The 115,343-nt window shown below is 63.4% G+C and carries 124 protein-coding genes, 1 pseudogene and 1 riboswitch (2 of these 126 cut by a window edge); of the genes and pseudogenes, 5 read left to right on the top strand and 120 right to left on the bottom strand.

Annotated elements, in window-relative coordinates:
- Positions 1–1,552 carry the 5' portion of a PQQ-binding-like beta-propeller repeat protein gene (locus tag HPY55_11775; GenBank protein ID NPV71303.1) on the bottom strand. 68 nt of this gene lie to the left of the window's left edge, so 1,552 of the gene's 1,620 nt are visible here — the first part of the coding sequence; its start codon is at positions 1,550–1,552; its stop codon lies beyond the left edge, outside the window.
- Between the two features lie 36 nt (positions 1,553–1,588).
- Between HPY55_11775 and HPY55_11770 the strand changes: the two genes are divergently transcribed.
- Positions 1,589–2,188, top strand: coding sequence for a L,D-transpeptidase family protein (locus HPY55_11770; protein ID NPV71302.1), 600 nt, complete (start codon positions 1,589–1,591; stop codon positions 2,186–2,188).
- Positions 2,189–2,208: 20 nt separating this feature from the next.
- Here the strand turns inward: HPY55_11770 and HPY55_11765 are convergent, their stop codons facing one another.
- The 83 genes from HPY55_11765 to HPY55_11355 form a co-directional block, all read right to left on the bottom strand.
- Positions 2,209–4,431 (bottom strand): DNA translocase FtsK, encoded by a 2,223-nt coding sequence (locus tag HPY55_11765; protein NPV71301.1) that lies wholly within the window; start codon positions 4,429–4,431, stop codon positions 2,209–2,211.
- Between the two features lie 145 nt (positions 4,432–4,576).
- Entirely contained in the window at positions 4,577–5,497 is a 921-nt protein-coding gene (locus HPY55_11760) for an undecaprenyl-diphosphate phosphatase (protein NPV71300.1), read from the bottom strand.
- A 54-nt stretch (positions 5,498–5,551) separates the two neighbouring features.
- Positions 5,552–6,505 (bottom strand): Na/Pi cotransporter family protein, encoded by a 954-nt coding sequence (locus HPY55_11755; protein NPV71299.1) that lies wholly within the window; start codon positions 6,503–6,505, stop codon positions 5,552–5,554.
- 156 nt (positions 6,506–6,661) lie between these two features.
- The gene (locus HPY55_11750) at positions 6,662–6,883 is read right to left on the bottom strand and encodes a hypothetical protein (GenBank protein NPV71298.1); all 222 of its coding nucleotides are present in this window, start codon (positions 6,881–6,883) and stop codon (positions 6,662–6,664) included.
- The gene (locus HPY55_11745; GenBank protein ID NPV71297.1) at positions 6,880–7,497 is read right to left on the bottom strand and encodes a translocation-enhancing protein TepA; all 618 of its coding nucleotides are present in this window, start codon (positions 7,495–7,497) and stop codon (positions 6,880–6,882) included. Before HPY55_11745 ends, HPY55_11750 begins: the two co-directional genes overlap by 4 nt.
- A gap of 357 nt (positions 7,498–7,854) precedes the next feature.
- Positions 7,855–9,519 (bottom strand): ribonuclease J, encoded by a 1,665-nt coding sequence (locus HPY55_11740; GenBank protein NPV71296.1) that lies wholly within the window; start codon positions 9,517–9,519, stop codon positions 7,855–7,857.
- Positions 9,520–9,607: 88 nt separating this feature from the next.
- Positions 9,608–10,486, bottom strand: a complete 879-nt coding sequence (gene dapA, locus HPY55_11735) for a 4-hydroxy-tetrahydrodipicolinate synthase (GenBank protein ID NPV71295.1) — start codon at positions 10,484–10,486, stop codon at positions 9,608–9,610.
- A complete protein-coding gene (gene dapG / locus HPY55_11730; GenBank protein NPV71294.1) occupies positions 10,468–11,718 on the bottom strand; it encodes an aspartate kinase in 1,251 nt (416 codons plus the stop codon). The genes dapA and dapG overlap by 19 nt, the downstream gene beginning before the upstream one ends.
- Before the next feature lie 84 nt (positions 11,719–11,802).
- Positions 11,803–12,801 (bottom strand): aspartate-semialdehyde dehydrogenase, encoded by a 999-nt coding sequence (locus HPY55_11725; protein NPV71293.1) that lies wholly within the window; start codon positions 12,799–12,801, stop codon positions 11,803–11,805.
- A 19-nt stretch (positions 12,802–12,820) separates the two neighbouring features.
- Complete coding sequence (locus tag HPY55_11720) at positions 12,821–13,414, bottom strand: dipicolinate synthase subunit B (protein ID NPV71292.1); 594 nt, start codon at positions 13,412–13,414, stop codon at positions 12,821–12,823.
- Between the two features lie 230 nt (positions 13,415–13,644).
- Entirely contained in the window at positions 13,645–13,959 is a 315-nt protein-coding gene (locus HPY55_11715; GenBank protein ID NPV71291.1) for a hypothetical protein, read from the bottom strand.
- 489 nt (positions 13,960–14,448) lie between these two features.
- Positions 14,449–14,805 carry a dUTPase gene (locus HPY55_11710; protein ID NPV71290.1) on the bottom strand — a complete coding sequence of 119 codons (357 nt, stop codon included), beginning with the start codon at positions 14,803–14,805 and terminating at the stop codon, positions 14,449–14,451.
- Between the two features lie 20 nt (positions 14,806–14,825).
- Complete coding sequence (locus HPY55_11705) at positions 14,826–16,082, bottom strand: insulinase family protein (GenBank protein NPV71289.1); 1,257 nt, start codon at positions 16,080–16,082, stop codon at positions 14,826–14,828.
- 82 nt (positions 16,083–16,164) lie between these two features.
- Positions 16,165–16,998 (bottom strand): VanW family protein, encoded by an 834-nt coding sequence (locus HPY55_11700; GenBank protein ID NPV71288.1) that lies wholly within the window; start codon positions 16,996–16,998, stop codon positions 16,165–16,167.
- 7 nt (positions 16,999–17,005) lie between these two features.
- Positions 17,006–17,848: a deoxyribonuclease IV gene (locus HPY55_11695; GenBank protein NPV71287.1), complete on the bottom strand. Its 843-nt coding sequence runs from the start codon at positions 17,846–17,848 to the stop codon at positions 17,006–17,008.
- A 6-nt stretch (positions 17,849–17,854) separates the two neighbouring features.
- Complete coding sequence (locus HPY55_11690; GenBank protein ID NPV71286.1) at positions 17,855–20,107, bottom strand: polyribonucleotide nucleotidyltransferase; 2,253 nt, start codon at positions 20,105–20,107, stop codon at positions 17,855–17,857.
- A gap of 168 nt (positions 20,108–20,275) precedes the next feature.
- Complete coding sequence (gene rpsO, locus HPY55_11685; protein ID NPV71285.1) at positions 20,276–20,539, bottom strand: 30S ribosomal protein S15; 264 nt, start codon at positions 20,537–20,539, stop codon at positions 20,276–20,278.
- Between the two features lie 219 nt (positions 20,540–20,758).
- The gene (locus tag HPY55_11680) at positions 20,759–21,670 is read right to left on the bottom strand and encodes an ABC transporter permease (GenBank protein ID NPV71284.1); all 912 of its coding nucleotides are present in this window, start codon (positions 21,668–21,670) and stop codon (positions 20,759–20,761) included.
- Entirely contained in the window at positions 21,667–22,782 is a 1,116-nt protein-coding gene (locus HPY55_11675; protein ID NPV71283.1) for an ABC transporter permease, read from the bottom strand. Before HPY55_11675 ends, HPY55_11680 begins: the two co-directional genes overlap by 4 nt.
- Entirely contained in the window at positions 22,779–24,293 is a 1,515-nt protein-coding gene (locus HPY55_11670) for an ABC transporter ATP-binding protein (GenBank protein ID NPV71282.1), read from the bottom strand. The genes HPY55_11675 and HPY55_11670 overlap by 4 nt, the downstream gene beginning before the upstream one ends.
- A gap of 111 nt (positions 24,294–24,404) precedes the next feature.
- Complete coding sequence (locus HPY55_11665) at positions 24,405–25,535, bottom strand: BMP family ABC transporter substrate-binding protein (protein ID NPV71281.1); 1,131 nt, start codon at positions 25,533–25,535, stop codon at positions 24,405–24,407.
- Positions 25,536–25,679: 144 nt separating this feature from the next.
- Positions 25,680–26,156: a cytidine deaminase gene (locus HPY55_11660; GenBank protein NPV71280.1), complete on the bottom strand. Its 477-nt coding sequence runs from the start codon at positions 26,154–26,156 to the stop codon at positions 25,680–25,682.
- The gene (locus HPY55_11655; protein ID NPV71279.1) at positions 26,153–27,478 is read right to left on the bottom strand and encodes a pyrimidine-nucleoside phosphorylase; all 1,326 of its coding nucleotides are present in this window, start codon (positions 27,476–27,478) and stop codon (positions 26,153–26,155) included. Before HPY55_11655 ends, HPY55_11660 begins: the two co-directional genes overlap by 4 nt.
- On the bottom strand, positions 27,465–28,544 hold the full coding sequence (gene ribF / locus HPY55_11650; GenBank protein NPV71278.1) for a riboflavin biosynthesis protein RibF: 1,080 nt from the start codon (positions 28,542–28,544) through the stop codon (positions 27,465–27,467). The genes HPY55_11655 and ribF overlap by 14 nt, the downstream gene beginning before the upstream one ends.
- Positions 28,545–28,557: 13 nt before the next feature.
- Positions 28,558–29,613 carry a tRNA pseudouridine(55) synthase TruB gene (gene truB, locus HPY55_11645; GenBank protein NPV71277.1) on the bottom strand — a complete coding sequence of 352 codons (1,056 nt, stop codon included), beginning with the start codon at positions 29,611–29,613 and terminating at the stop codon, positions 28,558–28,560.
- The gene (locus HPY55_11640; protein ID NPV71276.1) at positions 29,597–30,604 is read right to left on the bottom strand and encodes a bifunctional oligoribonuclease/PAP phosphatase NrnA; all 1,008 of its coding nucleotides are present in this window, start codon (positions 30,602–30,604) and stop codon (positions 29,597–29,599) included. The genes truB and HPY55_11640 overlap by 17 nt, the downstream gene beginning before the upstream one ends.
- Positions 30,601–30,948, bottom strand: coding sequence for a 30S ribosome-binding factor RbfA (gene rbfA, locus HPY55_11635; GenBank protein ID NPV71275.1), 348 nt, complete (start codon positions 30,946–30,948; stop codon positions 30,601–30,603). The genes HPY55_11640 and rbfA overlap by 4 nt, the downstream gene beginning before the upstream one ends.
- 36 nt (positions 30,949–30,984) lie before the next feature.
- Complete coding sequence (locus HPY55_11630) at positions 30,985–31,266, bottom strand: DUF503 domain-containing protein (protein NPV71274.1); 282 nt, start codon at positions 31,264–31,266, stop codon at positions 30,985–30,987.
- A 25-nt stretch (positions 31,267–31,291) separates the two neighbouring features.
- Positions 31,292–34,246: a translation initiation factor IF-2 gene (gene infB, locus HPY55_11625; protein NPV71273.1), complete on the bottom strand. Its 2,955-nt coding sequence runs from the start codon at positions 34,244–34,246 to the stop codon at positions 31,292–31,294.
- Positions 34,246–34,548 (bottom strand): YlxR family protein, encoded by a 303-nt coding sequence (locus tag HPY55_11620; GenBank protein NPV71272.1) that lies wholly within the window; start codon positions 34,546–34,548, stop codon positions 34,246–34,248. The genes infB and HPY55_11620 overlap by 1 nt, the downstream gene beginning before the upstream one ends.
- Positions 34,549–34,551: 3 nt before the next feature.
- Positions 34,552–35,739, bottom strand: a complete 1,188-nt coding sequence (gene nusA, locus HPY55_11615; GenBank protein NPV71271.1) for a transcription termination/antitermination protein NusA — start codon at positions 35,737–35,739, stop codon at positions 34,552–34,554.
- Positions 35,729–36,196 carry a ribosome maturation factor RimP gene (locus HPY55_11610; protein ID NPV71270.1) on the bottom strand — a complete coding sequence of 156 codons (468 nt, stop codon included), beginning with the start codon at positions 36,194–36,196 and terminating at the stop codon, positions 35,729–35,731. Before HPY55_11610 ends, nusA begins: the two co-directional genes overlap by 11 nt.
- 216 nt (positions 36,197–36,412) lie before the next feature.
- On the bottom strand, positions 36,413–37,063 hold the full coding sequence (locus HPY55_11605) for an MgtC/SapB family protein (GenBank protein NPV71269.1): 651 nt from the start codon (positions 37,061–37,063) through the stop codon (positions 36,413–36,415).
- 1 nt (position 37,064) lies between these two features.
- On the bottom strand, positions 37,065–37,700 hold the full coding sequence (locus tag HPY55_11600) for a glycosyltransferase family 2 protein (protein ID NPV71268.1): 636 nt from the start codon (positions 37,698–37,700) through the stop codon (positions 37,065–37,067).
- A complete protein-coding gene (gene ispG / locus HPY55_11595) occupies positions 37,697–38,845 on the bottom strand; it encodes a flavodoxin-dependent (E)-4-hydroxy-3-methylbut-2-enyl-diphosphate synthase (protein NPV71267.1) in 1,149 nt (382 codons plus the stop codon). Before ispG ends, HPY55_11600 begins: the two co-directional genes overlap by 4 nt.
- Positions 38,842–39,849, bottom strand: a complete 1,008-nt coding sequence (locus HPY55_11590) for a site-2 protease family protein (GenBank protein ID NPV71266.1) — start codon at positions 39,847–39,849, stop codon at positions 38,842–38,844. Before HPY55_11590 ends, ispG begins: the two co-directional genes overlap by 4 nt.
- The gene (locus HPY55_11585; protein NPV71265.1) at positions 39,849–41,021 is read right to left on the bottom strand and encodes a 1-deoxy-D-xylulose-5-phosphate reductoisomerase; all 1,173 of its coding nucleotides are present in this window, start codon (positions 41,019–41,021) and stop codon (positions 39,849–39,851) included. The genes HPY55_11590 and HPY55_11585 overlap by 1 nt, the downstream gene beginning before the upstream one ends.
- Positions 41,018–42,061 carry a sporulation integral membrane protein YtvI gene (ytvI, locus tag HPY55_11580; GenBank protein NPV71264.1) on the bottom strand — a complete coding sequence of 348 codons (1,044 nt, stop codon included), beginning with the start codon at positions 42,059–42,061 and terminating at the stop codon, positions 41,018–41,020. The genes HPY55_11585 and ytvI overlap by 4 nt, the downstream gene beginning before the upstream one ends.
- Positions 42,058–42,798: a phosphatidate cytidylyltransferase gene (locus HPY55_11575; protein ID NPV71263.1), complete on the bottom strand. Its 741-nt coding sequence runs from the start codon at positions 42,796–42,798 to the stop codon at positions 42,058–42,060. The genes ytvI and HPY55_11575 overlap by 4 nt, the downstream gene beginning before the upstream one ends.
- Before the next feature lie 50 nt (positions 42,799–42,848).
- Entirely contained in the window at positions 42,849–43,535 is a 687-nt protein-coding gene (gene uppS / locus HPY55_11570; protein NPV71262.1) for a di-trans,poly-cis-decaprenylcistransferase, read from the bottom strand.
- A gap of 51 nt (positions 43,536–43,586) precedes the next feature.
- On the bottom strand, positions 43,587–43,820 hold the full coding sequence (locus HPY55_11565; protein NPV71261.1) for a hypothetical protein: 234 nt from the start codon (positions 43,818–43,820) through the stop codon (positions 43,587–43,589).
- On the bottom strand, positions 43,817–44,374 hold the full coding sequence (gene frr / locus HPY55_11560; protein NPV71260.1) for a ribosome recycling factor: 558 nt from the start codon (positions 44,372–44,374) through the stop codon (positions 43,817–43,819). The genes HPY55_11565 and frr overlap by 4 nt, the downstream gene beginning before the upstream one ends.
- Complete coding sequence (locus HPY55_11555; protein NPV71259.1) at positions 44,346–45,098, bottom strand: UMP kinase; 753 nt, start codon at positions 45,096–45,098, stop codon at positions 44,346–44,348. The genes frr and HPY55_11555 overlap by 29 nt, the downstream gene beginning before the upstream one ends.
- Before the next feature lie 20 nt (positions 45,099–45,118).
- Complete coding sequence (tsf, locus tag HPY55_11550; GenBank protein ID NPV71258.1) at positions 45,119–45,718, bottom strand: translation elongation factor Ts; 600 nt, start codon at positions 45,716–45,718, stop codon at positions 45,119–45,121.
- 76 nt (positions 45,719–45,794) lie between these two features.
- Positions 45,795–46,493 carry a 30S ribosomal protein S2 gene (gene rpsB / locus HPY55_11545; GenBank protein NPV71257.1) on the bottom strand — a complete coding sequence of 233 codons (699 nt, stop codon included), beginning with the start codon at positions 46,491–46,493 and terminating at the stop codon, positions 45,795–45,797.
- 124 nt (positions 46,494–46,617) lie between these two features.
- Positions 46,618–46,956, bottom strand: a complete 339-nt coding sequence (locus HPY55_11540) for a hypothetical protein (protein NPV71256.1) — start codon at positions 46,954–46,956, stop codon at positions 46,618–46,620.
- A 41-nt stretch (positions 46,957–46,997) separates the two neighbouring features.
- The gene (locus HPY55_11535; GenBank protein ID NPV71255.1) at positions 46,998–48,365 is read right to left on the bottom strand and encodes a DUF342 domain-containing protein; all 1,368 of its coding nucleotides are present in this window, start codon (positions 48,363–48,365) and stop codon (positions 46,998–47,000) included.
- Between the two features lie 15 nt (positions 48,366–48,380).
- Complete coding sequence (locus tag HPY55_11530) at positions 48,381–49,079, bottom strand: FliA/WhiG family RNA polymerase sigma factor (protein ID NPV71254.1); 699 nt, start codon at positions 49,077–49,079, stop codon at positions 48,381–48,383.
- Between the two features lie 92 nt (positions 49,080–49,171).
- On the bottom strand, positions 49,172–49,825 hold the full coding sequence (locus HPY55_11525; GenBank protein ID NPV71253.1) for a hypothetical protein: 654 nt from the start codon (positions 49,823–49,825) through the stop codon (positions 49,172–49,174).
- Entirely contained in the window at positions 49,822–51,852 is a 2,031-nt protein-coding gene (gene flhA / locus HPY55_11520; GenBank protein NPV71252.1) for a flagellar biosynthesis protein FlhA, read from the bottom strand. The genes HPY55_11525 and flhA overlap by 4 nt, the downstream gene beginning before the upstream one ends.
- Before the next feature lie 34 nt (positions 51,853–51,886).
- Positions 51,887–52,966 (bottom strand): flagellar biosynthesis protein FlhB, encoded by a 1,080-nt coding sequence (flhB, locus tag HPY55_11515; GenBank protein ID NPV71251.1) that lies wholly within the window; start codon positions 52,964–52,966, stop codon positions 51,887–51,889.
- Between the two features lie 21 nt (positions 52,967–52,987).
- Positions 52,988–53,758, bottom strand: coding sequence for a flagellar type III secretion system protein FliR (gene fliR, locus HPY55_11510; GenBank protein ID NPV71250.1), 771 nt, complete (start codon positions 53,756–53,758; stop codon positions 52,988–52,990).
- A gap of 9 nt (positions 53,759–53,767) precedes the next feature.
- On the bottom strand, positions 53,768–54,037 hold the full coding sequence (fliQ, locus tag HPY55_11505; GenBank protein ID NPV71249.1) for a flagellar biosynthesis protein FliQ: 270 nt from the start codon (positions 54,035–54,037) through the stop codon (positions 53,768–53,770).
- Between the two features lie 19 nt (positions 54,038–54,056).
- On the bottom strand, positions 54,057–54,824 hold the full coding sequence (fliP, locus tag HPY55_11500) for a flagellar type III secretion system pore protein FliP (GenBank protein NPV71248.1): 768 nt from the start codon (positions 54,822–54,824) through the stop codon (positions 54,057–54,059).
- The gene (fliO, locus tag HPY55_11495) at positions 54,821–55,180 is read right to left on the bottom strand and encodes a flagellar biosynthetic protein FliO (GenBank protein ID NPV71247.1); all 360 of its coding nucleotides are present in this window, start codon (positions 55,178–55,180) and stop codon (positions 54,821–54,823) included. Before fliO ends, fliP begins: the two co-directional genes overlap by 4 nt.
- A gap of 10 nt (positions 55,181–55,190) precedes the next feature.
- Positions 55,191–56,270 (bottom strand): flagellar motor switch protein FliN, encoded by a 1,080-nt coding sequence (gene fliN, locus HPY55_11490; protein ID NPV71246.1) that lies wholly within the window; start codon positions 56,268–56,270, stop codon positions 55,191–55,193.
- Positions 56,271–56,276: 6 nt separating this feature from the next.
- On the bottom strand, positions 56,277–57,257 hold the full coding sequence (gene fliM, locus HPY55_11485) for a flagellar motor switch protein FliM (GenBank protein ID NPV71245.1): 981 nt from the start codon (positions 57,255–57,257) through the stop codon (positions 56,277–56,279).
- Positions 57,258–57,282: 25 nt separating this feature from the next.
- Positions 57,283–57,714, bottom strand: coding sequence for a flagellar basal body-associated FliL family protein (locus tag HPY55_11480; GenBank protein ID NPV71244.1), 432 nt, complete (start codon positions 57,712–57,714; stop codon positions 57,283–57,285).
- Between the two features lies 1 nt (position 57,715).
- Positions 57,716–58,477, bottom strand: coding sequence for a flagellar motor protein MotB (locus tag HPY55_11475; GenBank protein NPV71243.1), 762 nt, complete (start codon positions 58,475–58,477; stop codon positions 57,716–57,718).
- A complete protein-coding gene (locus tag HPY55_11470) occupies positions 58,455–59,261 on the bottom strand; it encodes a flagellar motor protein (GenBank protein NPV71242.1) in 807 nt (268 codons plus the stop codon). The genes HPY55_11475 and HPY55_11470 overlap by 23 nt, the downstream gene beginning before the upstream one ends.
- 3 nt (positions 59,262–59,264) lie before the next feature.
- Positions 59,265–59,498: a flagellar FlbD family protein gene (locus HPY55_11465; protein ID NPV71241.1), complete on the bottom strand. Its 234-nt coding sequence runs from the start codon at positions 59,496–59,498 to the stop codon at positions 59,265–59,267.
- 26 nt (positions 59,499–59,524) lie between these two features.
- On the bottom strand, positions 59,525–60,742 hold the full coding sequence (locus HPY55_11460) for a flagellar hook protein FlgE (protein NPV71240.1): 1,218 nt from the start codon (positions 60,740–60,742) through the stop codon (positions 59,525–59,527).
- A 126-nt stretch (positions 60,743–60,868) separates the two neighbouring features.
- Positions 60,869–61,255 (bottom strand): flagellar protein, encoded by a 387-nt coding sequence (locus HPY55_11455; GenBank protein ID NPV71239.1) that lies wholly within the window; start codon positions 61,253–61,255, stop codon positions 60,869–60,871.
- Between the two features lie 7 nt (positions 61,256–61,262).
- On the bottom strand, positions 61,263–61,634 hold the full coding sequence (locus tag HPY55_11450; protein NPV71238.1) for a hypothetical protein: 372 nt from the start codon (positions 61,632–61,634) through the stop codon (positions 61,263–61,265).
- Between the two features lie 46 nt (positions 61,635–61,680).
- Positions 61,681–63,189, bottom strand: coding sequence for a flagellar hook-length control protein FliK (locus HPY55_11445; GenBank protein NPV71237.1), 1,509 nt, complete (start codon positions 63,187–63,189; stop codon positions 61,681–61,683).
- A 27-nt stretch (positions 63,190–63,216) separates the two neighbouring features.
- Complete coding sequence (fliJ, locus tag HPY55_11440) at positions 63,217–63,666, bottom strand: flagellar export protein FliJ (GenBank protein NPV71236.1); 450 nt, start codon at positions 63,664–63,666, stop codon at positions 63,217–63,219.
- Complete coding sequence (gene fliI, locus HPY55_11435) at positions 63,663–64,982, bottom strand: flagellar protein export ATPase FliI (protein ID NPV71235.1); 1,320 nt, start codon at positions 64,980–64,982, stop codon at positions 63,663–63,665. Before fliI ends, fliJ begins: the two co-directional genes overlap by 4 nt.
- Positions 64,966–65,748: a hypothetical protein gene (locus HPY55_11430; GenBank protein ID NPV71234.1), complete on the bottom strand. Its 783-nt coding sequence runs from the start codon at positions 65,746–65,748 to the stop codon at positions 64,966–64,968. Before HPY55_11430 ends, fliI begins: the two co-directional genes overlap by 17 nt.
- On the bottom strand, positions 65,741–66,754 hold the full coding sequence (gene fliG, locus HPY55_11425) for a flagellar motor switch protein FliG (protein NPV71233.1): 1,014 nt from the start codon (positions 66,752–66,754) through the stop codon (positions 65,741–65,743). The genes HPY55_11430 and fliG overlap by 8 nt, the downstream gene beginning before the upstream one ends.
- A gap of 5 nt (positions 66,755–66,759) precedes the next feature.
- Positions 66,760–68,292, bottom strand: coding sequence for a flagellar M-ring protein FliF (fliF, locus tag HPY55_11420; protein ID NPV71232.1), 1,533 nt, complete (start codon positions 68,290–68,292; stop codon positions 66,760–66,762).
- Positions 68,293–68,302: 10 nt separating this feature from the next.
- Positions 68,303–68,629 (bottom strand): flagellar hook-basal body complex protein FliE, encoded by a 327-nt coding sequence (gene fliE / locus HPY55_11415; protein ID NPV71231.1) that lies wholly within the window; start codon positions 68,627–68,629, stop codon positions 68,303–68,305.
- Positions 68,630–68,673: 44 nt separating this feature from the next.
- Complete coding sequence (gene flgC / locus HPY55_11410; protein ID NPV71230.1) at positions 68,674–69,117, bottom strand: flagellar basal body rod protein FlgC; 444 nt, start codon at positions 69,115–69,117, stop codon at positions 68,674–68,676.
- A 2-nt stretch (positions 69,118–69,119) separates the two neighbouring features.
- Positions 69,120–69,503 (bottom strand): flagellar basal body rod protein FlgB, encoded by a 384-nt coding sequence (gene flgB, locus HPY55_11405; GenBank protein ID NPV71229.1) that lies wholly within the window; start codon positions 69,501–69,503, stop codon positions 69,120–69,122.
- 78 nt (positions 69,504–69,581) lie between these two features.
- Positions 69,582–69,666, bottom strand: a riboswitch (cyclic di-GMP riboswitch).
- Positions 69,667–69,845: 179 nt separating this feature from the next.
- Positions 69,846–70,628 (bottom strand): GTP-sensing pleiotropic transcriptional regulator CodY, encoded by a 783-nt coding sequence (gene codY / locus HPY55_11400; protein ID NPV71228.1) that lies wholly within the window; start codon positions 70,626–70,628, stop codon positions 69,846–69,848.
- Positions 70,629–70,662: 34 nt separating this feature from the next.
- Positions 70,663–72,063, bottom strand: a complete 1,401-nt coding sequence (hslU, locus tag HPY55_11395) for an ATP-dependent protease ATPase subunit HslU (protein ID NPV71227.1) — start codon at positions 72,061–72,063, stop codon at positions 70,663–70,665.
- A 39-nt stretch (positions 72,064–72,102) separates the two neighbouring features.
- The gene (gene hslV, locus HPY55_11390; GenBank protein ID NPV71226.1) at positions 72,103–72,657 is read right to left on the bottom strand and encodes an ATP-dependent protease subunit HslV; all 555 of its coding nucleotides are present in this window, start codon (positions 72,655–72,657) and stop codon (positions 72,103–72,105) included.
- Between the two features lie 63 nt (positions 72,658–72,720).
- A complete protein-coding gene (xerD, locus tag HPY55_11385) occupies positions 72,721–73,656 on the bottom strand; it encodes a site-specific tyrosine recombinase XerD (GenBank protein NPV71225.1) in 936 nt (311 codons plus the stop codon).
- Positions 73,657–73,672: 16 nt separating this feature from the next.
- A complete protein-coding gene (gene topA, locus HPY55_11380; GenBank protein ID NPV71224.1) occupies positions 73,673–75,835 on the bottom strand; it encodes a type I DNA topoisomerase in 2,163 nt (720 codons plus the stop codon).
- Between the two features lie 50 nt (positions 75,836–75,885).
- Positions 75,886–76,983 (bottom strand): DNA-protecting protein DprA, encoded by a 1,098-nt coding sequence (gene dprA, locus HPY55_11375; GenBank protein ID NPV71223.1) that lies wholly within the window; start codon positions 76,981–76,983, stop codon positions 75,886–75,888.
- Between the two features lie 145 nt (positions 76,984–77,128).
- On the bottom strand, positions 77,129–78,601 hold the full coding sequence (locus tag HPY55_11370) for a LysM peptidoglycan-binding domain-containing protein (protein NPV71222.1): 1,473 nt from the start codon (positions 78,599–78,601) through the stop codon (positions 77,129–77,131).
- Positions 78,602–78,758: 157 nt separating this feature from the next.
- Positions 78,759–79,967: an electron transfer flavoprotein subunit alpha gene (locus tag HPY55_11365; GenBank protein ID NPV71221.1), complete on the bottom strand. Its 1,209-nt coding sequence runs from the start codon at positions 79,965–79,967 to the stop codon at positions 78,759–78,761.
- Between the two features lie 12 nt (positions 79,968–79,979).
- Positions 79,980–80,765 carry an electron transfer flavoprotein subunit beta/FixA family protein gene (locus HPY55_11360; protein ID NPV71220.1) on the bottom strand — a complete coding sequence of 262 codons (786 nt, stop codon included), beginning with the start codon at positions 80,763–80,765 and terminating at the stop codon, positions 79,980–79,982.
- A 276-nt stretch (positions 80,766–81,041) separates the two neighbouring features.
- Positions 81,042–82,622 carry a YifB family Mg chelatase-like AAA ATPase gene (locus HPY55_11355; protein ID NPV71219.1) on the bottom strand — a complete coding sequence of 527 codons (1,581 nt, stop codon included), beginning with the start codon at positions 82,620–82,622 and terminating at the stop codon, positions 81,042–81,044.
- A gap of 180 nt (positions 82,623–82,802) precedes the next feature.
- Here HPY55_11355 and HPY55_11350 point away from each other — a divergent pair, with 180 nt between their 5' ends.
- Positions 82,803–84,275 (top strand): fused MFS/spermidine synthase, encoded by a 1,473-nt coding sequence (locus tag HPY55_11350; GenBank protein NPV71218.1) that lies wholly within the window; start codon positions 82,803–82,805, stop codon positions 84,273–84,275.
- A gap of 29 nt (positions 84,276–84,304) precedes the next feature.
- Here HPY55_11350 and HPY55_11345 read toward each other — a convergent pair whose 3' ends face one another.
- The 16 genes from HPY55_11345 to smc form a co-directional block, all read right to left on the bottom strand.
- The gene (locus tag HPY55_11345; GenBank protein NPV71217.1) at positions 84,305–85,966 is read right to left on the bottom strand and encodes a hypothetical protein; all 1,662 of its coding nucleotides are present in this window, start codon (positions 85,964–85,966) and stop codon (positions 84,305–84,307) included.
- A gap of 141 nt (positions 85,967–86,107) precedes the next feature.
- Complete coding sequence (locus tag HPY55_11340) at positions 86,108–86,551, bottom strand: GyrI-like domain-containing protein (GenBank protein ID NPV71216.1); 444 nt, start codon at positions 86,549–86,551, stop codon at positions 86,108–86,110.
- 58 nt (positions 86,552–86,609) lie between these two features.
- Positions 86,610–86,948 (bottom strand): YraN family protein, encoded by a 339-nt coding sequence (locus HPY55_11335; GenBank protein NPV71215.1) that lies wholly within the window; start codon positions 86,946–86,948, stop codon positions 86,610–86,612.
- A 14-nt stretch (positions 86,949–86,962) separates the two neighbouring features.
- A complete protein-coding gene (locus HPY55_11330) occupies positions 86,963–87,829 on the bottom strand; it encodes a ribonuclease HII (protein NPV71214.1) in 867 nt (288 codons plus the stop codon).
- 43 nt (positions 87,830–87,872) lie between these two features.
- Positions 87,873–88,712 carry a ribosome biogenesis GTPase YlqF gene (gene ylqF, locus HPY55_11325; GenBank protein ID NPV71213.1) on the bottom strand — a complete coding sequence of 280 codons (840 nt, stop codon included), beginning with the start codon at positions 88,710–88,712 and terminating at the stop codon, positions 87,873–87,875.
- A gap of 12 nt (positions 88,713–88,724) precedes the next feature.
- A complete protein-coding gene (gene lepB, locus HPY55_11320; GenBank protein NPV71212.1) occupies positions 88,725–89,237 on the bottom strand; it encodes a signal peptidase I in 513 nt (170 codons plus the stop codon).
- Positions 89,238–89,312: 75 nt separating this feature from the next.
- Positions 89,313–89,654 carry a 50S ribosomal protein L19 gene (gene rplS, locus HPY55_11315; GenBank protein NPV71211.1) on the bottom strand — a complete coding sequence of 114 codons (342 nt, stop codon included), beginning with the start codon at positions 89,652–89,654 and terminating at the stop codon, positions 89,313–89,315.
- Between the two features lie 111 nt (positions 89,655–89,765).
- Positions 89,766–90,515, bottom strand: coding sequence for a tRNA (guanosine(37)-N1)-methyltransferase TrmD (trmD, locus tag HPY55_11310; protein NPV71210.1), 750 nt, complete (start codon positions 90,513–90,515; stop codon positions 89,766–89,768).
- Positions 90,512–91,003: a 16S rRNA processing protein RimM gene (rimM, locus tag HPY55_11305; GenBank protein NPV71209.1), complete on the bottom strand. Its 492-nt coding sequence runs from the start codon at positions 91,001–91,003 to the stop codon at positions 90,512–90,514. Before rimM ends, trmD begins: the two co-directional genes overlap by 4 nt.
- Positions 91,004–91,059: 56 nt before the next feature.
- Positions 91,060–91,494: a hypothetical protein gene (locus tag HPY55_11300; protein ID NPV71208.1), complete on the bottom strand. Its 435-nt coding sequence runs from the start codon at positions 91,492–91,494 to the stop codon at positions 91,060–91,062.
- Positions 91,491–91,721 carry a KH domain-containing protein gene (locus HPY55_11295; protein NPV71207.1) on the bottom strand — a complete coding sequence of 77 codons (231 nt, stop codon included), beginning with the start codon at positions 91,719–91,721 and terminating at the stop codon, positions 91,491–91,493. Before HPY55_11295 ends, HPY55_11300 begins: the two co-directional genes overlap by 4 nt.
- An 18-nt stretch (positions 91,722–91,739) precedes the next feature.
- Positions 91,740–92,015: a 30S ribosomal protein S16 gene (rpsP, locus tag HPY55_11290; GenBank protein NPV71206.1), complete on the bottom strand. Its 276-nt coding sequence runs from the start codon at positions 92,013–92,015 to the stop codon at positions 91,740–91,742.
- A 33-nt stretch (positions 92,016–92,048) separates the two neighbouring features.
- The gene (gene ffh, locus HPY55_11285; GenBank protein ID NPV71205.1) at positions 92,049–93,407 is read right to left on the bottom strand and encodes a signal recognition particle protein; all 1,359 of its coding nucleotides are present in this window, start codon (positions 93,405–93,407) and stop codon (positions 92,049–92,051) included.
- 72 nt (positions 93,408–93,479) lie between these two features.
- Complete coding sequence (locus HPY55_11280) at positions 93,480–93,863, bottom strand: YlxM family DNA-binding protein (GenBank protein NPV71204.1); 384 nt, start codon at positions 93,861–93,863, stop codon at positions 93,480–93,482.
- Between the two features lie 122 nt (positions 93,864–93,985).
- Entirely contained in the window at positions 93,986–94,891 is a 906-nt protein-coding gene (ftsY, locus tag HPY55_11275; GenBank protein ID NPV71203.1) for a signal recognition particle-docking protein FtsY, read from the bottom strand.
- A gap of 80 nt (positions 94,892–94,971) precedes the next feature.
- Entirely contained in the window at positions 94,972–98,580 is a 3,609-nt protein-coding gene (gene smc, locus HPY55_11270) for a chromosome segregation protein SMC (GenBank protein ID NPV71202.1), read from the bottom strand.
- Between the two features lie 202 nt (positions 98,581–98,782).
- On the opposite strand from smc, the gene HPY55_11265 reads away from it, so the two are divergent.
- Positions 98,783–99,385 (top strand): hypothetical protein, encoded by a 603-nt coding sequence (locus HPY55_11265; protein NPV71201.1) that lies wholly within the window; start codon positions 98,783–98,785, stop codon positions 99,383–99,385.
- Here HPY55_11265 and rnc read toward each other — a convergent pair.
- The 12 genes from rnc to HPY55_11205 form a co-directional block, all read right to left on the bottom strand.
- Positions 99,369–100,058, bottom strand: coding sequence for a ribonuclease III (gene rnc, locus HPY55_11260; GenBank protein NPV71200.1), 690 nt, complete (start codon positions 100,056–100,058; stop codon positions 99,369–99,371). The two genes, HPY55_11265 and rnc, sit on opposite strands and share 17 nt — an antisense overlap.
- Positions 100,059–100,131: 73 nt before the next feature.
- A complete protein-coding gene (gene acpP, locus HPY55_11255) occupies positions 100,132–100,368 on the bottom strand; it encodes an acyl carrier protein (protein ID NPV71199.1) in 237 nt (78 codons plus the stop codon).
- An 18-nt stretch (positions 100,369–100,386) separates the two neighbouring features.
- Positions 100,387–101,280, bottom strand: a complete 894-nt coding sequence (locus HPY55_11250) for a DegV family protein (protein ID NPV71198.1) — start codon at positions 101,278–101,280, stop codon at positions 100,387–100,389.
- Positions 101,281–101,297: 17 nt separating this feature from the next.
- Complete coding sequence (gene plsX / locus HPY55_11245) at positions 101,298–102,302, bottom strand: phosphate acyltransferase PlsX (protein ID NPV71197.1); 1,005 nt, start codon at positions 102,300–102,302, stop codon at positions 101,298–101,300.
- Positions 102,277–102,894 (bottom strand): transcription factor FapR, encoded by a 618-nt coding sequence (gene fapR / locus HPY55_11240; GenBank protein NPV71196.1) that lies wholly within the window; start codon positions 102,892–102,894, stop codon positions 102,277–102,279. Before fapR ends, plsX begins: the two co-directional genes overlap by 26 nt.
- 156 nt (positions 102,895–103,050) lie before the next feature.
- On the bottom strand, positions 103,051–103,233 hold the full coding sequence (gene rpmF, locus HPY55_11235; protein NPV71195.1) for a 50S ribosomal protein L32: 183 nt from the start codon (positions 103,231–103,233) through the stop codon (positions 103,051–103,053).
- Positions 103,234–103,767, bottom strand: a complete 534-nt coding sequence (locus HPY55_11230; GenBank protein NPV71194.1) for a DUF177 domain-containing protein — start codon at positions 103,765–103,767, stop codon at positions 103,234–103,236.
- 82 nt (positions 103,768–103,849) lie between these two features.
- Positions 103,850–104,902 carry a PDZ domain-containing protein gene (locus HPY55_11225; protein NPV71193.1) on the bottom strand — a complete coding sequence of 351 codons (1,053 nt, stop codon included), beginning with the start codon at positions 104,900–104,902 and terminating at the stop codon, positions 103,850–103,852.
- A 24-nt stretch (positions 104,903–104,926) separates the two neighbouring features.
- Positions 104,927–105,982 carry an L-threonine 3-dehydrogenase gene (gene tdh / locus HPY55_11220; protein NPV71192.1) on the bottom strand — a complete coding sequence of 352 codons (1,056 nt, stop codon included), beginning with the start codon at positions 105,980–105,982 and terminating at the stop codon, positions 104,927–104,929.
- A gap of 92 nt (positions 105,983–106,074) precedes the next feature.
- A complete protein-coding gene (gene pyrB / locus HPY55_11215; GenBank protein NPV71191.1) occupies positions 106,075–106,998 on the bottom strand; it encodes an aspartate carbamoyltransferase in 924 nt (307 codons plus the stop codon).
- A gap of 90 nt (positions 106,999–107,088) precedes the next feature.
- Entirely contained in the window at positions 107,089–107,889 is an 801-nt protein-coding gene (locus HPY55_11210; GenBank protein ID NPV71190.1) for a serine hydrolase, read from the bottom strand.
- A gap of 238 nt (positions 107,890–108,127) precedes the next feature.
- Positions 108,128–108,826: a hypothetical protein gene (locus HPY55_11205; protein ID NPV71189.1), complete on the bottom strand. Its 699-nt coding sequence runs from the start codon at positions 108,824–108,826 to the stop codon at positions 108,128–108,130.
- A gap of 282 nt (positions 108,827–109,108) precedes the next feature.
- Between HPY55_11205 and HPY55_11200 the strand changes: the two are divergent.
- A pseudogene (locus HPY55_11200) lies at positions 109,109–109,486 on the top strand (sporulation integral membrane protein YlbJ).
- Positions 109,487–109,536: 50 nt separating this feature from the next.
- On the opposite strand, the gene HPY55_11195 reads toward HPY55_11200, so the two are convergent.
- From HPY55_11195 to HPY55_11185, 3 genes are all read right to left on the bottom strand, one after another.
- A complete protein-coding gene (locus tag HPY55_11195) occupies positions 109,537–109,884 on the bottom strand; it encodes a nucleotidyltransferase domain-containing protein (protein NPV71188.1) in 348 nt (115 codons plus the stop codon).
- A gap of 85 nt (positions 109,885–109,969) precedes the next feature.
- The gene (locus tag HPY55_11190) at positions 109,970–110,416 is read right to left on the bottom strand and encodes a type II toxin-antitoxin system VapC family toxin (protein NPV71187.1); all 447 of its coding nucleotides are present in this window, start codon (positions 110,414–110,416) and stop codon (positions 109,970–109,972) included.
- Positions 110,382–110,645, bottom strand: a complete 264-nt coding sequence (locus HPY55_11185; protein ID NPV71186.1) for a hypothetical protein — start codon at positions 110,643–110,645, stop codon at positions 110,382–110,384. The genes HPY55_11190 and HPY55_11185 overlap by 35 nt, the downstream gene beginning before the upstream one ends.
- A gap of 613 nt (positions 110,646–111,258) precedes the next feature.
- Here HPY55_11185 and HPY55_11180 point away from each other — a divergent pair.
- Positions 111,259–111,456: an IS3 family transposase gene (locus tag HPY55_11180; protein ID NPV71185.1), complete on the top strand. Its 198-nt coding sequence runs from the start codon at positions 111,259–111,261 to the stop codon at positions 111,454–111,456.
- Positions 111,457–111,786: 330 nt separating this feature from the next.
- Here the strand turns inward: HPY55_11180 and HPY55_11175 are convergent, their stop codons facing one another.
- From HPY55_11175 to HPY55_11155, 5 genes are all read right to left on the bottom strand, one after another.
- Positions 111,787–112,239: a hypothetical protein gene (locus HPY55_11175; protein ID NPV71184.1), complete on the bottom strand. Its 453-nt coding sequence runs from the start codon at positions 112,237–112,239 to the stop codon at positions 111,787–111,789.
- An 11-nt stretch (positions 112,240–112,250) separates the two neighbouring features.
- Entirely contained in the window at positions 112,251–113,030 is a 780-nt protein-coding gene (locus HPY55_11170) for a hypothetical protein (protein ID NPV71183.1), read from the bottom strand.
- The gene (locus HPY55_11165; GenBank protein NPV71182.1) at positions 113,027–113,890 is read right to left on the bottom strand and encodes a 3-hydroxybutyryl-CoA dehydrogenase; all 864 of its coding nucleotides are present in this window, start codon (positions 113,888–113,890) and stop codon (positions 113,027–113,029) included. Before HPY55_11165 ends, HPY55_11170 begins: the two co-directional genes overlap by 4 nt.
- A 58-nt stretch (positions 113,891–113,948) precedes the next feature.
- Entirely contained in the window at positions 113,949–115,133 is a 1,185-nt protein-coding gene (locus tag HPY55_11160) for a thiolase family protein (GenBank protein NPV71181.1), read from the bottom strand.
- Positions 115,134–115,211: 78 nt separating this feature from the next.
- On the bottom strand, positions 115,212–115,343 hold the 3' end of the coding sequence (locus HPY55_11155) for a sodium:solute symporter family protein (GenBank protein ID NPV71180.1). 1,443 nt of this gene lie beyond the right edge of the window; 132 of the gene's 1,575 nt are visible here — the last part of the coding sequence; its start codon lies off the right edge, out of view; its stop codon occupies positions 115,212–115,214.

Here is a 115,343-nt window from a genome sequence, read left to right as displayed (position 1 = left end):
GATCCCAGGCAACCGACCCGCCCAGCGCCTCCACAACGGCGCGGACCGGCGCCATGGCCCTTCCTCCCATAACGGTCAGCGGGGCCTCCAGCTGCAATTCCCCGCCGTTCACCGTCGCACTGCGGGATCCGGCTACCATCACGACTGACCGCTGACCGTCGTCACAGGTCACAGTGCGGGTCGTCCCGTTCCATCTTACCCTGAACCCCACGGCCTCAAACAGCGCCCGGCAAGGGAGCCGGGTCCTGCTTTCCAGGATCAACGGAGGCGAATCATCCATGGCGACCCGAACCCCGTTCAAGAATACGCTCACCGGAGAGAGAGCAAGCACCTCGCCGCCGGCGCCACCCAATACTATCGAATCATCACCCGCGCACAGTCCGGATCCGGGCCTCGCCGGGATTTCATTACGCCAGAGCGTCGCTCCCGTCAGGGCCGAGACGGCGAAGACGTCATTCGGGCCGGGGACCTCAAAGCAGGTGTTCACGTACACCCTGGACCCCGAAACGATGGGGGTCCTGACGAGCGCCTCGTACTGCTGCGCGCGCCTGCCCGCTTTCCTCGTGACGGATGGGGCCTGCCACCTCCACAGCACCGCTCCCGTGGAGAGGTCCGCGCAGTATAGCCAGCCCGTGTTCCCCGCGAACACCTTCCCGCCCGATACGGCCGGCGGGCTCCAGTAGTTGTTGTCCCCGCACAGCGGACCCCAGAGTAGCGAGCCGCCGGCGGCGTCGAGACAGTAGACGCCGCCTGTCTTGAACCCCGTGCTGGCGACGATCACCTTGCCATCGCTGAACGTCACAGTGTTGCCCAGCCAGCCGGGAATCTGCGTCCTCCACCGCAGGGCGCCGGTGTTCTCATCGATCGCGCACACCCAGCCACCCTCGGCCCTGGTGCCGAGGGTCGTGACGAACACGGCCCCTCCCCCGGCGCACGGGGCCGATGACATGAATTCACCCTGCATGGCGTATTGCCACACCGGCTGCCCGTCGGCCATGCGAATCCGCAAAACGCGCCCATCCCCGGAGGCGACCAGCGCCGAGTCACCCGAGACGGCGAGGGGCGAAGTAACCGACAATCCCGCAGGGAATCGCCACTTTTCGATGCCCGAGGAGGCATCCACACAGTAGACCGTCCCGTCCGCGGACGCGGCTACGACGAACCCGCCCTGGTATGCCGGGGCCGAGCGGAACTTGGCGCCGCTCTCAGGCTTGAACGACCATCGCTGCGCCCCGGAAGAGGCGTCAAGCGAGTACAGGGCGCCGTCGTCGCAGCCTACGAATATCGCTCCGGCGCCGGTGGCGGGAATGGAGTAGACCCCGGCAGGCAGGTTGGCGCACCATTTCCTGTACAGCGCCAGGCCGTACGCCCCTGCGGCTTCGTGGGTCCTCGCCGCGCTCCCGCCGTACTGATGCCATCCGCCCGGAGCCTCCGTGGCCGAGGCAGCCGGAGCGGTCACAGCGCAGCACAACAGGGTCAGCAGCGCGATACGTGCGGTTCTGCTGTGTCTCCCACAAGAAATCAACTCGTCTACACCCCACTCACCTCGCAACCTGCCTTCATACAATGTGGCAGAGGAGGGGTAGTAATGGCCTTCGTGCCGAGATACCTTCTGCAGTACCCTGGTCAGGCCCGAATCACCGTCAATGTCAGCGACAGGACGCTCGCACTCGACCTTAGCGGTCGCCCGTATTCGACGTATCCGTGCGCAGTCGGAAAGCCGGCCACGCCCTCCCCCATCGGGTCATGGCAGATCGCGGTGAAGACCGTGAACCCTTCGTGGGAAGTCCTGGGCACGCGCTGGATGGGTCTGAACGTCCCGTGGGGGAACTACGGCATCCACGGGACCAACGCCCCCTGGTCAATAAGCAAACAGATCTCAAACGGGTGTATAAGGATGTACAACAGCGACGTCGAGCACATATTCGAGCTCGTCCCGATCGGCACCCCCGTGGACATCGTTGGCTCTTACGGGGAATCGTCGAGCGGCCTGAGACTCGGCTCGACCGGTCCGCTCGTGTACGAGATCCAGAGCCGGCTCATCCTGCTCGGCTACCTGTTGGGCCCGGCTGATGGTGTATTCGGTCCCGCCACGGACTACGCCGTCAGGCGCTTCCAGGCCGGCGCCGGATTGGTGACCGACGGAGTTGCCGGCCCGGCCACCATGCGGGCGCTCGGAATAATTTGACTGTAAAGCACAGCCGGCTGCTACTGACCGCCACCCTGCCCGTCGCGGAAGAGCCGCTCGTACTCCTGGAAGGAGAGCAGCACGTCACGGGGTTTGGACCCCTCATAAGGCCCGACGAAACCCCGCTCCTCCATTGCGTCGATCAGGCGCGCAGCCCGCGCGTAGCCTATCGGGAGCTTCCGCTGCAGGAGGGATACGGACGCCTGGCCCGCTTCCACCACTATCCTCACTGCCTGCGGGAACAGTTCATCCGCCCCCTCCTGCCGCCTGGCGGTCTCCCCCTCCGATTCGGGAAGCGCGACCTGGAATTCGGGCCTACCCTGCTCGACCACGAACGAGACCACGCGCTCGAGTTCCTTTTCGCTGATGTATGCGCCCTGGGCGCGGACGGGCTTGGTGGCCCCGACGGGGAAGAACAGCATGTCCCCCCTGCCCACGAGTTTTTCGGCGCCCGCCGCATCCAGAATAGTCCTGGAGTCAACGGCGCTGGAGACGGTAAACGCGATCCGCGACGGTATGTTCGCCTTGATAGTCCCCGTGATGACGTCCACAGAGGGTCTCTGCGTCGCCACGACGAGGTGGATCCCCGATGCCCTCGCCATCTGCGCCAGCCTGAATATCGCGTCCTCGACGTCCACCGGCGCCACCATCATGAGGTCAGCCAGTTCGTCGATTACCACCACCACGTACGGCAGGGGCAAGAGCCCTTGCCCCGCCGCAGCCTGGTTGAACCTCAGGATGTCCCTCACGCCGGCCGACACGAACTGCTGGTACCGCCGTTCCATCTCCTTCACGACCCACCTGAGCGCGCCCGCCGCTTTCTTGGGGTCGGTGACCACAGGCGAAATCAGGTGCGGTATACCGTCGTAAACGCTCAACTCGACCATCTTTGGGTCGATGAGCAGCATCTTAACCTCGCTCGGCTTCGCCTTGTAGAGCAGGCTGGTGATTATCGAGTTTATGCAGACACTCTTGCCCGAACCGGTCGCGCCCGCGATCAGCAGGTGAAGCATCTTCTCCAGGCTCGAGACCAGGGCCTTGCCCGTTATGTCCTTGCCCAGGGCGACTGTTAGCCTGGAGGGGGCTTCCTTAAATTCCCTCGAGTCGAGGATGTCCCTGAGATGCACCAGGGACACCTCCCTGTTCGGGACCTCTATCCCGATCGCCGACTTACCGGGGATCGGCGCCTCTATCCTGACGTCCTGCGTCGCAAGGTTCAGCGCTATGTCGTTGGCCAGGCTGGTTATGCTGGCGACTTTCACCCCGAGTCCCGGCTGCAGTTCGAACCGGGTAATGGCGGGCCCACGGTTTATCTCGACCACCTTTGCCTGTACCCCGAAACTCGCCAGGGTTTCCTCCAGGATCCGCGCCTTGTCGTCGCCGTCGCGGTCGCCGCGGCCCAGCCTCGGCCTCGCATGTGGCCTTTCGAGGAGGGATAGCGGCGGAATCTCGTAAGGCTGTGACACGTCCAGCGTAAGCTGTTCCTGCGGAGGCGGAAGCGCTTCATCGCCAGCTCCGCCCCCGGCGCGCGCCGCGGCGGCCTCTTCAATACCCGCCTGGCGCTTCGCCTTCCTGAAAGGAACCACCATTCCGCGTCCCTGCTGGGAGACCGGACCTGCCGCCTGATCCACCGATTCGGGGAGTGCTTCCTCCACGGGATGTGTAGGCTCGGCCTCTGGAAGCGCCGTGGGTGGCGCTCCCCGTCGTTCGCCGGACCTTCGCGACGCACGACCGCGGGGTTCGGAGTCTTCCACGGCTGCATCGCCTTCTTCGGCATCCTCGTAAAGGAACTGCTCCGCGGAATGCTTCACCGATTCGACGCAGCGCATGACCTTCGCGATGACCCATCCCGCGATACGGCCGGGGGCCGCGTCAGCAACCAGCCCGACGCCCACAATCGCGGAAAGCGCAGCGGCCACATACAGTCCCGATTGCCCGAACCCCCTGCGCAAGAGCAGGGCCAGGAAAGCGCCTGTCACACCGCCGCCGAATCCCCTCGTGCCGTTCGCGAACTCGGTGCCGGCGGGTATACCCGCGTGCAGGATGAGCGCCGAGTCGAGGCCGAGCAGGACGACTCCGGCGATCCTGGAAGTGAACGCGGGGAGGTTTCGCCTGATCATGAAAAAAATGCCGAGAGCCGCGATGGGAGCCGGAACCGCAGGCGCAAGGTCCCCAACGAGCACCCTACACACCCTGGTCAACGCGTCGGCCACCACCCCGGTCGCCTCGCCGAGGAACGACATCACCAGCAGCGCCGCCAGGGCGAGCAATCCCAGGCCCGCGGCTTCGTATTTGAGGTCGGTATTCAACCTCTGGAGGAACCCCGACAATACAGCCACCTCTGTGCGGAGGTTCGACGGTCAGGGCCGGACTCCTGCCCTGCTGCCACTATCTGCCACCAATCAACGTCGTTAGCAGCGCAGCAGCCCCCGCCGCGAAGCAGTAGAAAGCGAACGGCCGCAGGCCGCCACGCTTGAGCGTCCCTATGAAGAACCGGAGCGCCGCAATCCCGGACACCATGGCCGACAACGCGACGATCACCAGCGACCCAGCGGACACGCCGGCGGGTAGTCCGCCGCTTGCGATGTCGCGCAGTCCGAGCAGCGTGGCCCCCGCCACCGCGGGAATGGCCAGCAGGAACGAGAACATCGCGGCGTCTTCCCTGCCGAGACCGGCGGCGACCCCCGCCGATATGGTGAACCCGGATCTCGATATGCCCGGCACAATCGCAACCGCCTGCGCGACCCCGACGAACAGCGCCCTGCCGGCGCTCATGTCGCCCGGATGCGGGTTACCCAGGCCTACCATGCGCGTACCCGACGCAAGAAGTAGTATGATTCCGGTGGCTACCAGCCCAAAACCGGCCACGATCGTGCTCTCGAAAGCCCCCTCGAACGCATCCTTCCAGAGCAGGCCGGCCGCCGCGGCCGGAACTGAGGCCAGCACTATCAGGAGAGCCAGCCTGAATTCACGCCCTCGACGCGCTGCCCCTCCCGTTATCCCTTCCAGGAAGCCCGCCGCGATCCTGACCGCGTCCCGCCCGTATACCGCCAGAATCGCGCCCAGCGTCCCGGCGTGCGCTGCAACCTCGACGGCAATGCCGGGGGGCTTGACCCCGAACAGCCCCTGCGCTATCACGAGGTGCCCCGAACTCGACACCGGTAGAAACTCAGTCAGACCTTGAATTATCCCGAGAATTAGCGCCCACGTCGCCGGCACCGGCAGGCCCCCCACCACGGTAGTCGCCGTCGCAGGAACCCACGACGGCCGCGCCTCCATTTTCGACGGGGCAAGGCGCTTGACCTTCACCCGGGGCGGCCGTCACGCGCCGGCTGCCGGCCCGCCTGACGCAGGCCACCAGCCTCACCGTACCCTCGCCTCCAGCAGGCGCGTTACCGGTCCAACGGCGGGAAGCGCGAGGGCGAGTCCAATGAGGTTAAACAGGCTGTGCGCGTTCGCAGCACGGGCCGCCGCCGTGCTCCCGGTCAGCGCTACCAGCGCCGTGAACGGGCCGAGGCAGAACAGGCACACGGCGGCCGACAGCACGTTGAACGCGAGGTGTGCCGCCGCGACCCGCCTCGCGGCAGGCCCCGACCCGCAGGCAGCCAGCACGGCTGTGGCGCAGGTCCCGATGTTGGCCCCCAGCACAAGGGGTATGGCGCCGTCGAGGCCCATGCTTCCCCTCGCGCACATCGCGACCACCAGGCCGGTCGTGAGGCCCGAGGACATGGCCACAGCCGTCGCGAGGGCGCCCACAATTACCCCCAGCACCGGGCGCCCCGCCGCCGTGGAAACCCACTCCATCACGGTCGGGGACGCGACCACGGGTGCGACGGCGTCGCTCACGACCGCCATCCCGGAAAGCACCAGCCCCACGGCAGCGAGAGACCCGCCCAGGAACCGCGCACGCCGCCGCCACCGGCGGGGGTGCCAGCGCGCGACAAACCCCAGCGCGATGCCCGCGGCAATTATTCCTGGAGAATGCCGGTGAATGTCGAACGCGACGAGGTGGGCGGTCAGCGTAGTCCCGACGTTCGCGCCTAGTACCAGGCATATGCCCGTTTCGAGGCTGATGAGGCCGGCGCCCGTCACCTGCACGACCATCGCCGTCACGGCCCCCGACGATAGCATGCACGCGGTAGCCAGCGCCCCTAGCGTTACCGCTGCGAACCGGTTATTCCCCACAATCCTCGCCGCGCGGGCGGCGCTCGTGCCCGCTACGCCCCGGAATAATGCCCCGAGCCAGCCGACCCCTGCTCTGAACAGCAGCAGCCCGGCCACAAGGCGTGCGACTACCGCCACGGGTGAGACAGGCAAGCGTACCACCACGCGACGGTGTATCGTTCACGGCACGGGCCGCCGCGCACTCAATCCTAATGCTGGAGGCCGCCGCTTATTACCGGAGCCGTTTACTCTCTGGAAAAAGCGAAAAGGCGGCGTTCTCACGCCGCCATGGCGAATGTACCGGGCAGTTCAGGAGTTGAACCCGCCCCAGAGATTGACCATGCTACCAGGCTGCAGGCTTGAATCGAGGAAATCCTGGGGGTCGGTCGATATGACGCGCACGACCCGCCCTTCTGTGGGCGACACCGGCTCGATCAGGACCGTGCGCCCGCGCACCCGTATCTCGAACGAACGCCGGCGCTCTTCCTGCTGCATGATTTCCTCAATGGGCATCACGGTATACAGTATCAATGCCGGAGTCCCGCCTCCTCACGCTGGTCCACCAGTTCCCTCATCTTCTGCACCGCGCGCGATAGCCCGCCCACTTCGTCGATGAGCCCCGCGTTCACCGCGTCCCGCCCCACGAGCACCGTCCCAATGTCGCGGGCGAGTTCCCCGGTCCTGAACATGAGCTCGCGGTACTTCTCCACGGTTATGCGCGAGTTGCCGACGACGAACTTGACCACCCTGTCCTGCATCTTGTCAAGGTACTCGTAGGTCTGCGGGACGCCTATCACGAGGCCGGTCAGCCTTATCGGGTGGATCGTCATCGTGGCCGTCTCGGCGATCAGCGAGTAATCCGTGCTGACCGCGATAGGCACGCCGATGCTGTGCCCTCCTCCCAGCACCAGTGACACAGTGGGTTTAGACAGACTCGCCAGCAGCTCCGCTATCGCCAGTCCCGCTTCGACGTCGCCTCCGACGGTGTTGAGCATCACCAGCAGGCCCTTGATATCGGGGTTCTGTTCCACCGCCACCAGCTGGGGGATGATGTGCTCGTACTTCGTCGTCTTGTTCTGCGGGGGCAGGATGATGTGACCCTCTACCTGCCCCACGATGGTGAGGCAGTGGATATCGCTCTTCATCCTGGGCACGTCGGTGACGCCCAGGTCCTGGATGTTCGCCGCGGCGTCCTCATGTTGGACGCGCTTCGGCTCGGTGTTGCCGGCGTTTTCCCGTCTCGTATCCGGAGGGAAATCCCCTCGTGTGCCAGCCAAATGCCGCTCCCCCTCGAAAAGCCCGCATACGATGGCTAGTATTCGAGGAAACGCAGGTGTAATATGCAGCGGTTGAATGCGGGCGATCCTCTCGTCGATGTTGACGAGGAATGACTTAAGAGGGACAGTGCGCTCTGCAAGTTGCGCTTCAGCGAGGCTTTTCAAAATGAAACCGGCCTGGCACCACTCGGGGGCGCCAGGCACACATGTTCGCAGGGGCCTGGCTCAGACCTCCATTATCACCGGCAGTATCAGCGGTCGCCGCCCGAGTCGTTCGTGGAAGAACGCCGAGAGCGACTCCTTGACAGCAGACTTGATGGCCGGCCACTCACGGACTCCTGATGCCACGCATTCCTCAACCCTCTGCCTCACCAGCCCGCGCGCATCCTCCATAAGCGGCTCGGATTCGCGCACGTACACGAAGCCGCGCGTGACGATGTCTGGTCCCGACAGTAGCTCCTTCGTTTCACTGTCGACGACGACTACGACGATGAGTATCCCGTCCTCGGCGAGCTGCTTGCGGTCGCGCAGCACCACGCTGCCGACATCGCCCACACTGAGCCCGTCGACCATGACGTTACCGTGCGCCACCATGTCGCCGAATTTCGCGCGGTCCGATAAGAACTCGAACACAGTCCCGTTTTCCCCGACGAGAATGTTCGCCCTCGGAATGCCGACGTGCTCGGCGAGTTCGGCGTGGTGCATGAGGTGCCGGTACTCGCCGTGGATGGGAACGAAGTATTTCGGCCTTACCAGGTTAAGCATGAGTTTCAGCTCCTCCTGGCTGGCGTGACCGGACACGTGTACTCCGGACGAGGCCTCGTAGACCACTCTCGCGCCGCGCCTGAACAGGTTGTCGATCGTCCTCATGACAGTGGTCTCGTTGCCCGGTACCGGCGACGCCGCGATTATCACGATGTCCCCCGGGATAATGTCGATCTTCTTGTGCTCCGCCGTCGCGATCCTGGCCAGCGCGGACATCGGCTCACCCTGGCTGCCCGTCGTCAGCATGGCCACCTTGGACGGCGGCATCCTGACCGCCTCCTCGACGTCAACCAGGACATTCTCAGGAGCGTGTATGTATCCCAATTCCAGCGCGACTTCCACGACGTTCTCCATGCTCCGGCCCACCACGGCGACCTTCCGGCCGAACTCCGCGGCCGCGGTGATCACCTGCTGGATCCTCAGCACGTGACTGGCGAAGCTCGCCACCAACACGCGCGAATCGTTTGAGGCAAAGATGTCGCGAAGGTTCTTGCCCACCACGCGCTCCGAGGGCGTGTACCCGGGGCGGTCGGCGTTCGTGCTGTCCGAGAGGAGCGCCAGCACCCCGCCGTCCCCGAGTTCCGCCAACTTGTGGAAGTCGGCTACCTCGCCATCCACAGGTGTCTGGTCGAACTTGAAGTCGCCGCTGTGGACGACAGTGCCGGCCGGGGTGTGGATCGCCACGCCAACACAGTCCGCGATGCTATGGTTGACGCGGAAGAACTCGATGTCCAGCCGTCCTACGTCGATCCGCTGTCGCGGCCGGACCTCCCTCAGGTCGGGATCGTCGATGTTGTGCTCCTTGAGCTTCCGCCTGACGAGGCCGAGGGTGAGCTTCGTGCCGTAGACGGGGACGTTGAGCTGCTTGAGGACGTAGGGCAGAGCCCCGACGTGGTCCTCATGACCGTGCGTCAGGACTATGCCCTTCACCATCTTCCTGTTCTCGAGGAGGTACGTGATATCCGGTATCACGATGTCGACGCCCAGCATTTCCTCCTCGGGAAATGCAAGGCCGGCGTCGATTACTACGATCTCGTCTCGGTACCTGACCGCCATCATGTTCTTGCCGATTTCGCCGAAGCCGCCGAGTGCAACAACGCTTACCGCGTGCGTGCTGCGTTTCATCCCTACACCTCACGGTATTACATCTTCCGGATCCCCTCCAAATTATACTGAATCGGCCACCCGGGGACAAGCGCGCATATCGAGCCCGTCACGGGATCAAGCCGAGCGCCTTAATGCAAGACCTCAATGCGTCTTCTTCTTTGGGTTCCATCTGCCAGAGCGGCTGCCTCACACCGCCGCAGTCGAACCCAGTCATCCGCAGCGCGGCCTTTACCGGGACGGGGTTGGTCGTAATGAACAGCGCTTTGAAGAGGGGAAACATCTTGAGGTGGATGTCTCGGGCCGTGGATACCTCGCCGCGACAGTACGCCTCTATCATATTCTCGAGCTCCGTCCCTACCACGTGCGACGCGACGCTTACCACACCCCTACCCCCGACCGACATCATGGGGAGCGTGAGTGAGTCGTCCCCGCTGTATACGGCGAACGACTCGGGCGCCCTGGAGATTACCTCCGCGGCCTGGTCCAGGCTGCCGGAAGCCTCCTTGAGCGCCACGATGTTCTTTACCTCAGCAAGTCTGAGCACCGTTGCCGGCAGCATGTTGACGGACGTCCGGCCAGGCACGTTGTACAGCATGACAGGGAGGCCGGTCGTCTCCGCGATGGCCCTGAAATGCCTGTACAAACCCTCCTGGGACGGCTTGTTGTAGTAGGGCGCCACGAGCATCACGCCGTGGACCCCCGTAGCCTCGGCCTTCCTCGTCAACTCGATACTCGCCGCGGTCGAGTTGGAGCCCGTGCCTGCCAGCACCACAGCCCTGTCGCCCACCGCGCGAGCCACCACCCGGGCCAATTCCACCTTCTCCTGCGTACTCAGGGTGGGCGATTCACCGGTGGTCCCACCCACGACCAGGCCGTCCGAGCCCGCGGCCACGAGCCGGTCCGCCAGCTCTTCCGCGCGCCTGAAGTCCACCTCAAGGTCACTGTTGAACGGTGTAACCATCGCGGTCAGGAGCCTGCCAAACATCTGTTATTCCCTCCGAGCGAGAACTTCTCGTGAAGCGATCTCATCGCCGCGGCGATGCCGGCGGCTGGTATGAGGCAGGAGATCGTCGTGTTGGAATCGCACGTCTGCAGTATCGGAATGCCGGCGCCGGCAAGCGCGTCAGACACGTCCGCCATAACACCCGGCCTGCCAGTCATCCCGTGGCCCACCACCGAAACCTTGCCGCAGCCCCGCTTTAAGCCGGGCTCGAGTCCGATCGACGAAACGACCGCGGACGCCCTTTCGGCCACGGCCTCCGGCACGATGAAGCAGTTCATCTCCGGCGTCACCGTGATCATGTCGACGCTGATGCCGGCCTCCGCCAGAGCACGGAAGAGCCTCCGGCCCCCCGCGCCGGCGCCGTCTTCACCGGTAGTGGCAGGCACCTTGAACTGTGCGACGGGGCACAGGTGGGCGATCGCCGTCACCGGCCTCGCCGCAGCGATCTCCGGCCACTTTCGCCCCGGCTCCACCGCTCCTGCCACCAGCGTACCCGGGGATTCGCTAAACGTCGACCTGATCCTCAGGGGTATGCTTGCGCGCCGGCATATCTCCACGGCGCGCGGGTGAATCACTTTCGCCCCCTGCACCGCGATTTGCGCGACTTCCTCGTAGGTCATGCGCTCTATCGTCCTCGCTTCCGGGACCATCTTCGGGTCGGCTGTCTTAATCCCGTCCACGTCCGTGTAGATGTCCACGACGGCCGCCTCAACCGCCGCCCCCAGCGCCGCCGCCGTGGTGTCGCTCCCACCGCGGCCGAGGGTGGTGACGTCGCCGTTCTCCGTTACACCCTGGAACCCGCACACCACCACAATCCTGCCCTCGTCAATGTGCCGCAGGAGGTGGTCGGGCTGAACCCTGAGTATGATCGCGTTGTTGAAATTACCGTCAGTAATGATGCCGGCCTGGCCACCCGTGAGGACCATGGCATCCAGGTCGCGCTTCTTGAGCGTATTCGCGACGATTACCGAGGAGATTATCTCCCCGCACGATATCAGCAGGTCCATCTCCCGAGGGGCGGTGTCGCGGTGAACATTCCTCGCCAGTTCAATAAGGGTGTCGGTGGCGTACGGGTCGCCCCCCCGCCCCATCGCCGATACCACGACGACAGGCAGGTAGCCTTCCTTCACGGCCCCCACAACCCTCTCCGCGACCACCTCGCGGGCCTCGGCGGTCGCAACCGACGTGCCCCCGAATTTCTGCACGATCACCATTCTGGAGCCCATTACTTATCCCCCACCGTCGCGCCCCGCCAACGGCGCCGGAGGGCGGCGCCCGGTACCTGTCGGGCGCGGAATTCAGGCCCCGGTTATCATCTCGGCGATCTGCACCGCGTTCGTTGCGGCGCCCTTCCTCAGGTTGTCCGAGACGACCCACATACTGATGCCGTTGTCGAACGCGATGTCTTTCCGGATCCTGGAGACGAACACCTCATCCCTGCCGGCGCACTCCACGGCCGTGTGGTAGTCCGCGGGGTCCGCCGAAACGACGACCCCTGGAGCACGGGAGAAGCGTTCGATGACGTCGGGCACCCCCAGCGGCCTGGACGTCTCAAGCGTCACAGCCTCGGAATGGCCGTAGAACACTGGGACACGGACGGTCGTGGCGGTGATCCTCATCTGGTCGTCCTCGAGGATCTTGCGGGTCTCGCGTACGAGTTTCATCTCCTCGCCGGTATACCCCGATTCCTCGAACGCGTCGATGTGCGGCAGCGCGTTAAACGCGATCTGCCTCGGGTAGACCCTGGGTTCCGCCCTGCCGCCATCGAGCACCACTCTAGTCTGCACAGCCAGTTCGTCGACGGCGTCGTGACCGGTACCGGAGACCGACTGGTAACTCGACACGATCAGCCGCGTGATCCGCGACATGTCGTAAACCGGCTTGATGGCGACGACGAGCTGTATCGTCGAGCAGTTCGGGCTGGCTATTATCCCCCTGTGCGACCTGATCCGCCCCGGGTTGACCTCGGGCACGACCAGGGGCACCGCGGGGTCCATCCTGAACACGCTGGACTTGTCGATCACGATCGTCCCAGCCGCTGCGAGGGCGGGGGCCAATTCCTTGCTGGCCTGACTCGCCGCGCAGAAAAAGGCGAAGTCCGCCCCCTTGATCTCCCCCAGGGCTATCTCACGGACCTCCACAGGAGTCCCGTTGAACTCGATCGTGGTTCCCGCCGAGCGGCTCGTGGCGAACAGGTTGAGGCTCCTCACGGGGAACTTCCGCTCGGCAAGCACCTTCAAGATCGTCTTGCCGACCGCACCCGTCGCTCCGACCACTGCAACCCTGTATCCTGCCAAACCGGATCCCCTCCCAGGACTACTTGTTGTGCCTTGGTATAAGAATAGGCTGTATCTGGCGTCCTTGCAAGGCGGCGACCACGGAATCCAGTATCAGCGAGGGGTCGGAGTCCAGCGACGACGGTTTCTCGAATGGGTTGTCCTGACCGAACGGGACGAAATACACGTTCTTCGTGGCCAATAGCACGCCCAGATTTCGCGCGTTGATCCCGAGGAGGTCGTTGGAGCTGACACTCAGGACGACAGGCCGGCCGTTCCTGAGGTGTGATTTGACCGCCATCACCACCGGGCCGTCCGTGATGCCGTTCGCGATCTTCGCCAGGGTGTTCCCGGTACAGGGCGCGACAACCACCGCGTCGAACGCCTTCTTCGGGCCGAGCGGCTCCACCTCGGTCAGGGTGGTCAATGGCTTCACGCCCGTCAACGCCTCGATGGCTATCTGGAGCTCGGCGGCGCGGTAGAATCTCGTATCCAGGCTGGCCACCTGAGTCGACAGCACCGGTGTGACCGAGGCCCCCTCGTTCCGGAGCCTCTCGATTTGTGGCAGGACCCTCGGGATATTGTGAAAGGAACCGGTAACGCAGAAGCCCAGATTCTTCCCATCCAGCATCATGCGCGTTTCCCTCCGGAATTCCCCATTCTTGACGCGATGGCGCCGGGGCCCGTTGCCAGTATATTCGCTCCCCCCGCACGATGCCCCGAGACAGAAACGACCACCGGCAGCGCACTGCGGTAGTCGAAATCGAGCCTGCTCACCCTTGTTGCAAGAATCACGGGAACCGCATTCCCTGTTTTCTGGTTATTCTACACCCGGATTCCCGGCTGTCAAGTACCTATTACCAGTTACCAGCGCCCGAACAGCGGCTGCGCGAGGGCCAGCACGATGGCCAGCGCCGGCACCGGGTCTACCGACAGCCCACCCAGTATGGCCACTGGCGGAATGGATACCTTCAGGAACGACGTGAGGGCCGACAGCGCGATGTAGATCCCGGCCGCAGTGGCGAGCGTCTCCTCAACCGCCTTCGAAAGATGGGACGGCCTGGGTTCTATACCTTTCTCCACGCCAGCCTCGTACGCCCGCTGTATTTGGGCGGTCCTGGCGCGAAGGGACAGGGCCGCCGCGCAAGCCACGGCCAAAACGTAAACAGTCCCCGGCATGTGGACCTCCTCCGATCTAGCCGATCACCACCATATATGCCGGGCCTGCCGGTTCATGCCTGGGCGCGTCAGCGACGTCGCCCGCCACGGTCCACAAAAAACAAACGCCCTTGCCCACGCTAACGGCCAAGGACTCCAACTGCAACATCAAGGATCCCGCCGCATCGCGCTCCCGGGGTGGCGGGGTTTCCTCATTCGGGGATCGTCCAAACCTTCCCCGCGAGATCGGACACCATATTATCAATAAGCCTTACGATCCGCATTACACGGCTTGTGTCGACAGCCCCGTCATTTCCTGCGAGGCATGCCGCCAGCTCCTCTCTCAGGGCCCGGAGCCGGTCGACTACTCCTTGCCGTTCCCCGCACGTAGATTTCGACTTAACACACCTCCGAGTCCCTCAATATCCCATGTTCCGATTATACGACCCCGGGAGGCGGGGGAGCCACAGTTTTCAATCGGCACCAAACGACAACCTGCGAGCCCGCGCGCTACGGCGCCTTATATCCATCCTTCCCCGACTGCCCTTCCTGCCTGAGGAAGTTCTCGCGGTTCTTCTTGACGTACGCCGAGTGGAGACTCTCCGCGGACAGACCCACCTTGAGACACATACTGACATAGAAGTGCAGTATGTCCACGAGTTCCTCGGTCACACGCTCGCGGTCGACGGGGTGGGGGTTCTTCCACCACTTGAAGTTGACCTCGTCGAGGAGTTCACCCAGCTCGGCCAGGATTGCCAGCGTTTCCTTCTGGACCCACTCCTCCGTTGAATACGACAGGTCGCGACGGGATGCGAGGCTGGTGTCAAACATTTCCTGAAGTCGAAAAATGTCGTCGAGTTTATCCATCACGGAGACTCTCCCCTCTCTTACGTCCCCGCCGCTCTCTCCCAGCGCGGGAGGACCGCTGAAGGCCCTATAGAAGCAAGCGCCGCCCGCGCCGGATCGAGCGCGCGCGCGGCGACCCTTCTGACCTGGTCAATAGAGACAGCCTCGATCCTCTCCAGTACTTGTTCCGGCGTAACCGGCCGCCCGACCATCATCTCCGACTTCCCAAGGCGGACCATCCTCGCCGAACTGCTCTCCAGGCTGAGCAGGAGGGAACCCCTGGCCTGGGCTCTGGCAGACTCCATCTCGGTTTCGGTCACGCCGTTCCCCCGTATGTCGTCGAACTCGCTGAACACGGCGTCCAGCGCCTCAAGCGCGTGTCGAGGTGATGTTCCCACGTACACTGTCAGGAGGCCGCAGTCGGCGAAAGTCGACTGGTACGAGTACACGCTGTACGCGAGACCACGTTCCTCCCTGATCTTCTGGAACAGCCTGGAACCGGACGTTCCTCCGAGAATACTGCACAGGACGTGCAGCGCGTAGAAATCTTCGCTGGACGCGCCCGTCCCGGGCCCCACCGCGCACACGTGCGCCTGCTCCGTGCCGCGGCGCTCAAACAGCCTGCCCGGAACCAGTTCCGGCGCATCGGCGCAAGAGTCGAAGCGGCCGGGATGCATCGCGCCGAACGCATTCTCCACGGCTTCGGCGGTGCGCGCCGGCGACAGGTTCCCCACGGCTACGATGAGGGCGTTCTCCTTGACGTACCGCTCCTGGAACTCGTCCACTACCATCTCGCGGGAAAACGACTGTACGCTCTCAGCCGTCCCGAGGATATCGCGGCCCAGCGGGTGTTCCGGCCACGCCGACCTCGCCGCGAGGTCGTGGATGAAATCGTCGGGCACGTCCCTGCAGGCGCCTATCTCCTCCAGGATGACTCCCTTCTCCTTCTCGACATCGGCGGGGTCGAAGCGTGAATGAAGGATCATGTCCGACAGGACGTCTATCGCGAGATTGAGGTCCTCGTCCAGGACCTTTGCATGGATGCACGTGTGTTCCTTCGTGGTAAACGCGTTGAGCTGCCCGCCGCGCCCCTCGATGGAGTCGGCGATCTGTTTCGCGGTGCGACTCTCCGTACCTTTGAACAGCATGTGCTCGAGGAAGTGAGAGATCCCGTGATTCGCGTCCCCTTCGTGGCGCGAGCCCGAACCGAGCCACACCCCGATGGAGACGGACCTGACGTGCGGCATTTTCTCGGTTATCAGCCTGAGGCCGCCCGGTAGTACGATCTTCTCGTGCATGAGTTCCTCCATGGAGTGTACAGTAGTATAGTGCCGTGCCGGCCGGCCGGAGGCAAACGCACCGGTTCACCGGTTCACCGGTTCAAGGGAAAAGGAACCGCGCCGTCACACGGTCTCCGCCGGACTCCACCAGGAGCATGACGGGGTGTTCGAATCCATTCCGGATCTTCAGGTCGAGGCCCCAGGAGGCGACAGTCGCGTCCATGCCTTCCGGCACGTATCCCACCGGCTTCGAATGGCGGTGCCGCTCGACCACGTTCAACCCCGCCTTCAGGGCTGAATTGTAGACAGTGGTGGACACCTGGCATATCCCGCCCCCTGGCCCGTCCACGAACTCCTCCCCGACGATCACCGGAGCGTCCACAAATCCGCGCACGTACGTTACCGGTCCCAGCGTCTCGAGGAACGAGAAGGTGTCACCCTGCGCTATCACCGTGTTGTTCACGTACCGCGCGGCGAGGCGGACGTTCTCGCGCCGCTCACGCGAACCAGCCACGACGGTCGAGAAGACGCCGGCGGGCCGTTTCAACCCGCGTATGTCCGAAGCACGAACGCGCGGCGCCACGGGTCTGACCCGTACGGGTACGGCGTCACCTTCCGAGGCCGACATCGCGGTCGCCACGGTCCCTTCAACGTCCAGTGCGACACCGTCGCGCTCGGGCAAGACCTCGCCGCTCAGCCTCGTGACAGTGGCGTCCACCGGCTGTAACGCAAACAGCGGCCTCATTGACTCAACGACGGCCGTTATCTCTGCGGCCGTCCTGCCTGTCAGGGTGATTCCGGCCAGCGTCACGCCGGGCCTTGCCCCCCAAAGCAGCCTCTCTGGAACGGTGTGAGATGACGCCGGCGACCCGAGCAGCGCGAGTCCCCCGGAGACGACGACAAACGCCACCGCTACGATGGCGCCGGCTAACACGCGCCAGTCACCGCCATTCCCTCAGGCGTCTGAGGGTCTCGAGGTTGGCGCGGTTCGATTCCTCATCGTCCACCGGGGTCTCGATGACCCCTGCAAGCCCTTGCAGGCGAGGGTGGTTCAATATCGCGCGGAATCCGTCCAGCCCGATCTTGCCGCGCCCAATGTGCTGGTGGCGGTCCTTCTTGCTGCCGACGTCATACACGGAGTCGTTCAAGTGCATGAGAAAAACCCGGCCGAAGCCGATCGCGCCGTCCAGATCCCCGAGGAATCGCCCCACTCCCGCCGCATCCCGCAAGTCGTGCCCCGCCGCGAAGGCGTGGCAAGTGTCAACACACACGCCGGTCCGCTCCGGCATCCCGATGAGATGCAGTATCTGCGCTATCTCGGCCAGATCACTTCCGATCTCGCGTCCCTGGCCGGCGGTGTTCTCGATGAGCAGCCTGACCCCACCCGGTTCCGCCTCGATCGCCGCCCTCACTGCCGCGGCGAGGCGCTCCAGCCCCCGCGGCCCGTCGGACGGCCTGTGCCCCGGGTGAGTCACGACAAACGACGCGCCCAGGGCGGCCGCACGGACGACGTCCCCGGCAAGCACCTGAGCGCTATAAGTATAGTTGCTCTCGTCCTCGGAAGCGAGGTTCAAGTAGTACGGCGCATGAACAACAAGAGGCCGTATTCCAGCCTCTTCCAGCACGGCCTTAAGCCCCGTGACGTCCCTGTCATCCAGGGGTTTCGCCTTGCCGCCCCGGGGGCTCCGCGAGAACACCTGCATGGCCTCGCAACCCAAGGCTCCGGCCTCCCTTGCCGCACCGGCGAACCCCCTCCCTATCGAAAGGTGGGCGCCGATCCTCAAGCGGATTCAACCCCTTTCCCCGCGGCCCGCCCTGTCACCGCCCTGGGGGCCGTTTCGCGGTCCGCCCTGTGGCTTCCACCCGCGGTCCCGGCGGGGCTCGCGCCTATCCCGTCGATCACCGCGCCTGTCGTCACGCCTGTCCCTGGCGTCCCTGGCATCGTCTCGCCGGCCGTCCCCGTTGTCGTCGCGCCCCTCACCGTGCTGCCTCAAGGCCTCGCGCCTCGACAGGTTGATCCTGCCCAGTCTGTCGATCTCGGTGACCTTCACCAGCACCTCGTCGCCGACGTTGAGGACGTCCTCGACCCGCTTGATCCTCTCGTCCGAAATCTCCGAGATGCGGACCAGGCCTTCCTTGCCAGGGAGGATCTCGATGAACGCCCCGAAGCTCGTGATCCTCGTGACCTTGCCGAGGTATTCCCTGCCGACCTCGACGTCGCGCGTGAGCGCCTCGATCATCTTGACGGCCTTCTCACCGCCGGCCGAGTCGACCGCGGCGATATACACCTTTCCATCCTGCTCGATGTCGATCTTCGCGTTGGTCTCGGCGATGATCTTGTTGATAACCTTGCCGCCCGGGCCGATCACGTCGCGGATCTTCTCGGGGTCGATCTCGATCACCAGGATCCTCGGCGCGTAAGGCGACAGTTCCGGCCTCGGCGCGGGGATCGCCTGGTGCATGATGTCGAGTATCTTCAGCCTTGCCTCACGCGCGCGGGCCAGCGCGATCTCCAGTACGCTCCGGTTTACGCCCGCTATCTTTATATCCATCTGGAGCGCGGTCACGCCATCGCCGGTGCCCGCCACCTTGAAGTCCATGTCGCCGAGCGCGTCCTCGATGCCCTGGATGTCCGTAAGGACCGCGTAGGAATCCCCTTCCTTCACGAGCCCCATGGCAATGCCCCCGACCGGGGCCCTTATCGGGACACCCGCGTCCATCAGGCTGAGCGTGCTGCCGCACACCGAAGCCATCGACGTGGACCCGTTAGATTCGAGGACCTCCGATACCACCCTGATCGTGTACGGGAACTCGGTCTCGGCCGGCAGCACCGCGAGCAGCGCGCGTTCCGCCAGCGCGCCGTGGCCTATCTCGCGCCTGCCCGGGCCACGCAGCGGCCTGGTCTCCCCAACGCTGAACGGCGGGAAATTGTAATGGTGGATGTATTTCTTGAACTCTTCCTCGTAAGTGGTGTCCAGTTCTTGAACGTCAGACACCGCACCGAGGGTGGTAACGCTGAGTACCTGAGTTTGCCCGCGGGTAAACAGCCCCGACCCATGCGTCCTGGGGAGGAGCCCGACCTCGCAGCGAATGGCCCTGATCTCGTCCAGTCCCCTGCCGTCCGGACGTATGCCCTGCTCGGTTATGGCCTTGCGGACTTCCTCCTTCAGCACCTTCCGGCAGACCTTATCCACGTCCCCTTCCTTCCCGGGGAACACCTCGGCGAAGTGCGCCCTCGCGTCCGCCTGGAGCGCCTCCAGGGCGGCCTCGCGCTGCGTCTTGTCCGAGGTCACGATGGCCTGGCGCATTGGACCGGTCACGTATTCGCGGACCTGGCGCTCGAGATCGGCGTCCACGTCGAACACGGGAACGTCCCGCTTCGGTTTCCCGACGGCCTCCCTCATGCGGTCCTGGAACTCCACGATGGCCTTTATGACCTCGTGGCCGGCCATGATCGCCTCTATCATGGTATCCTCCGGGACCTCTTTCGCCCCGGCCTCAACCATGAGCACCGCGTCGCGCGTGCCCGCCACGATGAGCGTGAGGCTGCTCCTGGAAGACTGCTCGCTCGTCGGGTTTATGACGATTTGCCCGTCGACCAGCCCAACCTCGACCGCGCCGACCGGCCCGCCGAACGGGACGTCGGACATGGTCAGCGCCGCGGAAGCGCCTATCATCCCCGCTATCTCCGGCGAGTTGTCATGGTCCACGGAGAGTATCGTGACTACTATCTGGACGTCGTTCCTGAGCCCCTCCGGGAACAGCGGCCTGAGCGGCCTGTCCGTGAGCCTGGCCGTGAGTATGGCCTTCTCCGGTGGCCGTCCCTCGCGCCGTCCCCAGCTGCCTGGTATGCGCCCGACCGCGTAAAGCCTTTCCTCGACGTCCACGGTGAGGGGGAAGAAGTCAATGCCCTCCCTGGGTTGTGACGACATCGTGGCCGCCACCAGCACCACTGTGTCCCCGTAACGCACCAGGCAGGCGCCGTCCGCCTGCTTCGCGACTTTGCCCGTTTCTATCTTCAGCGGGCGACCCGCAAGGTCCATTTCGAATACACGGTATCCCTCGAACAGCGTACTATCGTCCAGGCTGTTGCCCTGGCCGTTCGCCCGCGCGTCAGATTGCACGACAGATCATCCCTCCTTGGCTTCTATAACAAAAAACGTCCTCCGCCGGGCCCGGAAAAACGAATAGAGCGGGAAGACCCCGCTCCGTTACCTCCTGAGCCCGAGCTTTCCGAGGATATCGCGATACCTCTCGATATCTGTATCTTTGAGGTAGTTGAGTAGCGCCCGCCTCTGTCCGACCATCTTAAGGAGACCGCGCCTTGAATGGTGGTCCTTCTTGTGCTCCTTCAGGTGCTCGGTCAGGTAGTTGATCCTCTCGGTGAGGATGGCAACCTGCACCTCAGGCGAGCCCGTGTCCTTCTCGTGCCTCTTGTACTGTTCGATGATCCCTTTCTTTCTCTCGGCATCCAGCGACACCTTTACACCTCCTGTTCGTAAATCCCCACCCTCCAAGAAAACCGCCGGAGTCCTCGGTAATCCTAGAGCGTGGTTCACCACTAGATTCCAATTCTAGCATAACCACTTTTTGTTGTAAATTGCAGCTTTTTATTCGCATCCGGCGCGCGCTGCGCGTGCGCCGCCGTACTACGTACGCCTGCCGGGGCCCGCGCCACGGGCGGCCGCCGCCGTTCAACCCCCCCGCTCGTAGGGCACGCCACTCGCAGCCGGGGGAGTCACCTTCCTCACGACCCCGCTCAGCACCCCGAGCGTCAGGACGTAGGGTATCATCTTGATGAACTGGTAGGGCACGACCGACCCCTCGACCACCCTGAAACTGAGCGACTCGGCGAAGCCGAACAGCAGCGACGCCCACATCACCCCGGCCGGAGACCAGTTCCCGAATATCGTCGCAGCCAGGGCGATGAAGCCCTTGCCCTGGGTCATGCCCTCGACGTACATGCCCGTGTGCTCGATCGCCAGGTAGGCGCCGGCAAGCCCCGCAAGCATGCCGCTCAGGAGCACGCCCGCGAAACGCAGCGGCGGCACGTTCAACCCCAGCGTATCGGCGCCGAGCGGGTTCTCGCCGACCGACCTCAGTCGAAGTCCGAACACCGTCCGTTGTATCACCCAGTTCGTCACCGGCACCAGTACGAGGGCCAGGATGACCACCGGCGACAAGCCGCCGAATATGGGGCCGAGCAGCGGCATCTCACTGAGGACGGGTACGTCTATCGCAGTGAACCTGTCGACGTGGGGAGAGGTGGTCGCCATCTTGAACAGCGAGATCGACGCGAACCGCGTGACCCCGTAAGCGAGTATGTTGAGCGCCACTCCGCTCACGACCTGGTTGACGCGGAACGTGACGCAGACCACCGCGTGGAGTAGCGCCAGCGTGGCACCGGCGGCGACCGCCATCAGCACGCCGGGCCCGGGGCCACTCACGTACGAACCGAACGCGCCCCAGAACGACCCCACGACCATCATGCCCTCGAGCCCGATGTTAACGACGCCGCTCCTCTCGGAGAATATCGCCCCCAGCGCGGCGAGGAGCACCGGTACGCCCATACGCAGGGCCGAAGCAAGCATCTCCGACAGTATCATCCCCGCACCGCCTCCCTGCGCTGAACCTGCCTCACGTAACGCGAGGAGATCTCGGCGAACACGAGTATGCTCAATATCATCACACCCTGGAGAATCACCATCGTCTCCATCGGTATCCCGGCGAACGTCTGTACCCCTTCCGCCCCCCTGTCGAGGAACGCGAACAGGAGTGACGCCAGCACGATCCCCACGGGGCTGCCCCTCCCGAGGAGCGCCACGGCCACCCCGTTGAACCCGTACCCCTTGGGGAAGTCGATATCGAGGTATCCGAAGTAGCACAGGAGGTCGCTCAGTCCTACCAGGCCGGCGATCGCCCCGCTGAGGAGGAACACCCTGACCGTGACGGCCCCTGGCTTGATCCCCGCCGCTTCGGAGGCGCGGGCGTTCTGGCCGACCGCGCGCACCTCGTACCCGAAGGACGTGCGCCATATGATGAAGTACATCAAGGCCACCAGCGCCAGGCCAAGCGGCAGGAACCAGTTGACGTACGTGTGTTTGGGGAGACTTATGCCGATCATTTCGAGGAATCCGTGGAGTTTCGGCATCATCGCCGAATCCGGCATCAGCGGCGTCCTGACGCGCGGACTGCCGAGGCCCGGTATCGGCATCTGCGCCTTGTCCATGAACACGTCAGCCACCATATAGTGCACCAGCGAGAAGGCGATGTAGTTCATCATTATGGTGCTGATGACCTCGTGAACCCCCCGCCTGATCTTCAGGTACGCGGGGACGGCAGCCCACATCAGGCCCCCCGTCATCCCCGCAGCAATGGCCAGTGGGAGGTGGATTAACCCCGGCAACCCCTTCAGCCCGAATCCCGCAAGCGCAGCCAGGAAGCTCCCTATGAAGTACTGTCCCTCTATCCCGATGTTGAGGATTCCGGCCTTCTGCCCGACCGCGACCGCGAGCCCCGAAAAAACTAGAGGGGTCGTCTTGAACAGGATGGCGCCGATGCTGTCGGCCCTCCCAAGACAGAACCTGAACATCGTCCCGTACACGGCGACGGGGTTCTTGCCCATGGCCGCAATGAGCACAGACCCGGCAATCACGCCGAAGCAGACGGCAAGGACCGGCGAGATCCCCTCAAGAGCCCTTAGCCGGCCTGATCTCATGCGGCATCACCCCTTTTCTTCCGCGAGCCCAGCATGTACTCGCCTATTTCCGCCTTGGAGAGATCGCCCGGCCTGAACTCGACGGTGATCTCACCGTTATACATGACCCCGACGCGGTCACTCAGCGCAAGCACTTCGTCGAGGTCGGACGAGACCAGCAGGACGGCCTTTCCCTTCGATCGCTCCTCGAGCAGCCTCTTTTGCACGAATTCGGTGGCGGCGATGTCGAGGCCGCGCATCGGTTGCGAGGCGATGATTACCCTCGGGTCGTACGACAGTTCACGCGCCAGGATGACCTTTTGCTGGTTCCCGCCCGACAGGGTGGATACGGGCGACGATAGGTCGGGGGCCTTTATGTCAAACAGCGAGACGGACTGGGAAGCGTAGGCCATGATGGCCTTGCGGTCCAGAAGACCCCCGCCGAACGAGCGGTCGCGCTGCCGCCCGAGGATCTGGTTCTCCCATATCGTCATGCCGAGGATCAGCCCGGTGGCGTGCCTGTCTTCGGGGATGAAGCACAGGCCTCGCGACCTGCGTTCCCCCACGGGAAGGTCGGACACGTCCGCCCCCGCGAGCCTTACCGCGCCTGACGCCCTCGGCCTCAGACCGATGAGGGCCTCGAGCAGCTCCGCCTGGCCGTTCCCCTCCACGCCCGCCACACCGTATATCTCACCCTCGCGCACGGCGAACGTGACGTCCTTGACGACGGCGCGGCGGCCTACGCCCGCCACCGTAAGGCCATGCACCGACAGTGCCTCTTCTCCGGGTTCTACCTGGGACTTTACTACGGTTAGCGCGACAGGCCTGCCCACCATCATCTCGGCGAGCTGCGCTTTCGTCACCGATGCCGCTTCCGCCGTCCCGACGACCTGCCCCCGCCGGAGGACGGTTGTCCTGTCCGCGATCGATAGCACCTCGTCCAGCTTATGACTTATGAATATAACGGTCTTGCCCTGGTCGCGGAGACTCTTGAGGTTCCTGAATAGGTCCTCCGTTTCCTGCGGCGCGAGTACGGCGGTGGGTTCGTCGAGAACAAGCACATCGGCCCCGCGGAACAGCACTTTCATGATCTCGACCCGCTGCTGCCCACCTACGGAGAGTTCGGAAACGGGCGTGTCGAGGCGCATGGGGAAGTCGTACAGCTCGCACAGAGCGGTGACCGCCTTCCTCGCCCTCGCGGCATCGATTATGCCGCAGGCAGACGGCTCGTTGCCCAGGATGATGTTTTCCAGGACGGTGAACCTGGGGATGAGCATGAAATGCTGGTGCACCATGCCGATGCCGAGGCGGATCGCGGAGAGCGGTCCCGGGATCGACACCGGCTTGCCGCGAAGGTAGATCTGCCCCTCATCAGGCTGGTAGAGGCCGACGAGCACCCTCATCAGCGTGCTCTTCCCCGCGCCGTTCTCCCCTATCAGCGCGTGGATCTCGGCGGCGTTGATTTCGAGGTCGATACGATAGTTGGCCACGACCCCGGGAAAGCGCTTCGTTATTCCCTTGAAGGCCAGCACGGGAGTTCCCCCTCGGACGACAAAATCGGAGGTGGATCTACCTCCACCCCCGCCCGGTCCCTTCGGGGGCGCCGGAATAACCGCCGCCCCCGGCCCATTCCACAACGCGAGTTATTTCAGACTCCTTACGAACTCGTCGTAGGTTTTCTTGTCGAACGGAACCTTGATCTCGCCCGAAACGACCTTCTTCTTGATCTCCTCGAGCTTCGGCTGGATGTCCTTGAGCATGTCCCTGTTGACGTCGTTGACCGCGTATCCGACGCCGTCCTCGGCGAGGCCGAACACCGTGTAGCCGCCCTGGAATTTCTTCTCAACGAGGGCCTGTATGGTATTATACACGGCCACGTCAACCCTCTTCAGCATGCTCGTAAGGATGAACTTCTGCTGCTCGGGTTTCGCGGTGAGGGTCTGGTCGGCGTCGACGCCGATCGCCATCTTCTGCTTGGCGGCGGCAGCCTCGATTACGCCGATGCCCGATGCGCCGGACGCGTGGTAAACGATGTCGGCGCCCCAGTTGAACTGGGCGTTCGCAAGCTCCTTGCCCTTGACTGGATCCTTGAACGCGTCGCCCGTCGTCCCGATGTACGCGCCCTTGATTTCGATCTTCTTGTTGACGTACTTGGCGCCGGCCATGTACCCCATCTCGAACCGCTCAATCAATGGGATCTTCATGCCGCCGACGAAGCCTATCTTGCTGGTCTTCGTTTTGAGCGCCGCGGCCGCTCCAACCAGGAACGACGCCTCCTGCTCCTTGAAGAGGAGGCAGGCCACGTTGGACTCTGGCTTCAGGTCGGGCACGAACCCGTCGATCAGGCCGAATTTCACGTTGGGGTATTCCTTGGCTACCTTGGCGATGTGGTCGGTGAACAGGAACCCGACACCGAAGATGAGGTCGTACTTGTCTTCGGCGAGAAGCCTCAGCAGCTGCTCCCTGTTCTCGCCGCCGCCGGAGGGCTCGAGGTACTTGATCTCTATCTTGTCGGCGAAGTCCTTGGCGCCCTTGTCGAGCCCGGCGTACGCCATGTCGTTGAACGACTTGTCACCGCGACCGCCCACATCGAACACGAGGCCAACCTTGAGCTTCTTCGGCGCGGGTGGCGGCGGCGGGGCCGGCTGCGCGGGCTGTGCGGGCTTCTCCGGCGCTGCCGGCTTCGGCGGCTCCTGCTTGGCGCAACCGCCGAGCGCGACTCCAGCGACGAGCGCGGCGATCACAACCAGCGTCAGGACTCTCTTGAGGTTCACCCTTACTCCCCCTCCCGGTCGCCTCAGGGTACACGAACCCAGGCGACCCTTTTTCATCCAACGTTCTATTCCACGTGAACCCGGACACTCCTGCGGGGCCGTCCGTGGCGCAGACGAATTGGGGGGACGCTGATCAGGAATCCCTTACCTGAGCGAGAATGCCCCCGGTAACAGGGAGTCCACCGTGGACACGGCGACCCTGCCCTCGAGGTTCGCCATGAGTACGACCGCTTTCGGCGCGAATTCCGCAAGCACCTGGCGGCACGCGCCGCAGGGCGTTACCGGTTCGGGGCAGTCAGCTACTACCGCGATCACCTCGATGGAAGCGCACCCCGAGGATACCGCGCTGAACACGGCCACCCGCTCGGCGCAGACAGTCAGTCCATACGAAGCGTTCTCTATGTTGCAGCCGCTCGCGAGGCGCCCCTCCGAGCACATCACGGCGGCCCCGACCTTGAAGCCGGAGTAGGGTGCGTAGGCCCTCTCCCTCGCAAGGAACGCCGCCTCGAGCAGCAGCCGCTCGGATTCCGACAGTCCGCGGCCGTGCGCCTTGAACTCGGGAACAGCGGTTGCAGGCTGGGTGCCCCGGTCCGCAGGCGCGGCGTTTGCAGCGACGCTCATACCGGTTCCACCCCCCGCCACGTTACTATTGCGCGGACGAGTTTCGAGGGAACCGGCTTCGCCCGCGAGACGCGAAACGCCGCGCGTACCATCGAGGACGCCGTACCGGCTTGCGGCAGGTCGCGCAAATGGCACGACGCGAGCGGCTCGCCGGCCTCCACGGGGTCACCCACCTTCTTCAGCAGTACAATGCCGACCGCATGGTCCACCGGTGACTCCTTCGTCTGGCGGCCTGCGCCCATCACCATGGCCGCCCTTCCTACCGCGAGGGCGTCTATCCCCTCCACGTAACCCGCCGCAGTGGACTCAACTGCCGTGATAACCGGCGCACGCGGCAAGATCGACGGGTCGTCGACTACTCTGGGGTCCCCGCCCTGCGCTTCAACCAGCGCGGCGAACTTGCGGAGCGCGTCGCCGGACGCGATAACGTCCTCCAGGATTCGCCGCGCCCCCGCCGTGTGTTGCGCCTTTCCGGCTGCCACCAGCATCAGCGAGCCGAGCGTGAGGCACAGGTCGAGCAGGTCCAGCGGTCCGTGCCCCGAGAGGGTCTCGATGGCCTCCCGGACTTCCAGGGCGTTGCCCACGGCGACCCCAAGAGGCTGCTCCATCGAGGATATGACTGCCGTTGTCTCCCTGCCCACGAGACTGCCTATGCGCACCATGGCCTCGGCGAGCGAGACCGCGCCCTCGTAGGTCTTCATGAACGCCCCGGACCCGAACTTGACGTCGAGGACTATCGCATCCGCGCCCCCGGCTATCTTCTTGGACATGACGCTCGAGGCGATCAGCGGGATGCTGTCCACTGTCGCGGTCACATCGCGCAGCGCGTACATTTTGCCGTCGGCGGGCACCAGCCTCGCGGTCTGACCCGCTATCGCTATCCCCACCCTGCGCACGTTCGACAACAACTCGTCCAGGCCGAGCGACACCCTGAAACCGGGTATGGATTCGAGTTTGTCGAGGGTCCCACCCGTGTGGCCGAGCCCGCGCCCGGACATCTTGGGGACGAGGGCGCCGGCGCTGGCCACCATGGGGCCCAGCACCAGGCTGGTCTTGTCGCCGACCCCTCCAGTGCTGTGTTTGTCCACTTTGCGGCCGGGGAGCGCCGACAGGTCGACGGTGTCACCCGAGTCCACCATCGCCATGGTCAGCGCCGCGGTCTCCTCCGGTGTCATTCCCCGGAAATACACAGCCATCAGGAACGCCGCCATCTGGTAGTCGGGGACCTCGCCACGCGCGAACCCGTGGACTATGAACCGGATCTCTTCCGCTTCAAGGGATAAGCCGTCACGCTTCTTCTGGATGATGTCACAAGCCCTCAACGCTGTCACCGGACCAGCCTCCCCCCGGCGTGTCGTGTGAGACGAGATCCAGCGCGGCCAGCGCGTCGGCGAGCACCTGCTTGACCAGGTCCTCCCTTCTCTCGAACCGCCTCTCGTCCCTCAATCTCTTCAGAAACCGGACCTCGAGCGTCCGGCCGTAAAGGTCACCGCAGAACCCGGGGATGTGCGTCTCGACGGCCACCCGGACTGCGCCGGGCCCCGCATCCGGCGCGCCCTGTAGCGGCGTCGCGGGACCCGCGCACCCAAGGAACGTTGGCCTCGACCCCACGTTGGTTACAGACGCCGCGCGGAATTCGCCCGCGACCGCGACCGTCGCATATACCCCCCGCAAGGGCAACAGCCTCCCCGGCGGGACATCGAGGTTCGCCGTCGGGACCCCGAGCGTGCGGCCCCTCCCGTCCCCGTGGACAACCCTCCCACTGACGGAATAGGGCCTTCCCAGCATCTCGCGGGCCGCCGCCATGTCCCCGCGCGACACAGCCTGCCTCACCGCAGTGCTCGACACGGGAACCCCCGAGACGATCACGGGTTCTACGATGATGACCCGAAAACCGAGGTCCCGTCCGAGCCGCCCGAGGTCCTCAGCAGTCGCGGTTCCACCGCTGCCGAACGTGAAGTTGTACCCCACCAGCACGACGCGTGCGTCGAGGTTTTCCTTCAGTACCCCTCGCGCGAATTCGTAAGGACTGATCCCAGCGAATTCGGGTGTGAATGGCGCGACCACGCACTGCCTAACACCCATGCGGTTCATTATCGAGACTTTCTCCTCCAGAGTGGTGAGCATCGGCGGTCCACCCGGGCCGTTGCCCACAACCTGCAACGGGTGGGGTTCGAACGTCAGGCAGGTCGGGAGCAGGTCCGTTCCCTGCGCCTCGCTCACGAGCCTGCGGATGATCGCCTGGTGACCGGCGTGCACGCCGTCGAAGAAACCCACCGCCACCGCCCTCGGCCCTGGGCCGGAGGCGGCTTCATCGAGGTTGAACACGACGTGCGGGATCCCCTGCAGTCCGTCATCGTGCGAATTGGTGAGCGTGTCGTCTGACATCGTGCCTACGGCATCACGGGAATACCTTCTCGAGGGCGATACTGCCGGCTTCGCTCCAGGGCGATCCGTCAACCCTCGCTATCCCCACAAGCCTGTCCTCCTCCGATATGAGTCTCACGAGCCCCGGGAAAAGCCCCTCGTCGCCGGGTAAGGCGCCCTCAACGTCTCCGGCCCGGGTTGAAACGGCGCTCACCCACCGGAGGACGTCTTCCACGGACGGGGCATGCCCATTCAATACCCTTTCAACGGCCGGCGCCGCCAGCACGGCGCCGCGCATGAACGAGAGCGCCTCCGCCATGCCTGCGAAGCCGCGGGCGAGCGGACCCGCCCCCGCGCAACCAGGACCTGCAGTCTCGGAAGCCGGGAGCCCCCCCTCCAGCGCTGAAGACATCTCCTCAAGGGTCAGCGCGTCCGCGAGGCGGAACGGGCCGCTTCGCGTGCGGAGGAGGAACGACATATACCCGCCGCAGCCCAACGCTCGACCCAGGTCGGAGCAGATGTTCCTGACGTATGTCCCGCTGGAGCACGAGATGTCCACCGTGGCGCGCGCCACCGCGCCGGGTTCGAACCGTACGAGCTTCGCGGCGTAGACACGGACCCTCACCGTACGGCGCTCAGGGACCCCACCGGCCCTCACAATGTCGTAGGACCGGACGCCCCGGAACTTCTTTGCCGAAAGAACCGGCGCCACCTGCTCCATTTCACCGACGAACCTCACGAGGGCCTGCTCGACATCGTCGTTCGTAACCTGAGATGCGTCAGTCCTGGAAACTACCGCACCCGAACCGTCGTCGGTGCTCGTGGTAACCCCGAGGGTAATCTCGGCGCGGTACCCCTTCCCGAGGGCGCCGAGGTACTCGGATATCCTCGTGGCCCTGCCCACGCAGACCGGCAGGACGCCGGCGGCTCCGGGGTCGAGCGTCCCCGTATGCCCCGCCTTTGGAAAACCCAGTCTCCTGACGCGGTAGACGATGTCGTGGGAAGTCATGCCCGGGGGCTTCAGGAGGTTCAAAACTCCGTCGGGTCCAACGGGCATCGCCGCCCCCTGCACTTCAGGATTCCGCCGCATCGCGAACAACTCCGCCCACGGCCTTGTCCATTTCCTTGACAGCCCTGAGCACCTCGGGGATCACAGCCGAGTACGCGTCTTCCACGGACCCGGCCACGGTACAGCCCGCCGCGCGGGGGTGTCCGCCTCCTCCGAACAGCGAGGCGATCCTGCTGACGTTCACGGACCGTCTCGACCTTAACGCCACGCGCACCTGCCGGTCTCCTAGCTCCTTGAACAGGACTCCGACTTCCACTCCCTCAACCATCCTTGCGTAATTGACTATCCCTTCCGTATCCTCATTCGATGCCCCTGCGGACTCGAAGTCCGCGGCAGAAATGGTCATCCACGCGACGCGCCCCGTGTCGTCCAGCCTCAGGCTCGACAGCGCCTTCCCCAGGAGTACGGTCGCCGGAAGCGACGCGGTCTCGTATACCTCTTCCGCGATCCTGCTAGGCCTGGCCCCGGCCCTGACGAGCGACGCGCATACCTCGAGGCACCTGGAGGTGGTGTTCTCAAACCTGAACGAACCGGTGTCGGTTATTATTGCGGTGTACAGGCACGTCGCCTCGCCTGCGGTGATCCCCCAGCCGAGCTCCTGAAGGAGGTCGAACACGATCTCGCCCACCGCCGACGCGGCGCTGTCGACCAACTGGTAGTCCCCGAAAAAGGAGTTTGAAACGTGGTGATCGATGTTGACGATAGCGGACGCCCCTTGGATCAGTTCCGGGCGCACACCGCACCGGGACAGGTCCGTGCAGTCCAGGGTGACCACGATGTAGCGCCCAACCTTCGGCGACGATGGCCGGACTTCCACTGCCCCGGGCAAGAAGCCGTATCTCGATGGAAACGCCTCGTCCAGCGCGACCTGCGCCTTCTTCCCCCTGCGCACAAGCGCAAGTCCCAGGGCCAGGCACGACCCGATGCTGTCACCGTCTGGCGAGACGTGCGGCACCAGTACGAAATCGCTTTCGTTTCTGAATACGGATAGCAGAAGGGGCAGGCCTTTCACTGCCCGCCCCTCTTTTCCTGATCTATGAGCCTGGATACCCGGATGCCCCGTTCGATCGATTCGTCGAGCTTGAACACGATCTCGGGCGTATGCCTCATCCTTATGCGCTTTCCGATCTCGGACCGGACAAAACCCACCGCGCTCTCGAGCCCACGAAGGGTGTCCTGCTTCTGCCGGTCGTCACCCAGCACGCTGACGAACACCCGCGCGTGCCTCAGGTCACCCGAAACCTCCACCCCTGTTATACTCGCGAAACCAATCCGCGGGTCCTTGAGGTGGTTGTGGATGATGTCGCTTATCTCTTCCTTCATCGCTTCCGCCACACGTCCGCCGCGCAACGACATATCGAACCCCCCGCAAAACGCGCAGCACTTAACCTGTCAGCCCAGCCTGATCTCATGATTCGTGACGGAACCGTCGTGGTTGTCCTCGACCCACCGCAGGATCCTCGACAGCACGTCGCTGGCGAGGACTGCGTCGTTGCTGACGCACGCGAAACCCAGGCACGCCACCTGCCATGAGTCGAGGCAGTCCACCTCGGCCGCCGCCACACCGAATTTCGACCTTATGCGATCTACCAGGCTCCTTACTACCCTTCGCTTGCCTTTGAGAGAATCGTTACCCGGTAGCGTAAGTTCAATCCTCAGCGAGCCTACTACCAAAGGGCGTCCCCTCTCGCGCTACTCCTCAGGCGGGCTTGACCTCCTCGATCACGAACGCCTCGAGGATGTCCCCTTCCTTCACATCCTGGAACCTCTCGACGCTGATCCCGCACTCGTACCCCGACGCGACCTCGCGCACGTCATCCTTGAACCTCTTGAGCGAGTCGACGGGGGCCTCGTGGACAACTACGCCGTCGCGAACGACCCTTAGGGTAGATCCCTTCGTGATCTTCCCCTCGGTCACGTAGCAACCCGCCACAGTGCCGATCTTCGGGATGCGGAAAAGCTGCCTGACCTCCGCCCTGCCGAGGACGGTCTCCTTGAGCTTGGGCTTCAGCATGCCCTTCATCGCCGCCTGGATGTCCTCCACGGCCTCGTAGATTATACGGTAGGTCCTTATGTCCACTTTCTGCTCGTCCGCCACGTGCCTGGCGTTGCTGTCCGGTCGGACGTTGAACCCGATTATGATAGCGCCTGACGCGGCGGCCAGCATGACGTCGGATTCGGTTATTCCGCCGACACCGCTGTGGATAATGGATATCCGCACTTCCTTCATGTCCAGCTTGTCAAACGCCTGCTTGAGCGCCTCGGACGACCCCTGCACGTCGGCCTTCACAATGAGCTTGAGCTCCTGGACCTCGCCTTCCTTGACCCGGTTCGCCAGGTCCTCGAGGCTCATCCTGCTCGACACCTGGAGCTCCGATGCCCTCCTCCTTGCCGCTCTCGACGTGGCGACTTCCTTGGCAGTCTTCTCGTCCTCGACAACCTGAAGGACGTCTCCGGCGTTGGGTACCTCCGAAAGCCCCGTAACCTCGACCGGCATGGACGGCGCCGCCTTCTTCACGCGCCTCCCGCGGTCGTCCGTCATCGCGCGTACGCGCCCGTACGCCGACCCTGTCACCACACAGTCTCCAACCCTCAGCGAGCCCGACTGCACCAGCACCGTGGCCACGGGACCGCGGCCCTTGTCGAGCTGCGCTTCGACCACTGTCGCCACCGCGCGCTTCTCCGGGTTCGCCTTCAATTCCTGGACGTCGGCCACGAGCAGTATCATGTCGAGCAGCTGGTCGAGGCCAGTTGCCTGCCTCGCGGAGACGGGGACGTACACGGTATCGCCGCCCCACTCCTCCGGGACCAGACCCTGTTCCGACAGCTTCTGCTTCACCATGTCCGGCCTGGCGTCCGGCTTATCCATCTTGTTTATCGCCACGATAACCGGGACCTTCGCAGCGCGGGCGTGGTTCATGGCCTCGATGGTCTGCGGCATCGGGCCGTCGTCCGCCGCCACCACGAGTACCGCTATGTCCGTAACCTTTGCGCCGCGCGCCCTCATGGCGGTGAACGCCTCGTGGCCCGGAGTGTCCAGAAATACAACTTTCCGATCCTTCCAGTCCACAACCGAGGCGCCGATGTGCTGAGTTATGCCGCCCGCCTCTCCCGCCGCCACCTTGGTCTTCCTGATCGCGTCCAGGAGCGAAGTCTTACCGTGGTCGACGTGACCCATAACCGTCACCACGGGCGGCCTGGGTTTCAGGTCCTCGGCGGCGTCTTCCTTATCCAGCTCGGCCTCGAGGAGTTCCTCCTTGCTGAGCTCGGGCGTCTTCACGGTCACCTCGTATCCCATTTCCTGGGCCACGATGGTAGCCGTCTCAACGTCGATCTGCTGGTTGATGGCGGCCATCACGCCGAGCGAAATAAGCTTCTTGATCACCTCTGCGGCGGTGATCCCCATCTTCATCGCGAGTTCCTTGACCATGAGCGGTCCCTCGAGGCTCACCGCTCTCGGTCCCCTGGGCACCGGCCTGGGCTGCGCGCCTCCACCCATCCTCGGAGGACGACTCGTGAGGAGCCCCTCGCGGAATCCGGGAGTCCTGCGGTCCCCGCCGCCGGATCTTCCACCATGGTAGTCTCGCCTCTTCTGGCCTCTCTGACCCTGCTGGGGCCGTTGCGGTCCTTGCACAGGACCTCCCGGGCCACCCGGTCGTCTCTGTCCGCCCGCGCCCGGCCCGAATGTGGGTCTCGGTCCCGCCCCGGGTCTCGGTCCACCGTAGCCCGGCTGCGGTCGCGGGGCCCCCGGCCTCTGCGCCGGCTGGAACCCACCAGGCCTTGGCCCAGGTCTTCCCTGAACGAACGATCCACCCGCCGGCCTCTGGCCGCCTGCACCGGGCCCACCACCAGGGAATGACGGGCGCATGCCCTCCCTCGGCTGCGGACGCTGCGGAGCGCCAGCCTGGAACGGCCTTACAGGCCGCGCGGGCCTCGGCTGCTGCTGCGCCGCCGGACCCTGGGCGCCTTGAGCCGGCGCCGCCGGTGGCCTCTGCGGCGGGAGCGGTGGCTGGGGTGCCTGCGCCGGACGCACCGGACCAGTGGCGGCCGGCGGCCTCACGACGCCAGGTCTCGCCTGTCCGCCCGCCGGATACGCGGGGAACCCGCCCGTCCTTTGCGGAGTCACAGCCCCACCGGCGGGCTTTGAGGGTGTGCCCGGCAACGCGCTCGCAGGCCTCGGCGGAACCCGTGCAACACCGGCTCCTGGTCCGGCGGCCTGCGGCGGTGCCCCCTGCGGAAACGCGGGCCTCGCGGCCGGACCCGCCGGCCTGATTATCGGCGGGCGCTGCTGAGCCGGATACTGCCCCCCGTGTTGTGGCGGCCTCGAGTACGGCCTCGCCACCGGGCCCTTACCTATCACCTTACCCTGCGCCGGAGGCCTCGGTGGCGCGTCCATTTCGACGGGCCTGGGCGCCGGTCTGGGTATCGGGGGTCGAACCGGCTGCTGAGCCGGCTTTTCGACCCGCTCCTTCTTCGTCTTCTGGAGCTTCAGCTTTCCGGTCAGGACATCCCTGACCTTCTGCGCGGTCTCAGCGTCCATCGTGCTCATGTGGTTCCTCGCTTCCACGCTGAGCTGGCTGAGCACCTTGAGTACGACCTTGCTATCAACGAGCATCTCTTTCGCTAGCTCGTAAACTCTGATCTTTTCGTTCATCACTTCACCTCCGGCTTGGTTGAGGGGCGCTGGAGAAGTCCACGAACCCTGTCGATCAATTCACCATCCACTGCAACGCCCAGAGCCTTCTCCAGGCGCTTCCCCTTGACGGCCTTGTCCAGACATGCGGAGTCTGCGCACAGGTACGCCCCTCGACCGGACTTCTTGCCGGTCGCGTCCACGTCAATTATCCCGTCAGGAGTCCTGACGATCCTGATGAGTTCCTTCTTGGCCTTGACACTCTGACAACCCACACAGGTCCTCTGGGGTACCTTCCTGGGCTTAAATACCTGCTTGCCCAACCGTTACACCCCCCCGTCGCGGCCGTCGCCCTCCTCGGGAACGCCGTCGCCAGGTCCGAGGTCCTCGTGGTCACCTGCCGGAGCCCCGTCTCCCTCAACCGCGTCGCTTCCACCGGCGCCGTACACATCGGCGGCCATCTCATCGCGTTCCTGCGCGGCCGCAATCTGAGACTCGCTCCTTATATCGATCCGCCAGCCTGTGAGCTTCGCGGAGAGGCGCGCGTTCTGCCCCTCTTTCCCGATGGCGAGAGAGAGCTGGTAGTCGGGGACTATGACCCGCGCGACTTTGCCCTCCTCGTTAATCTGCACCGTGACAACCTTCGCGGGGCTCAGCGAGTTGGCGATGAACTCCTCGACATACGGCGACCAGCGGACGATGTCCATCTTTTCGCCCTTGAGCTCGTTGACCACCGCCTGCACGCGAACGCCCTTCGGCCCAACGCACGCGCGCACGGGGTCGATTGCGTCGTCCCTGGACCACACGGCGACCTTCGACCGTGACCCCGCCTCGCGCGCTATCGCCTTGATCTCGACGACGCCATCGTGGATCTCCGGCACCTCGAACTCGAACAGCCGCTTGAGCAGCCCGGGGTGGGTCCTCGAAACCATGATCTGCGGCCCCTTGGTGGTCTTCCTCACCTCGAGGATGTACGCTTTGAGGCGCTCCCCCTGCCTGTACAGCTCGCCGGGGATCTGCTCGTTCGGGGCAAGCACGGCCTCGGCCTTCCCGAGGTCGATCATGATGTTCCTGTTCTCCTGCCTGTGCACGATACCGGTGACGATGTCGCCCTCACGGCTGGAGAACTCCTCGTAGATGATACCCCTCTCCGCCTCGCGGATGCGCTGCACAACCACCTGTTTGGCGGTCTGCGCCGCTATGCGCCCGAAGTCCTTCGGCGTGACCTCCGTCTCGACCACGTCGTGCTCCTGGTAGTTGGGGTCGAGTTCCCGGGCCTCGCCCAGTGAGACCTCGAGCCGCGGGTCGGTTACCTCGGGGACGACCACCCGGCGGGAGAATACCCTGATCTCGCCGGTCTCCCTGTCTATGTGAACGCGAACGTTCTGGGACGACCCGAAATTCCTCCTGTACGCCGATATCAGCGCGGCCTCGATCGCCTCCAGAAGCACGTCCTTCGCTATTCCCTTGGTCTTCTCGATCTCGTCGATCGCGGTGATGAACTCAGCGTTCACGTCTTCGGCCTCCCCTCTTTGCGGCCGGTAGGAAATCCACCTCGTCCAGCCTGGCCTTCGCAACGTTCTTCAGAGGGATGACTACCTCTTCACCGTCGTCCAGCACGACCCTCACCGAGTCGACGCCGTTCGCCCCGTCGCGCACGAGGCCACCGAGCGCCCCCCGGATCTCCCTGCCAGCCCTTTCGACGGGCGCGTAGGTCGACACGTACACGCGGTGTCCCTTGAACACCTCGTACTCCTCAAGCCTGCGAAAGACGCGCTCGAGGCCAGGCGACGAAACCTCGAGGCTGTAGCTCGTCTCGATCAGGTCGGCTTCGTCGAGGACCGGCGAAAGACGCTCGCTGACCTTTTCGCAGTCCTCGAGGCCGACACCCTCCGGCCTGTAGATTACAACGCGAAGGACCCACCTGGGGCCTTCCCTCGCCAACCTCACCTCGATGAGCGACAGGCCCATCCCCTGGACGATCGGCCGCGCCAGATCTTCAAGCGCCTTCTCCACGTCCCTGATCTTCACTCGATCACACACCCGCTCCAATTGACCCCGTTTTCCAGTCCAAACAAATAGTGGGTCGTTCAACCCACTCTGCCTCGCTACATCCGATAAAACCCAATCTCTGCTAGAAGTATACCACAATGAAAAAACCCATGCAAGCAACGTGGCCGGCGTCGCTCAGCCTCGCGGTATCTCGACCGACCTGACCCCGTCAATCGCCGCGAGGTCCGACGCAACCTCCTCGGTCTTGAATCCGCCCTGAAAACGCGCGCGGAACGAGACCTCCACCGTTCCGTCGTCCCCCGGCTCGATCTCCACGTGCCTGATGTCGATCCCGTGCCTGCCTAGCACGCACGCGACGTTTCCAAGCTGTCCCGGCCTATCCTCCATCCTCACGAACACCGTTCCCTCGCGCCTGGCAATCCTCCGCTCCAGGGGCGGCAGGAAGTGCAACGCAGCCAGGACGGCTGCGGCGGCTATCGTCGCGGCCACGTACATGCCCGCTCCAGCCGCAAGCCCGAGACCAGAGACCACCCACAGCGCAGCCGCGGTCGTCAGGCCTCGTACGCTGGCCCCTTCTCGCATTATCGTCCCCGCGCCCAGGAAGCCGACCCCCGTCACCACCTGCGCGGCTATCCGGGACGGATCCGACCCCGGGTATGAAAGCGACATGCTGATCGAGACTATCATGACGAGCGCCGCCCCGACGCAGACCAGGATGTGCGTCCTGAGACCCGCCGCCCTGTTGACCCGCTCCCTCTCGAAGCCAACGGCGGCCCCCAGCAGGGCCGCAATCCCTATTCGAGTGAGGACCGCCAGCTCGTCCATCTCAGTCCCTGTTCGCCGCGTGAGCCCTGATTATGTCCCAATACATTTTCATACGCGCCACGAACCCTTTCGACAGGCCCATCTTCTCCTCTTTCATCACGTGCGTGAGGCCCTTCAGGGGCACCTCCAGCACGCGGATCCCCTCGTGTTTTGCGTATCTCGTGAGCGCTATCTCGACGCCGAATCGCGCCACCTCGAGCTCGGGGATGTCCGAGAGTACCTTCGCCTTCACAGCGCGCTGTCCCGATAGCTGCGGGGCGACCACCTGGGCGATATCCGTGACCGCCCTGCCCCGTTCAAAGATGCCTACTGTCATGTCAGCGGACCCGTCTACCACGGGAGCAATCAGGGCGGTAACGTGTTCCTCCGCAAGTCCGATGAGATCGGCGTCGAGGAACAGGAATACGCCGGCGGTCGTACTCTCTATCCCGGTCTTCATGGCCCCGCCTTTCCCGACGTTGTCGCGGAGCTCCAGCACGGTGGCCCCCGCGCGGCGCGCGACCTCGGCCGTGGAATCCCGCGAGCCGTCCGACACCACCACGACCTCGTCTATCCGGTCCAGGCTCCTCAGGACTTCGATCACGTTTCCAACTGTTTTCTCCTCATTGTACGCAGGCACAATCGCAACGACCCTCACGCTCCGGGCCCCCCAGCCGCGCCGCTGCGGCCGAAGCCACAGCCCTCGCTGACAGCCCGCCTCGCCGCGCGCTCTCTCACCGCCGACACCAGTTCGTCCACCACCCGGTCAAGAGGCACCGACTTGAACACCTCTCCGTCGATAAATATGGCCGCACGGCCCTTCCCGATCGCAATCCCGACATCGGCCTCTCTGGCCTCGCCGGGCCCGTTGACCTCGCAGCCCATCACGGCCACCGTCAGGTCGGGCTTGTCCGCCTCGAGACGGCGCCTCAATTCGTCCGCCACAGCCGCCACGTCCGCGGCGCACCTCCCACACGTCGGGCACGATATGATCTCGGGCCTGCCCTTCCGCAGCCCGGCGGCAACCAGAATCTGCTGTCCCACCAGCACCTCCTGCACCGGGTCGCCGGTCAGCGATACCCTTATGGTGTCCCCGATCCCATCGAGGAGCAGCACTCCTATTCCCGCCGCCGACTTCACGATCCCCGGCATCCCCGCGCCGGTCTCGGTGACTCCGACGTGTAAGGGATACTGGAACTCACCCGCCGCTATCCGGTAGGCCTCAACCATTACCGGGACGCGCGAGGACTTCAGGGAGATGACGATGTCCCGGAAACCCGCATCCTCCAGCATCACAACGTGTCGCCTCGCGCTTTCGACAAGCGCGCGCGCCGTCGGCCCGCCGTACTCTTCCAGGAGGTCCTTTTCCAACGAACCCGAATTCACGCCCACCCTTATGGGCACGCCACGCTCCAGAGCCGCGGCCGCGACTGCGCGCACGCGGCCGGCTTCCCCGATGTTGCCGGGATTGATGCGTATCTTGTGTGCTCCGGCCTCCAGCGCCCCCAGCGCAAGCCTGAAATCGAAGTGGATGTCCGCGACCACCGGGATCGGGGATTCCCGCGCAACCGCGCCGAACGGCTCGAGCGCCTCGCGGTCCGGAACGGCAATGCGGACGATTTCGCAGCCGGCCCCGGCCAAGCGCGACACCTGCTCACGCAGCGCCCGCTCGTCGTGGCTATCACATTTGGTCATTCCCTGGACCGACACCGGTGCTTTGCCACCGATCGTCAGCCCCCCGGCCTTCACCGCGCGCCGCTCCCGGAGTCGCGTTCCCGGTCCCAAGGCGCCTTCCCCTTTCATCCCATCAACCGCTGTATGTCTCTCAGGATTATCACTATACCAAGCGCGAGCAACACCGCGAACCCGATGAAGTGAAAGAGGTTCTCCTTGTCGGGGTCCACGGGTCTTCCCCTCACTGCCTCGATGGCCAGGAACAGCAGTCGCCCACCATCGAATCCCGGCAGCGGAAGGAGGCTCCCCAGGCCCACTACCGCGCTGAACACTGCTATCAGGAACAGGGCGTCACCGAGGCTGTTCCTCGACGCCTCCCCGATCATCTGGCCGATCCCCACGGCGCTCACGATCTCGAGCTTCGCCTTTCCCATCACGATCGAAGCGAGTTGCCGGACCCAGGCTGACGAAACCCATAAAGTCTGCTTGAACCCGTCGCCGATCGCCTGGACTATCCCTTCAGTCCGCATTTCGAGGACCGGCCGGATGCCCACGATTCCCCTCCCCCCGTCCCCCTTGACGGGGACCACGTCGGAGTGTACCGTGAGCCCGTCGCGAAGAAGGGTGACCCTGGTCCTGATACCGGCGGAGCCCTGGAACGCCGAGACGATGTCTTGCCATGAGTTCACCGGCTTGTCGTTTATCGCCGCAATCCTGTCGCCTTTCCTGATCCCCGCTGCCTCGGCGGGGTACCCCGCCATGACCTCCTCAATCACGGTTGTCGGGTGCGGAGTCCCGATCGCGGAGAATATGAGAGTGAACAATACGGCCGCGAGCAGGAGGCTCATTGCCGGGCCCGCGATCATCACGCTCATCCGCTGGAGGACGCTCTTCTCCAGGAAACCCCTGCCCGGAGGGTCCGTGCGTTCTTCCATCGCCGCGTAAGCCCACACAGGGATCAGTCTCACCGAGAACATAGTCTCACCGCGACGAAAGGAGAACAGCTTGGGCCCGAACCCGAGGGCGAATTCCACCACCTTGATTCCGTTCGCCCTGCCGCCCAGGTAATGCCCGAGCTCGTGTACGAACATCATGAGACCTATACCGAGTATCGCCCACAGCGCAGACTGCATTATCGACGTTCCTCTCTGAGTTCAATTCGGTCGCAGGCCCGCGCCGCCTGCTCGCGCGCCCACGCGTCGGCGCGGGTGATGGCCTCCAGGTCGAAAATGCCGGGCGCGGGTGTGAACGCATCCATCACCGACCCGATCACCTCTGGTATGGCCGTGAACGGGATCGCGCCCCCGAGGAAGCGGCCGACCACAACCTCGTCGGCCGCGTTGAGAACCGCCGGCACCAGGCCACCGGATTTGCCGGCCCTGTAGCTCAGCGCGAGCGCGGGAAACCTCTCCACGTCCGGCCGCTCGAACGTCAGCGGGGGGATCGAGGTGAAATCGAGCCTCTGCGCCCCCGCGGGCGCCCTGTCCGGGTACGCCAGGGCGTAGGAAATCGGCAGCCGCATGTCCGGCGCCGCCATCTGCGCCAGCACCGACCCGTCAACCATCTCTACCATAGAATGTATTATGCTCTGAGGGTGTATCACTACGTCAATCGCGTCGTATGCGACTCCAAAGAGAACGTGCGCCTCTATCACCTCGAGTCCCTTGTTCATCAGCGTAGCCGAATCGACCGTCACCTTCGCCCCCATCCGCCAGTTCGGGTGGCGGAGAGCCTCCTGCGGCGTGACGGTCCTGAGCTCGTCCTTTGACTTCAACCTGAAGGGCCCTCCGGACGCTGTGAGTATGATCCTGGACGGCCTCGAGCGCTGACCCTCAATACACTGAAAAATCGCGCTGTGCTCGCTATCGACGGGTATCACCCGCGCGCCGTTTCGCGCGGCTGCCTGAAGAACGAGGCCCCCGGCGACGACGAGCGCCTCCTTGCTGGCCAGCGCGATCCGTTTCCCCGCCTCCGCGGCCGCGAGCGCCGGTCTAAGGCCGGCGAAACCCCCTATGGCGGCCACGACTACGTCAACCGAGGGATGGCGGGCGAGGTCCTCCACGGCGCCGCTCCCACAGTGGACGGCAGTGCAACCAGGTACCGCTTCCCGTACGCAGCGACCGGCCTCCTCGTCGCCCACGCACACGAGGTCGGGCGCGAACTCGCCAGCCTGCTCTATCAGGAGCGACGCATTGTGACCGGCGGCAAGGCCCACTACCCTGAACTGGTTGCCCAGGCGCCTTATAACGTCCAGCGCCTGCCGGCCCACCGAGCCGGTGGATCCGAGTACCGCCACGCCAATCATGCCCCGCGCCCCCCGTTGAACGCCGGCATCAAACCGGATCTTATGAGCGCCCTTAGAACCACCGCCGCCAGCGGGCCGAGCACGAAGCCCAGCGGCCCGAACAAGCGCACCCCAACGTAAATCGAGAACAGGCTCGCCAGCGGGTGCATCTCCGCGGCCTTCCCTATCATCCTCGGCTCGAGCATCTGCCTCACACCCACGACCACCGCGAACACCACCGCCGTCTTAATCGCCATCCCCGCGTTGCCCGTCCCGATCCCCCACAGGATCATCGGCAGGTAAACCAGCGACGGCCCGAACAGGGGCAGGAAATCGAGCAGCCCGCACACCGCCCCCAGCACGAGGGGTGAGTCAAACCCGAAAAGCCAGAGGCCCGCGCACGACAGTACTCCCGTGACCGTGGCCAACCCGAGCTGGGCCCGGAGTATCGAAAGGAACGTGGAGATGATGTCTTTGTTGGCCGCGTACAGCCGGCCCCTCGCCTCGGGCGGCAGAAGCCCCGTAGCGAACCTCGAGAGAACATCCCTGTCCTTGCTCATGAAGAACGCCGCCAGCATGGACACCAGGAAGCCCAACAGCAGGGAAGGCAGGTTGGTGGCGCTCATCAGCACGTTCACGAGGATGGTCTGAAGCCCCCGGTAGATCGGCTCGATCTGGAACGTGAGGTACTGATCCACCGGTATCGAGTACCCGCGGCCGAGTTCCCTGAGGGACTGAGCGGCCTTCGCGGCGGCGTCTGCAGCCAACGCGTACATCGCCGGAAGCGAGTCGTACAGTTCGGCGAGCTCGTGGATGAACTTCGACAGAACGAGCGTGATTACAAAGACGAGCAGGGTCACCAGGAGAAAAAGCGAAACCAACACCGCGATTCCGCGAGGAACCCTCGACCGCTGCATGCCGCTAACCGCGGGCTCGATCATCACCGCGAACACCGCCGCCAGGACGAACGGCCACACGAACCCCAGCACAAAGCGGACCAGGACGTACGATATCCCGATGAACGCGAGGCTATATATGATTGACAGCCCAAGACTCCTCATCTGCCCACCAGCCTGAACACCCAGAACATCACGGGGGCCGCGAACAGAAGGCTGTCAAACCTGTCCAGCACCCCGCCGTGCCCGGGGATTATCCTGCCCGAATCCTTGACGCCGGCGTATCTCTTGATTGCGGACTCCGCCAGGTCTCCGACCTGAGCGGCTGCAGTCCCCACCACGCCGAGCGCGACCGCCACGGCGAGGTTGAACCCCGCCCACCCCCCGAGCGACGCCGAGACCGCAACCCCCACGAGTGCACCCGCAGCCGCGCCTTCCCACGTCTTTTTCGGGCTGAGCTCGGGGCACATCAGGCGCCTGCCGAACCTTATCCCGCCGAAATACGCCGCTGTGTCGGTGGCCCATGTGACGACCATCACCAGCACCAGCAGCCTTTCACCGCCACCGAGCAGCCTTATGAGCATGACGTGCCCCAGGAGGTAGGACGCGTACATCACGCAAAGGAATGACGCCGCGCCCTCCACAAGTCCAGGGCGCCTGTGGGTGACCACCGGTATCCCGAGACACGCCACCGCGGCAAGCGCCGGGAACGACGCCCAGTACCACGGGTCGCCGAGGTACGCGAGTCCGACGCACGCGACGGCGCCGGTATACACCAGCGCGCGAGAAACCTCTATTCCCCGCGCCAGCAGAAGGTGCGTCAACTCATCCGCACCGATGACCGATATAATCAGGACCACGACTGCGAGGGGGATCCCGCCGTACCAGGCCGCCACGAGCACGGCCGGCCCCCCTGTTACGGCACTGAGTATTCTCAATGAGAGCACGCTGACTATACCCCTTTCGGGGAATCAAGACCGCCGTACCTGCGCGACCGCAAGCGAAACTCGGCAATTGCCTGGCGCAGGTATTCCTTGCCGAAATCGGGCCAGTACGCCGGCGTGAACCACATCTCGGCGTACGCCAGCTGCCAGAGAAGGAAGTTCGAAATCCTCAGTTCCCCGCTGGGCCTGATCAGGAGGTCCGGGTCGGGAAGGTCCGGCGCATATAGGTAGCGTGCGAAGACCGCCTCGTCGATCTCCTCAGGGTCCAGGCGGCCGTCCCGCGCCAAGCGCGCCACCTGCCTCGCCGCCGAGCATATCTCAGCCCTGCCGCCGTAATTGAAGGCGACCGTAAGCACCAGCTTCGTGTTCGACCGGGTGAGTTCCTCCGCCCGCTCGATGAGACGGACGATGTCTGCCCGCACTCCCTGGCGCTCACCGATAACCCTTATCCGGACGCCCTTCCGGTCGAGCGAGGCGATCTCCCGCTGAAAATACTCGACCAGCAGCGACATGAGTCCGTCAACTTCCTGCCTCGGGCGCGTCCAGTTCTCCGTTGAGAACGCGAACAGCGTCAGGTAATCCACGCCCTCCTCAACGCACCCTTCAATCACTCCCCGGAGCGCCTCGACACCCTGGCGGTGCCCAGCCAGCCTCGGGAGCCCGCGTCTTGTAGCCCAGCGGCCGTTCCCGTCCATGATGATGGCAACGTGCACCGATCCCGCGTCCCCCTCCCACTCAAAACCCCCTCAGAGAGGGGGCTTCTGTGAATCCTGTAACAGATGTTGCTCGTATGCTATGACGACCTCGATGGTCGCGGGACCGGTCCGCCGGACCCTCAGGACCCGCGCTTCCAGGTCACCGCGCACCCCCCACGGCGGGCGGGTCACCCTCTCGACCACAGTAAACCCCGCCCTTTCCGCGGCCTCACGCGCGACCCCCGCCCTCATGCCGGGGAGTCGCTCGAGGTCGACGTCGCTCAAACCTCCATTATCTCCTTCTCTTTCGCATCCACGACCTGGTCGATCTCCTTCATGAACCTGTCGTGCAGCTTCTGCACGTCGTCCTGGCCCTTCCTGCTCTGGTCCTCGGGCACGTCGCCGTCCTTCTCGGCGTCCTTGATCTCCTGGATGGCGTCGCGACGGATGTTCCTGATGGAAACGCGTTCCTCCTCCGCCTTCTTCTTGATGCCTTTTACCAGATCGAGTCGTCTCTCCCTGGTGAGCTGCGGCACCGCAAGGCGGATCACGTTACCGTCGGCCACCGGAGTGATACCTATATCCGACTTCATTATCGCCTTGTTGATGGCAGGGATGAGCGTCTTGTCCCAGGGCTGGATCACGAGCAGCCTGGGTTCCGGGACCGTGATGGTCCCCACCTGGTTGACCGGGGTGGGGGTCCCATAGTAATCCACCGTCACCTTTTCGAGAATCGCAGGCGTGGCGCGTCCGGCCCTCAGGCCTGCGAGCTCCTTGCGGAAACCATCGACGCTCCGCTTCATCTTGTCCTCAGCTTCCTTGAGCACCTGCTTTACCATTCCGGTCCCTCCCCACGTAGGTTCCGATATTCTCCCCGAAAACGGCCCTCTTGATATTGCCGTAGACGTTCAGGTCGAAGACGATCATCGGTATTTCGTTGTCCATGCAGAGGGACGTCGCGGTGGCGTCCATCACCCTGAGACCGCGATTCAATATATCCATGTACATCAGTTCGTCGAATTTCCTGGCGCCGGGGTTGGTGTTCGGATCCGAGTCGTACACCCCGTCCGTGCCCTTCTTCGCCATGAGAATGACGTCCGCCTCGATCTCGGCCGCACGCAGTGCGGCCGTGGTGTCTGTCGAGAAGTATGGGTTTCCGGTCCCCGCCGCGAATATCACCACGCGGGATTTCTCGAGATGCCGGATCGCCCTGCGCCTGATATAGGGCTCCGCGATTTCCCGCATTTCGATCGCCGTCTGAAGCCGCGTGTCCGTACCGTGCTTCTCTATCGCGTCCTGCAGCGCCAGCGCGTTGATCACCGTCGCCAGCATCCCCATGTAGTCGGAGGTCGCGCGGTCCATCCCCTTTGCGCTACCCTGCGTGCCACGCCAGATGTTTCCACCGCCGACGACGACCGCTACCTCGACGCCCATGTCCACGATTTCCTTGATCTGTACTGCGATGATGTCCACGACTTCGGGACTGATCCCTGTCTTCTGCGAACCCGCGAGCGCTTCCCCGCTAAGCTTCAATATCACGCGGCGATACCTGGGCGTAATCATCCGGTACCCTCCAAGTGCCATCAGGCGTTTGTCTCCCCCAATGCGTACCTGACGAACCGGCCCACTTTTATGTTCTCACCCGTCTTCGCAATCTTCTGCTTTATATAGTCACCGACCTTGACGTCCTCGTCCCTGATGAACGCCTGATCCAGGAGGCAGATCTCCTCGAAGAACTTCTCCATCCTGCCGGCCACGATGCGGTCCACCACCGCCGCGGGCTTGCCCTCCTCGAGCGCGCGCCGCTTCTGGAGCTCCTTCTCCCGCTCGATGACCTCGGCAGGTACGTCTTCCCTCGAGATGTACGAGGGATTCGCCGCCGCCACCTGCATTGCCAGGTCGTGGACCAGCGACTTGAATTCGTCGTTGCGCGCTACGAAATCCGTCTCACAGTTCACCTCTATAAGCACCCCGATCCGGCCTCCGAGGTGCACGTACGCGTCGACGACGCCCTCGAGCGCGATCCTGTCCGCCTTCCTGGCAGCCTGGGCGAGTCCCCTCTGGCGGAGATACTCAACCGCCTTGTCCATGTCCCCACAGGTTTCCGTCAGGGCTTTCTTGCATTCCATCATCCCGGCGCCGGTCTTGTCCCGGAGCGCCTTGACCACCGAAGCTTCTATCATCCCGGATGCCCCCCGTAGCTGTAGACCATGTTGAAAACGGGGGCCTTTACGCCCTCAGGCGCTCAGCCCCCGACCATTATTCTACCACCTGGACCCCCTGTTTACCTTCGAGCACCGCGTCCGACATCTTGGACGTCAGCAACCGGACCGCCCTGATCGCGTCGTCATTGCCCGGGATGATGTAATCGATTTCGTCCGGGTCGCAGTTAGTGTCTACGATCGCGACTATCGGGATCTTCATCCTCCTTGCCTCGGCCACCGCGATCCTTTCTTTGCGCGGGTCCACGATGAATATCGCCGAGGGCAGGTCCTTCATGCCCTTGATGCCGCCGAGGTATTTCGTGAGCTTATCCTTCTCGTGCATGAGCGAGCTGACTTCCTTCTTGGGAAGCCTCTCGATGTAGCCCGATTCCACCATTTCCTCGAGCTGCAGCAGCCTGTCCATCCTGCGCTTGATCGTCTGGAAGTTCGTCAGCATGCCGCCGAGCCAGCGCTGGTTGACGTAGAACTGCCCGCACCTGCTCGCCTCTTCGGCCACGGCCTCCTGGGCCTGCTTCTTGGTCCCGACGAACATCACCCGTCCGCCCTGGAACGATACGTCCCTCACGAAATTATAGCACTCCTCGAGCATTTTCACCGTCTTCTGCAGGTCTATGATGTAGATCCCGTTCCGTTCGGTGAAGATGTACGGTTTCATCTTGGGATTCCACCTGCGGGTCTGGTGCCCGAAGTGGACCCCTGCCTCGAGGAGCTGCTTCATGGATATCACGGACACTATTCATACACCTCCGCGGTTTGCCTCCGCCCCCTGACTCCCTCGCGGGGAGCACCAACGGCGCTGAGGGCGTGCGTTCTGGCCTCTTGGCCGCCTGTAAGTATACCACAATTCGGAACGGCAATCAAAGGAGGAGGTCGAGTAGCTCGCCCTTCCGCGGGTCCCTGGCAGGTCCGGGCGCGGCCTCGGCTGCGCTGCCCGCGCTATCCGCCAGCTCGGCTTCCCCGGCCTGATCCCGATCCTCGCGCCAGCGACGCCCGTTCCTCCTGTCCCGCTCGATCCTGCCGCCCGTGGCCTTAGGAGGGGTCCTGACCTGGCGCTGCGCCTTCTCCGCTAGCGCGCGGAATGACGACGCCACGTCGGAAAGCCTCGCCTGGCCCTCTTCCTGCTGTATCTTTACAACCCTGCCGACCTCGCCTGATTTCGGGACGGAAGCCTGGAGATCTAGAGGCTTGATACTCACAGTCCATCACCCCTGACTGCTCCGACCCATCCGGTCCGCTTCTACTGCGCTCGAACCCTGATCTCTCCCTCCTCGTTCAGTCCCAGGGTAACGTATTTCATCTCGTCCTTGAGGAACAGGACCGCGCCCCCGATGGTCACCTTGACCCCCGGGAATATGATGTCCGCCCGGATTCGCCCCTTGCGCTGGGCCTTAAGGGTCTCCTGAAGGGACTTTGACTTGTCAGCCTGGCGCTGGTACTCACCAGCCAGGACGAATCTCTGCCTCGTCAAAACCGGGATAAGCGCCTTCTTGTCGGGCGGCAGCGTCTCCTCGAGCTCCTTCAGTTTCTTCAGTGCGAGCTCCACCTGGGTCAGTTCCTTCTTGATCTTATCGGCAGCGGTGGACGCCCCCGATAGGTCGTCTCGCGTCCTTGGGTCGACCCCGACCTGGATTTCGGTCGGAGTAGCCAGTGTTGAGCCGATTACTCTGGCGGATACCTCTTCACCGGCGGTGATGACGCCGCCGGAGATGAGGCCCTTGCCCCCCCTCACGACAACCTTGCGCCCGGCATTGACCGTGGAGTGGAGGATGGCCTCTCCCACCAGCACGTCGCGGCCGGCGTCCATCAACGCGTTTTCCGCAAACCGCGCGTGGATGTCGCGGCCTGCAACGACCCTACCCTGTCGCCTGCCCCCCTGTATTCCTCCCCTTACCACCACGTCCTCGCCGGCGTTGCACAGCAGCGCCTCGCACGAGGCCCCAACCTCGACGTTGACCCCGGCCTTCACGCTGAAACCGGCGCATATCGAACCGGACACCTTCACGCTGCCTATGAAATCCACATTACCGGTCGAGAAGTCGACGTCCTCGCTGACAGTATAGACGGGGGACACGGTGATCTTCCCGGCCCTGTCCACCACCGCCTGGCCATCGATCGCGGCGAATAGCTGGTCGCCGGTCTCCGATTCGGCCGTGTTCTTGCCGCCCGGCAACGGCTTGAGCCTGCCGGGTTTCGCCGGTACTGGTTCACCCTTCGCGTTTATGCCGTCCGTCCCCGCCGTCGGCGGGATCCTCGTCGCCAGGAGGTCGCCCTTCTTAACGCTGGTCACGATGTGAAGCTCGTAGAAATCCACTCTTCCGTCCGCGGCCTCATCCGGTTTGCCGTTCGGCTGGGCGAACTCGATTTTGAACTGCGAGTCCTCGCCGTTGACGGGTGCGACCCCCGAGGCCACCTGCACCTTGAGACCCGGCTCCGATACCGCCTTGTCGAGGGCGTCCCTGTCCACAGCGACAACCACGCCCTGCCCCTTGATCGCCGCGAGCGCTTCATCCATCGTGACGGGCTTGTCGTCATCCTTGGCCACGATGACGAATACCTTCATCAGATCGGCCGAAATTTGCACGGTAACCCTGCCGGTGTCTCCCATTGTGGAAACCCCCTCCTACATCAGGTCCACTTTGTCCCTCGAAAGGCGCCCCCTCAGTCTCAGAATGGCCCTCGTGTGGAGCTGCGACACTCGCGACGGCGACACAGTCATTATCTTGCTGATTTCCTTGACAGTCAGGCCTTCGTAGTAGTACAGGGCGATAACGAGGCGTTCCTTTTCCGGAAGACGGTCTATAGCCTCCGCGACGAGTCTCTTCGTCTCTTCCACTTCCAGGTGACCTGCGGGGTCGGCCCCATCCGGGTCGGGTATCATCTCTATCGCGCGGAAACCGCCCTCGTCGTCATCGGATCCAAACCAGATGTCCTCGAGGTACACCAGCGAAACCCCGCTCAGTGTGGCCAGGCGCTTCTGGAACTCGCCGACACTCAGGCCGAGAGCCTGCGCGACCTCCTCATCGCTGGCGGGCCTCCCGAGCTTCGCCTCCAGCGCTTGGTACTGCCTCTCGATCTCGCGGGCCTTCTGCCTGAGCGACGCCGGCACCCAGTCGAGCGCCCTGAGCCCGTCCAGCATGGCTCCCCGTATCCGCGCGATCGCGTACGTCTCGAACTTCACGCCGCGGCGCGGGTCGAATTTCTCGATGGCATCGAGCAGCCCGAGTATGCCGTAGCTTACCAGGTCGTCAACTTCCACGTACGGAGGCAGCCCCATGGCGAGCCTCCCCGCCACGTACTTGACGAGCGCCGCGTGCTTCATCACGATCTTCTCTCTGGCGCCCGCGTCGCGCGCGGACTTGTAGATTGACCACAGGTCAACCGGTTCCTGACTCACAACCACGTGGCCACCCCCTATACCAGTCCTTTGCGCCGGAGGACCAGTTGCTCGTGGAAGATCCTCCGTGTCATCCTGGCTATTTCCCTCTCGGGTATTCCTCTGAATCTCACACCGATCACGTAGTGCTGCGGGCTCCCCACAGGATGGAGGTTCTCCACCCGAATCACTTCCGCGAACGCTCGTACCTCGAACGATGGAACCAGCATGTGCACCACGTCCCCGGTGTTGAACGCCTCTTTCGAGACGAACCCGACACCGCCCGCGCTGATGTCTTTGAGGTTCACGTCCACGCGCCGTCCGGCGGTGCCATCCGGCCTGATTACCGCCACGGTCGCCTTGGCTGTCACAGGGACCCTCACGAAGGACCGCCGCTGAATCTTGTCCATCTTCTCCGGGTACTTCACTATCAGCACCGGGGCGCCGTCATCGCGGAAGCCCTCAACCACGGTGTCGAACGTGTACGCCGGCTCACCGTCCTGCATTACGTGCACCGCAGTCCCACGCGGTATCGCCACGAACCGCCCGCGCCGGATGGGCATCCCCACGCCTACCGCGCGGTCTTCGTTCGAAACCCACTCCACCACCGTCGGATAGGCCCCCTGGTGGCGTCCACCCCGCACCGTGATTCTCCACAGGGACCCGGGTCTTATGGGATGCTTCTCACTCATGCGCTGATCATCCCCACCGATTCGAGTTGGGCCGACGGGTCGATCTCCTCATAAGCCAGAACTGCAACTCTCGGAGACAGCCTCTCGACGAGTCGCCTCACGTAAACCCTCACAGGGGACGAGCACAGGACCACAGGCTGGGCGCCGGTCGAGATGAGTCTACCGACCATCTCGTCGAGCGAGCGCCCTATACTTTCTATCAACGCGGGGTCCAGCGCTATGTAGCTGCCCCGGTCGGACTTCTTGACCGCTTCGAGGACCCGCCTCTCCAGCGCAGGATCTACGGTCACCACCTTGGCCCTGCCGCTGTTCAGCTTGAACTGCCTGGTGATCGTCCTCGCCATCGCCTGTCTGACGTACTCAGTCAGGAGATCCGTCTCCCTCGTGACGCGGGCGTAGTCCGCCAGGGTCTCGAGTATCGTCACCATGTCCCGCACGGGTATGCCCTCGCGCAGGAGGTTCTGGAGCACCTTCTGTATCTCGCCCAGACTCAGGAGGTTGGGCGATAGCTCGTCCACCAGGGCCGCGTGCGACTGCTTGACCGTGTCCAGCAGGTCCTTCACCGTCTGACGGGTCAGCAGCTCATAGGCTCTCGACTTCAGCACCTCGGCCAGGTGTGTCGCCAGTACCGACGACGGATCGACTACTGTGTAGCCGAGCAGTTCCGTCTTCTCCTTCGCCTCCCCGGTTACCCACACCGCCGGCAGCCCGAACGCGGGTTCTTTCGTCGGAATGCCCTGCACGTCGTCCTCTCCGCACGGGCTCATCGCAAGGTAGTGGTCGGCCATCAGCTCGCCCTTCGCCACCTCGGCGCCCCTCAGCTTGATCACGTATTCGTTCGGTTCGAGCTGCCCGAGGTTGTCTCTCACCCTGATGGGCGGTACGACAAGGCCCCAGTCCAGCGCCATCTGACGCCTGACCATGACCACCCTGTCCAGGAGGTCGCCGCCCTGGCTGGGGTCGGCGAGGCCGATCAACCCGTAACCCAGCTCTATCTCGAGCGGATCGAGCGGTATCAGCGGGAGGACGCTTTCCGGCCTGCGCAGCGCCTCGGCCTCCTCGTCCCTGGCCTCCCTGGCCGCGGCTTCCTTCTTCTTCCGGGCGCCCGATCTCACCACGCTCGCCAGCCCCAGCAGCCCTACCCCCAGCGCCAGGAACGGTATGTGCGGAAGCCCGGGCACGACTCCGAGCGCCATCAGCACGCCGCCCGAGATGCCCAGTATCTTCGGCTGCGCAAGGAGCTGCCCGACCAGGTCCTCGCCGAGACTTCCATCCGACGCTGCCCGCGTGACGATGATGCCCGTAGCCGTGGAGATCAGCAGGGCCGGCACCTGCGCCGCGAGGCCGCCACCCACCGTCAGCAGCGCGTACGTCTGCCACGAGTCGAGAGGCGACATCCCGCTGAACACGCCGATAATGAACCCGCCGATCAGGTTGATCGCCGTGATTAGCAGCGCGGCGATCGCGTCGCCCTTCACGAACTTGGACGCGCCGTCCATGGAGCCGTAGAAATCGGCCTCCCGTTGCACCTTCTGGCGGCGCTCCCTGGCCTGCTGATCGTTGATGAGACCCGCGTTCAGATCCGCGTCAATGCTCATCTGCTTGCCGGGCAGGGCGTCCAGCGTGAACCTCGCCGCAACCTCGGCCACCCTCTCGGCACCCCGTGTGATCACAATAAACTGGATGATTACGAGAATCAGGAACACGATGAACCCTACCACCGGGTCGCCGCCGACCACGAAGTTCCCGAACGAATTGATGATCTGCCCTGCGTAGCCCCCGAGCAGGATCAGCCTCGTCGCCGAGACGTTCAGAGCCAGCCTCAGGATGGTGGTGAGCAACAAGAGCGATGGGAACACCGCGAAGTCGAGCGGTTGCATGGTGTACATCGTCACCAGCAGCATCATCAGGCTGATGCTTATGTTGACGGCAAACAGCAGGTCGAGCAGCACAGGCGGCAACGGGATGAGCATCATGCCCACCACGAGCACTACAGCCGCCGCCAGTACGGCGTCTCCGTTCCTCACCGACCCACCCCCTTCCGGACCTGGCGATCAATCATCATTCATGCACCGCCCTCGACTTCAGGCGATATACGAAAGCGAGTACCTCGGCGACACCCTGGTAAAGCTCCGGCGGTATGGCCTTGCCGATGTCCACCATCCTGTACAGCGCCTGAGCCAGCGGCTGGTTCCTCACGATGGTTACCCCGTGTTTCTCCGCCTCGCTCCTGATCCTCTGAGCCAGCAGGTCCGCCCCCTTGGCCAGCACCAGCGGCGCGACCATTCGGTGAGCCTCGTACCTGAGGGCTACCGCGTAGTGCGTCGGGTTGGTAACCACGACGTCCGCCTTCTTGACATCCTGCATCATGCGGCGCATAGCCATCTGCCGCTGGATCTGGCGGATCCTCGCTTTGACCTCCGGCCTGCCTTCGGTCTCTTTCAATTCCTCTTTGAGTTCCTGCCTGGTCATCTTGAGGCTCATCTCGTGCTCCCACCACTGGTACCCCATGTCCAGCATACCTATGATTAGCAGGCCGAGGCCCGCTCTGTTGAAAAGCCCCACCGACATGTCCCCGACCCTTGCCACCGCCTCAATGGGATGTATCATCGACAGCGCCCCGAGGCGCTCCCATTCGCCCTTCACCGACCCGAAAGCTATCCACCCCACGATCATGACCTTGAGCAGCGACTTCAGGGCCTCGACGGCCGCCCTTTTCGAGAATATCCTCTGGAATCCGGTGATCGGGTTCAACCTGTCCAGCTTCGGAGCGAGCGGTTCAGCCGTGAACACGGCGCCCGTCTGAATGGAACTCGCCGCGACCCCTGCGATAAGGACGGCGCCGATCACCACGGCCAGGGTTTTCGCCACCAGCCAGAGTGACGCCAGTCCGAGGTCCGCGAGTCCACTTATCCCAACATCCGCAGCGGGGGCGTTCCCCCACAGGCGCTTCGCGAAGGCGGCGATCTCGTGCGTCGAGTAGGGAACCCAGATCCGCATGGCCGTGACCCCGGCGACGAGCCCCACGGCGGAGACGAGGTCCGCGGAGCGGAACACCTGACCCCTCTGCCGCGCCAGCAGCCTGCGCCGCGGTGTGGGGGCCTCCCTTTTCTCCTCAGCAAACACCTGGAGGTTGAACAACTCCGCCGGCCTCCGTTCCGCCTACCGCGCCAGGAGCCGCGCGGCTCCCTCCGCCGCCCGGACCATGTCGCTCACGATGTCATCGACGAGTCCAAGATAGACCGGGAAACCCGCCACGAGGACTATGAGCCCCGCCACCAGTTTGACGGGAAGCCCGACTATGAACACGTTCATTTGCGGTACCGTCCTGGCCACGATGCCCAGCGCAAGGGTCACCAGGAACAGCGCCCCCAGGAGCGGCGCGGAGATCTTGAGCGCCGTTGTGAACACGCCGGCGACCAGGTCGACCACGAACCCGGGCTCCGGAGGGGACACGATCGCCCCTATCGGGATCTCCTTGAAGCTCCTCACAAGAGCCGCTATCGTCGCCCTTTCCCCACCAACCGCAAGCAGAAGCATGAGAGCTATAAGATAGTAGAAGTTGCCGAAAAGGGGCGCCGGCAGCCCGTACTGCGGGTCGATCACGTTCACCATCCCGAAACCGAGCTCCGTGTCAATCAACTGCCCCGCGAGCTGGATAGCCGACAGCACGACCGAAGCCGCATATCCCACGGCCATCCCGACCGCCAGCTCGTTCACGGCGAACAGCGCCAGACCGACGAGGCTGCCGGGCACCTCGACCGGCGTTACCGACGGCAATGCAAACACCGCCAGGAAACCAGCAACCATGACCCTGATCCTGACAGGTATGTACCTGGACGAGAACACAGGCATGGTGGCCATGAGCCCCGAGAACCTTACGAATATCAGCAATAACGCCGGGAATCTCTCTATGACAGTGTCGACGTCCAATCCCGTCACCTACCTGACGTTCGCCGGTATCGCGCTCAGGAGGCGCACCGTGTACTCCACGGCGGTCGTCAGCATCCACGGGCCGAATATCAACAGGCCCGCGAACACTGCCACCATCTTCGGCGCGAAGGTCAGCGTCTGCTCGTGTATCTGCGTTGTCGCCTGGAACAATGAAACGAGTATCCCGACCACGAGGGCCAGTCCGACCAGCGGGCCACACAACAGGAGCACGATCCCGAGGCTTTCGCGCCCCATGGAAATAACGAATTCCTGAGTCATTCCGCCACCCCCGCGACGGTCACTTGAAGCTCAGCAGCAGCGACTTCGTAATCAGGTGCCAGCCGTCCACGAGCACGAAGAGGAGTATCTTGAAGGGAAGCGATATCATCATCGGCGGCAGCATCAACATGCCCATGGACATGAGCGTCGCCGCCACTACCATGTCGATGACCAGGAACGGGACGAATACCATGAACCCTATCTGGAAGGCCGTCTTCAGTTCGCTCAGGCAGAACGCGGGGACGATGGCGTAAGTCGGCACGTCGTCCGGCGTATTCGGCCTCGGGAACCCCCCGAGGCCGATGAACAGCTCCAGGTCCTTCTCCCGGGTCTGCTTGAGCATGAACTCGCGAACCGGTTTCAGCGCGAGCTCCATCGCGCGGTCCTGGGCGATCTCACCGGCCAGGTAAGGCTGCAGCGCGTTATCGTTTACCTGGTTCCAGACGGGCGACATCACGAAAAACGTCAAGAAAAGCGCAAGCCCGATAAGCACCTGGTTCGGTGGCATCTGTTGGGTCGCGAGAGCGTTCCTCACGAACGACAGCACCACCATGATCCTCGTGAACGAGGTCATCAGGATCAGGATCGCCGGCGCCAGCGACAGCACAGTGAGCAGCAGGAGGATCTTCAGCGCGCCCGAGACTTCCTGCGGCTTGTCCGCAGTCCCGACGTCAATGCTTATCTTCGGGATGGGAATCTGAGGCGCGGCTCCGGCGCCACGGCTCACCACCAACACCGATGCGATGACAACTGCGAGGACCACGAGGGTCCGGCCACGACGACTCATCCCTTGCGGCCCTCCCCCGGCCTCTTCAAAATCGAGCCCAGCTTCGAGAGGAAATCGGGCGAACCCGCGGAGTATCCATCCTCGAGCGACTCGGCCGCCCACAGAGCCTCCGCCTCATCGCCGGCGAACTCGGCGATTTTCGAAACGCACTGCTCGGTCACGCCCAGCAGGAACGCCCGCCCGCCAACCGAGACTATGCAGGCGTGCCTCCTCGCCCCCAGGCTGACGACTTCGATCAGCCGGATTCTTCGCCCCTGAGCCATGCGAACGACGCCGGCCCCCATGAGCCTCGAGGCAAGATACGCAAGTCCCGCGACCAGTGCCAGGAAGAACAAAGCCTGGATTACCTGGAACATCCGCTCACCCCTATTGCCTGAGGTCCTTGAGCCGATCGGTCCGGCCGACGATCTCCGTGATCCTGACCCCGAAATTTTCGTCTATCACCACAACTTCGGCCTTCGCAAGCAGCCTGCCGTTGACCAGCACATCGACAGCCTCACCCGCGAGCTTGTCCAGTTCTATAACAGACCCCGGCCCCAGCTGGAGGATGTCTTTCACGAGTCTCCTCGTCCGCCCGAGTTCCACGGTGAGGTTCAGGGGTACGTCCAGCAGCATGTCTATCTTTCGAGGCTCCTGTGAGACCCCCGCTCCCTCGAGCTCGGGGAACTGGTGCATCCGAACCGGCACCGGACCGGTCTGCGCCCCTGCGCCATTGCCATCTCCCGAGATCCCGGACTGCCTCGAAATCAGGAGGGCCGCGTCGGAAACCCCTGCGGCAGGCGCCTGCTCCAGCGCTACCGCAGGAGCCGCCTTGGGCGCCGCGGGCTTCGCATCCCGCGCATCACCTTTCTCGTTGAGCGCGTCAAGCAGGGCCGTGATGAGCCGCCTTTCCACGATCTGATCGAACTCCACCGCCAGGCTCTCGCCGATCTGCATAGTCCAGGAGAGATTTATGACAGGGTAATCGAGCCTCTGGTTGAACGCGTCGACCGAATCCGGCGCGACGGTGAAAACCCTCTGGACGGAGTGCTTGCACTGGATTCCGTACAGGGCGCCCAGCCCGGTCATCGCCGCGCCGGTTGCCTGGTTCACGAGTTCCCCCAGCGCGTCGATCTCCTCAGGCTTCAACGCCTGGTCCGCCCCGGATCCGTCTCCCCCCATCATGAGGTCGATTAGCACGACAGCGGATGCGGCGGCGCAACTGAGAACTGCGTTCCCTTCCGCCTCTCCGTTCAGGGCTATGGCCGCCAGTACCCGCTCTCCCTGCTTGTCGAGCACCGGCCCCTGTTTAACCACGGTGGCGCCGCCCGCCTCGAAGGACACCTTCCTGCCCAACAGCGTGCCGAGGGCGTCCGTGGTTGCGGAAAGTACCCGCCCCATCATTTCCCCCAGCGCCTTGAGTTCCCGGTCTCCCGGCATACCCGTCCCCTTTATGACGCCGCCCATGCTATTTCACTCCCCCACAGCCTTACTGATGACAACCGCGATTTTCTTCCCGGACCTGACCGCCCTGCCGGCCAGCTTGTACCGGCCGTCTACGATAACCTTGAGGCACTGGCTGATCCTCTGGCGTAGCTCCACGACGTCGCCGGGCTCCAGGCTGAGCAGGTCTTCCACAGTAATCTCCGCATCCCCGAGCTCCGCGGTGATGTTGAGCGACACCTCGCTGAGGCCGGTGGTTATGCTCTCCGTCTCCTTTTGCCCGCTACGCTGCGCGCTCGAGAACCACTGGTGGGCGGACAGCCTCGGGAGTACGGGCTCAATGCAGAGGTACGGGAGGCACAGGTTCATTGCGCCCGCACAATCGCCGATGCGTGTCTCCATTGAAACCACGACCACTACCTCGTTGGGTGCGATGACCTGCACGAACAACGGGTTGGTCTCTATCCCTTCGAGCGAGGGTTCGATCTCAATGATGTTCTTCCACGATTCCATGAGGGCACCGACAAAACCGCGTATTATACCGTCGATGACAGTCAGCTCTATCTCCGTCAGCGAACGCGCCTTGCTCATGGCGTGCCCCGGACCACCCAGCAGCCGGTCTATCATTGGAAACCCGACGTTGGGGGTTATCTCGAGAAGGGCCCTCCCGTTGAGCGGCGTCATGTTGATCACGCCGATTATGCCGGGGTTTGAAACCCCCCTGAGGAATTCCATGTACGTCATCTGGTCCACGGACGTTATGAATAGCTGCACGACCGTCCTGGTCTTGCTGGCCAGAAATCCGGTCAGCTGCCTCGACAGGCCGTCGTGGATCATCTGAATCGTCCTCAGCTGGTCCTTGGAGAACTTGTCGGGTCTCCGGAAGTCGTATATCCTCACACTACCCACGCTGGGTTCATCCTGCTTCGACCGCCCACCGGTCTTCGCGGGAACGCCTGTCGCCAGTTGTGATATGAGCTGATCGACTTCCGCCTGGCTCAACATCTCCATCGCTGTCGCCCTCCGAATACCCGCCTTACTGCACGACGAACTCGGTGAAATAAACCCCTGTTACCTGCGTACCTTTCAGCACGTTGTTCAGCTGTACCACGATCGCGCGGCCGAGGGCCTGCATACCTTCGTCGCCCGTCACGTCGTGGAATGTCTTCGACCGCAGCACGCCGAGTATCTGGTCCCTTATGACCGCCTGTTGAGCAGCCATAGCCTCGAGGCTCTTCTCATCCGCGACCTCGAGCTCGATCCTGACCTTGATGTACTTCGTCTTGGCTTCGTTCGGCGCAAGGTTGGTCGTGAACTCGCCGGCCGAGAACATACCCTTCTTTGCGCTCTTGGCCTCCCTTATGACCAGCGGTCTCCTGGTGATTATGTAGGCCGTGCCCGCGGACACACCCGTAATCAGCAATGTGGCCACCACAACACTGATCACCCTGGGAAGGAACTTCTTCACGTTACCAGGCCCCCCCGGCTTTCGGCTCGTTTCGTCCCGTACTGAGCCTCAGGATAACTATGTCGACGCGACGGTTTCTCCGCCTGTTAGATTCGCTGTCATTGGGTGCGATCGGCCGGTACTCTCCGTAGCCGGCAATTGACAGCCGCGTGGGCGGCATTCCGTGCCTATCAATGAAATACCGCGCCACGGCGCTCGAGCGCCCCGCCGAGAGCTCCCAGTTCGACGGGAACCTCTCGGTGTTGATCTTCAGGTCGTCGGTGTGCCCCTCGACCCTGATGTGATTAGGGAGCGGTTTTATGACCGCAATCACCTTGTCGAGTATCGACCTTGCGTCCGGCCTGAGGTCGGCCTTACCCAGGTCGAACAGCACCGAATCGGCAAACCGGATTATCAGACCGCGCGAGTCCTCCGACACCTCTATCTGCGTGGCGAGTCCTTCCCTGGCCACGTAATTCTGCACAGCCTGGCGTACGTCCTCAAACTGCGCGAAGTCCTGTCTCTCCAACTCCTGCAGGGCGGCTTCCAGCTGCTGTTGCGTCGGTGGCGTCGCCTCGCCCACCACCGTGGTGTTTTCGGTGAATATGCCGCCGAACGCCGCCGCCAGCGATGCCCTGGCCAGCCTGAACTTGGCTTCGTTTATGGTCGAGAGCGCGAACAACAGGATAAAGAAGGTCAGGAGCAGCGACATCATATCACCGTATGTCGTGATCCAGGTCGCCGGCGCCGATCCTGACGGACTACCTTTCTGCCGCCTGGCCATTCTCGGCCACCTCCCCTATCCGGCCCCTGGTGGACTTCCTGAGATTGGGCGCGAGGAATGACTTGAGCTTCTCCTCCACGATCCTGGGGTTGTCGCCGGACTGGATCGAGAGAATGCCCTCGATCATAACCTCCTTGAGGAGGATCTCCTCGGCGGTCCTGACCTTGAGCCGGTTCGCGATTGGCATGAACACGAGATTGGACAGCACGGCTCCGTAGAACGTGGTAACGATGGCCACCGCCATACCCGGGCCTATTTTCTTCGGGTCATCCAGTGTGCGCAACATCTGGATGAGTCCGATGAGCGTGCCGATCATGCCGTACGCGGGCGCCATGCTGCCCATCGTCTCGAACATCGCCTGGCCTTGCTTGTGCCTCTCCTCGAGGAACGCAAGCTCCGTCTCAAGCATCGTCCGCACAAGCTCGGGGTCAGTCCCGTCGACCACGAGCTGGATACCCTTCTTAAGAAAGTCGTCCTCCAGCTGATCGGCGTCCTCTTCCAGCGAGAGGAGCCCCTCCCGCCTCGCCTTCTCGGCGAACTGGACCAGGAAATCTATTATGCTGGACGGATCGTCATTCTTCGTCATGAACGCCTTGCGCAGGACCTTCGTAACCGCGGACAGCTGTAACAGCGGGTACGCAACGACCGTGGAGGCGAGGCACCCCCCGCAAGTGATCATTATCGACGGGAAGTCCCAGAAACCGGCCAGGTTCCCTCCCTGCACAATCCCTAGGATTATGAACGTGAATCCCAGTCCGAGCCCTACTAGCGTCCCGACGTCCATACGTTACCCCCCAAACGATCCGCAGCCAGGGGAGGAAGGGGGGCACCCCCAGGGGAACCCGAAGATGCCCCTCTTGTACTCGACGACCTTCCGGATCACATCGTCCACGCTGTCCTTCACGACGAACCGCTTGCCGTTGGTCAGTGTTATGACCGTATCCGGGGTGGCCTCCATGGCCTCGATCATGTCGGCACTTATGACAATCTCCTCACCGTTCAGCCGGCGAACCTTGACCATAGGTCACTCCCCCTGAGCCTCAAGCGTTACCTCTTCAGATTAACCAGGTCCTGCAGTAGCTCGTCGGAGGCCGTGATTACCCTCGAGTTGGCCTGGAAGCCTCTCTGGGTAACGATCATGCTGGTGAACTCCTCCGCCAGGTCCACGTTGGACATCTCCAGCGCGCTCGGGAATATGTCCCCGCGGCCGCCGGTGCCCGCCTCACCTATCTGTACCGGACCGGAGTTGTTCGACTCCTCGTACAGGTTGTCACCGACTCTCAGGAGGCCACCCGGGTTCGCGAAGTTCCCGATGGATACCTGCGCTATCGCCTGCGTACGGCCGTTTGAGTACGTCCCGGTGATTACGCCGGACGCATCTATCGTGATCCTCCCGAGGGTGCCCATCGGGCTCCCGTCCCTTTCGATGAACTCCATAGAGGACTCGCCGGCGTTCTGTGTGACACGGCTGAAGTCCCACGTAATGCTGACCGGGTTGGCTCCTGCCGGGCTGAACTGCACCGGGCCACCGGTCATTGCGTTAAACGTCCCGTCGGGGTTAAACGTGATCGTCCCCGTGTTGCCCGAGATGCCGGCCGGTCCGGTTGCGGTCCACGCCCACTCGTTTGGGACCGCCGTCTTCTGGAACTCCATGGTTATGGAGTGGGACCGGCCGAGTGAGTCGAGTGCGTCCACCGACGTCGTCCGGGTGAAGCCAGCGACGGCGCTTGCGTCCAGGTTGTGACCCCAGGTCACGTTCGTAGTAGGCGTCGCCTGGATGGCCTGCCCAACCGGAATCGCTATGCTCGACAGGGTCGCGGTGTCCTTCGACCCGAACACGCCGTTCGTGGCCATCCAGCCCTGGACCAGCCTCCCGCCGGGGTCAACCAGGTTGCCCTGGCTGTCGAGGTCGAACGCGCCGGCGCGGGTGTAGTACTTCGTGCCACCGTCATCGACTACAAAAAACCCACTGCCCTGGATCGCGAGGTCGGTGACCTTGGCGGTCGATTGCCGGTTGCCCTGGCCATGGATCGTGTCGATGCTTCCCAGTGCTACACCGAGCCCCACTTGCTGCGGGTTGGTGCCGCCCTTGTCAGCGTCGGGCGCCGACGCGCCCCTCATTGTCTGGCTGAACATCTCCTGAAAGGTCACGCGGCCGGCTTTGAAGCCGATCGTGTTGACGTTGGCGATGTTGTTGCCGATGGCGTCCATCCTTATCTGGTGGGTCTTCAGGCCCGAAACGGCCGAGAACATCGAACGCATCATAGTCTTTCTGACCTCCCTTTAGTTTGGAACCTGCCTCCGCTGCCGCTTCCACCGGGCAAGCGGGACGTCTGCGCCGCCTCGATTGTTCGGCGGCTCCTGGGGCTCCCTCAAAGAGGTCCGGCCCCTTTACACGATCACCGCGCTGTCGATGTTTGTGAAGATGTTGTCTTTCATCCTCTGCATGTCCACCGCCGTGATCACCGTGCGGTTCTTCACGCTCACCACCAGCGCCATGTTATCAAGCAGTACCAGCGATTCCCTTGAGCCCTTGGACTCCGCCAGATTCACCGCCCTGGCCACCCTGTCCACTTCCGCCCTGCCGAAACTCACCGGGCTCTGCTCGATTCTCTTCTGCGCGTGAGCCGAGAACTTCAGCCTGTGCCCGTCGAGCTCGCTCTCCAGGATCTTCCGGAACTCACCGGGCGCCCGCTCCGCCCCTTCCACAGGAGGCCTTGGCCCCGGCGGCCCTATGGGAATCAGCCGTCTTGAGGCTTCAAGCCCGTCGATGGCCATCCTGAGTTCACCTCACCTCGATCACCTGGTCCAGTGAAACCTCCTTGTCCCCGATCAGCAGCCCTATGCCATCACGAAGCCTGACGCCCCACACAAGGCCCTCGAGCTCCGAGTCGCCGTCGGCCACCTTGACCTGCCTGCCCACGAGCGAGGCTGCCATCAACCTTTCCTGGCTCTCTTTCATCTCGTTGATCGAGTCGAGCGTCGAGAGTTGTGCGACCTGCGCCATGAGGTCCTTGTCCTCGAGCGGCGACATCGGGTCCTGGTATTTGAGCTCGGCCGCGAGCAGCTTCATGAATTGTCCCGAGAGATCTTGCGCGCTCTTGGTGACCGCCGTCGTGCTCTGGGTCGTCGTGCCCTGTACACCCTGGATCTCCATCGTCCCTAACCTCCTTTTCGTCGTGTCCCACCTGGCTGGCCACAGATCACGCCATGAGGTCCAACGACCCCGGCGTTGACCGGTAACGCGCACGCAACCCCACCACCACGTCACCGGGCGCCGTCGGCTCAGCGGCTCCGGTGTGGGCTGCCGCCCCACGGTTACCGCCCATCTGACCGTCCTGCGGTGCCCAGTGGCGTTGTCCGGCCCACTGGCGTCCGTCCCCAACGGAGACTGAGATGTCACTCACCTCGAGGCCCTGGTCGGACATTCCTTGCCTGAGTTCGCCGAGGCGCGACTCGATTTCGGTCTTGGCCCCGGCTTCCCCGACCGTGAACCTCGCGGAGATACGCCCCTCCTGGGATGCGATCCTCAGCGTCACTCGGCCAAGCCACTCGGGCTTCAGCCTGATCTCCACCTCCGTCCGCTCGGGGAACTTCAGGAGCCGCCCCTGCTGGACGATTTGCCTCGCGATCTCCGAAGTCCGGAGTCCGGCGCGGTCGACTCCCGTTGCACGGGCGCCCGCAGCCTCGCCGGTTTCCGCCGGCTGCGCCTCCAGGTGGGTCGCAAACGGCTGGCCCGAATTCCTGGACGATTCCGCGCCGTCCGTCTCCGGACCCCCGTCGTCAGTGCGACCGGCCGACTTCCTGGGGCGTACCTGCTCAGGCCGTTCATCTCCGGCCCGGGCGCTGCTTTCCGCGCTCTTTTCCGAGCTCTTTTCAGCGCTGGCCGCGTCGCCTGTCTTCCGAGTAGCATATTTGCCTGGCGCGTCCTCACCCGTGGCAACCGGTCCCGCCTTCACCGGAACGTCGCTGACCGGCTCACTAACGCCAACTTCCGCGGCATCTCCGGCAGAGGCCAATTCAGCCTCCTCACTCGTCCCCGATCCGGCGACTCCGTCCCCAGCCACTCCCAGTGCCACAGCGCCCGCGATCCCGTCATTCCGGTTTGCGCCGTCGTCTTTCCGGGCCGCGCTGTGGGCTACACCAGCGCCCGAGTCCTTTGTCTCGATCACGGCGAACGGGATACCATCAACCGGAGGCCTGTCCAGCCCGACCGCCAACATCGACATCGCCTGAGCACCAGCGTCCACGACGCTCTCGAACATCGACATCGCCTGAGCACCAGCGTCCACGACGCTCTCGAACATCGACGTCGCCTGAGTACCAGCGCCCCCGATACCCGTGACCTCACCGGCAGGCCTCTGCGTGGGACCACACGCGGCTTCCGCCATCTGAAGGCCCGCGGCTCCGGCTACCCCGCCGTCCGGAAACGGCACGCCCTGGCCGGACCCGTTCGCAAATTGAACACGCCCGGGTGCGACGGCTGTTCCGGTCACTCCGGCTACCCCGCCTACGATCCCGGGTTCCACCGGTTCTCCCAGCACAGCCTGGCCACCGGGCTGGACCATGGACGCCACGAGTAGCGACAGCAGGTCGCCGAACCCGGCGAAGGCCCCTGCCGGAACGTCGCCGGCCGCTTGCTTACGGTCTTGCCCGGCCCCGGCGCACGCCCCACAGTCAAACCCGACTGCCCTGTCGATAACCACCATCATTCTCACCTCCTTTCCGCTGAAATGCTCCTAAACCTGACCCCTGGTTACGTAACTCGTTACTCCGATCTCGTCCAGGGTAGATTGGTCTTCTTTCAGTACCTCGGATACGTACGAGCCAAATCGCTTGTCCTTCAGTTTCTCAAGGATCCTGGTCTCCTGCCGCGCCTCAATCAATCGCTGCCTGCATATCTCCACCTGGTCCCGGGCTTTCTCGACCTCTACCTGCTGCTTATCTTCCTCGAACTCCAGGAACCTGACATACCTGGACGCGAGAGCCAGGCGCCACGGAGCCGCGGCGCCCGACGCCGCTTTGCGGAACTGGCTCTCCGACCTGCGGAGCGTCCCGGTGACGGCGGCGAGGGTTTCCTCCTCCTGGCCGAGCCGGAACTGGGCTCCGGCGAGCGCGACCTGCCTCGTCGACAGCACGGTCTCCCTGACTTTGAGTACCCTCTCGAGCCGGAACGCGAACCGCTTCAAGCCGCCTCAGCCTCCACGAACATCTCACGCAGCCCGTTAACGGCGTCCTCGTATGAAACGCTCTCGTAGATCCCCTGCCGCAGGAAACCGTTGACCCTGTCTATCATCTGCCGCGCGTAGTCGATCCGCGGATTGGACCCCGGCACGTACGCGCCTATGTTTATCAGGTCCTCGGCCTCCTTGTACGTGGCAAGCACGGACCTGAGTTTCATCGCCGACGAGATGTGCTCGCTCGTGGCCACGTCGATCATAACCCTGCTCACGCTCTGCAGGACCTCGATCGCCGGGTAATGCCCCTGCGCCGCGAGGTTGCGGGAAAGCACGATGTGCCCGTCAAGGATACCCCTCACCGCGTCCGCGATGGGTTCGTTCATGTCGTCGCCGTCCACGAGTACCGTGTAGAACCCCGTGACGCTCCCCCGCGCCGCGGTGCCCGACCGTTCCAGGAGCTTGGGCAGGAGCGCGAAGACCGACGGCGTGTAGCCCCTGGTCGCCGGCGGTTCGCCGATCGCGAGTCCCACCTCACGCTGCGCCATCGCAAACCTCGTTACCGAGTCCATCATGAGGACGACGTCCAGACCCTGGTCCCTGAAGAACTCCGCGATCGCCGTCGCCACGAACGCCGCCTTGATCCTTATCAGCGCCGGCTGATCGGAGGTTGCGGCGACCACCACTGAGCGCTTGAGGCCTTCCTCCCCGAGGTCCTTCTCGATGAAGTCCTTGACCTCGCGGCCACGTTCCCCTACGAGCGCTATCACGCTGACGTCCGCCGACGTGTTCCTCGCGATCATGCCGAGGAGCGTGCTCTTCCCCACCCCGGACCCGGAGAATATGCCGAGACGCTGGCCCCTTCCGCAGGTGAGCACGCTGTCGATCGCCCTGACGCCTACCCCGAGGGGGCTGGTGATCCGCCGCCTCAGCAGCGGGTCCGGCGGCGCGTTGTTCGCCGAGTAGACTGTCCCGGTCACAGGTTCAGGCCGGCCGTCGATGGGTTTGCCCAACCCGTTGAGCACCCGGCCTAGCAGGCCCTTGCCCACGCGCACGAGGAACGGGTGGCCCAGGGCGATGACCTCGGCGCCTGGGGCGATGCCGTCCATCCCACCAAGGGGCATGAGTAGCACGCTACCGTCCCTGAACCCCACGACCTCGGCGGGTATCGACTCGCCGTGCTGGGGTCTGATCTGGCAGATGTCACCGAGCTTGGCCACGGGTCCCCTGGACTCGATGGCAAGGCCCACGACTCGGGTGATCGTTCCCTTGAACGTCACTGTGTCGGCCTTTTCTATGGCGTCGATCAGCCTACCCAGCGCGACCATTGAGATCTACCGCCTCCATGAGATGCTCCCCGGCCTTGTCGATCTGCGACTCAATCCGGGCGTCCACGGTCCCGCGCCCGGTGGTCACTATGCAGCCGCCCGGACCGACGGACGGGTCCTCTTCCACGTTTATCTCGGAAATTGCGTCGAACTCCCGCGCGAGGTCCTTGCGCGCCTCGTGCACGACGGAGACTTCAATTGGGCTCGTCCTGACGGACACCGATTCGTCCCGTCCGATCCTCCGCAGCGCCTCGCGCACGTTTCCGAGCACTATCTCAGGGTCCGCCGCGACCTCGCGCTTGATCACTTTCCTCGCGATCGCCAGGGCGATCTGGGCGATTTTGGGTTCGGCCGCCGCCACGATGCGCGTGGCTTCGTCCCTGGCCGCCTCGACCAGGCGCGCCGCCTCCTTCTTCATCCCTTCGACCTCGATCTCGGCGCGGCTCAGCCCCTCATCGAATCCCTCTTTCTGGCCGAGCTCGAACCCCTCGAGCCTGGCGACATCCTTAATCCTGCCGGCCTCGGCGCGAGCCTCAGCCAGGATCTCCTCGGACCGCTCCCGCGCCTCGCGCAGAACCCGGTCCGCCTCTTCATGCGGCGACGGGCCTTCCATCTTCGCCGCTTTTCCCTGTGTGGCCTCAGCGGCCACCTGAGGGGCCCCTGATGCCGGGGCTGGCGCCTCGCGCAGGAACGGGATGATCACCCTCAGGTTCAACGGCTCCGGTTCAGTAAGGGCAACATCGCCCGACTTTATCACCCTAGACAACGATCTCGTCCCTCCCCCCGCGCATGACCATGACTTCGCCCTCGTCCTCGAGGCGCCTGATCAGGTTGACGATCTTTTGCTGCGCTTCTTCGACGTCACGCAGCCTGACCGGGCCGAGGTACTGCATGCTCTCCTTGAGGTTCTCCTGAGCGCGCTTGGAGATGTTCTTCATGATCTTCTCCTTGACCTCATTGGAGGCGACCTTGAGAGCCAGCGGCAGGTCCTTGCTCATGTCGACCTCACGCAGCACTCTCTGCACCGACCGGTCGTCGAGCATCACGACGTCCTCGAACACGAACATGCGCTTCTTGATTTCCTCGGCGAGCTCGGGATCCTGGATCTCGAGCGCCTCGATTATCGTCTTCTCGGTCCCGCGGTCGACCTTGTTCAGCACGTCCACCACGGTGCCCACGCCCCCCGCCATTGAGTACTCGTGGGTCATCATCGACGAAAGCTTTCGCTCGAGCACCTTCTCGACTTCCTTTATCACTTCCGGAGACGTGCGGTCCATGAGCGCCACGCGCCTGGCCACCTCAACCTGCGCCTCCGGCGGCAGGGCGGAAAGCACCGCCGCAGCCTGATCGGGATGCAGGTAAGCCAGTATCAGCGATATGGTCTGCGGGTGCTCGTTCTGGATGAAGCCCATGAGTTGCGATGGGTCGGCCTTCCTCAGGAAGTCGAACGGCCGAACCTGTAAAGACGCGGTAAGCCGCTGCAGTACGTTCAGGGCCTTTTGCTGGCCCAGGGCCTTTTCGAGCACTTCCTTGGCATACTCGATCCCGCCCTCGCTGAGGTACTGCTGAGCCAGGGCAAGCTCGTGGAACTCCTCGAATACCTTCTCCCTGATCTCGGACTGCACGGTCTTTACACCGGCGATCTCCAGCGTGAGCTGCTCGATCTCCTCGTCGCGCAGGTGCTTGAACACCCTCGACGAGAGCTCCGGCCCCAGGGAAATCATCAGTATCGCCGCCTTCTGCCTTCCCGATAGGCCAGCACGCGCCTGCATCACACTCACCTCGCCTCCGCCAGCCACGTCTTCAGCAGCTGGGCGACGCCTTCAGGATTCTGCCTCACAAGCTTCTCGATGTGCTCCTTCGCGCGTGAAGCCGGCGTCGGCTCCTTCGATTCGGCCACGACCGCCTCGAGGGCCTCCGCGGCGATGGACTGAGGTTCGAGCGCCCGCCTCCTGCGCAATATCACGAAAACCGTCCCCGCAACTATGGCGAGCGCCAGGGCAGCCGCGCCGGCATACGCGTACTTCGGGATCTTCACGCCGGCGGGTTTCTCCATGTCTTTCTTCAGCTGGTCCACCAGCGTCGTGTCGAACAGCATCCCGGTAACGGTGATGGTGTCCTGGCGCTTCGGATCGATGCCGACCGCCGCCGCGACCGTGTTCTCGATCGCGCCTTTCTCGGCCGGTGTGAGGTCCCTGTTGACGATCACCGCCACCGAAAGCCTCTTCACTGTCCCGGGAGCGACTACGGTGTTCTCGCGTACCTCGTTAATCTCCACGTTCTTGGTGGTCTCCGTCCTCTGGTAGGAGGAGTTCCCGGGCTGCACCGTAGCGCCGGAGTAGCCGGGGACGTTGGATGGCACTCCCGGCACGCCGCCGGCTCCGCCGCCCGTACCCTGGAACACCTCCTGCAGTTGCTTGATGCTTCTCGCGATGCCCTCGTTGTTGTCGGCCGGCGTGAAAAGGCTCCGCGACACCGTCGTCTGGTCGAAACTCACGTCGGCGTTGACGCGCGCCACCACGTTCCCCTGGCCCAGGGCCGTCTCGAGCAGCGTCTGCACGCTGCGCTCGAGGTCTTTCTGAAAGGCCATCTTGACTTCCATGAACGACCCCGCTTGCTTGTCCGCCGAGGTCTGATCCAGGCCGTATTCGGACGACAGAACTTTACCCTTATAGTCAACGATTGTGACGTCCTCGGGCCGGAGCCCCTCCACACTGCGCGAGACAAGGTTCGCGATCCCGCGGACTTGCAGCTTGTCCAGCTCCATCATCGGACGGACCTTTACCAGCACCGCCGCTGTGGCCGGCCTTGCCTTGGACACGAAAAGGCTCTGCTCGGGCAGGACTATGTGCACCCTCGCAGCCTCAACACCATCGATCTGCGTAATTGTGCGCGTGAGCTCGCCCTGGACGGCCCTGACGTAGTTCACGCGACGGTCGAAGTCGGTCGCCCCGATCCTGGTCTTGTCCATAAGCTCGAACCCGACGGTTCCGCCCCTTGGAAGACCGTCGGCCGCGAGGACCAATCTCAGCCTGTGCACGTCGTGAGCGGCGACAAGTATCGCGGTCCCGCCGGCGTCCAGCCTGTACGGCACCTTGTCCTTTTCAAGCCGCGCGACCATGTCCGACGCATCCCTCGGATCGAGCCCGGTAAACAGGGGCTCCATCCTCGGACCGCGAGAGCTCGTGGCTACCAGCACTATGAGTCCGACTAGCACGAGCACTCCGGCTCCCGACACCACGGCCTTCGCCGCCAGGGACATCTTCTTCCAGGTTTCGATTACCTGCGCCAAGATTTTCGTAGGAGTCATGGTTCACCCCTCAAACCTGCATCCTCATGATCTCCTGGTACGCCTCGATAACCTTGTTCCTGACCTCGATCGCCAGGTGCATGGCCAGGCTTGCCTTCTCGCTCGCGATCACGACGCGGTGGATATCGGACACGTCGCCGGCGAGCATCGACCTGGAAGCGGCGTCCGCCTCCACCTGCAGCGCGTTCACGTCATCGATCGCCTGCTTGAGATATGAAGTAAACGACGGTGCCTGAGCGGTTGTCCCGGGCGCGGATGCGCCTGTGGCCCCCTCCAGGCCGTTCGACCTCGTCACCGGAGCCTGCGGCCAGGCACCCCCCGAAACCGGTATTCCCATGTTACCTATGACGGGCCCTATCCCGGGCATCATTCATCCCCCCATCAGCTGCGGCCGATCTCCAGCGCCCGCATCGCCATCTGCTTGGCGGCGTTAATTGCGGATACGTTCGCCTCGTATCCCCTGGTGGCCGATATCATGTCTACCATTTCGGTGACAACGTCGACGTTCGGCATTGCCACGTACCCGTTCTGGTCGGCATCCGGATGCCCGGGCTCGTACTTCATCTTCCCGGGCCGGTCGTCTGAAACCACCGCGCCCACCTGGACACCCTGCGCTTCGTCCAGGGACTTCGAGAACACCTGGAAGAATGACCGGAACCCGTTGCCTACACCCTGGACAAACACGGGGACCTTCCGGCGGTACGGGCCACCCTCGGCCGTACGCGTGGTGTTGGCGTTCGCAAGGTTTCCGGCGATGATGTCGAGCCTCAACCTTTCAGCGGTCAGACCGGAAGCGCTCGCATCCATGGATCTGAAGATGCGCACGACTACCGCCTCCCCTCGGTAATGACTGTCCTCATCAACGCGAGCTTCAACGAGAGCTGACGGGCTATAGCGTTGTAGATGATCGTGTTCTCTCCCAGTACCGTCATCTCGTAGTCGACGTCGACGTTGTTCCCATCGTTGCGCTGAGACCTGTTCCCGTCGACCATGACGACGCGCTCGATGGGGACATCCTCGTCGTCACCGCCGGACATCGACCCTTCGATGGCGCGGCGCATGACCGTCTCGAACGATACGTCTCTGCGCTTATATCCGGGGGTGTTGGCGTTAGCCAGATTTCCGGAGATCGCGCGGTGCCTTACGGACGCGAGGTCGAGCCCCTTCTCCAGGAGCGACATCGTCGCGTCGTTGACGACCCTGCCTACCATCCACGATCCCTCCACCAAAAACAAACTCGCTCGCCGGTTGCCTTCGCAACAGACGAGCGAGACACGCTCCCCCTCTGCTTCGGCAACCCGGCTATCATGGCCTTGCGGCTTTAGACCCGTGGCTTTGCGTCCCCACCTTTCGGTGGGTTTGCCATTTATCGCGCAGTCGTGCCCTATTTAATTGGGTGCTGTCTCATATACGACAGATTACCACATTTTCCTTCTTTTGCAGCTAAATATTTTTCAAGATCTATCGATAATCCGATGAAGGGGCGCGGGACAGGTACGAGGAACCGCAGGCTTCCGCCTGCGGTTCCTCGTAGCCTAGCAGCCAAAATATTGTTACCGGCGAGAACGCGCGAGCTCCTCGACGAGTTTGTCGTTAAGGACGCGAATGAATGTGCCTTTCATGCCCAGTGACCGGGACTCGATGACACCCGCGCTCTCGAACTTCCTCAGGGCGTTGACGATGACCGATCTGGTAATACCCACCCTGTCGGCTATCTTCGACGCAACCAGGAACCCCTCCGTGCCGTTGAGCTCGTCGAATATGTGGTGGACAGCCTCCATCTCGGAGTACGAGAGCGTCCCGAGCGCGACCTCGACGGCCGCCCGTTTCCTGCCCTCTTCCTCGGCCTCGACGGCCGCCGACCGGAGCATTTTCATGGCCATGATCATCGCGGTGTACTCGGCGATGACCAAGTCCGCCTCGCCGAACCCGTTGCCCTGGCGGTTCAGCACGAGCGTCCCCAGGCGCTCGCCGTCGCCTGTCACCGGGACTACCGTCGTCATCCTGTCGGCGCTGTCGCACGCCTTGTCCCTGCAGAACACGCATCTCGCACTGTCCTGTGGGAGGTTGTTTACAGTCTCCTCCATGAGGAGAAGACGGTCGTTATAATCAAATGGAACCCTCCCGGCCCCCAGGATATCCGTCTTCATGATTTCGCAACCGGAATCGCATGCCGGCGCAACCCCCAGCAGCTCCCCCTTCCGGTTCAAAATGAGGACGTTACACGAGAGCGATTCCCTGAGGAGCCCGGCCACATCGCCGAAGTCGCCGGAGCCTCCTGAGCGCTGCTGGAACAGGTGCAAAATGGAGCGCGTCTTCTGCAACAACGACTGCATATCTGTTTCCCTCCCTGTGCGCTGGTCCCACGACTTACAGTATATACCTTGAAATGTCCGCGTTGGCGACGATGTCCGAAAGCCTGGCCCTTACGTAATTCCTGTCTATTACAACCGACCTGGGGCCCGCGCCGGGCGCATCGAACGACAGGTCTTCCAGTAGCTTCTCCATGACGGTGTGGAGCCGCCTCGCGCCGATGTTCTCGGCCTGCTCATTGACTCTGGTCGCCATGTCGGCTATCTCGTCCACCCCGTCGGGAGTAAACCGCAGAGTGACCCCGTCGCTCGCGAGCAACGCCTGGTACTGCTTCGTAAGCGCGTTCTCAGGTTCAGTGAGTATCCGCTTGAAATCCTCCCTGCCCAGCGCCTCGAGTTCGACCCGGATCGGGAATCTCCCCTGGAGCTCAGGGATCAGGTCCGAGGGCTTCGACACGTGGAACGCCCCCGCCGCGATGAACAGGACGTGGTCCGTCTTCACGGGGCCGTATTTCGTCATCACGGTCGAACCCTCTACGATGGGGAGTATGTCCCTTTGCACTCCCTCCCTCGAAACATCGGGGCCCAGGCCCTTCTCGCGACCCGCTATCTTGTCCATTTCGTCGATGAAGACTATCCCCATTTCTTCGGCGCGCTGGACAGCCTCGGATATGACGGCGTCCATGTCGATGAGTTTCTGCGCCTCTTCCTGCGCGAGTACCTTCCTCGCCTCGGCCACGGGGATCTTCCGCCGCTTCTTCTTGCGGGGCAGCAACCCGCCGAATACGTCCTGGAGATTCACGCCCATTTCCTGTATCCCGCTGCCGTCGAAAACCTCGATCAGCGGCGTCGCACTATCGTCTACCTCGACATCCACCAGGCGGTCCTCGATCTCCCCGGCCGACAACAGCTCGCGCACCTCATCGCGGGCCCTGCGGGCTTCGCTCACGCGCTGCTCGAACTCCTCGTCAGGCTCCCGCGCCCTCTGCCCGCCGAAAATCGCCTCAAACGGGTTCCTGGGGCCCGACTCCCGTGAAGGTATGGGGACGAGGATATCCAGGAGGCGTTCCTCGCCCAGCGCGGCCGCCTTGTCCTTCACCTCTTCCATGCGTTCGGCCCTCGTCATCCTCACGGAACTTTCGACGAGGTCTCTCACCATGGCGTCCACGTCACGGCCGACGTAGCCGACTTCGGTAAACTTGGTGGCCTCAACCTTGACAAACGGCGCATGCACGAGCCGTGCCAGCCTGCGTGCGATTTCGGTCTTGCCCACTCCGGTCGGGCCGATCATGAGGATGTTCTTGGGTACTATCTCGTCCCTCAGCTCCAGCGGGACGTTGTGCCTCCGGATGCGGTTCCTGAGCGCTATCGCTACCGATCGCTTGGCTTTAGCCTGCCCGACCACATATTTGTCAAGCTCCTCGACGATCCGCCGAGGGGTGAGTTCACTCGAACCCATGCCCAGACGGCCCCCTCTCCCCCAAAAGACACCCATGGTTCAACTCGCGTCTATCTCCTCGAGCACCACGCGGTCGTTGGTGAATACGCAAATCTCCGACGCCACTTTCAGCGCCTCCGCGGCGATTTTACCAGCGTCCAGGCCGGTAAACCGGACGAGGGCCCTTGCCGCGGCCAGGGCGTATGGCCCGCCGGACCCGATGGCGGCCACGGAGTCATCCGGTTCGATCACGTCACCACTACCCGAGATGACCAGGAGCCCGGTCGAGTCCATGACGATCATCAGCGCTTCGAGCCGGCGAAGCGCCCTATCTGTCCTCCAGTCCTTGGCGAGTTCCACAGCGGCGCGCTGCAGGTTCCCCCTGCTCTCGGCCAGCTTGGATTCAAAACGCTCGAACAGGCTGAAGGAATCTGCCGCGGAGCCGGCAAAACCGGCGAGGACTTTCCCTCCACTTATACGCCTCACCTTACGGGCAGTTTGTTTCATTATCGTGTTATTCGCGCTAAGCGTTACCTGCCCATCCCCCGCCATGGCGCCCTTGCCGTCTCGCCTCACGGCCACGATCGTGGTGCCTACAAACGGCCCATTCTCCACGGCCAATCCAGACTACCCCCTGTTGCGCTCCCGCGCCACGAAATGGAAACGTCCCCGCCGGCGCTACGCCCGCGGGTGCGCCTTGTCGTACACCTCTTTCATCTTCTTCCTCGTGATGTGCGTGTAGATCTGCGTGGTGGATATGCTCGCGTGACCAAGCATCTCCTGGACAGAGCGCAGGTCGGCGCCCCCGGCGAGCAGGTGTGTGGCGAACGAATGCCGCAGTGTGTGGGGGCTGACGTGCTTCCTGATCGCGAGCATCTTCACGTACTTGTCTACGAGGCGCATGACGCTCCTCGTCGTCAGCCGCGTGCCGCGCTTGCTCAGGAACAGCGCCCTGCCCGGTTTCCGGGAGTTCGCGGCCAGCGCGGGGCGAGACGACTCGAGGTATCGTCCGAGAGATGCGATAGCCTCGGAGCCGACCGGCACGAATCGCTCCTTGCGTCCCTTTCCCATTACCACCACGTACCCCACCGAGTAATCGATATCCCCTGCGCTCAGCGAAACGAGTTCACTAACCCGTAGCCCCGCCGCGTACAGGAGGTCCAGTATCGCCCTGTCTCGAGCGCCCAGGACCGTGGAGGAGTCAGGCTGCTCGATGAGCGCCCGGACCTCCGCTTCGTCAAGAAAGTGAGGCAGCTTCTTCTCCAGCTTCGGGGTTGCCACCTCTTTGGCGGGATTGCTGGAGATCCGGTCTTCCCTACAAAGGTACTTGAAGAACGTGCGCAGGCATGCCTGTTTTCTCGCGATGGACCTCCTGGAATAGCCCTGCCCCGACAGGTGGGAGACGAAGCCGCGGATGACGAGGTAATCTATCTCCTCGGGTCTCTCGATGCCCCGGCCAAGCCGGTCCAGAAAACCCAAGAACTGTGAAATGTCGCGGCTGTAACTCTCGAGGGTCTTCGGCGACGCCTTCTTCTCGGCGACGAGATACGTGAGGAATTCTTCAACGAGATTTTCCGCCAAGTCGGCTTCTGCCCCTTTCACGGTGCGGACCATTACCCATCGCTGCAGTTCAGCCGGATATCTCCACCCCGACTGGGGCAGCCTGTCCGGCAACCTCCTCCGGAGGAGCCTTTCGCGAGCCCTTCCTGGGGGGCCGGGTTACATAACCGCAACCCTCCCTGGAACAACGGTATTCGAGGCCTCGTTCCCTTGTCCTCTTCTCCACAAGAAAAGCTCCACAATTGGGGCAATTTTCACGTAGCGGCTTGTCCCATGATACGAACTTGCAGCCGGGGTACCCGCTACAACCGTAGAATTTCCTCCCCTTCTTCGATTTCCTGACCACGACCTCACGCCCGCACTCCGGGCAATTGACGCCGGCCGGCTCGGTGATCGGCTTGGTGTTCCGGCATTCCGGGAAGCCGGGACATGCCAGGAATCTCCCGAAGCGGCCACGCTTGATTACCATTTGCCTGCCGCACTGGTTGCACACAACATCCGTGGGCTCGTCGGGCCGCTCGACGCGCTCGATCCTCGTATCGGCCGCCTCGAGCATTGACGAGAAGGGGGTGTAGAACTCCTGGACCACGTTCAGCCACCCGCGGTTGCCCGACTCCACACCATCGAGGTCCTGCTCCATGGCCGCAGTGAATTCGACGTCGATTATGTTGGGGAAGTGCTCCCTGAGAAGGTCGACAACGATCCTCCCGAGCGCGGTCGGCTTGAACCGGCCCTGCTCCTTGTTCACATACTCCCGGTCCTGGATCGTCTCAATCGTCGGCGCATACGTGCTCGGACGCCCAATGCCCTTCTCCTCTAGGGCCTTGACGAGCATGGCCTCCGTATACCTGGACGGCGGTTGCGTGAAATGTTGTTTTCCTTTCAGCCCCTGAAGCCGCAGGCGCTCGCCCTCCGCGAGTTCCGGGAGCGCCTCTTCGCCGTTTTTCTCTTCGTCGTCTTTTCCCTCGACGTACACTCTCGTGAATCCCGCGAACTTCAGGGCCGAGCCGCTCGCCTTGAACAGGTGCTCCCCCGCCGCTATGTCGGCCGTAACAGTGTCATACACGGCCGGCGCCATCTGGCTGGCGAGGAACCTCTCCCAAACCAGCCGGTACAGCCTGTACTGGTCGGCTGTGAGGAACTGCTTGACCGACTCGGGATCCCTGAACACCGAAGTCGGCCTTATGCACTCGTGCGCTCCCTGGACGAACGGCTTATCGCCGGGCTCCTTACGCACGAAGCCCCTGTATTCGGGCCCGAACTTCGACTGGACGTACGAAAGCGCTTCGCCTCGCGCGGCTTCACTGACCCTGGTGGAGTCGGTCCTTATGTAGGTCACGAGTCCCACCGTTCCCGCGGAACCGAGCGAAAGCCCCTCGTAGAGCTGCTGGGCGGCGCGCATGGTCCTCCGCACAGTGAACCCGAGTTTCCTGCCGGCCTCCTGCTGCATCGTGCTCGTTGTGAACGGCAGCGGTTGTATGCGCCGCCTTTCCTTCTTCTTGACGGACGAAACCACATACTCGCGGGCCTTCAGCTCGCCGATGAGGTCACGGACCTCGTCACCGGTCTTGAGGTCCCGCTTCTCGCCCCGCGCGCCGTAGTACCTCGCGGTGAATGCCTCGCCAGCCCCTCCATCTTTGACCAGCGCAGCAACGAGTGTCCAGTATTCCTCCGAGACGAACCGCTCGATCTCGTTCTCCCTGTCGCAGATGAGCCTGACGGCGACCGACTGCACCCTCCCGGCGCTCAGTCCCGGCCCAACCTTGCGCCACAATAGCGGGCTGAGCTTGTAGCCGACGAGCCTGTCGAGTATTCTCCTCGCCTGCTGCGCGTTGACGAGGTTCATGTTTATAGAACGAGGCTGCTTGACGGCTTGCTGGACGACGTCCCGCGTAATCTCGTGGAACTCGAGCCTGTTCGAGTCGCTTTCTCCGAGCCCGAGTATGTGGGCGAGATGCCACGATATGGCTTCACCCTCGCGGTCAGGGTCGGTGGCGAGGTACACCTTCGAAGCCTTTTTGGCCCCTTCACGCAGGTCCTTGATTACATCGCCCTTACCCCGGATCGCGATGTACTTCGGCTCGAACCCATTATCGACATCCACACCGAACTGGCTCCTTGGAAGGTCCCTGACGTGGCCCATCGAGGCCTTTACGGTGAATCGCTTCCCCAGGAAGCCCTGTATGGTCTTCGCCTTGGCCGGCGACTCCACGATGATTAACGGTTTGGTCATCCCGATGCGTGACACCCCTCCGGCTTGGATTCCGTCCGCTCGTATTCTACCTAGCGCCGCCTGCAGTATACCCCTCCCGGCAGCCTGCACACAAGCCCCATGATCTCCAGCTTCGTAAGACTGCCCATGACACCAGGCAGGTCCATCCCCGTGCTCTGCGCTACTTCACCGACCGACATGGGTCCTTCGCGAAGGGCCTCCATCACCGCGCCTTCCTCGACGGAAGGTTGGGCGCCGCAACCGGTCCCCCGCCCGGTTCCCCCGCCGGATGTCTCCAGACCAAGCGGCTCCAGGACGTCCGCAGCGGTCTCAACCAGCCCTGCTCCACTCCTGATGAGCCCGTTGGTGCCGCGGCTCATCGCCGCCCCCGCCGGCCCCGGAACCGCCAGTACCTCCCGCCCCTGTTCCAGTGCGAAGTCCGCGGTGATGAGCGCGCCGCTCGATTCCCCGGCCTCGACCACGACGGTGGCCTCGCACATACCACTGATAATCCTGTTGCGCGCGGGAAAGCGCCACGGTTCGGGCTGCGACCCCATGGGGTATTCGGATACCACCGCGCCGCTGTGGATGATGCTCTCAAGGAGAGCGGCGTTTGCCCTTGGGTACGGCACGTCCACACCGGTTCCGAGCACGGCCACGGTCGGGCCCCCGCCGTCGAGAGCCCCACGATGCGCGCAGGAATCTATGCCCGCGGCCATCCCGCTGACGACCACCACGCCGCTCAATGAGAGATCCCGGGCCAGCGCGGCAGCCATGGACCTTCCGTACGGCGTGGCCTTGCGACTACCGACGACCGCGACCCAGGGCGTCCTGTCTTGGCCGCGCGCCGGCGCACCGAGACTCGAAAGGGTCATTCCGCGCACAAACAGAAACGGCGGGAAATCGTGGATGTTTCTGAGTAGTGGGGGATACTCCGTGGAAAGGTACGTGACGAGGCGCGCTCCGGCCCTCGCCATCGCCTGGACCTGCAGGTCCTCTTCTATGCCGGGAACGCTCCGCAGGACGCCTGCTGCAACATCCAGGGGCACGCACGCAGCCCTGGACACTTCGGCCGCGGTACGGCCCAATACGGCCTGGGGCGAGCCAAAGAATTCTACGAGGCGGACGAAGCGACGTGGGCCTATCCCTGCCGCCCTGCCAAGAGACAACCAGTATGGGGCGTCCTCCGCGCCGGCGGCGCCGGCGGCCGCCGGTTGAACGGCCCCGTGTTGGACCGGATGAGATCTCGACACGGCTGGATCGTTTCTACCACGGGGCCATCGCTTCCTTCCATCGCGGGTCACGATCTCCCGGTCACGATGCCTCGGGGCTCACGACCTCCCACACCCGGGGATCCTCGTACCCGAGGCGCCAGAACACGATCCCTCGAAGCCCGAGATTCCTTACGAGTTCCATTTTGTGGGCCAGGCTCGCCGCATCTTCAAAGTAGACGACGCGCTTGATGCGGCCGTCCTTGTAGTAGAAGAATGGCACCAGGCCGGTGGCGTCCCTGCTCACCTGGACCCCATGTGCGGATGCCATCTCGAGCGCCCTGAACGCCGGCACGGCCCTGGCTCCACGGCGGCCGATCCTCCAGTCGTATCCGTAAGAGGGCACGCCGAGCACGAGCTTGTCGGCCGGCACCGCCGTGGTGGCATATTCGCAGACAGCCCGCACCCAGTCAATACCAGCGACCGGGCCGGCTGCCCCGGTGGCATAGTGTTGGTCGTAAGCCATCACGAAAACGAGGTCGCAGATGCTCGCCAGCAGCGGGTAGTCGAACGCTCCGGACCAGCCCTGGGACGGGTTTTCCTTGAGTTTGGCGGGCACCGATGCTGTCACCATGTACCCCACCGGGTGAAGCGCGTCGGCCAGTTCGCGCATGAACTGGGAGAAGTAACGCCTGTCTTCGGGGGGTACGTTCTCGAAGTCGATGTCCGCCCCTGCCGCCTTTTCCCGCTCGACGACTTCGAGGATTCCGTCGACCGCCTTTTTCCTCAGTTCCGGGCTTCTCAAGATGAGATGCACCAGGTTGCGGTCGAACCGGCCGCCGTTCAGATTCGTGAACATGATCAGGAACCTTCCACCGCCCTGGCGCGCCGCCTCACGCTGGTCGTCATACAGGGTCCCATCGACGGAGCCATCGGGTCTGATGCGATGTGACGCGAATATGAGCAAGTCGAGCGCCTGCCCGTACTCCTTGACCGAGGAAAACGCCAGGGAATCGCTGGCGGAGGACTTCACGTAGTATCCGGCGACCAAATGTGACGGGAGCCGTGGCTGCCTCGAGATTGGCCGGACGGGGAGACTGGGATACGGAATGACGGCGATCGTTCCCGCAGCGGGGGCTTTTCCGCCGTTCGCCTCGATTATGGCCTGCATGGGGGTCCCGTATCTCATCGCCACGGCCTCAAGCGTTTCCCCCCGCTCAAGCCGGTGCAGTAGGCGAAGGTCGTAACCCCCCGCGACGCCGGCGGCGGCCTTCCCTACTACCAGGCGCTGGCCCACCTTGAGTAAGGTGCTCTTGAGCCCGTTGGCCGATTTGAGATGAGCGACGGTCATGTTGAACTTCCGGGATATCGAGTACAGGGAGTCCCCTGGCTTCACGGTGTAGATACTGGCGGTTGCCGCCCCCTTCTGAGACGGCGCTGCCGCTGCGCGGCCTGTGGGGCCACCGGCGCCCGTCCGGCCCGCGGCTGCCCAGCCCGCGAGGACTAACGAAATCGATAAGAGGGTGACCGCGGTAACACGCGGGGCTCTCACCCGAGTCGACAAAACGAAACCCATCGCGGACCTCCAGCTCATGGAGTACAGGTGTGTCACGGCTTGACATAACTAGCATACTATGGCTCAGCCGTTATGGACAACCCGACTCATGGTTCGCAATGGGTAAAGAGGTAAGTCCTGCTCCATAAAACACGGGCAGGCTCGGATTCTCAGCGCATCACGATTGGCCCGACGCCTTCTTCATCTCCTTCGTCAGCGCCGGCACGACCTCGAACAGGTCGCCCACGATGCCAAGGTTGGCCACCTTGAATATCGGCGCGTCGGGGTTCTTGTTGATCGCAATGATCATCTCCGACCCCTGCATTCCCGCCAGGTGCTGAATGGCGCCGGATATGCCGACCGCCACGTATATCTTCGGGCAAACGGTCTTACCGGTCTGCCCCACCTGGTGCGAATACGGTATCCATCCCGAGTCAACCGCCGCCCGGGACGCCCCCACAGCCGCCTTCAGGGCCTTGGCCAGTTCCTCGATCAGGGCGAAGTTCTTCGCCTCCCCGAGGCCTCTGCCGCCCGACACGATGATGTCCGCATCCTCGATCTTGACGGTCTCGGTGACTTCCTCGACGAACTCGAGCACGCTCGTCCGGGGCTTAATCGAAGCGGAATCCACCTTGAACTGTATGGTCTCCCCAGCCCTGTGTGGGTCCGCCACCGCGCGTTTCATAACGCGTGGCCTTACCGTGGCCATTTGCGGCCTCGTCCTGCGGCACAGAATCGTGGCCATGATGTTCCCGCCGAACGCGGGCCGGGTCTGTTTCAGGAGGCCGGTTTCCTCGTCGATGGTCAGCCCCGTGCAGTCGGCCGTGAGGCCGGTCCTGAGCTTGCCAGCCAGCCTGGGCGCCAGCGACCTTCCGGTGGACGTCGCCCCGAACAACACGATCTCCGGCTTATACTGGTTGACCATGCTCTCCATCACCAGGGCGTACGGTTCATCCCTGAAATCCTTGAGGCACGGGTCGTCGGCAACGTACACCGCGTCGGCGCCGTGCGCCACGAGGTCCCTGGCGCACCCCGACACCCCGCTGCCCAACAGCACCGCCGCGAGCTTCTGCCCTCGCGCCCCTGCGAGCTTGCGGCCTTCACCCAGTAGTTCGAACACGACGCCTGCGATTTCACCGTTTCGCTGCTCCGCGAAAACCCAGACGCCGCTCGACTCCTGGGCCGCACCGCCGCGGAGGCCTCCCTCCTCGGCAATCTTCTCGATGGCTTCCACCGGGCACGCGGTCACACAGGCGCCACACAGCGTGCACGCCTCGGTTATCCTGGGAGGGCCGTCCTCCCGTATTTCTATGGCCCCAAACGGACACGCGCTCACGCACGCGCCGCACTGTGTACATACTTCAGCAAGTATCCTGATCTCGCCCACTCAGATTCCCCCTCATCCACACCTGACGTCGCGCAGCCTCGAAACGAGCACCTTGACCTGCTCCTCCACAGGGGCCTCGAGTACCTGCCCCTGTTTCCGGAGCTCGGGGGTGAATACCCTGACGACCTCGGTCGGGGACCCCTTGAGACCGGTCCTCTCCTCGTCCGCACCGATGTCCTCGAGTCCCCACACCTTGATCTCCGTGCGCTTGGCGCGCATGATGCCTTTCAGCGTGGGAAGACGGGGCTGGTTGATATCCTTCATGACTGTCAGCAGTACGGGCATCGTGGATTCAACGACCTCCACTCCGCCCTCCACCATACGCTCCACCCTTACCCTGCCGCCGTCGAAGGCGACCACTTTCTTGACGTAGGTGACGTGCGGGATGTCCAGTTCTTCAGCTACACCCGGGCCGACCTGAGCGGTATCGCCGTCTATCGCCTGTTTTCCACAGAGTATCAGATCGGCGCCGCCTAACTGTTTAATGGCCCTGGCCAGCGTGTACGCAGTCGCCAGAGTGTCCGCTCCGGCGAATCGTTTGTCTGAGAGAAGTACCGCGTCGTCCGCGCCCATCGCGACAGCGTCCCTGAGCGCGTCCCGCGCCTGGGGCGGCCCCATGCTGACCACCGTAACCGTGCCGCCCAGCTGCTCGCGCGTATGGATGCCCTCCTCCAGGGCGTACGTGTCGAATGGGTTGATGATGCTTGGCACTCCCTCGCGCACGAGCGTCCCCGTTTCGGGGTCTATCTTGACCTCCGTCGTATCGGGGACTTGCTTGATGCATACGATTATCCTCATCACATACCCGCCTTTCGCCGTGCATTCGCGCAGTTACGGACCAGTAACGCGCCCACGCTGGGACGCACTATCCAAGCTTAGCACCCGGCCGGATCCGCTGTCAATTGTCTCGTCCGCGGGCAAACCGCCCGCTTCCGGGCACGGCTAACCACGCCCGGGCGACGCTCTGCGTGGCCACTGGGGCCGCGCCAGGCTCGCCTTCAGCGGCGCGGCGGCCGCCTGCCCTGGGGCCCCACCCGACACCCATGCAAGAGGTGTGCCGCGCGGGCGGCGATACTACAACCCCTGGACTCCCCGCCCGCCGGTGACCCTGTACTGCACGGCCTCAGCGACGTGCTCGACGGCAACCTCTTCCGATCCCGCCAGGTCCGCGATGGTCCGCGACACCTTGAGGATCCTGTCGTACGCCCTCATGCTCAGGTCGAGACTTTCGAACACCTCGCGGAGGAATTCCCTCGCGCCGGAGCCGAGCCTTACGTGCCTCCGCAGGTGCCGGCGCTCCATCCTGCCATTGCAGTCAAGCCCGGCCCCGGCCAGCCTGGCGGCTGCCAACTCGCGCGCGCGCAGCACCCGCCCACGGACCTCTCCGGAAGACCACCCACCTCGATCCCCGCGCCCGCCGCCCTGGGCTCCGCCCCCGGCCGGCTCGCCGCCGGTCGGGGGGAACGGCTCACGCCTCATCTCCACGTGCAGGTCGATTCTGTCCATGAGCGGACCGGACAGCCTCGAACGGTAGGCCGCCAGCCGCGCAGGCGGGCACTCGCAGGGCCGGCTGCGGTCCCCGAGGAACCCGCACGGGCAGGGATTGGTGGCGAGAACGAGCAAGAAAGACGCGGGGAATGTGACGGCCCCTCCTGAGCGGACCACCCGCACGAAACCGTCCTCGAGCGGCTGCCTCAACGCCTCCAGCGTGTCGCGCCTGAACTCGGCCGCTTCGTCAAGGAACAGCACCCCGCGATGCGCCAGCGACACCTCACCCGGCCTGGGTTCGCCCGAGCCCCCTCCGATTAGAGCCGCCTGAGATATGGTGTGGTGAGGAGCCCTGAAAGGCCTTTCCCTCATCAGGCCGTCCGGGCACTTCAGCAGGCCGCACACGCTGTATGTCCTCGTAACCTCCAGGGACTCTTCCCCTGTCAGCGGTGGCATGATCCAGCGGAGCCGGCGCGCCAGCATGGTCTTACCTGTCCCAGGGGGCCCTACCAGCAACACGTTGTGCCCTCCGGCGGCCGCGATCTCCATGGCCCGCTTCGCATGGTCCTGCCCGGCCACATCGGCGAGGTCCTCACTGTCGGGTGCGGGGTCCGGAGGGGCAGGCCCACATGGCGGTGGGATGCGCCTGCCGCAGGAATCTCGGGAGCCGCCGCTCAGCCACGCGAGCGATACCGCCGGAATGACGTCTATACCCCCTACGCAGGCCGCCTCGCCCGCGTTCCCCGCGGGGACTATGACCCCCTTCAGCCCCGCGTCGCGCGCGGCCAGCGCCCCCGCAAGCACCCCTGCCACCGCCCCGACCGAGCCGTCCAACGACAGCTGCCCCATGGCGACATAGTCGTCCAACGCGCCACCGCGCCGGAGTTGCCCCGAGGCCGCAAGTATCCCCAGGGCTATGGGCAGGTCGAAGCCAGGGCCTTCCTTGCGCGTGTGGGCCGGCGCGAGGTTTACCGTTATCCGTTTGCAGGGGAATTCGAACCCCGAGTTCTTCACGGCCGACCTGACGCGCTCGGCCGCTTCGCGAACCGCCGCATCCGGCAAGCCGACTATCGTGAAGCATGGCAGGCCGTTGGCGACGTCCACCTCGACCTCCACTATGTATCCGTCAACACCGCGGACCCCCGCGGACCTCACCTTGACGACCAAGAGCGCCGGAACGCCTCCCTTCACGCCAGCGCCCGACGCCCTCACCCACGGGTGTGTTCTCCATGATCCATATTATTCCTGCCGGTGGGTCAACCGGCGCCGCAACGCCGGAAGGGATGCGGGCCGGGTGGACGAAATACGTCTGCATTACCGCACAGGCGTAGACGAGGTGAATGGCACTTGCTGGCTTATTACCTGATGGCGTTCCTCTGCGGCGGTTTTACCATGACACTCGAGCTCGTGGCAAGCAGGCTGGTAGCCCCCGTGCTGGGGGTTTCCTTGTATACGTGGACCAGCGTAATCGGCGCCGTCCTCGCGGGCATGAGCGCCGGGAGCTTCGCCGGCGGCTGGCTCGCCGACCGGCGTGATCCGCGCCAGATACTGGGCCCGATACTGGTGGTCTCGGGGATCGCCGTGGCACTCATCGTCCCCATCCTCCCCGCCCTTCACCTGGCCATCCCGTTCCTGAAGGCGCCGCTCCTGAGGGTGGCCCTGCCTATCCTCGCGGTATTCGGCATACCCTGCTTTGCGATAGGCCTCGTTTCCCCCGTCCTGTACCGGATCTGCCTGAACGACCCCGCGAGGACAGGGAGCACCGTCGGGCGCCTCGCGGCCTCGGGATCCCTCGGCAGTATCGCGGGGACGTTCGCCACGGGGTTCTGGTTGATCCCGGCATTCGGCACCAGGGCCATCGTGCTGGGGGTTTCCGGGGGGCTGCTGTTCCTGGGCGTCCTCGCCATGACGTGGAAATCCCGCCGAGAGAGGGCTGTAGCGCTGGTTCTTGTCGCGGCGGTTGCGGTGGGAAGCCTCGCGGGCCTCAACCGGTTCGTGCGGGATGGCAACGTAATCGAGTCAGCTTACTACCGGATAAAGATCGCGACCAGCGTTCATCCGGTAGGCGGTATCGTGAAGCAGCTCATACTGGACAACCTCATCCACTCGGCGGCCAACCCTGACAACCCCGACTTCCTCTGGTACGAGTACGAACGGGTGTCCGCCTGGGTCATCAGGAACTGGGCGCCCGAAAACGTGCGCGCTCTGTTTGTGGGGGGTGGGGGGTACACGCTCCCTTACTGGGTCGAACGCCGCTACCCCAAGGGGGCCGTCGAGGTGGTCGAGATCGACCCCGAGGTTACGAAGATCGCCCTCTCGCAGTTCATTGTTAATCCGACGAAAATCGTGTCCCTTAACGAAGACGGGCGGACCGCGGTAAACAACCTTCCGCCGGGCAAGAAGTACGACCTGATATTCGGTGACGCATTCAACGACCTGTCGGTCCCGTACCATCTGACCACGAAGGAGTTCGCCGGTCTCCTGAGGGCCCACCTCTCCGACAACGGGGTGTACGTGGCGAACATCATAGACACGGCCGGCGGTGGCTTCCTCGACGCTTTCACCACCACGCTGTCGCAGGTGTTCCCACACATCTGGATAGTCGCCGGCAGCGCGTCGGCCGCACACGGGGTCAGGAGCCCCCACCTCGTGCTGGCGTCTGCATCCCCGCTCCCGGTTGACAAGTGGACTGCCCCAGAAGACGTCGATTTCGCGGTGAACCCACGAGAGCCAAAGAACAAGGGCCTGGTCCTAACGGACGACCACGCCCCCGTGGATAATCTCCTGCTGCCTCTTTTCGCGGCCAAACTGGGCATCTGACGCGCCTTCGCGGCGCCGGCGGGTCGCTTCTAGACGGCCACGCTGTATCCACAGCGGACTACAGCCCACCTCTGCCCCGCCGCATATATGGGGACCACGAGGTCCTTCAAAACCTCGCCAGTGTCCCTAGCGTATGTCTGAAGCAGGAACTCCCTGCCTCCGCCCGGCTTCGAGAGGTCGATTCCCGCGGCCGTGAACTCCGAGCGATGGGCTCGCGGCCTGACCTTCTCGGCCCCGCGCAGCCCGACTCGGGCGGCCTTCAGACCCACAGGGTCCTCAAACATGCGCTTGAGCCTGTTGCCCGCCAGGTCTTTCGCCGGGTCTCCCGTCCAATCGCGGGCGGCGTTGCTCGCGACGGCTATGCTAAACCCGTTGATGTCCGTGACCGCGAGGTACGCAATGCCGGGGTCCGCGGCAGCGTATTCGTCGATTAACGCTATCAGCTGCCTGTCTACTTTCCTGTCATACCTGGTCGTGTATTTTGGGGGGTTGAAGCCTTCTCGTGGAACCCGCCTGACATCGAACAGGTCAGCCAGGTTCGCGATGAGTGCCCCCTTCACCTCGACGTAGTTGGTGTCGAACACGTCCGCAGCAGTCAGCCGGCCTTCACGCATCGCCCGTTCGACCACCGCTTCGGCGCGCTCCGCGAACTCGTTCATGAGCTCGCGGATCTCGTCAAACCGGCTGCCCACGCGGTAACTTCCGATTATCGCCTGCGCCGACTCCGTCACGCCTGACAGCCTCAGCTCGCTCGACTTCCCAAGTGCGACGGCGGCTTTCTCGGCGCCAGAGGAGAGCTGCCTCACCCCTTCTTCGAGGTTCGCAGCCGTGGCGGCCTGTTCTTCCGCAAGCGCCGCCAGGCGGTCGGCGGTCGTGGATGCCGTTCTTGAGAGGCTCTGGATCGACCCGAGGGATTCGCGAGCCGCTTCCGCCCTGGAAGCGCCCTCAGATATCCCACCTGAGAAACCGGACATGGCCACCTCAGTGTCCGTCATCCACTTCCTTATCTGCTCGACGAGCGCGGATATCTCCTTCGTGGACCTCGCCGTCCGGTCCGCGAGGTTGCGTACTTCCGAGGCGACCACCGCGAACCCGCGCCCGCGGTCGCCGGCGTGCGCCGCCTCGATGGACGCGTTGATGGACAGGAGCTGCGTCTGCCGTGCAACCGAATCGATTACCTCGATGACCTCATCCGTGCGCGCCGTCCTCTCGGATAGGCCCTTCACACCTCTGGAAGCATCCTCGGCGAGGCCCATCACCGACTGTATGGAGGAGATGGCGCCGCCGATCACGCCGAGGCCGGTCTCCACCGTCTGGTTGAGTTGCGAAGCCATCGCCGCGGAGTTGGCGGCCGAGGATGCCACTTCCTTGACGGCGTCCGACAGCTCCGACACCATCTTCGAGAGCAGTCCGACCTGCTCGCTCTGCGCCCTGACGGCCGACGATATCTGGGTGAGACTCATCAGGTTCATCGCTTCGAGGTGAGAGGCACGGCTGATTTCGGAATGCAAAGCGAGGAGAGTCTCGCGAAAGGATCCTGCGATATCATTGACCGCTCGCTCTATCAGCACCATTGCGGGGTCTGTGCACCTGGTTTCGAGCCTGCGAGTGAGGTCCCTGCCTCCTGAAATGAGGTCCCGGACGAATTCGGCCACCCGTTCCGCTGCCGACTGGAGTTCGGGTGTGGACACGAAGAGCCCTCCCCCCATTGAAGAGTTCGATATAACAGAAATATCGGCTCGATCAGCAGGTTCCGTTAGAGAGAGCTCGCCTGAAGCGGGGTCGCCCGCGGCGGTGGAACCTGCCCAGTGCGGCGCCGGCTGCACTCCGGCTCAGGCGGGAGTGATCGGGATCTGTATCTCGGTGACGTACTCTGCCGGTTCCTTGCTGGACTGCGGTCCGACGAGGTATATCTCGCGGCTGGGTCCTGCGGTCTTGAGACCCTGCTCTTCCATCCACGCGAACAGCGCCTCGTATGCCTTCCCCACTCCGCCGTAGTCGCCGATGTACATGACGGATGCCACCTTCGCGGCCGGCAGAACCCTGTCGCCCCCCTTCTGGACGGGGAACGCGACCTCCACGTCTACAGCCGACGGGTCGAAGTCAGGGTTGTGGTACATGGCAAAAGGCGCTCCCTCGGGGCGACCGCGCAGCCTGCGGGCCACCTCTCCGAACAGTCGCCCTACCTCGCCGATTGGTATCGTCTTCCTGACTGACACTACGGGTTGCTCGGGTAAATCCTTCGTCTCCACACGGAGGTCCCTGGATTCGAACATGTTGCCTTCCCTCCTCAGGGTATCGATCGCGGATTGGATCTGGACGAGGGCCTATTCGTTAGAACGCATCCACGATGACATCCACGGCCGAAACCCGCCCGCCGTCAATCACGACCGAAACCACGTCGAACCTGCAAGGGCGGTCGCGGAGGTCTCCGGCAGCGCCCGTCAGAAACGCGCGCGCAAGCCGCTCCAGCCTGATTCTCTTCCTGTGATCGACGAACTCCGCGGGGAACCCGTAGTCACTCGAACGCCGCGCCTTGACCTCGACGAACACCAGCGTCGCCCCGTCCAGGGCAATGATGTCCAGTTCCCCCAGCCTGCAGCGCCAGTTGCGGTGGAGTATCTTATACCCGCGCCTTTCGAGCTCCTCGACCGCCACGTCTTCCCCGGCCATCCCCGTGAGGCGGCTCAATCGAAGCCCGCTCCCTCGCCGGTCCCACGCCCCGGCACGCTGTCGAGCCCGGGCAGAGTACCCTGCTCGCTACGCCAGTGGAACGTCGTCCGGTGGTGCGGGCACGGCCCCAGTCGCTCGAGCGCCTGGAGGTGTTCGGATGTGGCGTATCCCTTGTGCCTGCAGAAACCGTATTCGGGGAATTCACGGTCGATGTCCACCATGATGCGGTCGCGCGTCACCTTTGCCAGTATGGACGCGGCAGCCACGCAATTGCAGAGCGCGTCACCGTCGATAACGGGTAACTGAGGTGTAGGTAGTCCAGGCAGCCTGACGGCGTCGGTAATTACGTAGTCGGGGGCAATGCTGAGGCCTTTCAAGGCCCGCACCATCGCGATTATCGTGGCGCGGTAGATGTTGTGCGTGTCGATCTCCTCGACTGTCGCTATACCAGTCGAGACTGCATCTGCCCTCGCCACGACAAGGTCGTAGATCCGTTCCCTTTGGGCTGGCGTGAGTTTCTTGGAGTCATCGAGGCCCTGTATGTAGGTCCCAGGCTCCAGCACTGCCGCCCCCGCGACCACCGGCCCCGCGAGCGGCCCACGCCCCGCCTCGTCGACACCGCACACCACCCGGAATCCCTGTTGCCAGCAGCGCCTTTCGTAAGCCCACCGCTCCTCGTACCGACGCCTGTCCTCCGCGATCCTCGCGAGCGCGCGTTCGACCCGCCTGCACAAAAGGTGCGCCCGTCCTTTCCCACCGCGATCGAGGGACTGGAGCATCTCGAGTAGACTTTCCAGCCCCGAGCAGTCACCGCTCTCTGCCGCGGCCTCAATGATCGCCTCACACGCCCGGGCTGAGAGCTCTCCGCAGGCGGACGCCACGGCCCCACCTACGCAAGACCCTCGCCCCCCTCCATCGAGAGGTTCACGACGGGGTTTCAAGGCTGAATCTCCCCGCCCTTCCGTCGCGCAACTGTTTAATCATCCACAGGGCCGCCTTCCCGCGGTCAACCTCGCCACCCCTCATGAGGAATCCTCTCTTCCGCCCCAGTTCGTCAATGATGAGTTCGGGCGGCGCGGCCGGGTCTCCAACACCAACCGCGGTGAGCATCTCGGGACGGAGCGTGGCCAGCAGAGCGACGGCCTCGAGCCCCATCTCATAGGTGTCATACGTGGTTTCCGGGATAATACCCATCAGCGCCAGCTTGACCTGGGCGCCGGCCCCCGTTTCCCTGTGCTTGAGTATCCCGGGCAGGTCGAGCACTTCGATGCCCTCTCCAGCGCGGATCCACTGCTTGCCACGAGTGATACCCGGGGCCGCCCCCGTCCGCGCTGAGCCGCTAGAGGTCATGCGGTTGATAAGCGAGGATTTGCCCACGTTGGGGACGCCGGCAACCATTATCCTGAGCGGCCTCGGCCGCCCGCCGCGCGAGAGGCGCGCTTCGCGTTCGCCGAGCGCCTCGCGGCACCCGCGCAGGAGGTCCCGGACGCCCGCACCAGTGAGGGCGTCCACTGGGAATGCCAGCGCATCTTGAGACCGGAACCACTTGACCCAGCGGTCCGTGATGGGCGGGTCCGCGAGATCCGCCCTGGCCATTCCTATTACCCTCGGCTTGTCGCCAATCACGCGCGAGAGCGCCGGGTCACGGCTGGTCTCCGGCCCGCGCGCGTCGACAACCTCGACGACAACGTCGACGAGCCTGGCGTTCTCCCTGACGGCGCGCAGAGCCGCCGCCATATGCCCGGGGTACCACGGCCTGCCCAAGAGGACACCTCCTCACCTGATAACCCTGATGTCGCCGAGCGGCCAGTACACGACAAGCGCCTTGCCGCGGAGCAGATTGATTGGCACGGGGCCGAACGCCCTGCTGTCGTGGCTGTTCGGCCGGTTATCTCCCATCACGAAAACCTGCCCGGCAGGTATAACCACCTTCGGGTGATCGCTCAGGACGTCCTTTCTGACGTAGGGTTCGTCAATGGGCTGCTGGTTGATGTACACCCTGCCGAGGCGGATTTCCAGCGTCTCTCCCGGCAGGCCGATCACACGCTTGATGAAGTCCTTGTCTCCCCGCTTCGGAAGGTGAAACACCACCACGTCGCCACGTTGCGGCGTTCCAATGCGGTAGGCAAACTTGCTGAGGAAGACTCGCTCCGCATCGTGCACTGTCGGCTCCATTGACGGGCCGTCCACGATCCACGACTGTACAACGAACGCCTGCACGAAATAGGCGAGTACCATCGCGGTCAGGATTACCTCGAGAGCCTCGCGAAACAGCCTCTTGTAGTTCATTCGAACCACCACCCCTGCCCCAATCGCACTGGAGCACAAAACAAAAAAAGGGACCGAACCGGCCCCTTCTTGAATCTACGCCCTTTCCTTGATCCTGGCGGCCTTTCCCCTCAGTCCCCTGAGATAGTACAGCTTCGCGCGGCGGACGCGGCCCCTGCGCACGAGCTCTATCCTGTCTATCCTCGGGGAATGAATCGGGAACGTGCGCTCCACGCCTACCCCGTACGACACCCGGCGAACGGTGAACATCTCGCGAACACCGCAACCCGATCTGCCGATTACGGTACCCTCAAATGCCTGCAGCCTTTCGCGGCCACCCTCAACGACCTTCACGTGCACCCGGACAACATCGCCCGGCAGGAAAGCCGGAACGTCCTTCTTGAGCTGTTGTTGCTCCAGGAGTTCGATCACGTTCATCGAAACCAGCCACCCCTCCATAACCGGACGCGTGTTTCCGGCAAATCAACGGACCTATTATAGCATGCCTGATCCTGGCTGACAATTGCCAGCCCTACCGGCCCCACGCCCCTATTCGTCGGCCCCCGATGCGATTTCGGATTCAATTTCTTCAAGCAACTCAATGTCCTCTGCGGTGAGCAATTCGCGCCTCACGAGGTCCCTCCGCCGTACCAGGGTACGCCGGAGCGCCTCCTTCCGTCTCCACCTGCGCACTTTCTCGTGATCGCCCGAAAGGAGAACGTCCGGCACGCGCATCCCGCGGAACTCGCGCGGCCTCGTATACTGCGGTCCCTCGAGGATGCCCGACGCGAACGAATCGGCGAGGGCGGACTCCTCGTCCCCCAGAACCCCGCGGATGAGCCTGCAGACTGCGTCTATGACGACCAGTGCGGGGAGTTCACCCCCTGTGAGGACGTAGTCGCCGATGGATATCTCCTGGTCGACCGTGTACCTGATCCTCTCGTCCACGCCCTCGTAGTGCCCGCAGACGAGCACGAACCAGCTCAGCCTCGAAAGTCGTTCCGCCACGGACTGGTTGAAAACCTCGCCCTGCGGGGTCATCAGTACCACCCAGGGCTTGCAGTCCCGATTCCCGATCACGGCCTCGAGCGCCGCGTACACGGGCTCGGGCTTCATGACCATCCCCGAGCCGCCCCCGTACGGGTAGTCGTCGGTGACCTTGTGCTTTCCCGGGGCGTATTCCCGGATGTTCGTCACCCGGACATCCACCAGCCCGTTGTCCCGCGCGCGCTTGATGATACTCGCGTCCAGCGGACCAGAGAACATCTCGGGGAAAAGCGTGAGGACGTCGATCTTCATTCCTGTTTCGCACCCGCCTCGACCAGCCCCTCGGGGAGTTCCACGATCATCGTCCGCGTCTCGAGGTCTACGCGCTTGACCACCGCCTTCAAGGCGGGGATCAGGACGTCCCTGCCCCCGTGGGGAGGCTTCACGACATAGACGTCATTCGCTCCGGTCTTGAGAACGTCCGACACGCGGCCCAGCGCCCGCCCGTCCCCTGTCAGAACGTCCAGGCCGATTATCTCGAACACATAGAACGACCCTTCGGGCAGCGGCCTGAGCTCGTCGCGACCGATCTTGAGGTATCCACCGGCGAGCGCCTGCGCCGCCGCCCTCGAATCGACGCCTGACAGCTTCACGAGGAGGTGGCGCTTTCCCCGCGTCACCCGCTCCACGGTGTGCCTCGCCAGGGGCGCCCCGTCCCCGCGGGGCTGCGCCCACACCCCGGCCCCGCGCTCAAACCGTTCCGGGAAGTCCGTCAGCGCCTCGACTCTCAGGTCGCCCATCACACCGTGCGCTCCGAACACGTACCCGATCGCTATCAGTTCTCCCGCTGCTGTTCCTACCTGCACCTTATCTCCACCACGACGCCGTCCTCCAGGACGATCGACGCCTGGGCAACGTCCTCCCAGCGGTCGCCGACCGAAACCGTGGCGAACCCCTCGACCGTCCCCTGGACGACCTCCGACCCGGTCTCGAGCCGGGCGATCTCTTTGAGCTTCTCGAGAAGGGCGGACTTCCGCTCCACCCGCTTCTGCCTCTCCAACTCGAGGTGCTGCTTCAGCCCCTGTACCTGCTGGGGGCCACCCTTCTCGATCTCGGCCGAGGCCTTCTTCACCTGGAGGTCGATCTGCTGGACCTCGAGGTCGATCCGCCGGAGAGCCTCCTGCAGTTCGGAGGCGAGGCGCTTCTTCAGCCCCTCGGTAACCTTCGCGCGTATCTGAACCGGCCTCGACACCGTGATACTCCGCCAGTCGCTCGAGGTTTCCACGTTCACGACAATATCTCCACCGAGGCCCTTTTCCCGTCCCGCGCGGCGACGGCCTTCACCACAGTCCGGATAGCCCTGGCTATGCGGCCCTGTCTGCCGATTATCTTCCCCACGTCATCCGGAGCCACCCTGACCTCGACCACTACGGACGACTCGCTCTCCACCTCTTTCACGTCCACCTGCTCTGGGTGGTCGACGAGCGCCCTGGTGAGAACCTCGACCAGATCCCTCATCCTGCAAGCCTCCCGGTGTTACTTCTTCGCCGTCCTGGCCTCGTGCAGCCTCTTCATCACGCCGACCCTGGAGAGGAGTCCCCTCACCGTGTCCGACGGCTGCGCGCCCTTACTCAGCCACTCCAGGGCCTTCTCCTCATTGACGTTCAATACTGCGGGCTCGGCGGCCGGGTTGTAGTACCCGATCTCCTCAATGAACCTCCCGTCCCTCGGGGAGCGGGAATCCGCTACGACCACCCTGTAGAACGGCGCCTTCTTCGCTCCCATCCTCTTCAGCCGGATCTTGACTGCCACCCTGACCAGTCCTCCTGTCCTCTAAAGCGGTGTTTATCTGCCAAAAGGTCCAAGGGGGCCGAGCGGAAACTTCCCACCACCCTTGCCCTTCTCGATACCCTGCAACTGCCTGACGAGCACCCTTGCCTGTTCAAACTGTTTCAAAACCCTGTTAACGTCCTGAACGGCCGTGCCGCTCCCGGCTGCGATTCGCCTTCTCCGGCCGGCGTCTATGACCGCCGGATTACGCCTTTCCTCTCGCGTCATCGAATTGATGATGGCCTCGACCCTTTTAAGTTCCTTCTCATCGGCGCCCGCCGGCATCGCCTTCTTTACCTGCGCGCCGAGGCCCGGGATCATCCCGAGTACCTGCTCGAGCGGACCCATCTTTCGGACGCTCTTCAGCTGCTCCAGGAACTCCTCCAGCCCGAACTCCGCGCGGCGCACCTTTCGCTCCAGTTCCCTCGCCTTCTCCAGATCGAGGGCCTCCCCCGCCTTCTCTATGAGGGTCAGGATATCCCCCATGCCGAGAATTCTGGATGCCATGCGGTCGGGGTGGAATGGTTCGAGGGCGTCCAGCTTCTCGCCGACGCCGGCGAACTTGATGGGCACTCCCGTCGCCGCGCGTATAGATAGCGCGGCCCCGCCACGCGTGTCGCTGTCGAGCTTTGTCAGGATCGCCCCGCCAAGGGACAGCCTGCTATGAAACGTGGAGGCCACGTTGACTGCCTCCTGTCCGGTCATGGCGTCCGCCACGAGCAGTACCTCGTCGGGGTTGACAGCCGCCCTGATCTCATCGAGCTCGCGCATCATGTTCTCATCTACCTGAAGTCTCCCCGCGGTGTCGATGATTACCGTGTCGCACATCAGGCCGGCGGCCTTCTCGAGGCCAGCCATGACGATATCGAGCGGCCTGGCGCCCTCGAGGGCCGCGTACACCGGTATTCTCGCCTGTTGCCCCACCACCTGGAGCTGTTTCACGGCTGCGGGACGGTACACGTCGGCGGCAACCAGCATGGGGTGCCTGCCCTGCTTCTTGAGGTGCAGGCCCAGCTTAGCTGCAGTGGTCGTCTTTCCGGAGCCCTGCAGTCCTACAAGCATGATCACGGTGGGCGGCTTGGGAGAGAGGGCAAGTCGCAGGTTCGCCTCACCCATCAGCGAGGTCATCTCCTCGTGGACGATCTTGACGACCTGTTGGGCGGGGCTCAGGCTCCCCATTACCTCCTGCCCCACCGCGCGTTCCTTGACCTTCGCGATGAACTCCTTGACGACTTTGAAGTTGACGTCGGCCTCGAGAAGCGCCAATCGTATCTCCCTCAAGGCCTCGACGACGTCCGACTCACTCAGGCGGCCTTTGCCCCTGAGCTTCCTCAGCGTCTCCTGTATCTTGCTGGATAGTCCCTCAAAAACCACCCGATTACCTCCGAATGGCACCCGCCAGCCCGTGGGCCGCGGTCAATCCGCCCGGTATACAACCCGATCTAATCAGCCTTGCTCCCTTAGTCCCCGGATCGCCGTTGCCGCCTTTGCCAGCGCCTCTCGCACGCCGGCGGGGGGTGTTTCCGACTCCGCGGCAGCCAGGGCCTGCAGCGCCTCGTCCGCGAGCCGCCTGCGGCGCGCTGCCCCTTCAACCACCCCGAGCACGCGTTCGTATTCCTCCAGGGATGCCTCCGCGCGAACCAGCGTGTCGTGCACAGCCGCCCTCGATATGCCGAACTGCTGGGCAATTTCCGCGAGCGACAGGTCCTCGCCGTAGTGGAGGTCGACCGCTTTCCTCTGGTTGTCCGTGAGGAGCGGCCCGTACACGTCGGCGAGAACCGCCATCCTGACGAACCTGTCTACCTTCCCGGGCTTCGACGTCCGGTCCAAACCCCTATCACCCCGAAAAACAAAAGGCGGGACGCATTGCGCCACGCCAAGATCTTATCCGTCACGGAAACCGCTGTCAAGTCCCTGGCCTTTACAGCCCCGGGTGGAGCTGCGCCTTACGCTTAGAGGAGGGCGTCCGCAAACTCGGCAGCGGAGAAGGCCCTCAGGTCTTCCATGCCCTCGCCGACGCCCACGAATTTGATGGGGATCCCCACTTCCTGCGCTACTGGTATGATAATGCCGCCTTTCGCCGAGCCGTCGAGCTTGGTCAGCGCTATGCCGGTGACGCCGACCGCATCTTTAAATATCCTGGCCTGCTCGATGGCGTTTTGCCCGGTAGTGGAGTCCAGGACGAGCAGTACCTCGTGCGGGGCACCTTCGGCCGCTCTCGACAGGACGCGCCTGACTTTCTTCAGTTCCTCCATGAGGTTGGACCTGGTGTGCAGCCGCCCGGCCGTGTCGACGATCACGGTATCGAAACCCCTGGACCTGGCGGCCTGCACGGCGTCGAACGCCACCGCGGCGGGATCCCCGCCTTCCTTGTGCCTCACTATCTCGACGCCGGCACGGCCGGCCCATATCTCGAGCTGGTCTATCGCCGCAGCCCTGAACGTGTCCGCTGCGGCCAGGATCACCTGCCGTCCCTCCGATTTGAGGCGGTTGGCGAGCTTGGCTATGGTCGTCGTCTTCCCCACACCGTTTACGCCGACGACCATTATCACCGCCAGGTCCGCGGGCAAGGCCATCGACCCCTCGTACCGGGCCAGGGTTTCGCGAATTACCTCCTTGAGCGCCGGAAACAGGTCCGCCGGGGACGCAGCGCGGGCGGTTCGCAACCTGGCGCGGAGGTCCTCGACGATCTTCGTTGAAGCCCTGACGCCGGCGTCGCAGGCGATGAGCGCCTCCTCCAGCCCGTCGAACACCGCGTCATCGTCGTGAGCCACCCCGGCCGCCTCCTGAATGTGGGCGACCAGGTTCTCGCGCGTCCTTGAAAGGCCATGTTTCAGCCTGGCAAAGAACTCTCTCACGGGAAACGTCCTCCTGAAAAACCGGCGCCCGCCGCTCGGCGGGGCGCGCAGTACCAGCGCTGGAACCCCACGACGGTGGGCTAGCCGGCCTTCGCACCGGCCTTCTCGCCGGCCTTGCCGCCGGAGATCTCCCCCGTCTTCTCGACCAGTCTCACGGAGATCATCTTGGATACGCCGGGTTCCTCCATCGTGATGCCGTACAGGCGATCCGCGAGTTCCATCGTGGACTTCTGATGCGTTATCACAATGAACTGCGTGCCGCCGGAGTAGTTCTTCAGGAACTTGCCGAACCGCTCCACGTTCGCGTCGTCGAGCGACGAGTCTATCTCGTCGAGCACACAGAACGGGCTGGGCTTGACCCGCAGGATGGCGAAGAGGAGTGCGATGGCCGTCATCACCTTCTCGCCGCCCGACAGGAGGTTGAGGTTGTGAACCCTCCTGCCCGGAGGCTGAGCGGCGATCTCGACCCCCGCCTCAAGCGGGTGCACGCCCTCGGTCAGGCTGAGGTCGGCGCTGCCACCGCCGAACATCTCCTTGAACACGTCACGGAAGTTCTCCCGCACCTTCTCGAACGACTCGACGAACACCTGCGCCATTTTCTTGTCGACGTCGCGGATGATTTCCTGGAGTGATTCCCTGGCCGCCTGCATGTCGTCTATCTGGCGGCGGAGGAAGTCGTACCGCTCCTTCGTAGTCCTGTACTCCTCGATCGCACCGAGGTTGACGGTCCCCAGGGCGTCCAGGCCGGCTCGCGCCTCAGCAATGACCGGCGCGGTCTCCTCCACCGGCAACGCATCGAAACCGCCGTAATCGGCCTCCGCCACACCCCATTCGGACAGCAGCCTCCCCTTCAGGGAGTCTATCTCCATCTCGGCTCGGGCAATCTGGATGTCGCCTTCGTTCACCCTGTTTATGATGTCCTGCAGGTGCTTGCGCTTTGCGGCTGTCTCCTTCTCGGTCGCGGCGATCCTGGCCAGCGTCTCCTCACGCTGATTGACGGCGGAACTGAGGGCGCCTGCGGCCTCTTCCTTCTCACGCGCGAGTTCTTCCAACCTCTGCCTTGCGGCCGCCGAATCCTTCGAAATACCCTGCCCGGTGGATTTCAGCCTGGCGATCTCGGCCTTCTGCGCATCGCGCCGCTTCTTCGCGTCGAGGAGCTCGCGCGTGGCCCTTCCGAGTGACTCCTGGGCGTTGTTACGGGACCCCTCGATAGCGGCGACCGATACCCGCATCCGCGTGACGGACTCCATCGCCTGGTCACGCCCCTCACGCGCCTTCCTTAACTCATCCTGCATCGACGAGATGTCGCCGCGGATCTTCTCCTGCTCCGCCTCGGATGCCGCGACTTCCCCGTCAAGGTTCCGGAGTCGCGCCTCACCCTGCCGGAGCATCTCGTCAGCCCGCTCGAGTTCGGCGTCGATGCCGCGCGCCCTTTCCTCGAGCCGCGACCTCTCGGCGACCAGCCTCTCCTCTTCTTTGCCGGCCTCGGTGATTCCCGAACCGGCGCTCCATATCTGCTGCTCAAGGATTTTCATCTGCCTGCCGAGGGTCTCGCGCTCGGTGATCGTCCTCGCGAGTCTCTCGCGCATGCCGGCTATCTCCACCCCGAGCAGGGCGAGTTTCTCTCTCAGCAGCCGGATCTCGCCCGACCTGCCGAGGAGTCCCGTGGCGGCGCCGTTCTGCCCACCGCTCAGGCTCCCGCCGGGGCCGATGACGGCGCCGTCCATTGACACCACCTTGAGCCTGTAGGCAGTCCTGCGCGCCAGCAAGAGGGCGTGTTCTGCGGTGTCGGTGAAGACGATCCTGCCCAGGAGGTGGGACACCGCCGGAAGGTACCTCGCGTCGCACTCGACCATACTCATGGCCGGCCTGGCGAAACCGGCCCGCGCGACCGCGTCGCTCTCCTCAGGCGTCAACGCAGAGGGCCTCACGGAGCCCGCCGGAAGGAACGTCGCTCTGCCGAAACGCCCGCCGTTCAGATAATCGATAGCGGCGCGCGCGTCGTCCTCGCCCCTCGTGATGACGTATTGCGCCGACTCCCCCAGCGCTATCTCGAACGCGCCCTCGTATTCCCTCGGGACCTTTATAACGTCGGCCACAGCGCCCACGATCCCGGCAACCGCCGGTGTGGGGCCCTTCACCGCCTCCAGCACGGCCCGGGGGCCGGGGAGGTACCCCTCGTGCGACGCCTGCATCTCCTCGAGCAACCCTATCCGCGACTCAAGGCTGCTCACCTCGTCGCGAAGGCCCTGCGCCCGCGCCTCCATCTCAACTTTGCGAGCCTCGGTCTCCGAAATCCGCTCCCTGGCCTCGGACAGCAACGACTCACTCTCGGCCCTGGCCGCCTCCGCCGAAGACCTTCTTTCCCTTGCCGAGCGGCTCTCGTCCCCCAGCCGCTGCAGCTCGGCGGCCAGCCTGATCCGCTCCTGGGTTAGCCTCGCCTTCTCACGGGCGAGTCCCTCGGACCGCAGCCTGATCTCCGCGGCCTCATTCCTCCTGGAGCTCAGCGCGTTCAGCGCCTCGATAAGCTCGCCTTTCCGCCGCTCGAGGTCCTCCTCCGCCTTCACGGCGGCGCGGTTGAGGACACCCAGGTTGAGTTCGGCGTCTGCAAGCGCTGCCGCCTCACCGGCGAGCGCACCCGCAGCGGCGGCGGCATCAGCGGACCTCGCCTCGACCTCGGCCGCGAGGGCCTTGATCTGCTCGTCTAGAGTCGACGATTCCTTGACCAGCGACTCCATTGAGGCGCGGACGTCGTTGAGACGCTCCTGCCCCGTCTTTATCTGCTCGTCAAGCCGGCTACCCTCTATCTCGCAGGCGCTGATCCTGTCTTTCAGGGCGGTAACCGCCGCCGCGGCCTGCTGCTCGGCGGCCTTCAATTTCTCGATACACGCCTCGAGACCGAGCAGGGCTTCCTCTGCTTCCGCCCGCTTACCCTTCAGGCCCTCGATCCTTTTCATCGTAGCCTGCAGCGACATGCGCGCGCCCTGGATCTGCGTCAGGTAGACACCCACCTGCAGGGACATCAGCCGATTCCGGAGGTCGAGGTGCCTTCGCGCCTTTTCCTCCTGCTCCTTGAGCGGCCCGAGTTGCCTCTCTACCTCCTGAATGATATCACCGAGCCGGACCAGACCTTCCTCGGTCTCCTCGAGCTTGCGGATAGCCTCGCGCTTTCTGTTCCTGAACTTGACGATGCCGGCGACTTCTTCAAATATCGCGCGACGCTCCTCCGGCTTCACCAGGAGGATCTCGTCGACGCGACCCTGGGCAAGTACCGAAAACGAGTCTCTACCCACGCCCGTGTCGGCGAACCACTCGGCGATGTCCTTCAGCCGGCACGCCTTCTTGTTCACGTAGTACTCGCTCTCGCCGTCGCGAAGGACGCGCCGTGTGACGGTGACTTCGCTGAAGTCCAGTGGGAGCAGGCCGTCGGAGTTGTCGAAGGTGATGGAGACCTCGGCGATCGAGAGGGGTTTCCGCTTGTGGTTCCCTGCGAAGATAACGTCTTCCATCCGGGAGCCGCGGACCGCGCGTGCGCTCTGTTCTCCGAGCACCCAGCGTATCGCGTCCGCTACATTCGACTTGCCGCTACCGTTAGGACCGACGATGACCGCGACCCCCGGGTCGAATTCGAGATCGACCTTGTCGGGGAAGGATTTGAATCCATACATCTCGACCCGTTTCAAAAACAACCAACCAACCTGCCCTTCCACAAAAGGACCAGCCATTACTTTCTAGCAGCGGGGTCTAATTCCTTCAGTGGTCCTGGCTGGGAGGCATATACACATTTAATGTCATTAGGTTTACATATTCACAGTAAAGGTTTTGCACCCGCGTGGTTTAAGATAGGTTCCTGCAGGTCTGTCCAGGCCTAAGGCCCAAGGAGGCAGGACGTTGCTCGAACAGATCGCCCAGGTTATCAGGGAGGATCCCTCGGTAACCGTGAAGGACATAGCCCGGAAGCTCGGCTACTCCGAAGAGAAATCGGTCTACTACTGGCTCGAGAAAGGGCAGTTCAAGGGGCTGAGGGATTTTCGCCACGCGGTGCTTACCGGCCGCTTCCCGCGCGGGTCGTACATCGTCGGCGCGGGAGACCCGGCGAAGGATCCCGGGGCGACGTATCCGCTGCACGAGGTCCCGCTCATAACCTCGTTCTCCCCGGAGGGGAGACCCATACCGTCCAGCCAGAACGTATCCTCGATGGTCCCCGCGTCGCGCGACACATTCGGCTTCATCCTGGGAACCGATGAATACTCGCCGTTCCTCGTGAGGGGCGACGTGCTGCTCGTCGACCCTCCGGCCAGTGTAGGCCAGGGGGACCTGGTCCTCGTGAACAGCGAGGGGAACCCGAGGATCGTCCGGTTCTACTCGGCCGGCGGGAACCAGGTCCTGGTGCACCCCGCCCACCCGGCGGAAGCGGCCGTCCAGAGCGCCCAGGCGGTCAGGGTTATCGGGAAGGTAACCGGAGTGGTGCGGAGGTTCAATTTAACCTGCTGATCGCGTCGCGTGCAGCTTCCTGTTCGGCCCGCCGCTTGCTCTTCCCCCGCCCCCGTCCCACTGTCCGGCCGTTCGCAGCAACCTCGACCGTGAAGGTCCTGTCGTGGTCGGGCCCCTCCTCGGCGACTGTCCGGTAGGATATTTCAACACCGGGCCGGCGCGCCTGCAGCGCCTCCTGCAGGGTCGTCTTGTTGTCCGTGGGGGCGTCCCCGCCGGTGGCCGCGACGGCCATGACGTATTCCGCCACGAACCGCCGCGCGGCGTCCAGGCCACCATCCAGGTACACGGCCGCAACAACCGCCTCCATACAGCCGGCGAGTATGGAGGGCTTCCTGCGACCGCCTGTCGACTCCTCACCTCTGCCCAGCATGAGCGCTCTATCGAGGCCGAGCGCCTCTGCGCATCTCGCCAGCGAGGGTTCGCACACGATTCCCGCACGCATACGCGTCAGGTTTCCCTCGGGGAGGTCCCTGTGGGTGGAGTAAATCTCGTCACTTACCAGGAAATCCAGGACCGCGTCTCCCAGGAATTCCAGTCTCTCGTTGTCCCCTCCGGCCTCTGGCTGCTCGTTGACGTACGAGGCGTGGGTAAGCGCGGTGCTGTACAGCCGGTGGTCCCCCGGTCTCAACCCGGCTTTCTCGAGGTGGGATAACAGATCTCCAAGTCCGTTCATCGGTCCTCCGCAGTAACGGAACGAGTACGGCGTCCCGGGACTCGAAGGTCCCGCTCCGCGGGACCCTCGTTCATCAGGAGTTTTCCCTTATGTAATCCACTGCATCCCCGACAGTCACGATCCTTTCGGCGTCCTCGTCGGGGATTTCCATGTCAAACTCCTCTTCCAGCGCCATTACCAGCTCCACGATATCGAGAGAATCGGCGCCGAGATCATCGATGAAGGAGGCCTCAGGGATGACGTCTTCCTCGGCGACGCCCAGCTGCTCCACCACGATGTCCTTGACCCGGCCCAAAATGGAATCCTTCATGGCTTCTCTACCCCCCATTCAATTCACCTCCTTCGAGGGTGCGGGTGGCCAGAATCCGAGTCTTGATACATCCACTACAAAACATGCCAGGGTCCCCGGCCCCGTGTGGGTGCCGATGACCGGCCCGAGATCGGTGACTACTGTCTCGCGGATATTGTATGATGCACGAAAGCCGGATACAAGTTTTTCTGCATCCTCCCGGGCGCCGGCATGAGCAACCACTGCAACCACGCTGCTGCCCTCGGGTATGTGCTCCCTGAATATCTCTTCCAGCCTGGGGAGGACCCGCCCCCGCCCACGCACCTTGTCATACGAGCTTACGAAACCGTCGTTGTCGACGGTCAGGATAGGCTTGAACTGCAGGAGGCTTCCAAGGAGGTGCTGCGCGCGTCCGATACGACCGTTGCGGCGGAGATAGTCAAGGGTGTCGACGGCGAAGTACAGGTGGACATGTTGCCTTACCCGTTCGGCGACGTCGATGCACTCGGAAACTCCCTTGCCCTCAGCCGCGGCCCTCGCCGCAGCTATCGCCATCACCCCATAACCCATCGATGCGAGCCGCGAGTCCATGACCTCCACGTCCACTTCAGGGATCATTGACTTCGCAAGTACTGCGGACTGGTACGTCCCGCTCATGTTCTTCGAAAGGTGGATCGAGAGTATCTTCGAACCGTCTTGACCAAGCCTGCGATACACCTCGACGAACTCCCCCGGGGACGGCTGCGACGTCCTCGGGTGAACCTGTGAATCCTTGATCTTCCGGTAGAACTGCGCGGGAGTGATCTCGACGTGGTCAAGGTACACTTCGGGATCGAAATGCACCTTTAGCGGCACCATCACTATACCGTGAGACTCCCTGATATCCTGCGGTATATCCGAAGTGCTGTCCACAACGACCTTGATACCCGCCACTTTCCGTCCCTCCCCCATTATGCGGATCCCGCGAGTTCGGCAGCGAGCGCCTCGATTGCGCCGGATCGCGAGAACTCGACGGCCACCCTTATGCCGTTCATGATAGCCCTGGAGCCGGAGCTCCCGTGACACTTGATGCATGCCTTCTTGAGTCCGAGGAGCGGAGCGCCGCCATACTCCGAGTAGTCGAGGCGGCCCTTGAGTCTCCTGAACGCGGGTCTCAAGAGCGCCGCCCCCGCCTTTGACAGCAAGTCGCGCGTCACTTCCGCCTTGAGCCCGCTAAATATCATCTCGACCACGCCTTCGATCGTCTTCAGGAAGACGTTTCCGGCAAAGCCGTCGCATACAACCACATTGACCGAACCGCTCAGCACGTCGCGCGCCTCAATGTTGCCGGCGAAGTCGCTGCGGGTCTTCAGCAGCCCGTATGCCTGGCGGGCGGCCTCGTTGCCCTTGCTTTCCTCCGTCCCGATGTTGAGCAGGGCAACCCTCGCCGGCTTCCAACCCAGTACGCGTTCGACGTATGTCGCCCCCATCGCGGCGAACTGGGCCAGGTGGTCCGGCCTGACGTCGGTGTTCGCCCCCGCGTCGAGGAGGAGCACACCGCTCCCCTCCTGCGTCGGAAGCACCGTGGATATCGCTGGCCGGTCGACCCCTTCGAGTCGCCCCACGAACAGGACGCCACCCGCCATCAGCGCGCCGGTATTCCCCGCCGAAACCACCGCGGCGGCCTCACCGGCGGCGGCCATGTTCAAAGCGACGACCATCGAGCTGTCCTTTTTGCGCCGTATCGCGGCCACAGGCTGATCGCCCGCCTCTATAACTCCAGGCGCGTGGCGTATTGTAACCAGTCCGGCCCGCTGCAAGTCAGGATCGCCCATAAATTGCCTTATGCGGGCCTCGTCCCCAACGAGGCACACCCGAGCGCCCAGGGAGCGCGCCGCCTCGAAGGCGCCCCTGACAGGAGCCTCGGGGGCATTGTCGCCCCCCATCGTGTCAACGGCTACTATCGGGCGATCCATCAACACCCTCCGTGGTTCTCGCCTGGTAATGGGCAAGGACCATCTCGACGTCGTCGACGCCCGAAACCAGGAACTTGCCCCTGAACACTTGCTCCTCGCCCGATTTCGTAACGACCTGAACGACGAACTGCGGCCCCTTCGTGCGGATTACCTCGGCCTTCGCAACCAGCCGTTCTCCGACCCTCACAGGGCGCTTGAACTTGCTGTTGGCGAGCCCGGTAATGGCCGCGTCCGCATCTATGATGGCTATGGCCAGCGACTCCGCCTGCGCGAACACGTGGTGGCCGCGAACCACGCCTGTGCGCTCCAGCGCCATGTCTTCCGTGGTCTCGAGGATCGAGACTCCGCGCGTCCCCAGCTGGGCGTCGACGATCTCTCCGACGATCTCGCGCGTCCTGAGCGAGCGGACGATCCCGTGAGCCTGCTCGGCCATCAGTCGAATCCTCTGCCTGAGCTCGGGGATCCCGAGCACCAGCCTGTCGAGGCGAATCGTCTGCACGCTAACCTCGAACGCCTGCGCGAGTTCCTCATCGGTCAGGAACGGGTTCTCCTCGAGTTTCTCCTTTAACTGGTGAAGCCGCTCGGATCTCATTGGGCCACCACCGTCATACCAGTAATGCCAGCCCTTAATAGCAAGTCCTATTCCCAAGTTTAGCGGAAGCCGCTACCGTACGCAAGGCAGGACAAAATAAGGCCGCCGAACGATCTCGTTCAACGGCACTCGTCCAGCGGCGGCATCCGGTTCCCGCTATCCTTCCTTCACCTTTATGACTTCCCTGCCGTCGTAGTAGCCGCACTCCGCGCAAACGCGGTGGGGCATCCTCGGCTTGTGGCAGCGGGGGCACTCAACAAATCCCGGTGCACCGAGCTTCCAGTTAGCCCTTCGCATCGCCGTTGCCGACTTCGACTTCCGTTTCTTTGGGACCGCCATTCACGATTCACCCCCTCGGCCACGTAGCCTGGCCTGCAGCTCCTCGAGCCCCGCCAGGCGAGGATCGACCGGCCGGCGTTCGCACGAACACTCGCCCTCATTCAGATTCGCGCCGCACTGCGCGCACAACCCCTTGCACGCCTGATCGCACAAGGGCTTCATCGGAAGCGATAGTATCAAGTTCTGCCTGATCTCCTCACCAAGGTTCACGTAGTCGCCGGAATACCGGACAACGTCTTCATCGTCGTCCACGGTCTCGAGCCCGGCGCCTTCCCGAAACTCCACCTTGAACTCCGCCGATACCGGCGACGTGAACTCTTCGAGGCACCTCGAGCACCGTAGCCTGGCCACGCCTTCAACGCGCCCCTCGGCAATGATGCCCTTGCCCGCATTGGTGAGGGTGGTTTCCACCTTGACCGGCCCGTCGAACATGGCGAGGTCGCCATGTTCGGCCGCCGGCGGGACTTCGTAGACGAACGAATGCGACTCTCGCAGGCCTACTTCCCGCTTGAGTTCACCGACGTAAATCCTCAATGACGCCACCCCGCAGAACAGTCATCATTATAGTGAACGCACCCCACCGGTGTCAAGGAATGGCTGCCACGGGGCCGGTCGCCTAATGCGTTCCCGTCCGGAGCGTCCCGCCTGACCGGACCAGATATGCGACAGCATCATCCAGGCTGCCCACCGGCACCAGTTCTATCCGGCGAGCCGAGCCCCTGGCCTCCGCCAGGTTCTCGTTGGGAACGAGGAACACCTGCATGCCTGCGCGCTCGGCTGCGATCACCTTCTGTGCAACGCCGCCTACGGGCCCGACTCCGCCGCTCGGGGCTATCGTCCCCGTCCCCGCGACCCTCGCGACCGGCAGGAGGCTTCCCCCCCTGCTCAGCTGCTCCATTATCTCCAGCGTAAGCATCAGGCCGCCGGATGGGCCGCTGATGCTGCCCGTGTCGACGCTGACGTCGATGGGAACAACCGCATGCCAGTTATGAGTTTCGATTCGTACCCCCATCGCGGCCCGCTGGGGATCCTCCGGGTGGTGCCCCGTTGGCACCTTCAGGGACACCCGCTCCCCGCCCCTCATCACCTCGACCGACAGCACCTGGCCCGGCCGGTACTTCCTCATCTCGTGGAGGAGTTCGTCCGCCAGGCTGACGGGGTAATCCTCCACCTTGACTATCACGTCGTCCCTGGCGAGGACCCCCTCCGCCGCGCTCGATGGCAGTACCTCGACTACCCTGACCCCGGTACCCGAAAGCCGCGCATCGAAGCCCATCTTCTTGAGGGCGACGACCTTGGCTGTCTCCTGGCTCTCCCTCATCATCCGGCGGCTCTCCTCGAAGTACTGCCTCTCGTCAGTGCCAGGCGGTATTACCTGGTCCTTCGGCCTCAACCGGCTCGCGGGGTCCAGCAGTCCATAGGCGTGAGCAACGGCGTTGGCCTTCCTCGTCGAAACGGTGACGATGTAGAAGTCCCCACCCCGGGCCGGCGCGGCGTCCTTCACCTTCACCGCATCCCTCAGCCCGCGGACCTCCCCCGGGGACACCAGATAGTACCCCGTGGGTATGTAGAGAAGCGTCCATGCCACGAACAAGGCGCCCACAGCGTAGGCGCCGTACCTGCGTAGCGTCGCCCCGAGGCGGCGCTCGAAACCCCGCGAAAAAGGCATTCGAACGGACTCCTTGGATTCCGGTTAGCGTGCTGCCAGGCTACCCGCAGAACGCCCAGGGTACAGGATTACCTTCCCGCACTCTCCCTTGATCATTAGCCTGAACGCGATGTCGTAATCGTCGATCGAGAACCGGTGAGTGATTACCGGCGCCACGTCCACCACGTGCCCGATGAGGGCGGACGTCTTGTACCAGGTATCGAAAAGCCGCCTGCCGGTGATCCCGTCAACCCTGAGCCCCTTGAACACAACGTCCCTGGTCAAATCCAGCGCCACGGCCCCCGGGGGTATCCCCAGCAAAGCCACCCTGCCCCCGTTCCTTGCCAGGGAGAGCCCGGCACGGAGGGCGTCAGGGTTCCCGCTCATCTCGAGCACCACATCTGCGCCGAGCCCACCGGTCAGATCCCTGACAGCATCCTCCCAGGGCTGTGTTCGGGAATTAAACACGTGGTCCGCACCCATTCGCCTGGCGAGCTCAAGCCGGTACGGGTTGACGTCGACCCCGACCACGACCGATGCGCCACACCGCTTGGCTATAGCAACAGAGAAGACCCCGATGGCTCCGCACCCGGTGACCAGGACGCTCTGCCCCGCCACCTCACCAGCCAGCGTCGCCATCACCGCGTTGCCGAACGGGTCCTGGACGGATGCGTGCTCGGGCGGCATCTCGCGGGGATTCACCCACACGCTGCCGGCGGGGACCCTGGCGTACTCTGCGAAGCAACCGTCCACGTCCACGCCGAGGATCCTGTAATCTCTACAAACGTGGGCCTGCCCGGTCCTGCACATGTAGCACATCCCGCACGTCTGGTGGGAGTCGAACGACACATAGTCGCCCGCTTTCACGCCCATGACGCCAGGGCCCGCAGCCACGACGAAGCCCGCTCCTTCGTGGCCGATTACCCTCGGCGGGACGATCCGGGACCGGGACCAGTCATCCCAGGAATAGATGTGGGTGTCTGTGCCGCAAATCGAGCAGGCTTCCAGCCGGACCAGCACCTCGCCCGGACCCACATCCGGAACCGAAACCTCGGCGATCTCGAGTCCGGGGGCGGCTCTCATCTTGACCAGGGCCTTCATCTTGTCGGACAAGTCAATCCCCCCGGCGGTGGCCGATCAGAATACTTAGAAATCTATCCCCTGTTCTTTCGTCACCGCCAGGCCTTCTCCTGCTAAACCCCGCCAGTCACGAGCGCCAGCAACGCCATCCTTATGGGCAGGCCGTTGTGCGCCTGCCTGAAATATGCTGCGCCCTCGTAGTCATCGAGGTCGGTAGCAATTTCGTCCACCCTTGGCAGCGGGTGCATTACCGTAATGCCCTTCCTGGCTTTCGAGATCATTGCCCTGTCGACGATGTATGACCCCTTCACCCGTTCGTATTCCGAGGGGTCCTGGAATCTCTCGCGCTGGACCCTGGTGACGTAAACAATGTCGCTCTCGGCAAGCGCCGCGATGACGTCGCCCGTCTCCGTTATGTTTGCGCCCTTGCCGCGCAGTTCAGAGGTGATTTCGGCCGGCATCGTGAGTTCCGGGGGGCTGGCGAATATCATGTGGTTTCCATACAGCGCCATAAAGTAGGACAGCGAGTGCACGGTCCGCCCGTTCTTCAGGTCTCCGAGGAGAGTGATCGTGAGGCCGTTGAGGCGGCCCTTTTCCCTCACGATGGTGTACAGGTCGAGCAGGGCCTGTGTGGGATGCTGTCCCGTCCCGTCTCCCGCGTTGATGACAGGGTGGACGGCGTTGTCGGCCGCTATCTGCGCCGATCCCTTCTGCGGGTGCCTCTGGACGATGACGTCGGCGTATCCGTCCACGGTGCGGATCGTGTCCGCCACGGACTCCCCTTTTGCCATCGACGACCCGCTTGCTTCGGACACCGATATCACCCTCGCCGACAGCCTGTGCGCGGCCGTCTCAAAGGACAATCTCGTCCGGGTGCTGGGCTCGAAGAACAGTGACGCGACTACGTGGTCTTCCAGGTTCCTCAGCGACTTCCGCGCCTTGAGGTCGCGCTCGAACTTCTCCGCGGTCGACAAGATCAGGTCGAGCTCACCGGTGTTGAACTGCCTGGTAGTCAGAATGTCTTTGCCTGTAAGCACTCCATTCTCCCCTCCCGGGCCGTAGTGTCGTCCCCGTCGCGCTACGTTCGCCGGAGGGGTCGCCTAACCCTGCACCGCCGGTGAAGCAGCCTACCGGCAGAAAGCGTAGGCCTGCTCCTGGTAGTCAAAAACCATCCTCGAGATCTCCGCGATCTTCCTGAAACCGGCCTCCACGTCGCGCTGGCCCTCGGACAGGACGCTCAGGATGTAGGGGTGGCGCGAGAAGACTATTCCGACGTCGTCGGCGACGCCCGTTATGTCCCCCTCCTTGTGAGCCACCTGGAGTCCGCGTGGCAGTAGTAGCGGAAGCCCCGTGTCGAATATCGTGAACGACAGGTCGTCGATGACCCTGCACCCCAGTTCCGGGCATTCGCGCGCAAGGCGCAGCACCTCACACAGGTATATGGTCATGTCGCGCGCTGTGGTCGGCGCTTCTCCCTCCCATCTCGGGGATGAGGCCCCCAGGGCCGCCATGAAGGCCACGATGTTGCCGGGGCCAAAGTGCCTCACAAGCATCGCCTTCGCCACGTTGTCGCTCAGCGTGATCACCAGGTTCGTCAGCAGCCTGAGCGAGTACGTACTCCCGGGGCGCGCGAAGAACTGCATGGCTCCGGCGCCCCCACGGTAGTCCGTTCCGGGCTGGTATTCTACCCGGTCCCTCCAGTCGGCGAGACCGCGCCTGATAAGGTAGTTTACGTAGAGCACTATCGGGACCTTGACGGTGCTGGCCTGGGGCACCGGACGGTCCGGGTTCACCCCAAACCCCATGCCGCTCCCGAGGTCCAGAAACATGATCCCGTACGACGCGGGGTCCCCGGAAAGGTATGACTCCACCTGTGCGCGGAGTGGCTCATAGCCGGGGTGAAAGCCCGGTGAGGCGCACCAGTCCATTCAAATCACCTCACGGAAACAACACCCGCGGATGCAGGCGCCTGTGGTTCAGCGTATGCGGGGCTCCCTGCGGGTGTTCGGCCGGGGCGTCTCTCCACAGCGATCTCGCCCTCGCCGCAATGATCGACGCGTACAGAAGGGATGTGCTGAAGGCATACGCTGGCCGGAGGGAGGGAGGCGCGCGCCGGGAGGGCGGCTCGAGCCGCCCTCGGGGTCCCATAACTCGCGAACAAACCCGCTATACGAGTAGAGCCTTGAGACTGAGAGCGACGAGCCCGCGTGCGCACACTACGGGCAGCCCCGTGCGTTCACGGACATTCCGAGCTTCCGCTTCCGTGTAACCCATGCAGTCCATGACGATCCCGCCAACGTGTGAGGCCGGTCTGCCGCCAAGGGCCTCGAACACACGGATGGCCGCGGATGATTCGTCTTCGCACATCGGTTGGTGTATTACGATGGGCTTGACCCCCCGCCTCCCCCATCGCTCCCGCGCCCATTCTTGCTGCTCTGCGAGTGGAACGCACACGGCGACTGGCTGACCCGCCCAAACCGAGGATGCAAATGCGAGGAGGATCTCTCCGGGGAATAACACGACCGGCCCAGGTTCATGCCCGGTCGACACCCGAACTACTGACGGATCGAAATCGCCGGTACACGCGACCAGGATCACGCCGCAGCCATCCGCGGCCAGGGACCTCACAGCGGCCGGAAGCCCGGAGCTGACAAGGCGGTGAGAGACCTCCACGGGGGTCCCATCCTTCAGCCTAACGGCCAGGTGGAACCCGCCCTCCTCCACGCTTGCGTGTATTTCGTCAATGGAGGCGGCATCAAGCGCCCCCGCCTGCACGACCTCGATACCAAAAACGTACCTTTCCATCATCTCGTTGTAGTCCGGCTGGGGTGACTGGCCGGCGACCACGATTCCGAGTCTCTTCATACGGCACCACCTGTCTGGAATGGCCCAGGATTCAGCCAGCTTTCTACGCGTGCCCCCAACCTCCTCCCCCCCCGGACGCGCACGTACTACCTCCCGCCACGCCCAAATATAATTCTTAACGCTGGACGTCCCGGCGCGAGCGACCAGCCCATCCCTTCTCCGGAGGCGAACACGATGCCCCCCGTCTCACCTGCGACTTTGACAACTCTTGTAGCCTTTCTCGTTGTGTTCGCCTGGGCGCTCGGCGCTCGGAAGAGGTTCGGGGCCACCGCCTCAGGGGAACTGTTCAGCTACTTGATCGCCCTGTTCGCGGTGTTCATCACTGTGTCCATGGTGATATATCCGGACGCCGCTTTCCAGTCCGCGGTGGACGGCCTCAAGATCTGGTGGGATATCGTGTTCCCCGCCCTCCTCCCGTTCTTCATCGGGTCCCAGATCCTGATGGGCCTGGGCGTCGTACACTTCATGGGGGTGCTCATGGAGCCGCTCATGAGGCCGCTGTTCAATCTGCCGGGGGTGGGTTCTTTCGTCCTGGCGATGGGCCTGGCGTCCGGCTACCCGCTCGGGGCGATCCTCACGGCGAAGCTCCGCGCCGACAGGCTCTGTTCGAGGACAGAGGCCGAGCGCCTCATGTCCACTGCGAATACGGCAGATCCCGTGTTAACGCGGTTAACTAGGAGCGAATGCGGGGCGATTCCGGGGAAGAGCCGTCATGTCTCCGGCTGGAACTGCACAACCTCGGGTTGGCTCAGTAGGTGGCCCAGAAAGGAAGCCTTCCTGTCCTTCTTCGCCTCGAATTCCTCAGGTGAATAGGCAAGAGCTTCTATGGGCTCCAGTACCTCGGCAAGGGCATCTCCGAGAACCTCCCAGCGCTTCCACGCCGGCATCCCCGAGAACGCCGATGACACGAGGATGAGGTCTATGTCACTCTCGGGCCTCGCGTCACCCCTTGCGCGGGAGCCGAAGAGGTATACCTTCTCCGCAGGGATGCCATGGCGCCTGAGGGCCGCAATGTAAGCGCTCACCACGGCTGTCACTCGGCCTGCTTCTTCAGGCATTCGACGAGGTCCCTCACCTTCTTCAGATACTCGCGCACTACACTTGGGGGTATTCCTGCGGAGCCATGCTGAGGCTTAGTCTGGTCTATTCTGCAGAAGGCCCAAACGGATTGTGGATGCGTAGGCCGTGGCGCTGAAGATGCTTGAAATCCTCCACATTCCGAGTCACCAGAGTGGCAGACGTCATAAGGGCTGTAGCTGCAACTAGAGCATCAGGAAGCTTCATCTTTCGGTGGTATAGTCTTCTGCTCAATGCTCTTAACTCGGCCGCCTTGAGGGCTGTCTCGGAATCGACATCAATTATGTCACCCATGCTGAGCAGCTTCCTCAAATCCGTCTTGTCGTCTTCAGTTAATAGAGGCGAAGAAAACAGCTCGGCTTCGACGATCACAGAGTACAGCACTTCGGATTCAGTAGACTCAATTGCCTCCATGAAATCGACCGCTTCAGGTATACCCTGCATTGTGGCGATTACGATATTCGTATCAACGACATACTTATTCAAGGCTTGTCCCTGGCCGGTCATCTTCATCCTCTCTGATTCTGAGAAGATCTTCAACGAGGTCACGGCGGTTCATCCACTTACCAGCAACAGACCTGACTATTCCTTCCGCTCTTGGAAGAGTTACGGTCCTGATGATGATTCTATCTACAGCCGGGATAATCTCAACCAAATCACCGGGTTGGATTCTAGACGCCTTCAACACCTCTCCAATCGCGATCCGGCCGTCCGGTTCAACTCTTTTCCTGACTGGTACCACCGCCATTTCCTCCCAAGTGAAGTCGTCCACTTCACTATCCAGATTTTATCATACAACCTGGAAAGAACCTTGTCACATTGCCCCTTCAAGTATCCAGTTTCCATTATAACCTAAAAGGATATCCTGGTGTTCTTCTCTCCCACGTCGTTGAAAGGAAGTCTGGCCATACCATGGAAATCCGAGATACCAGGGCTGAAGCCCAGATAATACCCCGCTCAACCGGTGCCGGGTGACGCTGGAGAGTGTTGTCATTGTTTCAGTACGATCGGTAGCACCAGGAAACTTGGCATCCGGCTTTCCATGGCGGGAACTCAGCACCGTCAAATGCCGCTGAATATATGAGTCCACCACACAGATATCATCAATAGCCGAAGATCTAAGTGTACTGAGGGCTAGGGGTCCACCAGGGAAAGCGAACGTCGAAACGTTGCTAACCAAAGGCATTGGAGGACCACGGGCAACCGTCCAGATCCTGCGCCGGACCCCCATGTTCATGTTCGTTGAGCGAGAGAAGGCCTATCACCATGTCGCCACAATGTGTCGTGTACTGGGCGTCTCCACCAGCGGATACTACGATTGGCGAAAGCGAAAAGTGTCGGCCAGGGCGCGCCCGTTGGATAACACGGTGGCGGAAAGCTTCTTCGCCACGCTACAGACGGAATTGCATGATAGAGGCGTCTGGCGGACGTGCCGCGGGCTTCAGTCAGCGATCTTCGAATACATCGAGGCTTTCTATAACCGCCGCCGGCGGCATTCGGCTCTGGGGTATCTCACCCCACTCGAGTTCGAAGGGAGGTGGCGCGCCGGGTAGAAACAAGCTGAACCTCCTCGAACTGGCCAAGCGCCAGTATGAGGAGAAGAATTGACAAAGACTCGGCGACTCGGCCAGATGCGCTTCCCGCGCGTGACGGAATGAGAAAGACAATGGACCCAATATACCATCCGTTCGTCTGCATCGCCGACTCTAGTCTCGAACCACGCGGCTTCTACAGGGAGGCCACCCCTTCCTCGCATCCAGGGACTGGTCAGCCTGACTAAATGCTACTCTGCCACCCGTGAGGCTTGGCGAACCGCCGGATGCGGACCTGCATGTCCGGTGGTGCGAGAGGACGGGCGCTAGCCGCCCCCTCCCTATCGATGTTCACGGTTTCTGTTCGAGTTCCCGGAACGCATTCGTTACAAAGGCGGCCGCACGGTCGGACCTGTACCGGATCTTCACTCCCTGCTCAACCAGGACAGAGGGGGCCGTGTCGCTTTTAACCTCCGTGACTTCGATTGCCACCATAGCCAGTGCTTCGCTCGACGCCATCCTGTCAGCCGTTATCGTAGCCCTCCCCTTTACCGAGAATGCCACGTCCCCCTCGCCCATGAATGAGGCGCTCACCCATGGGTTCATGCGTATGTTCCGCAAGGTATCGTGGATCCTGCCTATGCCCATCAGGAGCGTGCGCTCGTTTGGCGCAGTCACTATGTGGATCGGGGCGGTATTCGGTCTACCATCCTCTCCCACGGTGGCAAGGGTGCACGTCGCGGTCTTCGTCTTGATCAGGTGGACCAGTGATTCGGGTAGCGGTGGATCCAGGCTCTGTGACACGGGATCGGTCCCTACTTTCCAGTGAAGACTGGTTTCCTCTTTGATGTGAAAGCATCGAGCCCCTCGCGACTGTCTTGAGTCGTGAAAGCAAGGCCGAACAAACGGGTCTCCGCAGTCATCCCCGCGTCAAGGCTGGCGGCGGCATGTATCGCGGCCTTGCACAGGGACAGTGCCACGGGGCTTTTCCGCAGCAAAGACGCGGCAAGGTCAGCTACCGCGCTGGCAAAATGTTCCTGAGGCACTACCTGGTCCACAAGGCCCACTCCAAGAGCTTGTTCGGCGGAAATCAGCTCTCCAAGGAGTATGAGCCTCTTGGCCCGGGAGAACCCCACCAGGCGCTGCAGCCGCTGGGTTCCGCCCCAGCCCGGGAGAAGGCCGAGGTTTACTTCGGGAAGGCCGAGGCGGGCTGTGGCGGCGGCGATCCTGAAGTCACAGCTCAACGCGAATTCAAGACCCCCGCCAGCGGCTATACCGTTGATGGCTGCTATCGTAGGCTTCGGGAGCCGCTCAATCATATCAAACACGTCCTTGCCTTCCTCGGCTACCTTCAGAGCCTCCAGGGGATCGGCCAGGGCGAGCTCCGATATGTCGGCTCCAGCCACGAACGCCCTGGTTCCCGCCCCAGTCAGCACGACTACTCGGATGGCCTCGTTCGCTTTGACCAGGTTCATGGCTTGCTTGAGCTCGACGAGCATTGCCCTGTTGAGAGCATTGAGTGCAGCTGGTCGCTGGACTGTAATAGTGCCTACTCCACCATCAATGGCAAGGGTGATGTTTTCAAGGCTACTCATGGTCTTTCACCGCCGTAGGTGTAGAATCCCTGGCCTGTTTTCCTTCCGAGCAGCCCCGCTCTCACCATCTTCCTGAGCAGAGGGCATGGCCTGTACTTGGGGTCGCCCAACTCGGTATGCAGTGTTTCCATAACGGCCAGGCACACGTCTATCCCGATGAGATCGGCAAGAGCCAGTGGTCCGATGGGGTGATTGGCTCCCAGCTTCATACCGGCGTCGATGTCGTGCGCGTTCGCCAGGCCCTCGGCGTATACGAATGCGGCCTCGTTGATCAAGGGAACCAGAAGCCTGTTCACCACAAATCCCGGGTGCTCCTTCACCTGGATCGGGGTCTTGCCCATCTTGTTTGCGACGTCAACGGCTATCTTGACTGTGTCATCGGAGGTCTTGGCGCCCCTGATCACCTCGACCAGTTTCATTACCTGAACCGGGTTGAAGAAATGCATCCCAACGAATCGTTCGGGCTTCATCATGCAGGCAGCCATCTCCGATACGCTCAGGGCCGAGGTGTTTGTGGCGAAGAACGCCTCCGACCGGGCCAAGGGCGTAAGTTCGGACAACAGTTTCTTCTTCACGGGCAGTGATTCGTACACCGCTTCTATGACAAGATCCGCCTTTGCTGCTTCGGCGATGTTTGGAGCAACCTGCAGGCGCTGCATAGTAGCAGCCACTGCGTCCGGTGTTGTCTTCCCCTTCTCGACCGCCTTCTTCAAATTCTTTTCTATCGTGCGGTAGCCGCGCTCACTGAGCTCAGGGGTCGCATCGACGATGCTCACGTCAAAGCCACTCTCAGCCGCCACCTGAGCGATCCCGCTGCCCATGGTTCCCGCGCCGATAACGGCGATCCTCTTGACCTCCACAATCCCTCTCCTCCTGGCTAATTGTTGATGTTGTGAGACCTCATACACCACGCGGGGTTTACACGCGCTCCAGTATCGTCGCTATCCCCTGGCCGCCCCCAATGCACAGTGTTACCAGAGCATATTGCTTCTTCGCGGCCCTGAGCCAGTAGATGGTCTTAACCGCGAGGATGGCCCCTGTCGCTCCGACCGGATGGCCGAGGGCAATAGCGCCGCCGTTCGGGTTCACCTTCGACCGGTCCCAATTGAGGCCTCTTTCGATTGCCAGGCATACCGCTGCAAACGCCTCGTTGGCCTCGATCAAGTCCATTTGACCGAGGGCGAGGTTCGCCTTCTTCAGGGCGAGTTTTGTCGCGGGGACCGGACCGTAGCCCATGTAGGCTGGCTCGACGCCGGCGACTGCCATCGAGCGGATGACGGCCATGGGTTTCACCCCAAGTGTCGCTGCCTTTGAGGCTTCCATCAGTACCACTGCAGCCGCCCCGTCGTTTATTCCCGAGGCGTTGCCTGCGGTGACCGTGCCGCCATTCTTGAACACTGGCTTCATGGCCGAGAGCTGCTCGATAGTGGTGTCTGGTTTTGGGTGCTCATCGACCTTGAGCTCCACCGTCGTTCTATCCCTGCGCGGTACCGGAACAGCCACCGTTTCCTCGACGAAACGCCCTGCGCTGAGGGCTTCCGCCGCTTTCCGCTGGCTTTCCAGAGCGAACATGTCCTGTTCCTCGCGCGTGATCCCGTACCTTTCAGCAAGGTTTTCCGCGGTCATTCCCATTATGATGTTGCCGGCATCGGGATCGGACAGGACTGCGGTCAGGGAGTCAATAATCTGGCCGTGCCCCATCCTGTAGCCGAACCTGGCCGACTTCAGAAGGTATGGAGCACGGCTCATGCTCTCTGTGCCGCCGGCGACCACGATATCGGCATCCCCAGCCATGATCGTGTAGGCGCCTGTGTTGATCGCCTGCAATGCTGAACCGCACAGCCTGTTCACCGTCATTGCCGGAACCCTGTCGGGAAGGCCGGCTCGCAGCCCAACTGTCCTGGCCACGTTGGACGCTTCGTCGATTGTCTGGATGCAGTTCCCGAAGACGAGCTCGTCGACCTGGTCAGGATCCAGGCCTGCCCTTGCGATTACTTTCTTTACCACGAGGCTACCTAGCTCATGGGCTGGGACATCTTTGAGTTGTCCACCAAACGTACCAATTGGAGTCCTGACCCCTGAAACGATCACTACCTCGCGCATTCTTGAATGACCTCCTGGATATCCGCTGATCAGGCGAACGGGCGGGCGGCCGTCTCCGGACCGCCCCGCCCCCTGCATTTAGAACCACAGCCGGTACAGGCCAATGATGACGAACGCAAGGCCTGTTGCAGCGATCCCGGCCACGATCATGAACACCCTATCGGAGGGCTCCCTGAGAAGCGTCGGCTCCTTCGGCCAGAGCACCGGCTT

It is taken from the genome of Bacillota bacterium, assembly GCA_013178305.1.
Classification (GTDB): Bacteria; Bacillota; Sulfobacillia; order JABLXB01; family JABLXB01; genus JABLXB01.
The sequence above is the reverse complement of the archived record's forward strand: the minus strand, read 5'-3'. Positions and strand labels throughout refer to the sequence as shown.

Coding starts and splice junctions, on each gene's coding strand:
- HPY55_11770 (NPV71302.1), top strand. CDS start 1,589: ATGGCCTTCGTGCCGAGATACCTTCTGCAGTACCCTGGTCAGGCCCGA.
- HPY55_11765 (NPV71301.1), bottom strand. CDS start 4,431: ATGTCGTTCCTCGGCGAGGCGACCGGGGTGGTGGCCGACGCGTTGACC.
- HPY55_11745 (NPV71297.1), bottom strand. CDS start 7,497: ATGAAGAGCGATATCCACTGCCTCACCATCGTGGGGCAGGTAGAGGGT.
- HPY55_11740 (NPV71296.1), bottom strand. CDS start 9,519: ATGAAACGCAGCACGCACGCGGTAAGCGTTGTTGCACTCGGCGGCTTC.
- dapA (NPV71295.1), bottom strand. CDS start 10,486: ATGTTTGGCAGGCTCCTGACCGCGATGGTTACACCGTTCAACAGTGAC.
- dapG (NPV71294.1), bottom strand. CDS start 11,718: ATGGTGATCGTGCAGAAATTCGGGGGCACGTCGGTTGCGACCGCCGAG.
- HPY55_11720 (NPV71292.1), bottom strand. CDS start 13,414: ATGATGCTGGATGGGAAGAATCTGGGCTTCTGCGTTACCGGTTCCTTT.
- HPY55_11715 (NPV71291.1), bottom strand. CDS start 13,959: ATGCCGGGGACTGTTTACGTTTTGGCCGTGGCTTGCGCGGCGGCCCTG.
- HPY55_11710 (NPV71290.1), bottom strand. CDS start 14,805: ATGGATAAACTCGACGACATTTTTCGACTTCAGGAAATGTTTGACACC.
- HPY55_11705 (NPV71289.1), bottom strand. CDS start 16,082: ATGCACGAGAAGATCGTACTACCGGGCGGCCTCAGGCTGATAACCGAG.
- HPY55_11690 (NPV71286.1), bottom strand. CDS start 20,107: ATGGACCTTGCGGGTCGCCCGCTGAAGATAGAAACGGGCAAAGTCGCG.
- HPY55_11680 (NPV71284.1), bottom strand. CDS start 21,670: ATGATACTGTCGGAGATGCTTGCTTCGGCCCTGCGTATGGGCGTACCG.
- HPY55_11675 (NPV71283.1), bottom strand. CDS start 22,782: ATGAGATCAGGCCGGCTAAGGGCTCTTGAGGGGATCTCGCCGGTCCTT.
- HPY55_11660 (NPV71280.1), bottom strand. CDS start 26,156: ATGAGCGTCGCTGCAAACGCCGCGCCTGCGGACCGGGGCACCCAGCCT.
- ribF (NPV71278.1), bottom strand. CDS start 28,544: ATGTCAGACGACACGCTCACCAATTCGCACGATGACGGACTGCAGGGG.
- truB (NPV71277.1), bottom strand. CDS start 29,613: ATGCGGCGGAATCCTGAAGTGCAGGGGGCGGCGATGCCCGTTGGACCC.
- rbfA (NPV71275.1), bottom strand. CDS start 30,948: ATGTCGTTGCGCGGCGGACGTGTGGCGGAAGCGATGAAGGAAGAGATA.
- infB (NPV71273.1), bottom strand. CDS start 34,246: ATGAACGAAAAGATCAGAGTTTACGAGCTAGCGAAAGAGATGCTCGTT.
- HPY55_11610 (NPV71270.1), bottom strand. CDS start 36,196: ATGGGCCTGTCGCTCATCGAGGTGAGGTTGGCGAGGGAAGGCCCCAGG.
- HPY55_11605 (NPV71269.1), bottom strand. CDS start 37,063: ATGGACGAGCTGGCGGTCCTCACTCGAATAGGGATTGCGGCCCTGCTG.
- ispG (NPV71267.1), bottom strand. CDS start 38,845: ATGAAAGGGGAAGGCGCCTTGGGACCGGGAACGCGACTCCGGGAGCGG.
- HPY55_11590 (NPV71266.1), bottom strand. CDS start 39,849: ATGCAGTCTGCGCTGTGGGCGATACTCGGTATAGGTCTCATGATGTTC.
- HPY55_11585 (NPV71265.1), bottom strand. CDS start 41,021: ATGATTGGCGTGGCGGTACTCGGATCCACCGGCTCGGTGGGCCGGCAG.
- ytvI (NPV71264.1), bottom strand. CDS start 42,061: ATGAGGAGTCTTGGGCTGTCAATCATATATAGCCTCGCGTTCATCGGG.
- uppS (NPV71262.1), bottom strand. CDS start 43,535: ATGGACGGGAACGGCCGCTGGGCTACAAGACGCGGGCTCCCGAGGCTG.
- frr (NPV71260.1), bottom strand. CDS start 44,374: ATGGTAAAGCAGGTGCTCAAGGAAGCTGAGGACAAGATGAAGCGGAGC.
- HPY55_11555 (NPV71259.1), bottom strand. CDS start 45,098: ATGATTACGCCCAGGTATCGCCGCGTGATATTGAAGCTTAGCGGGGAA.
- tsf (NPV71258.1), bottom strand. CDS start 45,718: ATGATAGAAGCTTCGGTGGTCAAGGCGCTCCGGGACAAGACCGGCGCC.
- HPY55_11535 (NPV71255.1), bottom strand. CDS start 48,365: ATGGGAGACACCGGCAGGGTTACCGTGCAAATTTCGGCCGATCTGATG.
- HPY55_11530 (NPV71254.1), bottom strand. CDS start 49,079: ATGAAGCACGCGGCGCTCGTCAAGTACGTGGCGGGGAGGCTCGCCATG.
- HPY55_11525 (NPV71253.1), bottom strand. CDS start 49,825: ATGAGTGAGAAGCATCCCATAAGACCCGGGTCCCTGTGGAGAATCACG.
- fliQ (NPV71249.1), bottom strand. CDS start 54,037: ATGACTCAGGAATTCGTTATTTCCATGGGGCGCGAAAGCCTCGGGATC.
- fliP (NPV71248.1), bottom strand. CDS start 54,824: ATGAGTCGTCGTGGCCGGACCCTCGTGGTCCTCGCAGTTGTCATCGCA.
- fliO (NPV71247.1), bottom strand. CDS start 55,180: ATGTTCCAGGTAATCCAGGCTTTGTTCTTCCTGGCACTGGTCGCGGGA.
- fliN (NPV71246.1), bottom strand. CDS start 56,270: ATGGGCGGCGTCATAAAGGGGACGGGTATGCCGGGAGACCGGGAACTC.
- fliM (NPV71245.1), bottom strand. CDS start 57,257: ATGGAGATGTTGAGCCAGGCGGAAGTCGATCAGCTCATATCACAACTG.
- HPY55_11475 (NPV71243.1), bottom strand. CDS start 58,477: ATGGCCAGGCGGCAGAAAGGTAGTCCGTCAGGATCGGCGCCGGCGACC.
- HPY55_11470 (NPV71242.1), bottom strand. CDS start 59,261: ATGGACGTCGGGACGCTAGTAGGGCTCGGACTGGGATTCACGTTCATA.
- HPY55_11465 (NPV71241.1), bottom strand. CDS start 59,498: ATGGTCAAGGTTCGCCGGCTGAACGGTGAGGAGATTGTCATAAGTGCC.
- HPY55_11460 (NPV71240.1), bottom strand. CDS start 60,742: ATGATGCGTTCGATGTTCTCGGCCGTTTCGGGCCTGAAGACCCACCAG.
- HPY55_11455 (NPV71239.1), bottom strand. CDS start 61,255: ATGGCCATCGACGGGCTTGAAGCCTCAAGACGGCTGATTCCCATAGGG.
- HPY55_11450 (NPV71238.1), bottom strand. CDS start 61,634: ATGGAGATCCAGGGTGTACAGGGCACGACGACCCAGAGCACGACGGCG.
- HPY55_11445 (NPV71237.1), bottom strand. CDS start 63,189: ATGATGGTGGTTATCGACAGGGCAGTCGGGTTTGACTGTGGGGCGTGC.
- fliI (NPV71235.1), bottom strand. CDS start 64,982: ATGGTCGCGCTGGGTAGGCTGATCGACGCCATAGAAAAGGCCGACACA.
- fliG (NPV71233.1), bottom strand. CDS start 66,754: ATGCAGGCGCGTGCTGGCCTATCGGGAAGGCAGAAGGCGGCGATACTG.
- fliF (NPV71232.1), bottom strand. CDS start 68,292: ATGACTCCTACGAAAATCTTGGCGCAGGTAATCGAAACCTGGAAGAAG.
- fliE (NPV71231.1), bottom strand. CDS start 68,629: ATGGGAATACCGGTTTCGGGGGGTGCCTGGCCGCAGGCTCCGGTGACG.
- flgB (NPV71229.1), bottom strand. CDS start 69,503: ATGGTAGGCAGGGTCGTCAACGACGCGACGATGTCGCTCCTGGAGAAG.
- codY (NPV71228.1), bottom strand. CDS start 70,628: ATGCAGTCGTTGTTGCAGAAGACGCGCTCCATTTTGCACCTGTTCCAG.
- hslU (NPV71227.1), bottom strand. CDS start 72,063: ATGGGTTCGAGTGAACTCACCCCTCGGCGGATCGTCGAGGAGCTTGAC.
- xerD (NPV71225.1), bottom strand. CDS start 73,656: ATGGTCCGCACCGTGAAAGGGGCAGAAGCCGACTTGGCGGAAAATCTC.
- topA (NPV71224.1), bottom strand. CDS start 75,835: ATGACCAAACCGTTAATCATCGTGGAGTCGCCGGCCAAGGCGAAGACC.
- HPY55_11370 (NPV71222.1), bottom strand. CDS start 78,601: ATGGGTTTCGTTTTGTCGACTCGGGTGAGAGCCCCGCGTGTTACCGCG.
- HPY55_11360 (NPV71220.1), bottom strand. CDS start 80,765: ATGAGGATAATCGTATGCATCAAGCAAGTCCCCGATACGACGGAGGTC.
- HPY55_11340 (NPV71216.1), bottom strand. CDS start 86,551: ATGTTCGAATCCAGGGACCTCCGTGTGGAGACGAAGGATTTACCCGAG.
- HPY55_11335 (NPV71215.1), bottom strand. CDS start 86,948: ATGGCCGGGGAAGACGTGGCGGTCGAGGAGCTCGAAAGGCGCGGGTAT.
- lepB (NPV71212.1), bottom strand. CDS start 89,237: ATGAACTACAAGAGGCTGTTTCGCGAGGCTCTCGAGGTAATCCTGACC.
- rplS (NPV71211.1), bottom strand. CDS start 89,654: ATGAACGTGATCGAACTCCTGGAGCAACAACAGCTCAAGAAGGACGTT.
- trmD (NPV71210.1), bottom strand. CDS start 90,515: ATGAAGATCGACGTCCTCACGCTTTTCCCCGAGATGTTCTCTGGTCCG.
- rimM (NPV71209.1), bottom strand. CDS start 91,003: ATGGGCGACCTGAGAGTCGAGGCGCTGACGGACTTCCCGGAACGGTTT.
- HPY55_11295 (NPV71207.1), bottom strand. CDS start 91,721: ATGAGGGATCTGGTCGAGGTTCTCACCAGGGCGCTCGTCGACCACCCA.
- rnc (NPV71200.1), bottom strand. CDS start 100,058: ATGAACGGACTTGGAGATCTGTTATCCCACCTCGAGAAAGCCGGGTTG.
- acpP (NPV71199.1), bottom strand. CDS start 100,368: ATGAAGGATTCCATTTTGGGCCGGGTCAAGGACATCGTGGTGGAGCAG.
- plsX (NPV71197.1), bottom strand. CDS start 102,302: ATGGATCGCCCGATAGTAGCCGTTGACACGATGGGGGGCGACAATGCC.
- fapR (NPV71196.1), bottom strand. CDS start 102,894: ATGAGATCCGAGCGGCTTCACCAGTTAAAGGAGAAACTCGAGGAGAAC.
- rpmF (NPV71195.1), bottom strand. CDS start 103,233: ATGGCGGTCCCAAAGAAACGGAAGTCGAAGTCGGCAACGGCGATGCGA.
- HPY55_11225 (NPV71193.1), bottom strand. CDS start 104,902: ATGCCTTTTTCGCGGGGTTTCGAGCGCCGCCTCGGGGCGACGCTACGC.
- tdh (NPV71192.1), bottom strand. CDS start 105,982: ATGAAGGCCCTGGTCAAGATGAGAGCCGCCCCCGGACTCGAGATCGCC.
- HPY55_11210 (NPV71190.1), bottom strand. CDS start 107,889: ATGGACTGGTGCGCCTCACCGGGCTTTCACCCCGGCTATGAGCCACTC.
- HPY55_11205 (NPV71189.1), bottom strand. CDS start 108,826: ATGAAGAGACTCGGAATCGTGGTCGCCGGCCAGTCACCCCAGCCGGAC.
- HPY55_11195 (NPV71188.1), bottom strand. CDS start 109,884: ATGCCTGAAGAAGCAGGCCGAGTGACAGCCGTGGTGAGCGCTTACATT.
- HPY55_11190 (NPV71187.1), bottom strand. CDS start 110,416: ATGAAGATGACCGGCCAGGGACAAGCCTTGAATAAGTATGTCGTTGAT.
- HPY55_11170 (NPV71183.1), bottom strand. CDS start 113,030: ATGAGTAGCCTTGAAAACATCACCCTTGCCATTGATGGTGGAGTAGGC.
- HPY55_11160 (NPV71181.1), bottom strand. CDS start 115,133: ATGCGCGAGGTAGTGATCGTTTCAGGGGTCAGGACTCCAATTGGTACG.